This window comes from Mycobacterium sp. ACS1612 (genome assembly GCF_001667505.1).
In the GTDB taxonomy this organism is placed as follows: domain Bacteria; phylum Actinomycetota; class Actinomycetes; order Mycobacteriales; family Mycobacteriaceae; genus Mycobacterium.
Genome location: NZ_LZHZ01000006.1, coordinates 1 through 104,162 on the forward strand (window position 1 = coordinate 1; position 104,162 = coordinate 104,162).

At 66.7% G+C, this 104,162-nt stretch carries 112 protein-coding genes; 53 read left to right on the plus strand and 59 right to left on the minus strand.

All coding sequences use genetic code 11. The features are described from left to right. Nucleotides 1-930: HNH endonuclease signature motif containing protein (locus A5724_RS03460; RefSeq protein ID WP_067796288.1), on the plus strand; the 930-nt coding region annotated here is incomplete at its 5' end. Between the two features lie 24 nt (nucleotides 931-954). Here the strand turns inward: A5724_RS03460 and A5724_RS03465 are convergent. From A5724_RS03465 to A5724_RS03475, 3 genes are all read right to left on the minus strand, one after another. Continuing rightward, nucleotides 955-1,206: a hypothetical protein gene (locus tag A5724_RS03465; RefSeq protein WP_067796291.1), complete on the minus strand. Its 252-nt coding sequence runs from the start codon at nucleotides 1,204-1,206 to the stop codon at nucleotides 955-957. Nucleotides 1,207-1,318: 112 nt separating this feature from the next. Beyond that, nucleotides 1,319-1,783 (minus strand): hypothetical protein, encoded by a 465-nt coding sequence (locus A5724_RS03470; protein WP_232004688.1) that lies wholly within the window; start codon nucleotides 1,781-1,783, stop codon nucleotides 1,319-1,321. A gap of 28 nt (nucleotides 1,784-1,811) precedes the next feature. Continuing rightward, nucleotides 1,812-3,995 carry an elongation factor G-like protein EF-G2 gene (locus A5724_RS03475; RefSeq protein WP_067796572.1) on the minus strand — a complete coding sequence of 728 codons (2,184 nt, stop codon included), beginning with the start codon at nucleotides 3,993-3,995 and terminating at the stop codon, nucleotides 1,812-1,814. Nucleotides 3,996-4,150: 155 nt separating this feature from the next. Here A5724_RS03475 and A5724_RS03480 point away from each other — a divergent pair, with 155 nt between their 5' ends. Continuing rightward, entirely contained in the window at nucleotides 4,151-4,519 is a 369-nt protein-coding gene (locus tag A5724_RS03480) for a nuclear transport factor 2 family protein (protein WP_067796297.1), read from the plus strand. 4 nt (nucleotides 4,520-4,523) lie between these two features. Here the strand turns inward: A5724_RS03480 and A5724_RS03485 are convergent, their stop codons facing one another. Both A5724_RS03485 and A5724_RS03490 read right to left on the minus strand, forming a co-directional pair. Further along, a complete protein-coding gene (locus A5724_RS03485) occupies nucleotides 4,524-4,931 on the minus strand; it encodes a TIGR03668 family PPOX class F420-dependent oxidoreductase (RefSeq protein WP_067796299.1) in 408 nt (135 codons plus the stop codon). Then, a complete protein-coding gene (locus A5724_RS03490; protein ID WP_067796302.1) occupies nucleotides 4,931-5,401 on the minus strand; it encodes a MarR family winged helix-turn-helix transcriptional regulator in 471 nt (156 codons plus the stop codon). The genes A5724_RS03485 and A5724_RS03490 overlap by 1 nt, the downstream gene beginning before the upstream one ends. 82 nt (nucleotides 5,402-5,483) lie before the next feature. On the opposite strand from A5724_RS03490, the gene A5724_RS03495 reads away from it, so the two are divergent. Further along, entirely contained in the window at nucleotides 5,484-6,080 is a 597-nt protein-coding gene (locus A5724_RS03495; protein ID WP_067796304.1) for an FMN-dependent NADH-azoreductase, read from the plus strand. Between the two features lie 12 nt (nucleotides 6,081-6,092). Beyond that, complete coding sequence (locus tag A5724_RS03500) at nucleotides 6,093-6,992, plus strand: LysR family transcriptional regulator (protein WP_067796306.1); 900 nt, start codon at nucleotides 6,093-6,095, stop codon at nucleotides 6,990-6,992. A 2-nt stretch (nucleotides 6,993-6,994) separates the two neighbouring features. Here the strand turns inward: A5724_RS03500 and A5724_RS03505 are convergent, their stop codons facing one another. Then, nucleotides 6,995-7,735, minus strand: coding sequence for an SDR family NAD(P)-dependent oxidoreductase (locus A5724_RS03505; RefSeq protein ID WP_067796310.1), 741 nt, complete (start codon nucleotides 7,733-7,735; stop codon nucleotides 6,995-6,997). 116 nt (nucleotides 7,736-7,851) lie between these two features. Here A5724_RS03505 and A5724_RS03510 point away from each other — a divergent pair, with 116 nt between their 5' ends. Further along, nucleotides 7,852-8,664, plus strand: a complete 813-nt coding sequence (locus A5724_RS03510) for an LLM class F420-dependent oxidoreductase (protein WP_067796575.1) — start codon at nucleotides 7,852-7,854, stop codon at nucleotides 8,662-8,664. On the opposite strand, the gene A5724_RS03515 is transcribed toward A5724_RS03510, so the two are convergent. After that, nucleotides 8,661-9,284, minus strand: a complete 624-nt coding sequence (locus A5724_RS03515; protein ID WP_067796313.1) for a hypothetical protein — start codon at nucleotides 9,282-9,284, stop codon at nucleotides 8,661-8,663. The two genes, A5724_RS03510 and A5724_RS03515, sit on opposite strands and share 4 nt — an antisense overlap. Before the next feature lie 195 nt (nucleotides 9,285-9,479). Between A5724_RS03515 and A5724_RS03520 the strand changes: the two genes are divergently transcribed. The 4 genes from A5724_RS03520 to A5724_RS03535 are packed head-to-tail and all read left to right on the plus strand — an operon-like array spanning nucleotide 9,480 to nucleotide 13,286. Continuing rightward, nucleotides 9,480-10,607, plus strand: coding sequence for an ABC transporter substrate-binding protein (locus A5724_RS03520; protein WP_067796316.1), 1,128 nt, complete (start codon nucleotides 9,480-9,482; stop codon nucleotides 10,605-10,607). After that, nucleotides 10,604-11,455 (plus strand): ABC transporter permease subunit, encoded by an 852-nt coding sequence (locus A5724_RS03525; RefSeq protein ID WP_067796577.1) that lies wholly within the window; start codon nucleotides 10,604-10,606, stop codon nucleotides 11,453-11,455. The genes A5724_RS03520 and A5724_RS03525 overlap by 4 nt, the downstream gene beginning before the upstream one ends. Further along, entirely contained in the window at nucleotides 11,452-12,246 is a 795-nt protein-coding gene (locus A5724_RS03530; RefSeq protein WP_067796319.1) for an ABC transporter permease, read from the plus strand. The genes A5724_RS03525 and A5724_RS03530 overlap by 4 nt, the downstream gene beginning before the upstream one ends. Further along, nucleotides 12,243-13,286: an ABC transporter ATP-binding protein gene (locus tag A5724_RS03535; RefSeq protein ID WP_067796322.1), complete on the plus strand. Its 1,044-nt coding sequence runs from the start codon at nucleotides 12,243-12,245 to the stop codon at nucleotides 13,284-13,286. The genes A5724_RS03530 and A5724_RS03535 overlap by 4 nt, the downstream gene beginning before the upstream one ends. Here the strand turns inward: A5724_RS03535 and A5724_RS03540 are convergent, their stop codons facing one another. The 4 genes from A5724_RS03540 to A5724_RS03555 form a co-directional block, all read right to left on the minus strand. Continuing rightward, nucleotides 13,287-14,804 (minus strand): carboxylesterase/lipase family protein, encoded by a 1,518-nt coding sequence (locus tag A5724_RS03540; RefSeq protein ID WP_369830599.1) that lies wholly within the window; start codon nucleotides 14,802-14,804, stop codon nucleotides 13,287-13,289. Next, on the minus strand, nucleotides 14,749-16,104 hold the full coding sequence (gene lysA, locus A5724_RS03545; protein ID WP_067796325.1) for a diaminopimelate decarboxylase: 1,356 nt from the start codon (nucleotides 16,102-16,104) through the stop codon (nucleotides 14,749-14,751). Before lysA ends, A5724_RS03540 begins: the two co-directional genes overlap by 56 nt. 87 nt (nucleotides 16,105-16,191) lie before the next feature. Continuing rightward, nucleotides 16,192-16,767, minus strand: a complete 576-nt coding sequence (pyrE, locus tag A5724_RS03550; RefSeq protein WP_067796328.1) for an orotate phosphoribosyltransferase — start codon at nucleotides 16,765-16,767, stop codon at nucleotides 16,192-16,194. Nucleotides 16,768-16,781: 14 nt separating this feature from the next. Continuing rightward, nucleotides 16,782-17,582: a HugZ family protein gene (locus tag A5724_RS03555; protein ID WP_067796583.1), complete on the minus strand. Its 801-nt coding sequence runs from the start codon at nucleotides 17,580-17,582 to the stop codon at nucleotides 16,782-16,784. 435 nt (nucleotides 17,583-18,017) lie between these two features. Between A5724_RS03555 and A5724_RS03560 the strand changes: the two genes are divergently transcribed. Continuing rightward, on the plus strand, nucleotides 18,018-18,671 hold the full coding sequence (locus tag A5724_RS03560; RefSeq protein WP_156752115.1) for a hypothetical protein: 654 nt from the start codon (nucleotides 18,018-18,020) through the stop codon (nucleotides 18,669-18,671). A 7-nt stretch (nucleotides 18,672-18,678) separates the two neighbouring features. Here the strand turns inward: A5724_RS03560 and A5724_RS03565 are convergent, their stop codons facing one another. Further along, a complete protein-coding gene (locus A5724_RS03565; protein WP_067796586.1) occupies nucleotides 18,679-19,068 on the minus strand; it encodes a hypothetical protein in 390 nt (129 codons plus the stop codon). Between the two features lie 229 nt (nucleotides 19,069-19,297). Between A5724_RS03565 and treS the strand changes: the two genes are divergently transcribed. Next, nucleotides 19,298-21,082: a maltose alpha-D-glucosyltransferase gene (gene treS / locus A5724_RS03570; RefSeq protein ID WP_067796334.1), complete on the plus strand. Its 1,785-nt coding sequence runs from the start codon at nucleotides 19,298-19,300 to the stop codon at nucleotides 21,080-21,082. After that, the gene (locus A5724_RS03575) at nucleotides 21,079-22,401 is read left to right on the plus strand and encodes a maltokinase (protein ID WP_067796337.1); all 1,323 of its coding nucleotides are present in this window, start codon (nucleotides 21,079-21,081) and stop codon (nucleotides 22,399-22,401) included. Before treS ends, A5724_RS03575 begins: the two co-directional genes overlap by 4 nt. On the opposite strand, the gene A5724_RS03580 is transcribed toward A5724_RS03575, so the two are convergent. Next, the gene (locus tag A5724_RS03580) at nucleotides 22,398-23,447 is read right to left on the minus strand and encodes a cellulase family glycosylhydrolase (protein ID WP_067796340.1); all 1,050 of its coding nucleotides are present in this window, start codon (nucleotides 23,445-23,447) and stop codon (nucleotides 22,398-22,400) included. The genes A5724_RS03575 and A5724_RS03580 overlap by 4 nt on opposite strands. Before the next feature lie 174 nt (nucleotides 23,448-23,621). Between A5724_RS03580 and A5724_RS03585 the strand changes: the two genes are divergently transcribed. Genes A5724_RS03585 through A5724_RS03595 form a run of 3 tightly spaced genes read left to right on the plus strand, consistent with a single transcriptional unit; the run spans nucleotide 23,622 to nucleotide 26,285 of the window. Next, nucleotides 23,622-24,113, plus strand: coding sequence for a YkgB family protein (locus tag A5724_RS03585; RefSeq protein ID WP_067796343.1), 492 nt, complete (start codon nucleotides 23,622-23,624; stop codon nucleotides 24,111-24,113). Nucleotides 24,114-24,126: 13 nt separating this feature from the next. Beyond that, nucleotides 24,127-26,007, plus strand: coding sequence for a glycosyltransferase family 39 protein (locus A5724_RS03590; protein WP_067796346.1), 1,881 nt, complete (start codon nucleotides 24,127-24,129; stop codon nucleotides 26,005-26,007). Between the two features lie 14 nt (nucleotides 26,008-26,021). Then, nucleotides 26,022-26,285, plus strand: coding sequence for a hypothetical protein (locus A5724_RS03595; RefSeq protein WP_067796349.1), 264 nt, complete (start codon nucleotides 26,022-26,024; stop codon nucleotides 26,283-26,285). Here the strand turns inward: A5724_RS03595 and A5724_RS03600 are convergent. The 3 genes from A5724_RS03600 to A5724_RS03610 are packed head-to-tail and all read right to left on the minus strand — an operon-like array spanning nucleotide 26,282 to nucleotide 28,384. Then, nucleotides 26,282-27,034 (minus strand): ABC transporter permease, encoded by a 753-nt coding sequence (locus A5724_RS03600; RefSeq protein ID WP_067796589.1) that lies wholly within the window; start codon nucleotides 27,032-27,034, stop codon nucleotides 26,282-26,284. The two genes, A5724_RS03595 and A5724_RS03600, sit on opposite strands and share 4 nt — an antisense overlap. Nucleotides 27,035-27,092: 58 nt before the next feature. Next, on the minus strand, nucleotides 27,093-27,932 hold the full coding sequence (locus tag A5724_RS03605; RefSeq protein WP_067796352.1) for an ATP-binding cassette domain-containing protein: 840 nt from the start codon (nucleotides 27,930-27,932) through the stop codon (nucleotides 27,093-27,095). Further along, on the minus strand, nucleotides 27,929-28,384 hold the full coding sequence (locus A5724_RS03610) for a MarR family winged helix-turn-helix transcriptional regulator (RefSeq protein ID WP_082964837.1): 456 nt from the start codon (nucleotides 28,382-28,384) through the stop codon (nucleotides 27,929-27,931). The genes A5724_RS03605 and A5724_RS03610 overlap by 4 nt, the downstream gene beginning before the upstream one ends. A 55-nt stretch (nucleotides 28,385-28,439) precedes the next feature. Between A5724_RS03610 and A5724_RS03615 the strand changes: the two genes are divergently transcribed. After that, nucleotides 28,440-28,811 carry a hypothetical protein gene (locus A5724_RS03615; RefSeq protein WP_067796358.1) on the plus strand — a complete coding sequence of 124 codons (372 nt, stop codon included), beginning with the start codon at nucleotides 28,440-28,442 and terminating at the stop codon, nucleotides 28,809-28,811. Here the strand turns inward: A5724_RS03615 and A5724_RS03620 are convergent, their stop codons facing one another. Continuing rightward, nucleotides 28,812-29,372: a TetR/AcrR family transcriptional regulator gene (locus A5724_RS03620; protein ID WP_067796360.1), complete on the minus strand. Its 561-nt coding sequence runs from the start codon at nucleotides 29,370-29,372 to the stop codon at nucleotides 28,812-28,814. A 440-nt stretch (nucleotides 29,373-29,812) separates the two neighbouring features. On the opposite strand from A5724_RS03620, the gene A5724_RS03625 reads away from it, so the two are divergent. Next, a complete protein-coding gene (locus A5724_RS03625; RefSeq protein WP_067796363.1) occupies nucleotides 29,813-30,163 on the plus strand; it encodes a hypothetical protein in 351 nt (116 codons plus the stop codon). Nucleotides 30,164-30,205: 42 nt separating this feature from the next. Next, nucleotides 30,206-30,481, plus strand: coding sequence for a hypothetical protein (locus A5724_RS03630; RefSeq protein ID WP_067796365.1), 276 nt, complete (start codon nucleotides 30,206-30,208; stop codon nucleotides 30,479-30,481). Between the two features lies 1 nt (nucleotide 30,482). Here A5724_RS03630 and glgX read toward each other — a convergent pair whose 3' ends face one another. The 8 genes from glgX to A5724_RS03670 all read right to left on the minus strand — a co-directional run bounded on the left by glgX (nucleotide 30,483) and on the right by A5724_RS03670 (nucleotide 39,815). After that, on the minus strand, nucleotides 30,483-32,630 hold the full coding sequence (glgX, locus tag A5724_RS03635; RefSeq protein WP_067796368.1) for a glycogen debranching protein GlgX: 2,148 nt from the start codon (nucleotides 32,628-32,630) through the stop codon (nucleotides 30,483-30,485). 92 nt (nucleotides 32,631-32,722) lie between these two features. Next, on the minus strand, nucleotides 32,723-33,274 hold the full coding sequence (locus A5724_RS03640) for an isochorismatase family protein (RefSeq protein ID WP_067796371.1): 552 nt from the start codon (nucleotides 33,272-33,274) through the stop codon (nucleotides 32,723-32,725). 10 nt (nucleotides 33,275-33,284) lie between these two features. Further along, entirely contained in the window at nucleotides 33,285-34,583 is a 1,299-nt protein-coding gene (locus tag A5724_RS03645; protein WP_067796374.1) for a hypothetical protein, read from the minus strand. Next, nucleotides 34,580-35,011 carry a hypothetical protein gene (locus tag A5724_RS03650; RefSeq protein ID WP_156752117.1) on the minus strand — a complete coding sequence of 144 codons (432 nt, stop codon included), beginning with the start codon at nucleotides 35,009-35,011 and terminating at the stop codon, nucleotides 34,580-34,582. Before A5724_RS03650 ends, A5724_RS03645 begins: the two co-directional genes overlap by 4 nt. Next, nucleotides 35,008-35,205 carry a hypothetical protein gene (locus tag A5724_RS03655; protein ID WP_067796381.1) on the minus strand — a complete coding sequence of 66 codons (198 nt, stop codon included), beginning with the start codon at nucleotides 35,203-35,205 and terminating at the stop codon, nucleotides 35,008-35,010. Before A5724_RS03655 ends, A5724_RS03650 begins: the two co-directional genes overlap by 4 nt. Beyond that, nucleotides 35,202-37,046 carry a hypothetical protein gene (locus A5724_RS03660; protein WP_067796384.1) on the minus strand — a complete coding sequence of 615 codons (1,845 nt, stop codon included), beginning with the start codon at nucleotides 37,044-37,046 and terminating at the stop codon, nucleotides 35,202-35,204. The genes A5724_RS03655 and A5724_RS03660 overlap by 4 nt, the downstream gene beginning before the upstream one ends. Before the next feature lie 84 nt (nucleotides 37,047-37,130). After that, entirely contained in the window at nucleotides 37,131-38,618 is a 1,488-nt protein-coding gene (locus A5724_RS03665) for an aminotransferase class I/II-fold pyridoxal phosphate-dependent enzyme (RefSeq protein WP_067796386.1), read from the minus strand. A gap of 18 nt (nucleotides 38,619-38,636) precedes the next feature. Then, the gene (locus tag A5724_RS03670) at nucleotides 38,637-39,815 is read right to left on the minus strand and encodes an alcohol dehydrogenase catalytic domain-containing protein (RefSeq protein WP_067796389.1); all 1,179 of its coding nucleotides are present in this window, start codon (nucleotides 39,813-39,815) and stop codon (nucleotides 38,637-38,639) included. Nucleotides 39,816-39,895: 80 nt separating this feature from the next. Here A5724_RS03670 and A5724_RS03675 point away from each other — a divergent pair, with 80 nt between their 5' ends. Both A5724_RS03675 and A5724_RS03680 read left to right on the plus strand, forming a co-directional pair. Continuing rightward, nucleotides 39,896-42,187, plus strand: coding sequence for a hypothetical protein (locus A5724_RS03675; protein WP_067796392.1), 2,292 nt, complete (start codon nucleotides 39,896-39,898; stop codon nucleotides 42,185-42,187). Continuing rightward, the gene (locus A5724_RS03680) at nucleotides 42,184-42,936 is read left to right on the plus strand and encodes an SDR family NAD(P)-dependent oxidoreductase (protein ID WP_067796395.1); all 753 of its coding nucleotides are present in this window, start codon (nucleotides 42,184-42,186) and stop codon (nucleotides 42,934-42,936) included. Before A5724_RS03675 ends, A5724_RS03680 begins: the two co-directional genes overlap by 4 nt. On the opposite strand, the gene A5724_RS03685 is transcribed toward A5724_RS03680, so the two are convergent. The 3 genes from A5724_RS03685 to A5724_RS03695 are packed head-to-tail and all read right to left on the minus strand — an operon-like array spanning nucleotide 42,918 to nucleotide 45,928. Further along, nucleotides 42,918-43,694: an isocitrate lyase/phosphoenolpyruvate mutase family protein gene (locus A5724_RS03685; RefSeq protein ID WP_067796593.1), complete on the minus strand. Its 777-nt coding sequence runs from the start codon at nucleotides 43,692-43,694 to the stop codon at nucleotides 42,918-42,920. The genes A5724_RS03680 and A5724_RS03685 overlap by 19 nt on opposite strands. After that, nucleotides 43,691-44,521, minus strand: a complete 831-nt coding sequence (locus tag A5724_RS03690) for a DUF427 domain-containing protein (protein WP_067796397.1) — start codon at nucleotides 44,519-44,521, stop codon at nucleotides 43,691-43,693. The genes A5724_RS03685 and A5724_RS03690 overlap by 4 nt, the downstream gene beginning before the upstream one ends. Nucleotides 44,522-44,533: 12 nt before the next feature. Then, nucleotides 44,534-45,928: an acyl-CoA dehydrogenase family protein gene (locus A5724_RS03695; RefSeq protein ID WP_067796400.1), complete on the minus strand. Its 1,395-nt coding sequence runs from the start codon at nucleotides 45,926-45,928 to the stop codon at nucleotides 44,534-44,536. Nucleotides 45,929-45,964: 36 nt separating this feature from the next. Between A5724_RS03695 and A5724_RS03700 the strand changes: the two genes are divergently transcribed. After that, nucleotides 45,965-46,486: a hypothetical protein gene (locus A5724_RS03700; protein WP_067796404.1), complete on the plus strand. Its 522-nt coding sequence runs from the start codon at nucleotides 45,965-45,967 to the stop codon at nucleotides 46,484-46,486. On the opposite strand, the gene A5724_RS03705 is transcribed toward A5724_RS03700, so the two are convergent. Then, nucleotides 46,426-47,058: an FMN-binding negative transcriptional regulator gene (locus A5724_RS03705; protein ID WP_067796407.1), complete on the minus strand. Its 633-nt coding sequence runs from the start codon at nucleotides 47,056-47,058 to the stop codon at nucleotides 46,426-46,428. The two genes, A5724_RS03700 and A5724_RS03705, sit on opposite strands and share 61 nt — an antisense overlap. A gap of 58 nt (nucleotides 47,059-47,116) precedes the next feature. Here A5724_RS03705 and A5724_RS03710 point away from each other — a divergent pair, with 58 nt between their 5' ends. Beyond that, a complete protein-coding gene (locus A5724_RS03710; protein WP_067796410.1) occupies nucleotides 47,117-47,425 on the plus strand; it encodes a hypothetical protein in 309 nt (102 codons plus the stop codon). On the opposite strand, the gene A5724_RS03715 is transcribed toward A5724_RS03710, so the two are convergent. Next, the gene (locus A5724_RS03715) at nucleotides 47,406-47,714 is read right to left on the minus strand and encodes a DUF222 domain-containing protein (RefSeq protein ID WP_067796413.1); all 309 of its coding nucleotides are present in this window, start codon (nucleotides 47,712-47,714) and stop codon (nucleotides 47,406-47,408) included. The genes A5724_RS03710 and A5724_RS03715 overlap by 20 nt on opposite strands. A 51-nt stretch (nucleotides 47,715-47,765) precedes the next feature. Between A5724_RS03715 and A5724_RS03720 the strand changes: the two genes are divergently transcribed. Continuing rightward, nucleotides 47,766-48,224, plus strand: a complete 459-nt coding sequence (locus tag A5724_RS03720; protein ID WP_067796416.1) for a PPOX class F420-dependent oxidoreductase — start codon at nucleotides 47,766-47,768, stop codon at nucleotides 48,222-48,224. 2 nt (nucleotides 48,225-48,226) lie between these two features. On the opposite strand, the gene A5724_RS03725 is transcribed toward A5724_RS03720, so the two are convergent. Next, nucleotides 48,227-48,616 carry a DUF3224 domain-containing protein gene (locus A5724_RS03725; RefSeq protein ID WP_067796418.1) on the minus strand — a complete coding sequence of 130 codons (390 nt, stop codon included), beginning with the start codon at nucleotides 48,614-48,616 and terminating at the stop codon, nucleotides 48,227-48,229. 171 nt (nucleotides 48,617-48,787) lie between these two features. Here A5724_RS03725 and A5724_RS03730 point away from each other — a divergent pair, with 171 nt between their 5' ends. The 3 genes from A5724_RS03730 to A5724_RS03740 are packed head-to-tail and all read left to right on the plus strand — an operon-like array spanning nucleotide 48,788 to nucleotide 51,790. Further along, on the plus strand, nucleotides 48,788-50,014 hold the full coding sequence (locus A5724_RS03730; protein WP_067796421.1) for a glycosyltransferase family 4 protein: 1,227 nt from the start codon (nucleotides 48,788-48,790) through the stop codon (nucleotides 50,012-50,014). Further along, on the plus strand, nucleotides 50,008-50,733 hold the full coding sequence (locus A5724_RS03735; protein WP_067796424.1) for a class I SAM-dependent methyltransferase: 726 nt from the start codon (nucleotides 50,008-50,010) through the stop codon (nucleotides 50,731-50,733). The genes A5724_RS03730 and A5724_RS03735 overlap by 7 nt, the downstream gene beginning before the upstream one ends. After that, the gene (locus A5724_RS03740; protein WP_067796427.1) at nucleotides 50,726-51,790 is read left to right on the plus strand and encodes a prenyltransferase; all 1,065 of its coding nucleotides are present in this window, start codon (nucleotides 50,726-50,728) and stop codon (nucleotides 51,788-51,790) included. The genes A5724_RS03735 and A5724_RS03740 overlap by 8 nt, the downstream gene beginning before the upstream one ends. Before the next feature lie 7 nt (nucleotides 51,791-51,797). Here A5724_RS03740 and A5724_RS03745 read toward each other — a convergent pair whose 3' ends face one another. Beyond that, complete coding sequence (locus tag A5724_RS03745; protein WP_067796429.1) at nucleotides 51,798-52,445, minus strand: class I SAM-dependent methyltransferase; 648 nt, start codon at nucleotides 52,443-52,445, stop codon at nucleotides 51,798-51,800. Between the two features lie 53 nt (nucleotides 52,446-52,498). On the opposite strand from A5724_RS03745, the gene A5724_RS03750 reads away from it, so the two are divergent. Continuing rightward, nucleotides 52,499-53,068 carry a TetR/AcrR family transcriptional regulator gene (locus A5724_RS03750; protein WP_067796432.1) on the plus strand — a complete coding sequence of 190 codons (570 nt, stop codon included), beginning with the start codon at nucleotides 52,499-52,501 and terminating at the stop codon, nucleotides 53,066-53,068. A 279-nt stretch (nucleotides 53,069-53,347) separates the two neighbouring features. Here A5724_RS03750 and A5724_RS03755 read toward each other — a convergent pair whose 3' ends face one another. Next, a complete protein-coding gene (locus A5724_RS03755) occupies nucleotides 53,348-53,959 on the minus strand; it encodes a TetR/AcrR family transcriptional regulator (protein WP_067796435.1) in 612 nt (203 codons plus the stop codon). A gap of 102 nt (nucleotides 53,960-54,061) precedes the next feature. Here A5724_RS03755 and A5724_RS03760 point away from each other — a divergent pair, with 102 nt between their 5' ends. Next, nucleotides 54,062-55,399, plus strand: coding sequence for a cytochrome P450 (locus A5724_RS03760; RefSeq protein ID WP_067796438.1), 1,338 nt, complete (start codon nucleotides 54,062-54,064; stop codon nucleotides 55,397-55,399). 77 nt (nucleotides 55,400-55,476) lie between these two features. Here the strand turns inward: A5724_RS03760 and A5724_RS32815 are convergent, their stop codons facing one another. Continuing rightward, nucleotides 55,477-56,454 (minus strand): bifunctional methionine sulfoxide reductase B/A protein, encoded by a 978-nt coding sequence (locus tag A5724_RS32815; protein WP_082964838.1) that lies wholly within the window; start codon nucleotides 56,452-56,454, stop codon nucleotides 55,477-55,479. A gap of 62 nt (nucleotides 56,455-56,516) precedes the next feature. Here A5724_RS32815 and A5724_RS03770 point away from each other — a divergent pair, with 62 nt between their 5' ends. Next, a complete protein-coding gene (locus tag A5724_RS03770; protein WP_067796441.1) occupies nucleotides 56,517-56,915 on the plus strand; it encodes a hypothetical protein in 399 nt (132 codons plus the stop codon). Here A5724_RS03770 and A5724_RS03775 read toward each other — a convergent pair. Further along, on the minus strand, nucleotides 56,902-57,744 hold the full coding sequence (locus A5724_RS03775; protein WP_067796444.1) for an alpha/beta fold hydrolase: 843 nt from the start codon (nucleotides 57,742-57,744) through the stop codon (nucleotides 56,902-56,904). The genes A5724_RS03770 and A5724_RS03775 overlap by 14 nt on opposite strands. Before the next feature lie 61 nt (nucleotides 57,745-57,805). Between A5724_RS03775 and A5724_RS03780 the strand changes: the two genes are divergently transcribed. From A5724_RS03780 to A5724_RS03790, 3 genes are all read left to right on the plus strand, one after another. Beyond that, nucleotides 57,806-58,312 (plus strand): nuclear transport factor 2 family protein, encoded by a 507-nt coding sequence (locus A5724_RS03780; protein ID WP_067796446.1) that lies wholly within the window; start codon nucleotides 57,806-57,808, stop codon nucleotides 58,310-58,312. Beyond that, nucleotides 58,309-59,316, plus strand: coding sequence for an NAD-dependent epimerase/dehydratase family protein (locus A5724_RS03785; RefSeq protein WP_067796448.1), 1,008 nt, complete (start codon nucleotides 58,309-58,311; stop codon nucleotides 59,314-59,316). The genes A5724_RS03780 and A5724_RS03785 overlap by 4 nt, the downstream gene beginning before the upstream one ends. 109 nt (nucleotides 59,317-59,425) lie before the next feature. Further along, complete coding sequence (locus tag A5724_RS03790; RefSeq protein ID WP_082964843.1) at nucleotides 59,426-60,199, plus strand: class I SAM-dependent methyltransferase; 774 nt, start codon at nucleotides 59,426-59,428, stop codon at nucleotides 60,197-60,199. On the opposite strand, the gene A5724_RS03795 is transcribed toward A5724_RS03790, so the two are convergent. Next, the gene (locus A5724_RS03795) at nucleotides 60,187-60,663 is read right to left on the minus strand and encodes a DUF4262 domain-containing protein (protein ID WP_067796452.1); all 477 of its coding nucleotides are present in this window, start codon (nucleotides 60,661-60,663) and stop codon (nucleotides 60,187-60,189) included. The two genes, A5724_RS03790 and A5724_RS03795, sit on opposite strands and share 13 nt — an antisense overlap. Before the next feature lie 21 nt (nucleotides 60,664-60,684). Further along, nucleotides 60,685-61,131 carry a DUF4262 domain-containing protein gene (locus A5724_RS03800; RefSeq protein ID WP_067796454.1) on the minus strand — a complete coding sequence of 149 codons (447 nt, stop codon included), beginning with the start codon at nucleotides 61,129-61,131 and terminating at the stop codon, nucleotides 60,685-60,687. Nucleotides 61,132-61,209: 78 nt separating this feature from the next. Here A5724_RS03800 and A5724_RS03805 point away from each other — a divergent pair, with 78 nt between their 5' ends. Further along, complete coding sequence (locus A5724_RS03805) at nucleotides 61,210-62,592, plus strand: FAD-binding oxidoreductase (protein WP_067796458.1); 1,383 nt, start codon at nucleotides 61,210-61,212, stop codon at nucleotides 62,590-62,592. Here A5724_RS03805 and A5724_RS03810 read toward each other — a convergent pair. After that, complete coding sequence (locus tag A5724_RS03810) at nucleotides 62,589-63,059, minus strand: SRPBCC family protein (RefSeq protein WP_067796461.1); 471 nt, start codon at nucleotides 63,057-63,059, stop codon at nucleotides 62,589-62,591. The genes A5724_RS03805 and A5724_RS03810 overlap by 4 nt on opposite strands. 60 nt (nucleotides 63,060-63,119) lie before the next feature. Between A5724_RS03810 and A5724_RS03815 the strand changes: the two genes are divergently transcribed. From A5724_RS03815 to A5724_RS03825, 3 genes are read left to right on the plus strand one after another with little or no spacing between them, the layout of a single operon-like run. After that, complete coding sequence (locus A5724_RS03815; protein ID WP_067796464.1) at nucleotides 63,120-63,494, plus strand: DUF427 domain-containing protein; 375 nt, start codon at nucleotides 63,120-63,122, stop codon at nucleotides 63,492-63,494. Between the two features lie 9 nt (nucleotides 63,495-63,503). After that, nucleotides 63,504-64,415: a DNA-3-methyladenine glycosylase gene (locus A5724_RS03820; RefSeq protein ID WP_067796468.1), complete on the plus strand. Its 912-nt coding sequence runs from the start codon at nucleotides 63,504-63,506 to the stop codon at nucleotides 64,413-64,415. A gap of 39 nt (nucleotides 64,416-64,454) precedes the next feature. Then, nucleotides 64,455-65,012, plus strand: a complete 558-nt coding sequence (locus A5724_RS03825; RefSeq protein WP_067796471.1) for a Dps family protein — start codon at nucleotides 64,455-64,457, stop codon at nucleotides 65,010-65,012. A gap of 44 nt (nucleotides 65,013-65,056) precedes the next feature. Here A5724_RS03825 and aqpZ read toward each other — a convergent pair whose 3' ends face one another. The 3 genes from aqpZ to A5724_RS03840 all read right to left on the minus strand — a co-directional run bounded on the left by aqpZ (nucleotide 65,057) and on the right by A5724_RS03840 (nucleotide 68,073). After that, complete coding sequence (aqpZ, locus tag A5724_RS03830; protein WP_067796474.1) at nucleotides 65,057-65,830, minus strand: aquaporin Z; 774 nt, start codon at nucleotides 65,828-65,830, stop codon at nucleotides 65,057-65,059. A 98-nt stretch (nucleotides 65,831-65,928) separates the two neighbouring features. Then, on the minus strand, nucleotides 65,929-67,248 hold the full coding sequence (locus tag A5724_RS03835; protein WP_067796477.1) for a ClC family H(+)/Cl(-) exchange transporter: 1,320 nt from the start codon (nucleotides 67,246-67,248) through the stop codon (nucleotides 65,929-65,931). 9 nt (nucleotides 67,249-67,257) lie between these two features. Then, nucleotides 67,258-68,073: a PaaI family thioesterase gene (locus tag A5724_RS03840; RefSeq protein WP_067796480.1), complete on the minus strand. Its 816-nt coding sequence runs from the start codon at nucleotides 68,071-68,073 to the stop codon at nucleotides 67,258-67,260. 62 nt (nucleotides 68,074-68,135) lie between these two features. Here A5724_RS03840 and A5724_RS03845 point away from each other — a divergent pair, with 62 nt between their 5' ends. From A5724_RS03845 to A5724_RS03860, 4 genes are all read left to right on the plus strand, one after another. After that, entirely contained in the window at nucleotides 68,136-70,229 is a 2,094-nt protein-coding gene (locus tag A5724_RS03845; protein WP_067796483.1) for a heavy metal translocating P-type ATPase, read from the plus strand. Nucleotides 70,230-70,640: 411 nt separating this feature from the next. Next, nucleotides 70,641-75,230, plus strand: coding sequence for a glutamate synthase large subunit (gltB, locus tag A5724_RS03850; protein ID WP_067796486.1), 4,590 nt, complete (start codon nucleotides 70,641-70,643; stop codon nucleotides 75,228-75,230). After that, complete coding sequence (locus A5724_RS03855) at nucleotides 75,223-76,689, plus strand: glutamate synthase subunit beta (protein WP_067796489.1); 1,467 nt, start codon at nucleotides 75,223-75,225, stop codon at nucleotides 76,687-76,689. Before gltB ends, A5724_RS03855 begins: the two co-directional genes overlap by 8 nt. A gap of 81 nt (nucleotides 76,690-76,770) precedes the next feature. Continuing rightward, entirely contained in the window at nucleotides 76,771-77,583 is an 813-nt protein-coding gene (locus tag A5724_RS03860) for a polysaccharide deacetylase family protein (RefSeq protein WP_067796492.1), read from the plus strand. Between the two features lie 389 nt (nucleotides 77,584-77,972). On the opposite strand, the gene A5724_RS03865 is transcribed toward A5724_RS03860, so the two are convergent. After that, entirely contained in the window at nucleotides 77,973-78,857 is an 885-nt protein-coding gene (locus tag A5724_RS03865; protein WP_067796495.1) for an LLM class F420-dependent oxidoreductase, read from the minus strand. Nucleotides 78,858-78,918: 61 nt separating this feature from the next. On the opposite strand from A5724_RS03865, the gene A5724_RS03870 reads away from it, so the two are divergent. After that, on the plus strand, nucleotides 78,919-79,485 hold the full coding sequence (locus A5724_RS03870; RefSeq protein ID WP_067796498.1) for a TIGR03086 family metal-binding protein: 567 nt from the start codon (nucleotides 78,919-78,921) through the stop codon (nucleotides 79,483-79,485). On the opposite strand, the gene A5724_RS03875 is transcribed toward A5724_RS03870, so the two are convergent. Further along, nucleotides 79,482-81,128: a SulP family inorganic anion transporter gene (locus A5724_RS03875; RefSeq protein WP_067796499.1), complete on the minus strand. Its 1,647-nt coding sequence runs from the start codon at nucleotides 81,126-81,128 to the stop codon at nucleotides 79,482-79,484. The two genes, A5724_RS03870 and A5724_RS03875, sit on opposite strands and share 4 nt — an antisense overlap. Continuing rightward, the gene (locus A5724_RS03880; protein WP_067796502.1) at nucleotides 81,125-81,502 is read right to left on the minus strand and encodes a metalloregulator ArsR/SmtB family transcription factor; all 378 of its coding nucleotides are present in this window, start codon (nucleotides 81,500-81,502) and stop codon (nucleotides 81,125-81,127) included. Before A5724_RS03880 ends, A5724_RS03875 begins: the two co-directional genes overlap by 4 nt. 99 nt (nucleotides 81,503-81,601) lie before the next feature. Between A5724_RS03880 and A5724_RS03885 the strand changes: the two genes are divergently transcribed. The 4 genes from A5724_RS03885 to A5724_RS03900 all read left to right on the plus strand — a co-directional run bounded on the left by A5724_RS03885 (nucleotide 81,602) and on the right by A5724_RS03900 (nucleotide 84,363). Further along, nucleotides 81,602-82,606 carry a PHP domain-containing protein gene (locus A5724_RS03885; protein WP_067796503.1) on the plus strand — a complete coding sequence of 335 codons (1,005 nt, stop codon included), beginning with the start codon at nucleotides 81,602-81,604 and terminating at the stop codon, nucleotides 82,604-82,606. 73 nt (nucleotides 82,607-82,679) lie between these two features. Then, on the plus strand, nucleotides 82,680-83,285 hold the full coding sequence (locus tag A5724_RS32820) for a histone H1-like repetitive region-containing protein (protein WP_197518544.1): 606 nt from the start codon (nucleotides 82,680-82,682) through the stop codon (nucleotides 83,283-83,285). After that, nucleotides 83,285-84,004 (plus strand): hemerythrin domain-containing protein, encoded by a 720-nt coding sequence (locus tag A5724_RS03895; RefSeq protein WP_067796509.1) that lies wholly within the window; start codon nucleotides 83,285-83,287, stop codon nucleotides 84,002-84,004. The genes A5724_RS32820 and A5724_RS03895 overlap by 1 nt, the downstream gene beginning before the upstream one ends. Next, entirely contained in the window at nucleotides 84,004-84,363 is a 360-nt protein-coding gene (locus A5724_RS03900; protein WP_067796512.1) for a hypothetical protein, read from the plus strand. The genes A5724_RS03895 and A5724_RS03900 overlap by 1 nt, the downstream gene beginning before the upstream one ends. On the opposite strand, the gene dinB is transcribed toward A5724_RS03900, so the two are convergent. Both dinB and A5724_RS03910 read right to left on the minus strand, forming a co-directional pair. Next, nucleotides 84,352-85,548, minus strand: a complete 1,197-nt coding sequence (gene dinB, locus A5724_RS03905) for a DNA polymerase IV (protein WP_369830600.1) — start codon at nucleotides 85,546-85,548, stop codon at nucleotides 84,352-84,354. The two genes, A5724_RS03900 and dinB, sit on opposite strands and share 12 nt — an antisense overlap. A 30-nt stretch (nucleotides 85,549-85,578) precedes the next feature. Then, complete coding sequence (locus A5724_RS03910) at nucleotides 85,579-86,220, minus strand: TetR/AcrR family transcriptional regulator (protein WP_369830601.1); 642 nt, start codon at nucleotides 86,218-86,220, stop codon at nucleotides 85,579-85,581. A 77-nt stretch (nucleotides 86,221-86,297) separates the two neighbouring features. Between A5724_RS03910 and A5724_RS03915 the strand changes: the two genes are divergently transcribed. After that, nucleotides 86,298-87,773, plus strand: coding sequence for an NAD(P)/FAD-dependent oxidoreductase (locus A5724_RS03915; protein ID WP_067796522.1), 1,476 nt, complete (start codon nucleotides 86,298-86,300; stop codon nucleotides 87,771-87,773). Between the two features lie 21 nt (nucleotides 87,774-87,794). On the opposite strand, the gene rraA is transcribed toward A5724_RS03915, so the two are convergent. From rraA to A5724_RS03960, 9 genes are all read right to left on the minus strand, one after another. After that, nucleotides 87,795-88,274, minus strand: a complete 480-nt coding sequence (gene rraA / locus A5724_RS03920; RefSeq protein WP_067796525.1) for a ribonuclease E activity regulator RraA — start codon at nucleotides 88,272-88,274, stop codon at nucleotides 87,795-87,797. After that, on the minus strand, nucleotides 88,271-91,081 hold the full coding sequence (locus A5724_RS03925) for an NB-ARC domain-containing protein (protein WP_156752119.1): 2,811 nt from the start codon (nucleotides 91,079-91,081) through the stop codon (nucleotides 88,271-88,273). Before A5724_RS03925 ends, rraA begins: the two co-directional genes overlap by 4 nt. Nucleotides 91,082-91,142: 61 nt before the next feature. Continuing rightward, nucleotides 91,143-91,895 (minus strand): MerR family transcriptional regulator, encoded by a 753-nt coding sequence (locus A5724_RS03930; protein ID WP_067796531.1) that lies wholly within the window; start codon nucleotides 91,893-91,895, stop codon nucleotides 91,143-91,145. A gap of 40 nt (nucleotides 91,896-91,935) precedes the next feature. Continuing rightward, nucleotides 91,936-92,418: a hypothetical protein gene (locus A5724_RS03935; RefSeq protein ID WP_067796534.1), complete on the minus strand. Its 483-nt coding sequence runs from the start codon at nucleotides 92,416-92,418 to the stop codon at nucleotides 91,936-91,938. 69 nt (nucleotides 92,419-92,487) lie between these two features. Continuing rightward, nucleotides 92,488-93,327: a copper resistance D family protein gene (locus A5724_RS03940; protein ID WP_232004689.1), complete on the minus strand. Its 840-nt coding sequence runs from the start codon at nucleotides 93,325-93,327 to the stop codon at nucleotides 92,488-92,490. Beyond that, nucleotides 93,324-93,830 (minus strand): copper resistance CopC family protein, encoded by a 507-nt coding sequence (locus A5724_RS03945; RefSeq protein ID WP_067796541.1) that lies wholly within the window; start codon nucleotides 93,828-93,830, stop codon nucleotides 93,324-93,326. Before A5724_RS03945 ends, A5724_RS03940 begins: the two co-directional genes overlap by 4 nt. After that, complete coding sequence (locus A5724_RS03950) at nucleotides 93,827-94,441, minus strand: YcnI family protein (protein WP_067796543.1); 615 nt, start codon at nucleotides 94,439-94,441, stop codon at nucleotides 93,827-93,829. Before A5724_RS03950 ends, A5724_RS03945 begins: the two co-directional genes overlap by 4 nt. A gap of 36 nt (nucleotides 94,442-94,477) precedes the next feature. Then, nucleotides 94,478-95,005 (minus strand): hypothetical protein, encoded by a 528-nt coding sequence (locus A5724_RS03955; protein WP_156752120.1) that lies wholly within the window; start codon nucleotides 95,003-95,005, stop codon nucleotides 94,478-94,480. Nucleotides 95,006-95,010: 5 nt separating this feature from the next. Further along, nucleotides 95,011-95,664 (minus strand): DUF6474 family protein, encoded by a 654-nt coding sequence (locus A5724_RS03960; protein WP_067796549.1) that lies wholly within the window; start codon nucleotides 95,662-95,664, stop codon nucleotides 95,011-95,013. A gap of 187 nt (nucleotides 95,665-95,851) precedes the next feature. Here A5724_RS03960 and A5724_RS32825 point away from each other — a divergent pair, with 187 nt between their 5' ends. From A5724_RS32825 to A5724_RS03975, 3 genes are read left to right on the plus strand one after another with little or no spacing between them, the layout of a single operon-like run. Further along, nucleotides 95,852-96,808 carry a hypothetical protein gene (locus tag A5724_RS32825; protein WP_082964840.1) on the plus strand — a complete coding sequence of 319 codons (957 nt, stop codon included), beginning with the start codon at nucleotides 95,852-95,854 and terminating at the stop codon, nucleotides 96,806-96,808. Nucleotides 96,809-96,866: 58 nt separating this feature from the next. Further along, the gene (locus tag A5724_RS03970) at nucleotides 96,867-97,358 is read left to right on the plus strand and encodes an ImmA/IrrE family metallo-endopeptidase (protein WP_067796552.1); all 492 of its coding nucleotides are present in this window, start codon (nucleotides 96,867-96,869) and stop codon (nucleotides 97,356-97,358) included. Next, nucleotides 97,355-98,515, plus strand: a complete 1,161-nt coding sequence (locus tag A5724_RS03975) for a hypothetical protein (RefSeq protein WP_067796555.1) — start codon at nucleotides 97,355-97,357, stop codon at nucleotides 98,513-98,515. Before A5724_RS03970 ends, A5724_RS03975 begins: the two co-directional genes overlap by 4 nt. 51 nt (nucleotides 98,516-98,566) lie before the next feature. Here A5724_RS03975 and A5724_RS03980 read toward each other — a convergent pair whose 3' ends face one another. The 3 genes from A5724_RS03980 to A5724_RS03990 form a co-directional block, all read right to left on the minus strand. Further along, a complete protein-coding gene (locus tag A5724_RS03980; RefSeq protein ID WP_067796606.1) occupies nucleotides 98,567-98,965 on the minus strand; it encodes a helix-turn-helix transcriptional regulator in 399 nt (132 codons plus the stop codon). Nucleotides 98,966-99,636: 671 nt separating this feature from the next. Continuing rightward, entirely contained in the window at nucleotides 99,637-100,170 is a 534-nt protein-coding gene (locus A5724_RS03985) for a peptidase (RefSeq protein ID WP_067796557.1), read from the minus strand. 131 nt (nucleotides 100,171-100,301) lie between these two features. Then, nucleotides 100,302-100,607 carry a S26 family signal peptidase gene (locus tag A5724_RS03990; RefSeq protein WP_067796609.1) on the minus strand — a complete coding sequence of 102 codons (306 nt, stop codon included), beginning with the start codon at nucleotides 100,605-100,607 and terminating at the stop codon, nucleotides 100,302-100,304. Nucleotides 100,608-100,666: 59 nt separating this feature from the next. On the opposite strand from A5724_RS03990, the gene sodN reads away from it, so the two are divergent. Next, nucleotides 100,667-101,089, plus strand: a complete 423-nt coding sequence (sodN, locus tag A5724_RS03995; protein ID WP_067796560.1) for a superoxide dismutase, Ni — start codon at nucleotides 100,667-100,669, stop codon at nucleotides 101,087-101,089. An 84-nt stretch (nucleotides 101,090-101,173) separates the two neighbouring features. On the opposite strand, the gene A5724_RS34095 is transcribed toward sodN, so the two are convergent. Further along, entirely contained in the window at nucleotides 101,174-101,332 is a 159-nt protein-coding gene (locus A5724_RS34095; RefSeq protein WP_197518545.1) for a hypothetical protein, read from the minus strand. Between the two features lie 472 nt (nucleotides 101,333-101,804). Here A5724_RS34095 and A5724_RS04000 point away from each other — a divergent pair, with 472 nt between their 5' ends. The 3 genes from A5724_RS04000 to A5724_RS04010 all read left to right on the plus strand — a co-directional run bounded on the left by A5724_RS04000 (nucleotide 101,805) and on the right by A5724_RS04010 (nucleotide 104,084). Next, on the plus strand, nucleotides 101,805-102,146 hold the full coding sequence (locus A5724_RS04000; RefSeq protein ID WP_067796563.1) for a rhodanese-like domain-containing protein: 342 nt from the start codon (nucleotides 101,805-101,807) through the stop codon (nucleotides 102,144-102,146). 77 nt (nucleotides 102,147-102,223) lie between these two features. After that, nucleotides 102,224-103,255 carry a DUF4328 domain-containing protein gene (locus A5724_RS04005; protein WP_067796566.1) on the plus strand — a complete coding sequence of 344 codons (1,032 nt, stop codon included), beginning with the start codon at nucleotides 102,224-102,226 and terminating at the stop codon, nucleotides 103,253-103,255. A gap of 4 nt (nucleotides 103,256-103,259) precedes the next feature. Further along, nucleotides 103,260-104,084, plus strand: coding sequence for a glycerophosphodiester phosphodiesterase (locus A5724_RS04010; protein WP_067796569.1), 825 nt, complete (start codon nucleotides 103,260-103,262; stop codon nucleotides 104,082-104,084). The last annotated feature ends 78 nt before the right edge of the window (nucleotides 104,085-104,162 follow it).

The following is a 104,162-nucleotide window of genomic DNA, read 5'->3' on the forward strand; positions in this document are numbered from 1 at the left end:
GATCGTGACGAGGTGGAAGCCTCGCTGGTGGGTGAGGCGCTCAAAACCGACGCCGAGATCGTCAAGAAACTGGCCAAACGTATCGATGAGATCTTCAATCCCGACGGTGACTTCACCGACGAGGACCGCGCGCGGCGGCGCGGGCTGACGCTGGGCCCGCAGGGCCGCGACGGGATGTCGAGGTTGCACGGCTATGTCGATCCGGAAACCCGGGCCTATCTGGAGGCCTGTGCGGCGGCCGTGCGCCCGGGCCGGCATCTACCCGACGGCGGTATCGAAGAAACCCCCGACGACCGCAGTGCCGCGCAGCGTTGCCACGACGGAGTCAAACTCGGCCTCAAGGCCGGCATCGCCTCGGGCGCGCTGGGCAGCCATCGCGGGATCCCGGTGACGGTGATCGCGCGCACCACCGCCGCCGAACTCGACGCTGCCGCCCGCGCCATCGCTGATCCGGCGGTGCCGATGCCGCCGCCGGCGCGCACCGGCGGGGACACCTGGTTGCCGATGCGTGAATTGATCCGTATGGCCGCTGCGGGCGGGCTGCACTACCTGGGGGTGTTCGATGATCACAGTGAGCGCCCGCTGTATCTGGGCCGCCAAACCCGTATCGCCACTGCCGATCAGCGCATCATCTGCTACCTGCGCGACGGCGGCTGCACCCGCCCGGGGTGTACGGCCCCGGGCTACTTCTGCGAGGTCCACCACAGCCCGGACTGGTCACCGGACGGTCACACCGACGCAGACTGCCTGTTCTTCGCCTGCGGACCGGATCACAAACTGGTCACCGACGGCCACTACCAGACCAGCGTCACCGACACCGGCCGACTGGCCTGGACCGACGGCACCCGCCCACCCGAAACCAACCACGCCCACCACCCCGAGGAACTCCTCCACGGCAACACCCACCCACCGGACCGAAGCGATGAGTGATGTTGCCGCGCAGGACGCTAAGGCTCACCAGCGCCAGGGCCGGAACCACGGATGCCACCAGTGATTATCGGGCCATCCACCACGGAAGCCGCGTCCGTAACCGTGCCCCCAATCGTGGCCATGGCCGTAACCGCGCCAGTCGACGGGCTGCACCACCGCGGTGCCTGAATGGGTGCTGTCGGTGCTGGCGTTGGCGACTCCCGCACCGATGCCGAGGCTGGACACACCGATGGCGCTGGCGATCGCCACACTGCCGATAACCCGTTTGAAATTCATAAGAACTCCTCGAAAATGCCTATCATTAGGGAAGATTGCGCTCTTCCGCCTTCCAGGTTTCTCCGGAGATGGGCGGGCGTCCTCCCGGTTGGCGCCCAAAGCGGCCCCCCTGCTAGCCGGTAAAGTCCGACGCGATTCGCCTGGCGGTCGCGGGCCAATCCGGCACATGGACAACCCAATCCGGGATTTCACCGTCCTGGGGGCCGAACAGGTACAGATGCGGAACGACGTCGCGGATCGCCGCGTGCACGTCGATCCTGTCGTCAATCATGTGTGTGACACCCAGTTCACGGCAATGGGTGGCCTTGTCCGTGCGTTCGCGGCAGAACCGCACATTGCTGCTCGGCAAGCCCGTGCGCCGGTAGAAGTCGTGGCGGTCCAGCCACGCCAGCGTCTTGAGTTGAGTCTGGACACCGCATTTCGAGATGATCCACGCCCTGCCGCCGAACATGTCGACCAGTCGCGGAAGCACCTCGAACACGCCGGGGGTGGCCGGCGACGCCACCGCGTCTTCCAACGTGGAACCGAGGAAGCTGGTGTCGGCGGCTTCGTCCGCGCCAAGTCCGCCCTCGATCACCCGGCCGAAGTCGATACCGAGAACTGGTTCAGGCAGACGTCTTCACCTTGGCTGCCGCCGACTCGGGCATCGGCTCGTAGCGGGCAAACGATCGCGTGAATGATCCGGACCCGTGCGACAGAGACCTCAAATCGATTGCGTAGCGCGTCAATTCGACCTCGGGTATCTCCGCCTTGATCATCGTGCGGTCCTCGCCCACCTTGTCGGTGCCCAGCACCCGACCCCGCCGCCCGGCCAGATCGCCCATCACGGCGCCGACCATGTCGTCGGGCACCAGCACCGACACCTCGTCGACCGGTTCGAGCAGGTTCACCCGCGTCGCCGCCGCCGCTTCGCGCAACGCCAGCCCGCCTGCCATCTGGAACGCGAAGTCCGACGAGTCCACGCTGTGCGCCTTACCGTCGAACAGGGTCACCCGGATGTCGACGACCGGATAGCCGGCGCCGACGCCCTTCTCCATCTGCGCGCGCACACCCTTCTCCACGCTCGGGATGAAGTTGCGGGGCACCGCACCGCCGACCACCTTGTCTACGAACTCGAAACCCGACCCCTCCGGCAGGGGCTCCACCTCGATGTCGCACACCGCGTACTGGCCGTGCCCGCCGGACTGTTTGACATGCCTGCCGTGTCCTTTGGCGTTGCCGCCGAACGTCTCTCGCAGCGGCACCCGCAACTCGACAGTGTCGACGGCCACCCCGTAGCGACGGGCCAGGGCATCCAGCACCACACCGGCGTGCGCCTCACCCATGCACCACAGCACGATCTGATGGGTTTCCGGGTTCTGCTCGATGCGCAGCGTCGGATCCTCGGCGGCTAGCCGCTGCAATCCCACCGACAGCTTGTCCTCGTCAGTCTTCGCCCGCGGTTGCACCGCGACCGGCAGCAGCGGTTCGGGCATGGTCCACGGCTTGAGCACCAGCGGATCGGATTTGTCGGAGAGCGTGTCGCCGGTCTCGGCGCGGGACAGCTTGCCGATCGCGCAGATGTCGCCTGCCACCACCGACGGCGCGGGCCGCTGCTGCTTGCCGAGCGGGAACGACAGCGTGCCGATCCGCTCGTCCTCGTCGTGGTCCGCATGCGCGGCCATCGCGCCCGTATCGGTATGTGAGGAAAGGAATCCGCCGGAGTCGACGAACTGCGAGAGATGGCCCGACACATGCACAGTCGCGTCCGGCCTGATGGTCCCGGAGAACACCCGGACCAGGCTGACTCTGCCGACGTACGGATCCGACGTGGTCTTGACCACCTCGGCCAGCAGCGGCCCGTCCGGGTCGCAACCCAACTCGTTACGCGCTTTGCCCTGCGGGGTGAACACCTCCGGCAACGTGTGCTCGGGCGGCGACGGGAATCCGCTGGTGATGATCTCGAGCAGTTCGAGAGTGCCGACGCCGGTGCCACTACAGGCCGGGATCACCGGGAAGAACGACGCCCGCGCGACGGCCTTCTCCAGGTCGCCGATCAGCACCGCCTGGTCGATTTCCTCACCACCGAGGTAGCGCTCCATCAGCGTCTCGTCCTCGGACTCCTCGATGATCCCCTCGATCAACGAGCCGCGCATCTCCTCGATCGCATCGGCGTACGAAGCGTCGGGTGCATGCATGCCGCTTCGCTTGCCGTCGGCGTACTCGTAGTGCGTCTGCGTCAGCAGTCCGATCAGGCCCGTGCACGGGGTGTCGGCGGCCAGATACAGCGGAAGCACCTTGTCCCCGAACGCTTCCTGCGCCGCGGCCAGTGCGCTCTCGTAGTTGGCCCTGGCGTGGTCGAGTTTGGTGATCACCACGGCGCGCGGCATGCCGACCTGAGCGCACTCCAGCCACAACGACTTGGTCGGATCGTCGACGCCTTCATTGGCGGCGATCACGAACAGCGCGCAGTCCGCGGCCCGCAACCCGGCCCGCAACTCGCCGACGAAGTCGGCGTAGCCGGGGGTGTCGATCAGGTTGACCTTGACGCCGTCGTATCGCAGCGACGCGAGGGCCAGGCCGACCGACCGTTGCTGTGCGATCTCCGCCTCGTCGCTGTCACACACGGTGGTGCCGTCGACCACCGAGCCTTGTCTGGTGAGCACCCCGGAGGCTACGAGCAGCGCCTCGACGAGTGTGGTCTTGCCGCCACCCGATGGTCCCACCAGCACCACGTTGCGGATGGCGGCCGGACTGTCCGCGGTCGGGGCGGCTCCGGCGCCCTGCGAAGTTGTCGCTTTGTCAGCCATGACATGTCCTCCTGACGGCAGCAGCATCGCTACCGGGGCGTGTGTTAAACCACAATTCCCCCAACCGACACCGAGCACAAGCGATTCGGCGACTTTCGTCGGCGCTACCCCGCAGGTAATCGACACCTGATCGCGCCGCCGCCAGGCTTACGCACATGATCGACTTCGACGAACTCGCGCAGCGCTACATCGACACCTGGAATCAGACCGACCCGGTCGCCCGTCGCACCGCGGTCGCGCAGCTTTACGCCGCCGACGCCAGTTACACCGACCCGCTGGCGGCCGCAGAAGGACACGACGCGATCGCCGCGATGATCGGTGCCGTGCAGGACCAGTTCCCCGGGTCCACATTCCGGTTGGCCGGCCCGGTCGACGGCCACCACAACCAGGCTCGCTTCGGATGGGAGCTGGGCCCGGCGGGCGCCGAGGCGCCGATCGTCGGATTCGACGTTGCCGTCATCGACGACTCCGGTCGCATCGCGACCGTACTGGGCTTCCTGGACAAGGTGCCCGCGGCGGCCTAACGCGCTACGCCTGCCAGGCGGCCCACCGCCGCACCTCGACCGTGACCACCGGTCCGTCGAGCGCAACGCGTTGGTATTGAACATATTTCGCGCGCAACAGGGCGTAGCCGGCGGCCATTTCCTCGCCGCTGTAGTGCACCGCCGCTACGCCGTCCGCGCGCACCCACCACAACTGAGACCAGTCGTCGTCGTAATGGTCGACGAGCATGCTGACCGCCGGGTTGGCCTCGATGTTGGCCAACCGGCGAAGCCGTTGCGTCGATTTACGTTTCGCGTCGACGGCGGTGTACACGACACCGTCGTGCACGGCGAAGACAACCGGCACCACATGCGGTTTCGCGTCGACGCTCGCCGTGGCGAGCATCGCCACCGGCGCGGCCGCGAACATGGCCTGCGCCTCGTTGTCGGCCATCACTCCAGAGTATTCCGGGCCGCTTCGGTACACGACATACCTGACGCGGCGCGCGCCAGCAGGTCGTACAACGTCTGCTGGTCCTCCGGCGTGAGCGCCTCGAGCACGCGCTGCTCGACACCGGTCAGCAGCGCCTCGACTTCCTTTAACCGCGCCTGCCCCGCATTGGTCAGCGAGACGGTGTGGCGTCGCCGATCCTGCGGCGACCGCCTGCGCTGCACCAGGTCGTCGCTTTCCAACTCGTTGAGCAGCGCGACGACATTCGTCGGGTCCATGCCGAGCGTCCCCGCCAGATCGGACTGGCTCTGCTCGCCGTGATCGCGCAACAGCGTGAGCACGATGACGTGCCTGGCACGCAGACCCAACACCTCGAGTTCGGCCTCCGCCTCGGTCTGCATCCGACGAGCCAGGTGGACGAGCAGCGGTGTGGACAGGTGCTCCGCAGGGCGAACTATCGGCAGGTCATCCACCTGACCAGGCTACTGGAATAAACCAACACTCGACCTGGTATAGATAGTTTGTATTACACCAATGATCTATGGAGGATTACAGATGGCCCACCTGCTGCATATCGACTCCTCGGTACAGGGCGACCGGTCCGTCAGTCGCCGGCTGACCGCCCGCGCCGCCGACCGCTGGCGTGCGACGCACCCCGGCGGCACCGTCACCTATCGCGACCTCGCGGCCGAACCGATCCCTCACTTGGATCCCGCGACCGCGGGCACACTCAGCGCCACGCTGGTCGGCGAGATCAAGCAAGCCGACACCGTGTTGCTCGGCCTGCCGCTGTACAACTTCGGCGCGCCGAGCACGGTGCACGCCTGGGTCGACCACATCGTCGCGCCGGGCCTGTCGATCGACGCCGAAACCCAGCAGGGTCTGCTCGGGGACACCGATTTCGTCGTGTTGGCGAGCCGCGGTGGCGGATACGGGCCAGGTACGCCCCGCGAAGGCTGGGACCACGCGCAGACCTGGCTGACCCACGGCGTATCGATGACCGGCCTGCAGCCGCGATTCATCACCGCCGAACTCACGATGGCCGACGTCAATCCGGCGATGGCCGAACTGCGGCCGCTGGCCGCCGACAGCCTCAACCGCGCGCTGGTCGCCGTCGACCAGCTGTGGACTGCAGACGAAAGCGCCGCGTAGCCTCACGGAGCCATGGAGTTCCGTGAACTCGCCGCATTCGTCGCGATCGTCGAGGAGGGCGGTCTTTCGGCGGCGGCACGGCGCCTTCACATCAACCAGCCCGCGCTGTCCCAGACCGTGAACAACCTCGAACGCGAACTCGCGGTCAAGCTGTTGGTGCGCAGCAGCACCGGCGTGCAACCGACGGCAGCGGGCAGCACGCTGCTGGCCGAGGCACGCGCGGTGCTCGCGCGTCGCGACCAGGCGCTCGCGACGATGGCCGAACTGACCGCCGACGGCGTCAGCGTCATTCGCTTGGGCGTCCCGCTGGAGTTGGACCCCGACGTGCTGCCGCCGACGCTGGCGCGCTTCTCCGAAAAATTCCCCAACGCACGGGTTGTTCCGCGCCAGTTGTCGACCGCGGCGCAGTTTGCGGCGCTGCGCGACAACACCCTCGACGTCGGCCTGGTGCGTGAACGCCCTGCCGGTCCGGAGTTCGACGCGATGCTGGTGTCCCGGGAGGGCCTGGGAGTCTTGCTCGCACCCGAGGTCGCCGACGAGATTGCCGGGCCCGACGGTGTGCAGTTGGCGGCCCTGCAAAACCTGCGGTGGGTCGGCTTTCCGCGGGCGGGCAGTCCGGCGTGGTTCGACGAACTGACGTCGATCTTCCGCAGCCACGGCATCGACGTGGGCCCGCCGGTGCCGGACGGGCTGGAGCTGATCGCGGCAGTGAAGTTCGCGTCGGTGAGCTCGGGTCGGGCGTTCGCGCTCGCCCCCCGACACCTGGCGGATCAGATGCCCAACTCGGTTGCCTGGGCACCGCTGGCGGGCAACCCGCTGGTTCGCCGAACGTGGGCCGTGTGGCTGGCCAGTTTGCGCCGGCGTGATGTCGCGGGCTTCATCACCGCATTCGACTCCGCCGACGACAGCTGACGCTAGGGCGCGATGGCGAGCTGGCCGCCAGTGGCATGCAGAATCGCACCGTTGACGTAGCTCGCGTCCGGTGAGGCCAGAAACGTTACAGCGCCGGCGATTTCGTCGGGTTCGGCCACCCGACCCAACGTCGTGGTGGCGGCGAGCCCGTCGGTGAGCCCCGGCGTCACCTCGGTGCCCGGTGTTTCCGTCGGTCCGGCCGCCACCGCGTTGACCCGCACGCCGGAGCGGCCGAACTCGTCGGCCCACACCCGGGTCAGCAATTCCAGGCCTGCCTTGGTGGCGCCATAGATGCCCGCCTGGCGCGCCGGGGTCGACGCGGCCAGCGTGCTGATGTTGACGACGGCACCGTGTCCACGCTCGGCCATGCCGGGGACCAGCTTCTGCACCAGGATGTACGGCGCACGCACGTTGATGTTCACGTGCTCGTCGAAGAAGGCGTCATCCGTGTCCGCGGTCGTCCCGAACCGGTACACGCCCGCGTTGTTGATCAGGATGTCGACGGCACCCGCCTCATCGGCCAACCGACGGACGTCGGCGGGCCTCGACAAGTCGGCGGCCACGAAACGTGCCTTGCCGCCGGAGTTTTCGATCGCACGCACCGCTTCCGCGCCCCGATCGGCGCTGCGGCCGTGCACGATGATCTCGGCGCCGAAGGCGGCCAACTGCAGTGCGATCGCTTTGCCGATACCCGATGTCGCGCCGGTCACCAAGGCGACCGAGCCTTCCAGTGTTGTTGCCATACCTGAAGTAAATCTCGGCGGCGCACCGATCGGCGATGCTTGGCGGTTATGACGGCCATCGACGACGGATATCGTCAGCGGCAATAGCCGCGGTCCCGCGCCGCGTTGTGACCACCATGACCAATCACATCCGTGTCGGTGTCCAGCTCTGGCCCGGCGGCACGCCCGATTATCGGAGCTGGCGCGAGGCGGTGCGCACCGCCGACGATCTCGGCGCCGACGCCATCTTCGGCTACGACCACTTCCACAAGCCGTTCGTCGTCGTCTCCGGCGATGGCCCTGAGCTGCTGCCCCACCAGCTCGACGTCAACAACTTCGAGGGCTGGACCGCGCTGGCGTCGTGGGCGGAGATCACCAGCCACGCCGAAATCGGACTATTGGTCACCGGGATCGGCTACCGCAACCCCGACCTGCTGGCAGACATGGCCCGCACCGTCGACCACATCAGTGGTGGCCGGCTGATCCTAGGGCTCGGCTCAGGCTGGTACGAAAAGGACTACACGGTCTACGGATACGAGTACGGCACCGTCAAGTCCAGGATGGATCTGTTCGAAGACGGCCTGGCGCGCATCGAGAACCGGTTGGACCAGCTGGTCCCGCCGCCAGTCCGCAGAATCCCGATCCTGGTCGGCGGTGTCGGAGTAAAGCGGACGCTGCCCATCGTGGCCAAGCACGCCGACATCTGGCACACCTTCGCCAGCGTGCCGGAGTTCCAACGCAAGAACGCGATCCTGAAGGATCTCGCCAGCGAGGCGGGTCGCGCCGAGGAGCAGATCGAGCGGGCCGTGCACTGGACCGGACGCGAGGAGGCCGATGCGTTCCTGGCGGAGGGCGTCACGCTGTTCACCACGGAGATCCATCCGACGGACGACGGCTACGACTTCGGTGAGCTGAAGGACATGCTGGCCTGGCGCGACCGCCAGCTCTAGCGCCCGCCGCGGGGCTGCGGCGCGACGCTCAGCGGTGAGCGGGTGACATTGATCTCCGGGCGCTTGGTCGGCCGCGGCTGCACTCGCGGAGCCTCATAGCGCGGCGCCTGGCTCACCGGGGAGGCGGTCTCCGGCGGAGGAGCAGGCGGCGGCGGCGGCGCGACGGGCGGCGGCGCCTCGCTGCTGGCCACCTGCAAGGGCGCGACACTGGTCGGTGCGGTCGGCGTGACGGACGACGTCACCTCCGTCGCGGTGCCGCTCTCACCGCGGAACACCAGCAGCACACCGGACACCACAATCGCGGCCATCGCCGCGGACGCCGCAACGATCGCCGTCATCGCCTGCTTGGTGCGATACCAGGGAATGGGGGCAGGCTTGAAGCTCCATGTGGTGTCGTTGAACGGGTCGAACCGGTCGTCGCCGTCGACCACATCGGGCTGGTTATCCCAGAAATTGTCGTCCGGCTCGTCCCACTGATCATCGACCGGACCCTTCAGGAGATCGTCGGGCGTCTCGGCCGGATCCTGGTGAAATGCCAGGTCATCACCGGTCGACTCGACCGCGTCGACCTGGTCGTCCCAGAGGTAGTCGAAGTCCCCCGAGGCTTCGCGTTCAACCACACAGCGATGCTATCGCCCGGACCAGGGCAAATGGGCGGGCAGCTGAAATCTGATCGGAGTACAGAGAACGCACAGCGGCATCAACGCCGCCACGATAAGGTTCGGTCGCCCCGGTTGGATTCATTCACCACCGTGACTCGGCGTCGTCACCGCCGGGCCACCGCGCGGTCTCCCGCTCATCGGAAGGTTTCGCCAATGAACAAGTCGCTCCTTGCGGTCACCGCCGCATCCGCACTCGTCTTCGCCGGCCTGATCGGCTGCGCCCCACCGCAGAAGGACAATTCGGGCGGCCAGACGGAGTCCGGCGTGAAGGTCAGTGAGGCGAAGTCGGCGGCCGACTTCGGTGGGATGGATGCGCTCGTCGCCGCGGCCAAGAAGGAGGGCGAGCTCAATGTGATTGCGCTGCCGCCGGATTGGGCGAACTACGGTGCCATCATCAAGGCCTTCTCGGACAAGTACGGCATCAAGGTCAACTCCGCCCAACCCGACGCCGCCAGCCAGGACGAGATCAACGCCGCCAATCAACAGAAGGGCAAGAGCAGCGCGCCCGACGTCTTCGACCTTGGCCAGTCGGTGGCGCTGGCCAATACCGCGATGTTCGCGCCGTACAAGGTGGCGACGTTCGACGACATTCCGTCGGCGTACAAGGACGCCAACGGTGCCTGGGTCAACGACTACGGCGGCTACATGTCGATCGGATTCGACACCAGCAAGGTGCCGCCGATCGGCAACGTCAACGACCTCCTCAAGCCCGAATACAAGGGCAAGGTCGCGTTGAACGGCGACCCGACACAGGCCGGCGCCGCGTTCTCCGGCGTGCTGATGGTCGCGCTGTCCCAAGGCGGTTCGGCCGACGACATCGCGCCGGGCGTCGAGTTCTTCCGCAAGCTCAAGCAGGCGGGTAACTTCCTGCCGGTCGACCCGACGCCGGCGACCATCGAATCGGGCCAGACGCCAGTCGTACTCGACTGGAACTACCTGAACGCCGCCACCACCGCCAAGCTGCCGAGTTGGCAGGTGTACGTTCCGCCGAACGCGGTGGTCGCCGGTTACTACTACCAGGCCATCAACAAGGACGCCCCGCATCCGGCGGCGGCACGACTGTGGCAGGAGTTCCTCTACAGCGACGAGGGCCAGAACCTCTATGCCGCAGGCGGAGTGCGCCCGGTGCGTGCCGACCAGATGCTGGCGGCGGGCACCATCGACAAGGCGTCGGTCAGCAAGATCCCGGTCATCGACGGACCCGTCACGGTGCCAAGCCCGGATCAGACCGACAAGGCCACCAAGTATCTGTCGGAAAACTGGGCCAAGGCGATCGGCTGACGGTGCTACGCAAGCTGCGCGACGCGCTGCCGCTGGTGCCGTTCCTCGCCGTCGTGGTGATCTTCCTGATCATCCCGACGGTGACGGTGATCGTCAGCGCGTTCTTCGCCGACGGCGCGTTCTCCCTGGCGAAGATCCAGGCGTTGTTCTCCGAGACCGCGTTGAGTGCGTTGTGGAAGAGCGTGCTGCTCTCGGGCAGCACCGCGCTGATCGGGGCGGTGCTCGGCGCGGTGCTGGCGTGGCTGATCGTCAGCAGCCCCCCAACCTCGATGGTTCGGCGCGCGGTGATCTCGCTGTGCAGCGTGCTGGCCCAATTCGGCGGTGTGGCACTCGCATTCGCGTTTCTCGCGACGATCGGCCTGAACGGGGTGCTGACGTTGTGGGTGCAGCAGATCTTCGGCTTCAACCTCGCGGGCTCGGGCTGGCTTTACGGGCTGTCCGGGCTGATCCTGGTGTACACCTACTTCCAGATTCCGCTGATGGTGATCGTGTTCGTGCCTGCGCTCGAGGGACTGCGCGAGCAGTGGCGGGAGGCGGCGGTCAGCCTCGGCGCCTCGACGTGGCGTTACTGGCGCGAAGTCGCGGTGCCGCTGCTGACGCCCGCATTCCTCGGCTCGGCGCTCCTGTTGTTCGCCAACGCTTTTGCTGCGTATGCCACCGCGGCCGCGTTGGTCAGCCAGGGCAGCCCCATCGTGCCGCTGCTGATCCGCGCCGCGTTGACCAGTGAAGTGGTGCTCGGCCAGTCCGGGTTCGCGTACGCGCTGGCGCTCGAGATGATCGTGGTGGTGGCCCTGGTGATGATGGCGTACAACGCCATGGTCCGGCGCACGGCGAGGTGGCTGCGATGAGCCGTGTCGTCCGTGCCGTGTTGTGGATCGTCTTCGGCCTCTTCTTCTTGTTTCCGCTCTACGCGATGGCGGACTTCTCCACCCGCAACCTGATCGCGGGCGGCCGCACCGGGCAGGCATGGCAGAACCTTATCGCCGACCAAGCCCTCTACGAATCGATTGTGATCTCCTTGCTGCTCGCGGTTTTCACCGTGATCGCGATGCTGCTGGTGCTGGTGCCGACGATGATCTGGGTGCGACTGCGCACACCCTGGGCCAAGGGCATGGTGGAGTTTCTGTGCCTGCTGCCGCTGACCATCCCGGCGCTGGTGATCGTGGTGGGGTTGCGCAACGTCTATCTGTGGGTGACCTATTTCCTCGGGGAATCCGCGTTGACGCTGACGTTCGTCTACGTCGTGCTGGTGCTGCCGTTCGCGTACCGGGCCATCGACGGCGCACTGGCGTCCATCGACCTCAAGACGCTCGCCGAGGCGGCCCGCTCGCTGGGCGCGGGGTGGCCGACGACGATGCTGCGAGTTGTCGTGCCCAACATCTGGTCCGGAATACTCTCGGCCGCATTCATTTCCATCGCGGTGGTGCTCGGCGAGTACACCATCGCGTCGCTGTCCGGCTATCAGACCCTGCAGGTGCAGATCGTGCAGATCGGCAAGACCGACGGCCCGACGTCGGTGGCCGCATCGCTGGCCGTGCTGATCTTCGGCTTCCTGCTTCTGCTCATCCTGTCGCTGGTCACCCGCGGCCGCCGCAGGGCCACCGTCGAGAACGTCGTCCAACCTGGAGCAGCCGCATGACCACCAACGGAGTCGCCGTCGAACTCAACGACCTGACAAGGGTTTACGGCAGCGTGAAAGCGCTCGACGGGCTCACCCTGCACATGGAGCCAGGTGAACTCGTCGCGCTGCTCGGGCCCTCAGGCTGCGGTAAGACCACCGCGCTGCGTATCCTGGCAGGCCTTGACGAAGCCACCTCGGGCAGCGTCTCGGTCGGCGGCCAGGACGTCAGCAACGTGCCCGCCAACAAACGCGATATGGGCATGGTGTTCCAGGCGTACAGCCTGTTCCCGCATCTGACCGTCCTGGACAACGTCGCGTTCGGCTTGAAGATGCGCGGAAAACCGAAGAGCGAACGCACTTCTCGGGCCGCCGACATGCTGGATCTGGTCGGCCTCTCGGCGCACAAGCACAAGTACGCCAGTGAACTCTCCGGCGGTCAGCAGCAGCGGGTCGCGTTGGCCCGCGCGCTCGCGATCCAACCGCGGGTGCTGCTTCTCGACGAACCGCTGTCGGCGTTGGACGCCAAGGTGCGGACCCAACTGCGCGACGAGATCCGCCGCGTGCAACTGGAAGTCGGCACGACGACGCTGTTTGTCACGCACGACCAGGAGGAGGCGCTGGCCGTCGCGGACCGTGTCGGGGTGATGAGCCAGGGCAAGCTCGAACAGTTGGCCGCCCCCGCCGATCTGTACGCCAACCCCGCCACGCCGTTCGTCGCGGAGTTCGTCGGCCTGAACAACAAGGTGCCGGCCGAGGTTTCGGGCGGGCAGGCCCACCTGTTGGGTACCGCGGTGCCCGCACTCGAAGGGTCCGTCACGGGCCGCGGTATGGCGATGGTGCGACCGGAGTCGGTGACCATCACCCCCGATCCCGCGGGCCCCGCGACCATCAGTTCGGTGGCGTTCCTCGGACCCATCTCTCGGGTGTACGCCACGCTCGACGACGGCGCGGTGATCAGCGCGCAGATGGTCAGTTCGAAGGCCAAGACGTTCACGCCGGGGGACCGGGTCGCCGTCGGTGTCGAACCGACGGGTGTGCTAGTCGTGCAGGCGTCCTGATCAAATCGGTAGGTCAAGCGTGTCGAACTGGTGCATGCACCAGATGCGGCGCGAACGCTCTTCGGGGTAAGGCACGGTCATGGGGTCAGCATCGTAGACCCGGGTGAGTCGTGAGGCCGGATCGTAAGGAGCCCAGCCTGGGTCGCCTGTCGTCCCGAACCGCACCCAGTCGGTGCGCATTTGCCGCGAAACTCGCCGCATCTCAGTCTCCGCGTCCGCAGGAGCAGAAGGGTGGGCGCGCACCACGTCGACTCCCAGCGTGCCGAGTACCAGTAGAAAGTCCAAGCTGTGCGATGCACCCACCTGCGCGTCGAAGCTCCAGCAGAGCTCATATAGCCACACCTGTCCACCACCTACGTAGTGCGCGTCGGCGAGATGGACGGCAGGCATCCGAAACAGCCAGTCCGAGTTCACCGTTGCGTACAGCTCGCTGGATGTCGCTTCTGGATAGGCGTCGCGGTAGCCGCTTCCATCGAGTGCGGGTGCGAAACACCCGAGCGCGGCGGCCACCTGCTCGTCTGTCATCACCTTGTCGTGTTGGGTGAAAAGCGAGAACTCGTCCCTGGTGTGGCCGACGAGCAGATCGATATTGCGGGCCGCGCCGCCGCTCAATCCGGTCCAGGGCGCCGCAGGAAGAATGACGCCGTCGACGACGGGCGAGAACGGTGTGGGTGTCAGCGCGACCGGCCCCCATACGTTCACGAATTCCGGCATTCGCTGGAGCACCGCGTGCGTCGCCTCGACCATCGCCAGCGGCGGAAATCCGGTCAGTTCGCCAACGGTCGCTTGTACCCCGAGTTCCGCAGCGATGGTCGAGGAGATCACGGCGGCCAGCTTTTCGGAAAAGTAGGTGCCGGGCATACTCTGGACAATCGCTCGGCGAAACAGCCCGGCCGCTATCGGCATAACGAGCAGGGCAGCAATGCACCCGGCGCCCGCGGACTGGCCGAAGATCGTCACATTCCCGGGGTCGCCGCCGAACTTTGCGGCGTTGTCCTGCACCCATTGCAACGCAGCGATCTGGTCGAGGATGCCCCGGTTGTCGGGTGCTCCATTTATATGGGCGAAACCATCTACGCCGACGCGGTAGTCCATGCTCACCATCACCACGGCAGATTCGGTGAGGGTCGTCCCGTTCTGATGCGGGTCGGCGGTGCTGCCCTCGAGGTACTTGCCGCCGTGTATCCACACCATGACGGGGAGGCCTGCGACTCCGAGCTCAGGCGACCATACATTGAGGGTCAGCCCATGCGGCACCGGCGGGCCGAACTTCAGTGCGTCGCGCGTGCCGTCCCATGGCGCGATGCGTACAGGTGCGTCGAATCGCCGTGTCCCAATTGGTGGCTCGGCGTACGGGATGCCTCGAAAGACTGCGACATCATGCTCCCATCGGCCCCGCACGACCCCAGCTGTCGTGCGCACCTCAGGCGCGGCGTCCACCACCGAATGATAGGCGTTGCCCTCAGTCTTTGCCTGACCAACCACGGTCGCGCGCAAGCAGATCCGCGGTGGTTTCACGGCGCACCAGTTCGGTGACCCGCCCGTGCCTCACCGCGACGATCGGCGGCCTGCCCACCATGTTGTAGTTCGACGCCATGCTGTGTTGATACGCGCCGGTGCAGGCCACCGCCAGCAGGTCGCCGGGGTGCACGTCGGCGGGCAACTCGATGTCGCGGGCGATCTCGTCGCCAGATTCGCAGTGCCTGCCCGCGATGGTGACCCGCCGCGCCGGGCCCGGCGCATGCCGGTTAGCCAGCGCCACAGTGTATTTCGCCCCATACAGGGCAACCCGCGGGTTGTCGGACATGCCGCCGTCAACCGCCACGAAGGTCCGCCCACCTGGCTGCGACTTCACCGACACCACCCGGTACAGCGTGACACCGGCACGCGCGCTGATCGCCCGGCCAGGCTCGATGACGATGCGCGGCCGGGGGAACCGCTCCGTGGCGCACGCCCAGTCGAGCGCGTCGGAGATGATGTCCGACAGTTCACCGACGCTGAGCTCGGAATCGCCTGTCACATAGGGGACTCCGTGGCCGCCGCCGATGTTGAGCTCAGTCAGTAGGACGCCGTGCGAACGCCTGATGTCGGCCATCGCGGCGATCATCCTGCGGACGACCTCGCCGTAGCGGGTCGGGTCGGTGACCTGTGAGCCGATATGGCAGTGCAGGCCGACCAACTCGAGCGCAGGCTGGTGCAGGATGCGCTGCGCCGCGGCGACGGCGTGCCCGTCGGTGAGGGCGAAGCCGAACTTCTGGTCGTCAATGCCCGTGGTGACTGCGGGATGGCCGCCGATGTCGATGCCGGGTGTGACCCGGATCAGCACCGGCTGTCGTCGCCTGGCGACACAGGACAGGTAGGCGATCTCCATCGGCGAATCGATGACCACCCGGCCGATGCCGACCGCGGCCGCGTCGCTCAACTCGTCGACCGGTTTGGCGTTGCCGTGCAGCACGATCCGCGAAGGATCCACACCGCCGGCCAGCGCGATGGTCAGCTCACCGGCGGAGCTGACGTCAACGCCAGCGCCCTCCTGCGCCACCCAGCGGGCCACGTCGGTGGTCAGCAATGACTTGGCCGCGTAGCGGATTTCGGCCTCACGCAGCATCGTGCGATAGGTCTGCAGCCGGTGCCGGAAGTCGGCCTCGTCCAGAACGTATGTCGGGGTGCGGAATTCATCGGCGATATCGATCAGCGCCACGTCGCCGACACACAGCCTGCCCAATTCGTCCACGGTGGCGGTCAGCGGCCAGATCGCCGGGTCGATCCTGGAAGCGGCGGCGTTGTGCAGCGACGGCAGATAGTCCAGCAATGTCATAGGGCCACCGTGCGCCCGTCATCATCCGATGGCACGGGTTTTGACGGGGTCTTGACGCGCAGCGGGTCAATATTGATGCGCTCTCGGTCACACGTCTTTGACCGGTTCGATCCCCAGGTCGCGGTAGGTGACCAGCGCGACGAACGGCACGTTGCGTGCGCCGAAGCGCTCGGTGGCCACGTCGCCGCGGTCCACCATCGGGATCACACCGGTGACCACCGCACCGGCCGCCGTCACCCGCTCGTAGGCCTTCTCGGTCGACCCGCCGGTGCTGATCACGTCGTCGACAAGCAACACCCGCATCCCCGGTTCGATCCGGGTGCCCTCGATCCACTGCTCGCGGCCGCGCTGCTTCTGCTCCTTGCGCACCGAGAACCAGGCCTTGCCCGTGACCATCGCGACGCCGTGCGCCAACGGGTCCGCGCCCATCGTCAGCCCGCCGACGGCGTCGAACTCGATACCGTGCCGGGCCGCCAGGTCGGCGACCGCCCTGCTGACGATCGCCAACCGCTCCCCGGTGTCGACGGCGAACTTGCCGTCGATGTAGTCATGGGACAGTTGGCCGCTGGCCAACTTGAACGGCTCCTCGCGATGCTCGTAGCCGCGCGTGCGGATGAGATCGAAGGCGGCTTGCCAGGTGTCCGGGCGGTCGGTGACAGACATATCGAGAGCCTAGGTCAGGCTTTCCGGGCCCGACGGGTCAACTCGACCGTGGCCGAACGCAATTCATCGATGGAGTCGATTGGGCCTGCATAGCCGATGCGGGGATACGCGACGCCGCGTGGGGTGAGAGCCCGCAGATCCAGTCCGTACCGGTCGGCGCCGGTGCAGGTGGCAGCGGTGGTGTCCGGGTATCCGCCGAGGGTCTGCGCCATCGCCACCAGCGCGTCGGCGTGGTCGTTGTTGAGATGCGCGATCGCGCCATCGGCGTGCGGCGCCACCGGGTCCGGTTCGGCGGCGCTGTACGCCTCGCCCGTCGCGGAGTCCATCCGCCCGTAGCCGCCGACCCAGCGCACCCGGTGCACACGCAGCACCCACAGCGTGAAGTCGCTGTAGTCGATGTAGTACTTCGCGGCCGCGACCGCGGCCAGGTGCGCGTCGCGGGCGGCGGCCCGCTCGTCGCCTTCCGGTTGCTCGACGACGCCTGCCAGGGTGACGCGTCCGCTGGCCAACGGATCGGATTCGCGCTGCGGCGCCACAATCGCGATGCTGGCGCGTGGGTCGGCGGCGATATTGCGACCGTGCTCGGCGAGATTGGACACGCACAGCACCGGCGCGCCGGCGAGCAATCCGTAGGTGACGAACGACGCCCACGGGTCGCCGTCGGCGGTCAGCGTCGCGAGCGTGCCGGTGTTCGTCGACGCCGCGATGGTGCGGGCTTCTTCGGCCGCCGACGGCCGAACCGAGTTGACGGCAGCGGTGAGCGGGGGAGGGACCGACGGCGCATCGCCCGGGTCGCCGTGATCACGGGAGGCCACGTCGGCACGATACCCAACCGTGACATCCGCCGTGAATTCGGTGACGTATTTCGCGACTCGGAAACGCGTGAATATGCGAGAATAACGGGGCTTATTCGATTGACGGACAACGATTCTCATCGGGGATGAGGAGGTTCGGCAATGCGGTTCATTTCGTCCGTATCCGTGTTCGCCGTGAGCCTCCTGATCGGTGTTGCCAGCGCCGGAATCGGCTACGCGGACACGGGTGAGAGCGACGGTACCGACCCCGAAACCGCAACCGTCACCAGCAAATCTGACGATAACGGGTCCGGCTCGAGGGCCGACGGCGCCAGCAATACCGAACCGCCGAGCACCACCTTCGGCAATGGTCGCGAAGACGTCGGCGTACAAACCAAAGCGAATGAGAAAAACAATAGCGGCACAAACCCCAAGACGAAGATTTACAGAGGGTCTTTGGTCATTCCGTACTTCCGCATTCCGCGACAAAAAGAGCTACCGCCGAGCCGATTGCCCGACCCGTCGCTTTTCTACGAAACCATCGTGATCCCGGTGCCGACGCTCGGCGACTTACTGGCGGCGCTGCAACCGCCGCGGCCGGCGCCTGTCCCTGGTCCGTCGCTGAAGGTCCAGGCCAAGGAAGCGCCGCCGGTGGTGGACTCCATCGGGGGAGGGAACGGCGGCGTCGATCCGCTGGCGGCCGCTTACTCGGCTGAGCCGCCTGTGCTGCAGGCGCCGCTGGTGATCGCGCCGCTACCCATTCCACTGTCCGCGCCGCCCCCGCCTGTCGCGGCGGCGGGTGTGCCGTCGGCACCGGTGGCGGCGGCAGGCGCGCCCGTGCCCGCGATCCGCGGTTCACTTCCGCCGCCGCCGGAGCCGGTCGCCAATGCGGTGACGCCGATGAGCGGGCACACGGTGACACCTCGACCGACGCGGCTCGGCTATCCGCGCGAGCTACGCAGCCCGACGCCAGCCGAAGTGGCCATGCTGGCTCTGCCAGGAGTCGCGGGGCTGCTGCTGCTCACGGTCTCCGGTGGTGTCATCGGCTACCGGCAGGCCAACAGCGCCCGCTTGCTGCGCGCCCAACCCGCGGCGCGCTTCCTGCGATGAAGGTCCGTCAGCCGCCCAGCGCGGCGATCAGATCCTTGATCTTGCTGGTCTCTTCCTCTGTGGCGGGTTCCTCCGCCTCGACGTCTTCGATGATGTCCTTGCGTAGACCGACGCCGTTTGCCGCTTCCTTCGTCGACAGCTTGGCGCGGCCTCGCGCGACATACAGTCGCTGGCCCAGCGTCGCGCCGGGACCGTGCGCGGCAGTCTCCATCAACTCGTCGTAACGGCGCCGGACACCGCTGAGGGCGACGATGACCGACGGGGTGACCCGACTGCGGCCCGCCGCTTCCGACAACGACGCCTGCAGTTTGCGAAGGCCGGCCAGGATGATGCCTGCGCGGTGCGGAAAGTCCGGATCGTGCACGTCTGGAAGCGTGTCGATGGCGGCGGAGTACATGTGCATCGCCGCGTCGGCCATGCCGACAATTACTGGGGCTTCACCATCATTGGGCGTCGAATCAGCCACTGCCACTCAATTCTTCGTAGAGCAAAACTGCGCCAGTGATGGCCAGATCGCCACGCTGACGGATCTAGGACGGCCAAACCGTAACCCGACTTGATGGCGGTTTCAACTGGTGGCCGTTGAGCGGTTCAGTTTCGTCAGACATGGGTAGGTTTGAAGGCTGATGGACCAAAGCAGCGGGCACGTCGCACACGATCCAACCAAGGGCAGCCACGTCGAGGACGGCGTGGTCGAACACCCCACCGCCGAAGACTTCGGCCATGCGCGCGCACTTCCGGAGGACCGCACCTGGTTCAAGCGCGCGGTGTTCTACGAGGTGTTGGTGCGCGCGTTCTACGACTCGAACTCCGACGGTTCCGGCGACTTGCGCGGCCTATGCGAACAACTCGACTACCTCAAGTGGCTTGGCGTCGACTGTCTTTGGCTGCCACCGTTCTACGACTCGCCGCTGCGCGACGGCGGCTACGACATCCGCGACTTCTACAAGGTGCTGCCCGAGTTCGGCACCGTCGACGATTTCGTCGATCTGTTGGACGCGGCCCATCGCCGGGGCATCCGGATCATCACCGACCTCGTCATGAACCACACATCGGATTCGCACGAGTGGTTCCAGGAATCGCGGCGCAACCCCGACGGTCCGTACGGCGACTACTACGTGTGGAGCGACACCAGCGAGCGGTACAGCGACGCCAGAATCATCTTCGTCGACACTGAGGAGTCGAACTGGACGTTCGATCCCGTTCGGCGCCAGTTCTACTGGCATCGGTTCTTCAGCCATCAGCCCGACCTGAACTACGACAACCCCGCCGTGCAGAACGCGATGCTCGACGTGCTGCGGTTCTGGCTCGACCTCGGCATCGACGGTTTCCGCTTGGACGCGGTGCCGTATCTGTTCGAGCGGGAAGGCACCAACTGCGAGAACCTGCCCGAGACCCACGCGTTTCTCAAGCACTGCCGCAAGGTGATCGACGACGAGTTCCCGGGCCGGGTGTTGCTGGCCGAAGCCAACCAGTGGCCCGCCGACGTCGTCGAGTATTTCGGTGACCCTGACACCGGCGGCGACGAATGCCACATGGCGTTCCACTTCCCGCTGATGCCACGCATCTTCATGGCGGTGCGGCGCGAGTCCCGGTTCCCCATCTCGGAGATCCTGGCCCACACTCCACCGATTCCCGATATGGCGCAGTGGGGCATCTTCCTGCGCAACCACGACGAGTTGACGCTCGAGATGGTCACCGACGAAGAGCGCGACTACATGTACGCGGAGTACGCAAAGGATCCGCGGATGAAGGCCAACGTCGGCATACGCCGTCGGTTGGCTCCGTTGCTGGAGAACGACCGCAACCAGATCGAGCTGTTCACCGCGCTGCTGCTGTCGCTGCCCGGTTCGCCGGTGCTGTATTACGGCGACGAGATCGGGATGGGCGACATCATCTGGCTCGGCGATCGCGACGGGGTGCGCACGCCGATGCAGTGGACGCCCGACCGCAACGCGGGGTTCTCCACCGCGACACCCGGCCGGTTGTACCTGCCGCCGAACCAGGATGCGATCTACGGGTACCAGGCGGTCAACGTCGAGGCGCAGCGCGACAGTTCGAACTCGTTGCTGAACTGGACGCGGACCATGCTCGCGGTGCGCCGCCGACACGAGGCGTTCGCCGTCGGGACGTTCCGAGAACTCGGCGGCTCCAACCCGTCGGTGCTCACGTTCGTCCGCGAGATCGAGGAAAACGGCCAGAAGGACACCGTGTTGTGCGTGAACAACCTGTCGCGGTTTCCGCAGCCAATCGAGATGAATCTGCAGAACTGGAGCGGGTATACCCCCGTTGAGATGACCGGGTACGTTGAATTTCCCCGCATCGGCCAGTTGCCTTACCTGCTGACCTTGCCCGGACACGGGTTCTATTGGTTCCAGCTGCGGGCGCCGGAACCGGGAGAGCAGCAATGAATCTGCCGTTCGACGAATGGATCGTGCACCAACGCTGGTACGCCGGACGCAACCGCGAACTGACGTCCGCCGAACCCGCGGCCGTGGTGTCGCTGCGTGACGATCTCGACCTGGTGTTGCTCGACGTCTGCTACGCCGACGGGCCCAGCGACCGCTATCAGGTGATCGTGCGGTGGGACGCCGGGCCGATAGAGGAGTATGCGGACATCGCGAGCATCGGGGCCGAGGGGGACCGCACCGCGTACGACGCGCTGTACAACCCGGCGGATGCCAAATACCTGCTGTCGTTAGTCGATTCGTCGGCCGTGCTCGGCGATGTCCGGTTCGTCAAGGAGCCCGACGTGACGCTGCCGGTGGACGCCGCACCGCGGGTGGCCAGCGCTGAGCAGTCCAACACCAGCGTGATCTTCGAGGAACAGGCCGTGTTCAAGGTGTTCCGCCGGATCACGCCAGGGATCAACCCCGACATCGAACTCAACCGCGTGCTAGCCCGCGCAGGCAACGAACACGTGGCCAGGCTGCTTGGCTCCTACGAGACCACGGTCGACGGCGAGCCGTACGCGCTCGGGATGGTCACCGAATTCGCGGCCAACTCCGCCGAAGGCTGGGACATGGCGACGGCCAGCACCCGCGACCTGTTCGCCGAGGGCGACCTATACGCCGACGAGGTGGGTGGCGACTTCGCGGGTGAGTCGTACCGGCTCGGTGAGGCGGTCGCGTCGGTGCACGCCACGCTCGCCGAACAACTCGGCACCTCGACGGTGGTGTTCCCGACCGACACCGTGCTCGAGCGGTTGTCGGCCGCCGCGGCGTCCGTGCCCGAACTGCAGGAGTACGTCCCGCTGATCGAGGAGCGCTACCGCAAGCTGGCCGAGGAGACCATCACCGTGCAACGGGTGCACGGCGACCTGCATCTCGGCCAGGTGCTGCGCATCCCGGAGGGCTGGCTGCTGATCGACTTCGAAGGCGAACCCGGTCAGCCGCTCGACGAGCGGCGCCGCCAGGATTCACCGCTGCGCGACGTGGCGGGCGTGCTGCGGTCATTCGAATACGCCGCCTATCAACGGTTGATGGAACAGTCGAGCGAGGAGGACCGCGAGCGGCAACTCGGTGCGCGGGCCCGCGAGTGGGTTGACCGCAACGCCGCCTCGTTCTGCGAGGGCTATGCCGAAGTCAGCGGCGCCGACCCGCGCGACTCAGGACACCTGCTTGCGGCCTACGAACTCGACAAGGCCGTGTACGAGGCCGCCTACGAAGCGCGGCACCGGCCGAGTTGGCTGCCGATCCCGCTGAAGTCGATCGCGCGGATAGTGGGTTAGGCCAGGTTGCGGATCACGTCCGCGGCCGGCTTGGGCGTCCAGTCCGTGCGGTACACGCCGTAGTTGTCCTGAGCGTTGCCGTTGCCGGTATTGCGGTCGCGGGTGGTGTACACGAACGCGGGGCCCGCGCCGGGCAGTCCGCGCCACGTGACGATGAAGTCCTGGATCCAGGCGGCCTGCGTGGCCTCATCCACCTTCGAGGTGGCCTCGCCGAATTCGGTGGCCCAGATCTGCTTACCGCCGTCCCCGTTGGCGTTCATCGCGGCCCGCAGACCGTCGTAGAGGCTGCGCGGCGAGTTGACCTTGCCCGTCGAGAACCGGGCGTCCGTGTTGCTGGTGAACAGGTACGGGTGGAACGCCACCGCGTCGAACGAACCCCCGCCGCCTGCGGCGTAGACGTTGTTCAGGTAGTCGACGGGGTTCTTGGTGATCGAGAAGAAGTTGATGGTCGGGCTCAACCCACCCATCACGACGGTGGCGGCCGGGTCGGCGCCCTTGATGGCGGGATACGCGGCCTTGAGCATCTGGGCGAAACGATCGGGCTGCGGACCGGCGGCCCCCGCATTCCAGAACTGCACCGCGTTCTCCTCGTTCCACACCTCGTAGGCGGCGATGCGGCCCGCGAAATGCGACGCGACCGTGCCCGCGAAGTTGGCGAAGGTGTTGACGTCGGCGGGCGGGCTGGAGATCGCGGGCCCGCCCCCGGTGGCCCAGCCCGGGGTCGAGTTGAGCAGACCGACGACGGCGATACCCCTGGCGTTGGCGGCGTTGATGATGGTGTCAGCCTGCCCCCAGTCGTACGAGTCGGCGGCGGGCTGAATACCGGCCCACGGCAACATGATTCGGGCGTTGTGCACACCCGTCGACACCATCAGGTCGAGTTGCCGGTTGACGTCGTCGGGCGACAGGAACCACAGCCACGAATCGGCGAAACCGAGCGAGCCAACCGCCGCCGTCTCGCGCACCTGGTAATTCTGCGGCCTCGACTGCGGGGACAGCACGTTGGTCAAGGTGACTGATAGCAAGATGACAGCCGCCAGCGTCATGACGCTCTTCAAGAAAGTACGCAACCCATTCCCCTCGTCTCCGGACCCGATAAGTGACATCGAACTGATGTATCGGTAATTCCCCGCAAAAAATAACAAAACAGCGATTTCCGGTTTGCCGAGGGATTCAAACGCCTGGTGTAACGGTCGGCGCCCGAATCGGCACCAACCCATATGACCCTCCAACGAATCGACAAAGCGGCCCCGTTGCTCGCCCGTTATGGCCTGGTGTTCGTGATCGGCTGGTTCGGCCTGTTGAAGTTCACCCATTTCGAGGCTCAGGGCATCGAACCGATGGTCTCCGCGAGCCCGTTCATGAGTTGGCTCTACGACATCTTCTCGGTCTACACGTTCTCGGTGCTGCTCGGCGTGTTCGAGGTCGCCGCGGCGGTTCTGATCGCCGTCAAGCCGTGGTGGCCGAAGGCGTCGATCGTCGGCAGCGCGCTGGCGCTGCTGCTGTTCGTCGCGACGATCAGCTTCCTGTTCACCACCCCCGGTGTGTTCGACGACGCCGCGGGTGGCTTCCCGCTGCTGTCCGCGACCGGTGGATTCCTGATCAAGGATGTCGCGCTGATCGGCATCTCGGCGTGGACCCTTACCGACGCCCTGCGGGCAACCCGCAGCAGTCTCCCCGCCTCCTCACAGGCCCACGCAACCTCGTGGTGACTGACTGGCGGGTGTGACTTCGACGCTGGACGCGCGCGCCGCCGACCTCGACCACCCGCGGCCCACCCGGTGGACCACTGACACGTGGCACCGGGTGGGCCTCGTCGCGCTTCTGCTCGCGACCGCGGTCATGTACCTGTGGAACATCACCATCAATGGCATGGGCAACCAGTTCTATGCCGCTGCTGCCCAAGCGGGTTCGAACAACTGGGAAGCGTTGCTGTTCGGCTCGCTGGACTCGCACAACTTCATCACCGTCGACAAACCGCCGGTATCGCAATGGGTGATGGGGCTGTCCGGGCAACTCTTCGGGTTCAGCAGCGCCAGCATGATGGTGCCGCAGGCGCTGATGGCGGTGGCCGCCGTCGCGTTGCTGTACGGCGCCGTCTCGCGGGTCTGCGGCCCGACCAGCGGACTGCTCGCCGGAGCGGTGCTGGCCCTGACGCCGGTGGCGGCGTTGATGTTTCGGTTCAACAACCCCGATGCGGTGATGGTGCTGCTGATGATGGCCGCGGCGTACTGCACGGTGCGTGCTCTCGACAAGGGGCATGTGAAGTGGCTGGCCTGGGCCGGGGCGGCGTTGGGCTTCGCGTTCCTGGCGAAGATGCTCGAAGGTTTGATGGTGGCGCCCGCGCTGGCGGCGGCCTATCTGCTTGCCGCGCCGACCACGATGCGGGTCCGATTGCGGCAGATGTTGGTGGCCGCGGTCGCGTTCGTCGTCTCCGCCGGTTGGTTCGTGGTGCTGACGCTGTTGTGGCCGGCGTCGTCGCGCCCGTATATCGCCGGATCCACCGACAACAACTTCATGAATCTGGTGTTGGGCTACAACGGGTTCGCCCGGGTACTGGGTAAGAACCACATGGCGTTCGGCGCGCCGGCCCACATCGTCGGATCGTCGGCGGGCGCGCAACTGCGGGTCGGCGGGCACGGCTTGGGCGGCTTCGGCAACCAATCGCAGGGCCTGCCGCGACTGTTCAACGGTGAATTCGGTTTCGAGATCGGCTGGTTGGTGCCTGCAGCGCTGCTGGCGACGGTCCTGGTGGCGGCATCCCGTGGCCGCGCACCGCGCACGGACCTCACTAGGGCCGCCGCGGTCCTGTTCGGCGGTTGGCTGATCGTCGACGGACTGGTGCTGAGCTTCATGCACGGGACGATCCACGCGTACTACTGCATGTCCGTCGCGCCCCCGGTGGCGGCCATGTTCGCGATCGGCGTGCATGAATTGTGGCAGCTTCGGGAAAAGTGGTTGTACCGAGGCGGTTTGGCGGTGCTGCTCGGCGGTACGGGTGTCTGGGGCTGGTACGTGCTGGGCCGCAACGCCGACTGGCTGCCCGCCCTGCGGTGGATCATCCTGGTGCTCGCGGTCGGCGCGGCAGCGTGTCTGCTTGGTCAGCGCTTCGCGACGGCCGCGCTGGGCGTCGGTGTGGTGGCTGCGCTCGCCGGACCCGCGGTCTATGCAATCGTCACCATCGGCCAACCGCACGAAGGCGGCGGCCCGACCGTCGGGCCCGCCGACAAGGACCCCCAGATGCACTTCTGGTTCGCCCAGGGCGCGGACAACCCGGACCTCACCGCGATCCTGAAGAACACCAACACCGAATGGTCGGCGGCGGTGCTGCGGTCATCGGTGGCTGCGAACCTCGAATTGTCTTCGGACACCGCGGTGATGGCGATCGGTGGATTCATCGGCAGCGATCCGGTGCCGACGTTGAGCGAGTTCAAAGACTACGTGTCCCAGCACAAGGTGGCGTACTACGTCGTGCTGAACAACCGGGGCCACGGCCCAGGGTGGGGCAACCGCGGTCACGCCGACATCGGCAACTGGGTGGCCGCCACGTTCCGTCGGATCGACATCGGCGACGCGACGGTGTACGACTTGTCGACACCGAAGTAGTCACGGACCTTGGTTTGAAGCCGGGCGATCTGTGCGGGGTCGGCGGGGTCGGCCGCGACCGCGAGCACCCGGTCGGATGGATAGCCATGCATGAGCGGGACCAGGTCGGTGGCGAAGCGACTGCTGATCGCGACTCGGTGGCCGTCGCGCAACAACTTCCGGGCCAGCCGCGCGCCTTCTTCGGTGCCGGCGTCGAGTACGAGAACAATCATGTGTTCATCGTGTCGCCGCCGGGTGTGTCGGCGATGTGCGGGACCTATGACCCGCAGATGAACTAGCGGACCAGGCGGCGCAGCAGGGTGGAGGCCACCGCGATGCCGAGGACCGCGGCCAGCATCAGCACGCCGATGTCGAGAATCGCGTTGCTCGGCGTGCCGATCAGCAGCCCGCGCAACGCATTCACCTCATAGGACAGCGGGTTGATCGCCGACAGCCAGCGCAGCCAGTGGGGCATGACGTCGACGGGGTAGAGCGCGTTGGATGCGAAGAACAACGGCATCGTGATGGCCTGGCCGATGCCCATCATCCGGTCCCGGTGGCGCACCAGACCCGCCAGAGTCATGGAAAGGCATGCGAAGAACGCCGCGGCGAGCACCACCACCGCCATCGCGGCAAGGATCTTCAGCGGGTTGACGGTCAGGTGCGCACCGAGCAGATAGGCCAGTGCCAGCACGCCGATCACCTGCACCACCGACCGCACGCCGGCGGCGAACGCCTTACCCGTGATGAGGGCCGGCGCGGGAGCGGGCGTCACCATCAACTTGGCCAGTATGCCCGCGTCGCGGTCCCAGATGAGTTGGATGCCGTAGAAGATCGAGATGAACATCGCCGATTGCGCGATGATGCCGGGCGCCAGGAAGGCGAGGTACGGCACGTCGCCGGTGTCGATCACCCGCAACCGGTTGAACGTCTGACCGAAGATCAGCAGCCACAGCGCCGGCTGCACCATCCTGGTGAACAACTCCGTGTTGTCGTGGCGCAGCTTCTGCAACTCCACGATCGCGAAAGCGCTCATCCGCATGGCCATTCCGCGGACACGCCGCCAGCCGCGCGGCGCGAGGACAATCTGCACGTCGATGCTCTGGTCAACTGACACGGCGGGCCGTCCTTCTGGTGTTGCGGATCGCGCGGATCCCGGTCTGCGAGGTGTCTTCACCGAGATCCGAACCTGCGTAATGACGGAAGACGTCTTCGAGCGTCGCTTCTTCCGGAGCCGCGCTGGCGGCGACATGTGCCTGGGACACGGTCTGCTTCAGCTCGGCGGGCGTCCCGACCGCCTGCAGCTGACCGTGATGCATCAGTGCCACCCGGTCGCACAGCGCGTCCGCCTCGGCCATGTAGTGGGTGGTCAGCAGCACGGTCATGCCGAAGGTGCGCTGCATGTACTCGACCTGGGCCCAGACGCTGTCGCGCGCAATGGGATCCAGGCCCACGGTCGGCTCGTCGAGGATCAGCAGCGACGGCCGGTTGACCAGCGCCTGCGCCAATTCCAGTCGCCGGACCATACCGCCGGAGTACGTGCCTGCGACGGCGTCGGCGACGTCGAGCAGTTGCATCGCGTCGAGCACTTCGTCGACCCGGTCGGCGCGTTCACCGCGCGGCACGTCGTACAGCCGGGCGAACAGCTCGACGTTCTGCCTGCCGGTCAAAGCCGCCTCGATCGAAAGCTGTTGCGGCACATAGCCGATGTTGTGCCGGATGTCCATGGTGTGGCGGCGGGAGTCGAGGCCGAAGACGGCCACCTGGCCGCTCTGCACCGGGGTCAGCGTGGTCAGCACCCGGACCACCGTGGTCTTGCCTGCCCCGTTGGGGCCGAGCAGGCCGACCGTCTCACCGCAGCGGACCGCCAGGTTGAGATCGTCGACCGCGGTGAACTGCCCGTAGCGGTGGGTCAGGTGCTGACAGTCGATCGCAAGCGGTGTCATCGCGACTGCCTCTCATGCAGCATGCGGGTCATCTCGGCGAGTACCTCCAGTCCGTGTTCCAGGCTGTCGAGTTGGTCGGGGTCCAACTCGTCGAGCACCGCGACGAGCGCGGCGCGGCGCGCGGCGCGCGATTGGTCGGCGATGCGTTGCGCTGACTCCGTCAGTCGCAACCGGCCCACCCTGCGGTCCTCCGCGTCGACGGTGCGGATGAGCAGGCCGTCGGCCGAGAGTTTGGACACCAGCGTCGAGGCCGTGTTCGGCACCAACCCCAACTCGGTGGCCGCCTCTCGCACCGAAATACCCGGTTGGCGACCGACCAAGCGCAGCATCTCGGCCTGCGACTGGGTCAGCCCGGTGGCGTCGAACCCGCTGCCCGTCGACCGGCGCAACTGTCGGCGGAACCGGCCCACCACGTTGAACAACTCGGCGATCAGATCGGTGCGGGTCTCCACGACGTCCGATATTACCTCTGTTACAGAGTCTTTTTGTAGGGGTCAGAATGAAGCCATGGCCTCCTATCTGCTCAACGACGCCGCGGTGGCGAAAGCCAGGGCGCTGATCGACGCTCGGCAGTACGTGCTCGACAGCGACTGGGGAGAGGTGCAACCGCGCGCCGACGCGCAGAACAGCTACCTCAAAACGCATAGCTGGGCCGAATACGCCGAGTGGCACCTGGGGCTCACGCAGGGTGCCTCCGACGAGACGAAGGCGCGATATGCGTTCGTGTACGGCGACTTTCGCCGACTCCACCGCACCGGCCTGATCGCCTGCGTCTATCGGGCCGCCGAGTGGCGGCACAAGGACGTCGAACTGGCCGCCCACGACCTGCTGCAGTACCTCGACAAGAAGACGGGCCTGGAGCCGACCGCCAAGTCGTGACTACGGCCTCAGCATGAAGTGCAGGAACCTCTCCTGAAGACCGGGTGGGGCGGCGGGCGCGGAGTCCGTCGAGTGCAGCAGTCCGATGCCCGCCGAGAACACCACGAACGCCCGCAGCGCTGCATCGTCGCGGTCGAACCCGCAATCGACGAACGCGCGACGGATGGTGCGCAGCACCCGCGCGTCGCTTTCCTGGACGCTGGCCAGGACCTCGTCGTCCGACAGCGCCCACACCCGCATCGCCTGCTCGAGTTGCCACTGGTCCGGCGCTACCCACGTCTGGATCATCATGCGCAGGCGGTCGAGGGGGTCGACGTCGGGCATCTGCTCGAAGCTCCGCCGGTTACGGTCCCGCAACTCACCCCACGTCCTGATCAGCTCGCTGCGATAGGCGGCGGTGTCGGAGAAATGCCAGTAAAAGCTGCCCTTGGTGACATGCAGGCGTTCGGACAACCGGTCCACCCGCAGTGCGTTCGGGCCGCCCTCGGCGAGCGCAGCAAATCCGGCGTCGATCCAGTCATCGGCTGTCAGCCGACCGCCAGAACTGCGCGGCGGCACCATGTGGGCAGCATACGGGGCTCAACCTCGGTAGTGACTTACACCCGGGAAAATTACGGGTGACGAAGGTGCTGGCAACCGTGACCGCCAGGTAGGGCGCCGCCGCTCTTCGGCTTCCTACTCCGGCCCGCCCGGCCGGCGGCGTCAGCGGAATTTCGAGAAATTCCGAGAGCCATGGCGGCGGCCACGGTTGCTACAGCAACTAAACCGTACCATACGGCCTGGTACGGAGACGTGATCTCGATTTGCAAGCGCCCATGCCGCACAACAGCTTTAGGTGTTGCCCGCCAACCACTCGCGCTGCCACTCGAGAAAATCTTCGTCGTCGGCGACCATCACGATCCGCTCATCCCACGTCTCGATGTCGTCGGCCTCTCAGTCGGTGAAGGTGGGATCCAGCGAGCGCACGCGCGTCAAGCTGAGCCGTGCGGCACCATAAGCGCATGACCTCTGACGAGTTCGACGACAACCCACTGACGCCGGAAGAGGAACTGGACTCCGACGAAGTCCGCAATGAGGACGGCGACGAGGTGGTCGATCCGCCCGACGAGTGGATCGAGGCGAAGGACAACGAGACGCTCGACGAGCGACTGGCGGAGGAGATTCCCGACGACGTCGACGACGAGGACACGCCTGCGCCCACCGAGGCCCACGACTCCGACGCGGGCGGAGGCCTGCGGTTGGTCAGCAACTACGACATCGACCATCTGAATCCCGAAACGCACGGGCGGCAGTACGGCCAGGTCGACGGGACGCCCGAGGACGGCGAATCGTTCTACGACGTCCTGGAGTGAGCCGCGCGTTTAGCGCTGCGCCCATTGGGCAACCGGACCGTTGTGAGCGCAAACCCTGACCCCGGCTATTCCCCCAATGACGGCGGCGGAGTCGGTGACGCACTGAGGCCGACCGAGGCCCTCGACTCCGACGATGTCCGAAACGACGACGGCGACGAGGTCGTCGACCCGCCCGAGACGTGGCGTGAGGCGGACAAGATCACCGCCGACGGTGAGGTGGACGAGTCACTGGACGACAAGCTCGCCGCCGAGCAGCCCGAGCAGCCCGAGCGGACCGACCCGGACGACGGCGGATCGTTCTTTCCCGTTGTCGACTGAGTTATTCGGTGTGGGCCTGCAGCACCATCAACGCCCTGGCGTTGACCGACACTGTGGCACTGGCGGACACCGGCTTGCCCTCGTCGGCCGCCGCGGTGTCGGCGGTGTAGACCACCGGCACCCACGAAGCGCCGAATCTCTCTGCAGGCAATGTGAATTCGATCGGCTCGTAGTGGGCGTTGAAGAACAGCAGGAACGAGTCGTCGGTGACCCGTTGTCCACGCACGTCGAGGTCGGGGATGCCATTGCCGTTGAGGTACACCGCGACCGACTTGGCGAAGCCGCTCTCCCAGTCCTCGTCGCTCATTTCTGAACCGTCAGGGGCGAACCACGCGATATCGGGCAGACCGTCGCCGCCGCGCTGGCGCACCGGGCGACCGGAGAAGAACCGGCGCCGGCGAAACACCGGATGCGCGGCGCGCAACTCGGACACGGTCCTGGTGAACTCGATCAGTTCGGTGTCGGCGTTGGCCCAGTCGATCCACGACAACTCGTTGTCCTGGCAGTAGACGTTGTTGTTGCCCTGCTGGGTGCGGCCGAGTTCGTCGCCGTGCGCCAACATCGGCACGCCCTGCGAAAGCAGAAGCGTGGCAAGGAAGTTGCGTTGCTGACTGGCGCGCAGCGCATTGATCTCCTTGTCGTCGGTGGGGCCCTCCTCGCCGCAGTTCCACGAGCGGTTGTGGCTCTCACCGTCGCGGTTGTCTTCTTTATTGGCCTCGTTGTGTTTCTCGTTGTAGGACACCAGGTCCCGCAGCGTGAACCCGTCGTGAGCGGTGACGAAGTTGATCGACGCGACGGGACGCCGCCCGGTGTGCTCGTAGAGATCCGATGAGCCGGTGAGCCGGGACGCGAACTCGTCGAGCGTCGCCGACTCGCCCCGCCAATAGTCGCGAACCGTGTCGCGATACTTACCGTTCCACTCCGTCCACTGCGGCGGGAACCCGCCGACCTGGTAGCCGCCCGGCCCGACGTCCCACGGTTCGGCGATCAGCTTGACCTGGCTGACCGTCGGATCCTGTTGGACGAGTTCGAAGAACGCGCTCAATCGGTCGACGTCGTAGAACTCGCGGGCCAACGTCGAGGCCAGGTCGAACCGGAACCCGTCGACGTGCATCTCGGTCACCCAGTAGCGAAGTGAGTCCATGATGAGCTGCAAGCTGTGCGGATGGCCGACGTTCAGGCTGTTGCCGGTGCCGGTGTAGTCCATGTAGTACCGCTTGTCGTCGTCGACCAGTCGGTAGTACGCCGCGTTGTCGATACCGCGCATCGACAGCGTCGGGCCCATGTGGTTGCCCTCCGCGGTGTGGTTGTAGACCACGTCGAGAATCACCTCGATATCGGCCTCGTGCAGGGCCCGCACCATGGCCTTGAACTCCTGCACCTGGCCGCCAGGATTGGGGCTGGAGCTGTACTTGGAGTCGGGCGCGAAGAAGCCGACCGTGTTGTAGCCCCAGTAGTTCGACAGCCCCTTCTCGACGAGCGTGGAGTCGTTGGCGAAGTGATGAACCGGCATCAGCTCGATTGCGTTGACGCCCAACGACTTCAGGTGTTCGATGATCACCGGGTGCGCGACGGCGGCGTAGGTGCCGCGGATGTTCTCCGGGATGTCCGGGTGCGTCTGCGTCAGTCCCTTGACGTGCGCCTCGTAGATCACCGTGTCGGCGTACTCGTGGCCCGGCGGCCGGTCCACGCCCCAGTCGAAGTACGGGTTGATCACCACGCACTTGGGCACGCAGGCCGCCGAGTCGTCGTCGTTGCGGCTGTCGGGATCGCCGAAGTTGTAGCCGAACAGCGACTGGCCCCAGTCGAAGGTGCCGTCGATCGCCTTCGCGTACGGGTCGATCAGCAACTTGTTCGGGTTGCACCGCAGACCCGCACTGGGCTCGTACGGCCCGTAGACGCGGTAGCCGTAGCGCTGGCCGGGTTCGATGTTGGGGATGAACCCGTGCCAGACGAAGCCGTCGACCTCGGGCAGTGTCATCCGAGATTCAACGCCGTCGGCGTCGAACAGGCAGAGCTCCACCTTCTCGGCGACCTCGCTGAACAGCGCGAAGTTGGTTCCCGAGCCGTCGTAGGTGGCCCCTAGCGGATACGCCTTGCCTGGCCACACCTCGTATTGCGTGACATCTGGGTTGGCAGCTTGGGTCAAAGTGGCACTCTCCAATTGACGACGATGGAATCACCCGACATGGCGACCATACGGGGGTGCCCAAACTGACGGCATTGCAACCAAATTGTGGGCTACCTGACCTGGACACCGACCGCGCGCATGTCCTCGACGGCCTTGGCGGTCGATTCCGGTGCCACACCTGCGGTCAGGTCGAGCAGCACCCGGGCCTTGAAGCCCGCCGCGGCGGCGTCGGCGGCGGTGGCGCGCACGCAGTAGTCGGTGGCGATGCCGACGACGTCGACCTCGTCGACGCCGCGCTGGTTCAGCCAGTCGGCCAGCGTGGTCCCGGAATCGTCGGTGCCTTCGAAACCGCTGTAGGCCGCCGAGTAGTGGCCTTTCTTGAACACCGCCTCGACAGCGGCCGGGTCGAAATCCGGATGAAAGTCGACGCCCGAGGTGCCGACCACGCAGTGTCGTGGCCAGGACAACGCGTAGTCGGGTTGCTCGGAGAAGTGCTCGCCAGGGTCGATGTGGAAATCCTTCGTCGCAACGACGTGGCCATAGCCGGCGTCCCCAGCGAGCAACTCGGAGATGCCGCGTGCGACCGCCGAGCCTCCGGCCACAGCCAATGAGCCGCCCTCACAGAAGTCGTTCTGCACGTCCACGACGATCAATGCGCGCACGCTGTCAAGCCTATCCGCCGAACAGCAGGTAGAGCCCGGTGAACGTGTAGCCGACCATCACCAGCATCATCGCCAGTTGGCCGGTCAACTGATGGCCGGCGGGCAGCACCCGCAGCGCCTTGTCGTGTGCGGCGATCACCGCGGCGATGTGGCTTGCCACCACGCACACCACCTTGATGGTGGCCAACACCGGCGGGTGCATCGACAGCACGTAGTGCACCTGCGCGCCGTTGAGACCGAACAATCCAATGATGGTCTGCTGGCCGCGCTCGACCAGATACGTCAGGTAGTGCGCGAACACGTAGCCGATCACGATCGGGATCAGCGAATGCGCCATCTCCCCGGGCAGTTCGCGGCGGCGCTGCGCGTCGACCCCGCCGGTCGCGCGGGCGGCCAGCCAGAAGGTGCCCGCGACCACACAGGCGAACAGCAATAGCCCCACGGTCTTGAGCAGGGTCGCCGTCGCAGCAGAGTCGGTGTGGCTGTCGACGAACCCGCGCCACCGCGGTGACGCCGAAAAGCTATCGAAAGCAGTCGATCCCAGCAACACCGCCAGCACCGCGAGGCTGCCCGCGCGCACCGGGAACGACTGCAGATGGTCGAACGGGTTGCCGATTGCGATGCGCCCGTCGCTGTTGCGGCGAAAGATCGCCGGACGCGACGCCACCACGCTGTACACCTCGAACGGGTCGGCGCGGGCACACCAGCGGCCACCGAAGCAGACCGTGCCCGCCAGCGTGACCACCAGGTAGACGAGCAACCAAAGCTGGATCGCGCCAAGGGATCCCGGGTCGGGGCTGGCGAGTTCGAGCCAGACGAACGCGAACAGGCCGACGACGGCCGGCCAGTAGCCGATCCGTTCGGGATACGTCAGCCCGAGTGACCGCCGACCCGTGATGCGGTGCAGCGTGCGCACCGGGGACAGCACCCGCCACACCGGGCCGAACAACAGCGATAGCGCCACCAGGCCGACCCACAGCAGGACGTAGAACACGCCGGGCAGTGGATTGTCACTGTCCTGCGGACCGAGCCAGCCCACGACAGCCACCCACACCGCGAATGCCAGCGCCGCGATGCCGACCATCCACCGCATCGCGGGCGCGTCAACGGCGGTGGTGACCCACCGCGGCAGCGGACGTCCCTGTTTGCCCGGGTCGAACCGCGGCCGACGCCATGCCAGCGCTACCACCGCGAACGTGAACGTCAGCGCCCACGCCGCGCCAATGAGCGCGTAGCTCAACGGGATCGGCAGATCGGTCGAGCCGCCTAGGCCGTGGGCCAGTATCGCGGTGGACCGATCGCTGATCACTGCACCTGGATGGTTGCGATCGTCTTGTTCAGTTTGTGCAACTCGACGTCGACTTTGCCGGGCACGTCGACGCTGAACTGGAAGGACTGGTTGGGCTTGGCGTCGATGTTGAAGTTGTGCTCAGGCGTCGAGTGCACATGCAACTCGTCGGCGGCGTCGCTGTTGACGCGGACCACGATTTGCTCCTTGACCTTTGCCTGCAACTGCTGATTGGTCGGGGTGACATCGCCCCCCTTGATCGTGACGTCGATGAGCACCCGCGACGGCGGTGCCTGCTCATTCGACATGTCCGACGGGTTCACCGTCGAAGGCTGGCTGCTCGGTTGCGCGCTGCCCGTTGCGTTGTCGGAGGAGTTGCCGGAACCGCCGCAGCCTGCGGTGATCAGGGCCGCGGCCGTCACGATCATCAGTGTCCTGGAAGTTGTCACGGTGAACCATCTTGGCCCGAGGCCCTCGAGTTCTCATTTCGAGGGGCGTCGCCTCGAGGGGCGTCGCCGCGACGCCGGTCCCGCACCGCCACGTAGATCACCACACCTGCTACCGCGACGGCCGGGGCGAACGCCGGGATCGCGAGCAGCAGACCGTGATGAGCCAGGATCTCGACGTGTCCGGCCCCGGTCATGCCTGCGCCGTGGGTTGTAGTTCGGCCTCGGTGCCAAGGCCCTCGGTGCGGTTGATCCGTCCCGCGCCCCAACTCAGGCCGCCGAGCATGACCAGTGTGCAGAACAGCACCACCAGGCAACCGATCGTCCACAACGCCTCAGGGGTGTCTGGGTTGCGCTCGCGCTGCAGGATGGTGATCTCGGCGACGAACGGTCGGGTGAACGTGGTCTCCGCAGGCACCTCTTGTGCGCCGATGCCGGGGTCCGCTGCGAGGAAGATCGGAACCGCGGTCATCGTCTTACCGTCGTGCACCCGCAACAACGTCTTCCAAGTGCCCCACACCGGCACAGGCTGGGTGGAGCGGTAATGCCCGGGGCCGAGCTTGTCCAGGTTGTCGATGACGCGGCCGCGCTGGTTCTCCAGATGGCCCTGCCACGCGAGGATCGACACCCAGTTGGGGTGCTCGCTGACGAAATCGGGCGGGTTGATCCGGGCGTCGACATTGACCATGCGTTGTCCCGCCGCGGCGGGTGCCTCGGTGAGAGTGACTGTCGCCGTGACGTTTTCGGGAACGTTGTAGCGCAGGCCGTTGGCCGCGGCGCCGCCGATCGCGACGATCGCCAAGATCACGAGACCGATGCTGATCGCGCGCGACGGCAGACGCTGCGAGGTGACGACGAGGCCGAACAGCGCGCCGCAGGCTCCGGTGAGCACCGCGACGGGAACGGCCATGCCGAGGGCCTCCGGCCAGATGCTGGTGGGCCACGGGTAGTAGTAGACGGCGTCGATCCACAGCGACTCGAGCCACAGTCCGGCGGTCGCGACGCCGAGGCCGCTGACGGCGCCGAAGACCACCGGTCGCTTGAAAAGCGGTGTCAGCCCGATCAATTCGACCACGATGGCCGGTCCGAGGTAGAGCGCGAACCAGTTGATCGGCGCGCCGAGAATTGGACCGACGACCAGTGCGACACCGCCTCGCAGTGCGATCGCGAGCAGGGCGGCGATGATCGCCGCGCCCCGGCCGAGCATGATGCGGGCGGCGACCAAGGCGAACGCGGCAGCGGCGGCAATCAGCATCGGCTGGAACACCTGTCGGAATTGCGCTACGCCGAAATCGAATTCGATCTGGTACACCGACATGCCGACGAGGATGCCGCCGAATCCCAGGTACTGGACGAACTTGATGCCGATCCCGCCGGTGGGGGCGTCGTCACCCATCGCCTTGAGACCTTCGTGGTTGAGCAGCACCGCGGACAGGGTGGAGAAGCCCGCGCCACCGATCATCATCAGGTGGGTGGGTCCCCACAGCGTGACATCTTGACCGAAGATGCGGTGCCAGATGTCGTCGAGCGGGAAGCCCAACAGTGCGTACAGGCCGCAGCCGGCCATCAGGATGCCGCCGACGGGCGCGTACCAGGTCTTGGTGATGCGGACTGCCGAGGGACCGGGCTTGTCGTACGGCAACACACACGCCATGCAGCCCGCGATGAACAACAGGAAGAGACCGAACAGGATGAAGTAGTGCGCGGGGTTGGCCAGTGGTCCCGGGTCACGGCCCTTGCCGATGTGCAAGCTGACGTCCCAGATGAAGCCGAACAGCGCACAGATCAGGGTCGCGATGAACAACGCCATCGGCAGCGCCACCCACGGCGGCCGCTTGAACCGCCGGCCCGCCCACTCGGCCAGGTTGTTCAGCCAGGTGATGCGCCGCTGCCGGTGCAGGTAGCCGATCCACAGCAATGCTGCGGTGACCACGAGCGCGGCCACCGACATACCGATTACCTCATTGAGCGCGGCGCCACCGCCCTCGCCGCCCTGGGCGAGTATCGAAACCACTTCTGAACTGTGTGAATTCCCCATTGTCATCCCCACCGGTGAGCTTCGTCGGACCGAACTGACTCGTGAGTAATGTTGCCAGATCCCTCCAGGGTGAAACCAGGGGTATCAGGTAGCGACCACTTTGAACGTCTCCAAACTGGTGTCGGCGGCGTCGGGCACGTTCATCCCGGCGTTGAGGCCGGAGCGCAGGTAGTCGATCACCGCGTCGTTGAGTCGCTCGCCGGGCACCACCGCCGGTATGCCCGGGGGATAAGGCGTGATCTGCTCGGCGCAGATGCGCCCGCTGGCCTTGTTCGCAGGCACCGCCTCGACGTGTCCGAAGAACGCGTCACGCGGCGAATGGACCGCTTCGAGCTGGATCTCTTTCGGCGACGGCAACCGGATCTGCGGTGGCGAGTCGAAGTCGTTGGCGGCCTTGCGCCACCCCCAGAGCGCGTCGAGCAACCTCTCGCCGGTCGCCTTGTCGTCGGCGAAGGAAATGGTTGCAAGCACCCGGCGGTGGTCACTCATGCCGATGTCGACATATTTGTGCGCGCGCAGCCAGTCGGCGGCCTGATAGCCCGAGGTGCCGGTGGCCGACACGTCCATCAGTATCTGCATGCGGTCCAGGTCGTGGGAGGCCTCGTGGCCGAGCAGTTCGTCGTCGAGTACCTCGACGTCGGGGATCAACTCCAGGTCGTCGCGCAGCCCCCTGGCCAATTCCAGTGCGTTGCCGATTAATTCGCGGCCGCGCTGGACCATCTGTCGTCGCCAGCCGTCCATCGCGGCGTACACCATGACGTTCGGGCTGGTCGTCATCAGCAGATCTGCGCACGCCGACAACCGGTCCTGATCGACCAGGTCGCCCTGGAGGTGGAACACCGAACCCTGTTCGAATCCGGCGCCCATCTTGTGCACGCTGACCACACACACGTCGGCGCCCGCGTCCATCGCCCACGTCGGCAGGTCCTCGTGGAACGGCAGATGCGCGCCCCACGCCTCGTCGACGATCAACGGCTTACCGCGTTCGTGGCATACCCGCGCGATCCCGTCCAGGTCAGCGCAGGTGCCGTACGGACTGGGGCTGACCACCAATGCGCCCGCCGCGTCGGGGTACCTGTCCCAGGTGTCGCGGTAGTCCTGCGGCGACGGCGGATGCGAGATGTGCCGGTCGGCGTCCCACTGCGGTGTCACCCACCGCGCCTGCACACCGGAGAAGATCAGCCCGGCCACCACCGACTTGTGGCTGTCGCGCGGCACCAGCAGACTTGCGCCGGCTGAGCCGGCAATCCGGCCTGAGTCTCCACCAGCGACCGCCATCATCGCCGCCTTGACGGAAAGCGAACTCCCACACGTCGAGAACCACGCGACGTCGGCGCCGACCGCCTCGGCCATCAGGTCTTCGGCCCGCTTCAGGAACTTGTTGCTGGTGCGCCGGTCGTCTAGACCGCCGCTGGCGAGCAGGTCGTCGCGGAACGGATCGTGGCCGAGCACTGCGAGTACCCGGTCGTCGACGCCGCGGCCCTGCCGGTGTCCCGGCGGGGTGTATCCATATCGGTTGCTCGCGCGGTAGTCGACCAGGGCATCAAGGATCGGCGCTTCGGATTGATCCATGATCGCCCGAGTACCCGTTTATGGCGTCAGTACCACCTTGACCATGCCGTCTCCCTTCTTCTGGAAGGTCTCGTACGCCTCGGGCGCCGCCGTGAGCGGAAGCCGGTGCGTGGCGAACTGCTCGACGCCAAGCGGATCCTCGGCCGTCAACAACGGCATGATGTCGGGCACCCACTTCTTCACGTTGGCCTGCCCCATGCGCAACTGAATTTGCTTGTCGAACAACGTCATCATGTTGATCGGGTCGGCGGCGCCGCCGTAAACGCCTGACAGCGATATGGTGCCGCCGCGGCGGACCAGAGCGATCGCCGAATTCAACGCTGCCAGTCGGTCCACCCCGGCCTGCTTCATCACGACGCGGCCCACCGGCGACGGCAGGAAGCCGGCGGCGGTCTGCATCGTCTCGGCGATCGGCGATCCGTGCGCCTCCATCCCGACGGCGTCGATCACCGAGTCCGCGCCGCGTCCGTCGGTGTAGCCCCGCACCATGTCCTCGATATCGTCGCGACGCAAATCGATGACGTCCGTACAGTATTCGCGCGCCCGCGCGAGTCGTTCGTCGACCAGGTCGACGCCGATCACCCGGCAGCCTTTGCGGTGCGCCGCGATCCGGCACGCCATCGATCCGATCGGGCCGAGGCCGAGTACCAGCAGCGTGCCGCCGTCGGGCACATCGGCGTATTCGACCGCCTGCCATGCGGTGGGCAGCACGTCGGACAGGTACACGTAGCGCTCGTCGGGGCCGTCCTGCGGCACCTTGATGTGGGTGTACTGCGCCTGGGGCACCCGAAGATATTCAGCCTGGCCGCCCGCCACTTCGCCGTAGAGCTTGGAGTAGCCGAACAGCGCCGCGCCGGTGCCCTGATCGCGGTTCTGCGTCGTCTCGCACTGGCTCTGCAGTCCGTGGTCGCACATGAAACAGTGCCCGCAGGAGATGTTGAACGGAATCACGACGCGGTCGCCGACGCTCAGCGTCTCGACTTCCCTGCCGACCTCCTCGACGACGCCCATCGCCTCGTGGCCGAGGATGTCACCCGGCGTCATGAACGCGCCGAGAACCTCATACAGGTGCAGATCCGATCCGCAGATGTTTGTGCTCGTGACGCGGATGATCGCGTCGGTCGGCTCCTTGATCACCGGGTCGGGCACCGTGTCGACGGAGACCTTCCTACGTCCTTGCCACGTGACCGCTCGCATTGGCGTCCTCCTCGTACATTCGTTGCCTCTACGGGCGTGCCCAGCCACGCGAATGCCAAACCTCGCGCCAGGATGGGGGCGTGACCGGAGGCGGAACGGTCGTGGAATTGCGGGTGCACGGGGTGTCCGGTGCACAGCCGGAAGCGCTGCTTGGCAGTCCCGTCGAGGGCATCGAACGCGCGGCAGGCGACGACGACGCCGGGTTCTACCGGCGCAGGCCGGAGCCCGACGCGGCGGTCGATCCGAACCAGTGGCGCCGGGTGATGGAGGCGTACTCCTGGGCGGCGCTGACATCGCGGCGGGCCAGCCGCGCCCTGTGGCTGTTGTTTCTGCCGTTCATCCTCATCGATCTGGCGCACTGGATGCTGCCGCCCGCGCGCAGTAAGCGACCTGCCGTGCTGGCGGTGACGCTGCTGCGGCTGATCGCGCTGTCGTTCACGTTGACGTTGATGCTCGCCTCCGCGGTCGCGGTGATGGACGTAATGGTTTGGCAGTGTGTGAATTTGGATTACTGCACCGCCGGACCGTTGGCCTTCCTGGCGTCGTGGCGCCGCGGAGCCCAACTTGTGGCGGGCGCCGCGCCGCTGATGGTGGTGATTGCGCTGCTGTGGCGGCTCGGTTCGGAGGGCACCATTGTCGGTGGACGTGAGCCGCCGCCGAGCCCCGCTGTGGTCGAGGGGCAGACACCCCCGTTGGCGCAGTCCTCGTTCTGGAACCCCGATCAATCTGTGGTGCGGATGCGGTGCTGCCACGTGACCGCGTGGTCTGCCGGCGTAGCCGCGGTGACGTTGGCGGCGCCGGTGCGCTACGCCGCGGGCGGGGCCAGGACGGTGAGCGTCGGCCTGCTGGCGGCCAACGCGGCGTTCCTGGCCATCGCCGTGGCCGCCACCGCGTCGAGCAGGGCGACCGCGCGCGGCGGGCCCGGCGTGAACCGGCTGACCACACCGCTCGTGGCGGCGCGCTGGGCGTCGCTGGTTTTGCTTGTGGCATCGATGATCTGGGTCGCCACCGCCGACGCCTCGTATCCACCCGCGCCGACGCACCTGCCCGGTCTACATGAGGCGATCTACGTGCTGTTCGTCGTTCAGGTCGTGCTGCTACTCGCGTTGTTCACGGTCACCGCGGTGTCGATGCGGGGCACCAGGTGCGCGCAGCGGACCAAAGGCTGGCGGATGACGCTCGGCGGCTTCACCGGTCCGTTCGTCGCACTGATCGGCTGGCTCATCGGGGGTGGGTTCAGCGTCGGCATCGGACTGCTGGCGGCACAGACGTTCGGTCAAGCCGTGTTGTCGACGCCGGCGGCGATCCGCGAGAACGCTTCCGAGGCGGCGCTGATCGTGCCGCCACCGTATGTATGGGCGTCGGTGGCCACCGTCGCCACCATCGCGGTGGCCATCGTGATGGGCGGCTACGTCTATTTCCGTGTGGTCCCGCAGCGGACCGCGGGCGAGCTGGCCAGCGTGCAGGTCGACTATCCGGGGCTGACCGCCCCCCACGGAGAGCTCAGCGGGGTCGCCCGAGCGCGCGCGTTGGCGTCATTGACAGACGTCGGCACGCGAATGGTGGCGGGCATGGCCCTGGTGGCGGTGGCTGCGATCATCGTGATGATGGTGGTGAACCTGCTTGTACCTCAATTTGATTCGGCCCGGTTCTGGCCGGAGGCGATCTTGCGCTTCAGCGTGTTGACCTCCGTGGTGCTGGCAGCAGGCCTGGTCACTCTGGCGGTGGCGGCGTACCGCAATCGGCAACTGAGGCGCGCGGTCGCGGTGCTGTGGGACGTCGTCACGTTCTGGCCACGCGCGAACCATCCGCTGACCCCGCCGTCCTACGGCGCCCGCACGGTGTGGGACATCCGCCTGCGGTTGGCGGCGTTGACGGAAATGGCCGGCCCCACCCGCGTCGTGCTGGTGGCTCACAGTCAGGGTTCGGTGATCGTGACGGCCGCGCTGTTGCAGGGCGACGACGGCTACCCGCTGCTGACGTTCGGCTCACCGCTGCGACGGCTGTACGCGCAGAACTTCCCCGCCTACTTCGGTCGCGAGACACTCGAGTTCCTGCGGGCCAGGCAGCAGCCGAGTCGCCAGTGGATCAACCTGTGGGCGTTCACCGATCCGATCGGGGCGTGGATCTTCGACCACCAGAACACATCCCTGGCGGACGCGCAGTCGCGGTATATCGACGACCGCCTGCTCGACGTGCGCTCAGACGACGGCCGACCGGCGCCGGGCGCGCCGATCTGCGGGCACTCCGGGTTCTGGATGCGCCAGGAGTACACGGAGGCCGTCGAGGCCCTACAGTCCACAGTGATGCCCGCGCACACCATGCCGCCCGATGACCGCGCGACGGCCGCGCCGAGCGAAGAGTCGCTGTGAGGTTCGCCAACCGCACCGCGGTGATCACGGGCGGCGCGGTCGGCTTCGGCCGGGCGTTCGCCAGGGCGTTGGCTGCCGAGGGTGCCAGCGTGGTGATCGCTGACATCGATGTCGAAACCGCCGAACGCACTGCAGCGCAACTGCATTCGGCGGGAGGCCGCGCCATCGCGGTCAGTTGCGATGTCGCAGACCCGGCGCAGGTGGATGCCGCCGTCTCGGCGGCGTCCGGACAGTTCGGCGGTATCGACATCGTGATCAACAACGCCGGACTGCACCTGACGAAGTACAACCAGCCGTTCACGGCGTTGTCGCGCAACGAGATCCGCGACCTGTTCGACGTCAACGTGATGGGCGTGATCAACGTGACGCTGGCGTGCCGGGACTCGATGCGTGAACGCGGTGGCGGGGTGGTGCTCAACATCTCGTCGATGGCGGGCTACCTGAGCGCGACACCGTACGCGGTGTCCAAGCTGACCGTCCGCGGCCTGACCGTCGCGTTTGCGACGGAACTCGCGCCCGATCGCATCCGGGTCAACGCGATCGCCCCTGGGCTGATGAACACCGAGAGCGCGCTGGCCGACCTGCCGACGCCGTTGATCGACGAGTTCGTCCACAAGCGGCAGTTGGTACATCGTCTGGGCACGATGGACGACGTGGTGTCCGCGGTGTTGTTCCTCTGCTCCGACGAGGCGTCGTTCATCACCGGCGAGACGCTGAAGGTCAGCGGGGGCTATCCGCTGGGCTTCTGATCCGCGTACCGCACCAGACGCGCCTGCATCACCGGGTACGGGTCGGCGGCGGGTAGGCCGGTGCCCTCGCGCACCGCGACGGCGGCCTGTGCGGCGGCGTGGATCGCGGCGCGGTACGGCATGGAGCCCGTCGACACCCGACGCACCCCGAGTTCTGCGAGTTGGCCAAGCGAAATACCTGAGATGGCAAGCACATTGACAGGCAGCGGAATCGCTGAGGTCAGCTCGCGCAGCACGGCGGGCTCGGTGGCGCCGGGCACGAAGATGCCGTCGGCGCCGGCTTCGGCGTACCGGTTGGCCCGGTCCAGTGTCGCGGCCACCGTGGCATCCTGGCCGAGCCAGTACGTGTCGACGCGCGCGTTGACGAAGACGTCGGGTGAACGCTGTTTGATCGCTTGCACTTTGGTGGCGTGCCGATGTGGATCGATCAGCGTCTCGGCGGTGCTGTCCTCGATGTTGATGCCGTCGACACCGAGCCGAGCGACGTATTCGGCGACGTCGTCGGGGTCGTCGGCATAGCCGTCCTCGATGTCCATGCTGAGGTAGCAGTCGAGGTTGCGCAGCGCGGCGGCCAACGCGAGGTTGGCGTCTTTGGTGGACCGGCCGCCGTCGGGCTCACCGCGGCTGGATGCGACGCCGAAGCTGGTGGTGCCGACCGCGGTGAACCCACATTCGAGGAATGCCAGCGTCGAGGGCACATCCCACGCGTTCGGTAGCAGCAGCGGCAACTCGCGATGATGCAGATCCGTGAACGTCATTCCTCGCTCCACGGCGTCACCGGGCGGTCCCGGTGCTCGCCGTCGACGATCACGTCGACGCGTTCGTCGAAGAAGCAGATCCGGTCACGCACCGGCTCGGCGTCGTGTAACGGCTCGTGATACGTCCACGCCACGTCGCGGGGACCGCCGGGGATCGAGTAGTACGTCGCGCGGCCCTTGTAGGCGCAGAAGGTCGCGGTGTCGCTGCGTTCGAGTCGCACGGCCACATCCTCGCGCGGGAGATAGAACCGCACCGGCAGCAGGGTCTCGAACAGCAGCAGCGGTCGGGTGGACTCCGCGAGCACCCGGCCGTCGAGTTCGACGCGGACGTGACGGCTGCTGCGTAGGACGTCGATGCGGCTGAACGGGTCGTGCGGGTGGCTGACGACGTGTTCGTCCTCCTCGCGCCACTCGAACGCTCCGAACTCGAGGATCACGTAGTCGGCGAGGTCGGGATCGTCCGGCCGGAACGCCGCTGCAGGCCCGGTCTCCTCGCCTGCGAGCACGTCGAATGCGGTGCCTGCACATGAGTGCGCGTCGAACGGCACTGACGGGTCGAGGATCGGCCGCGAACTGATCGCGGGAAGCCGCACACCGACCTCTTCATCGGCACCGGATTCGGCTCCAGCCGGCACCAGTTGCGCGGACAGTGCGGCGGCCGGTACGGCGTAGGTGGGGACCACCCGCCGCGGCTCCCAGACCAGCAGGGCCTCGCAGGTATCGACGACCGGTTCACCGCCGATGCAGGCACGCACCCGCTTAGGGGTGGGTTGGTAGCGCAGGGTGTCGAGATTTCCGGTCAGCAGGTCCACCATCCTGACACCCATCGCGGACCCCTTTCACTTGCGGGGCGGGCGCAATACGTTCATCGCCAACCGCATTATCGGCTCGGGGACGGAATCTTTGGCGGAAAGCGCCGCATCGGCCGCCCTGCTGCGCAGTGGAGTGCCGCGGCCGAACCACTTGTTCAGGGGGCCGCCGGTCGGTTCGAGGCTCACGTGCAGCGGCGGCTTACCCGCCGCGGCGCCGAGCGCGTTGGAGATGACGACCCGTTGAATCTCACTGGTCCCTTCGAAGATGGTGTACAGCTTGGCGTCTCGGTACCACTTCTCGACCGGGTGGTCCTTTATGTAGCCCCAGCCGCCCATCGTCTGGATCGCGCGTTCGGTGGTGCGGACGGCAACTTCGCTGGCCGCCAGTTTGGCCATCGAGCCCTCGCCACGCTCGAACGGCACTCCGGACGCGGCCATCCAGGATGCCCGCCAGGTCAGCAGCCGGGCCGCGTCGATCGCGGTCGCCAGGTCGGCGAGCGGGAACGAGACGCCCTGGTTGTCGATGATCGGCGCCCCGAACGCCTCCCGGTGGTTGGCGTAGTCGGTGGCGTATTCGAGTGCGGCCCTGGCGATTCCGAGTGCCTGGGCGGCGACCATGGGTCGGGTCTGCTCGAAGGTGCCCATGGTGGCCGAGCCGGAGTTCTTGGCGCCGGCGACCGCTTCGCGCGCCTTGGCGAGCTTGTGTTCCAGCTTTTCGTGGCCGCCGAGCAGGTTCTCCGCAGGGACCCGGACGCCGTTGAACCGCAACTCGGCGGTGTGCGAGGCGCGGCAACCGAGCTTGTCGAGTTTGCGCACCAGTTCCAGGCCCGGGGTGCCGCCGGGCACGATGAACAGGGCCTGCCCTTTGTGGCCCAGTTCTTCGTCGACGACCGCGTTGACGACGTGCACATTGGCGATGCCGCCGTTGCCGATCCACATCTTGTGACCGTCGATGATCCAGTCGGCATCCTCTCCTGGGCCGGCACGGCGGGCCCGGGTGCGCAGATTGCGGACGTCGCTGCCGCCTTCGGGTTCGGAGATGGCCAGCGCGGCCAGCTTCAGATCGCCTGGCGTGCCGAAACATTCGGGCGCCCACTGCAGCATCTGCTCGGGGGAGGCGGCCTGCCCGATGGCCGACAGCGCCAACGCGGGCATCACGATCGCCAGCCCGATGCCCGCGCAGCCCCAGAACAGCTCCTCCATGAACATCGGCAGCGACAGCCCGGTCGGATCGCCGATCAGATCGCGGTAGAACAGCGGGCTGTAGAAGCCCGCAGCCGCCGCTTCCTCAAGCACCGGCCACGGGAACTCCTGGCGCTGGTCGTACTCGAGCGCGACCGGGCGTACGCAGCTTTCGGCGAACTTGTGTGTGCGCCGCGCGAGGTCGTGCTGGGCCGCGGTCGGGGTGATGTCGAAGCTCACCAGGCCCGAGTACCCGGAGGCCTACCGTGATAACCGATGCAGCTTTCGGCGCTCAACCTTCGGCAACGCGATGGTGTCACGTGCGGACCGACCGTCGTTGTGGTGGCGGGCGCGCTGCTGGGTCACGAGGCCGACCTGTCGGATCCGGCGTGGTTCGCCGCGGAACAGGCCAAAGTGCACGCACAGGTGAACCGGGTATGGCCGCGGCGGCTCGGCACCACGCCGACTGGGCTGGCGCACGCGCTCAACGCGCGGGCATCGGGTGTGCGCTACCGGTGGCGGCTGTTCCGCGGGCGACGTGATGCGCTGTCCGACGTCCAGCGTGCGGTGGCCGAGGGTTGGCCGGTCGCGATGTTGACCGGCCGCGTCATCCCGCGGCACTGGGTGCTGATCGTCGAGGCGACCGGGCAATGGTGGCAGTGCTACGAGCCGTCGTCGGGGCATGTGCGCACAGTGGCCGTCGACGCGGTCCGGCGGGCACAGCTGACGGGACTGGGCTATCCCCGGCCGTTCGCGTTCGTGCTGCCGAACGCCTCGACCCGGTCGGCGACCACCTGATCGGCGGCCGCGGCCGACTGTTTCAGCCCGGCGACCACCCCGGCGCGGTTGCGCTCGGGTTGGTTCTGCGACATCTTCGCCTTGCCCTCGATCTTCGAGATCACAAGCTCCACACCGACAATCGCGCGCAACTGTGCGCGGGTGAAGCTCTCCGGCGCATCGGTCACCCGCCACGGTTCGGCGCGGCTACCCTCATGCCGGTCGGTCAGCCGGGTCACGAGGTTGCGCACCCAGTCCGGATCGTCGTGTGCCACGAGCCTGCCGTAGACAGTGAGCACCTCGTAGTTCCACGTCGGCACCACCTTGCCCGTCTCGGATTTGGTGGCGTAGAAGCTGGGCGAGATGTATGCCTCGGGGCCGGAGAAGATGGCCACCGACTCACCGCCGTCGGCCTTCCAGTGCGGATTGGCCCGCGACACATGACCGATCAACGAGTGCCCGTCGTAGATCATCGGCAATGGCGTGACCAGCAGCCCCGACGCGTCGTGCGTGACCAATTGGGCAAAGCTCGCCTGCGCGAGCGCGTCCGCCGTCTCCTGGGCGGAGAGCGCGAATTGGCGAGGGATGTACATAGCAGCTTCAGCCTAGAACGGCTGTCGACGCCGCAGCGTTCGAACGTATGATCGAACGGTGGGCGAGCTCCAGTCGATCGGCTACAACGGGCAACCCGTGCAGCCGCCCTTGCGCCGGGTCGACCCGCCGGTCGCCGTCCTGGTGGACCTCACGGTGCTGTTTCCCCGCGAACCCCACCGCGTCGGCGGGTACAACCCCGCCGGGCTGCAGATGCACTCCATCGTCGAAGGTCGCCTCACCTGCTGGGGCGTCTGCGAGCAGGGCTACTGGTGGGGTCTGGTGACCTACGAGATCGCCTACGGCGCACGCCGGAAATCGGTGACGCACTGGATCCCGGCATGGGTGCTCAAGCGGAAGACCGACTAGTGGCCTCGGCAATGCGTCTTTGCGCTTCGCCCGGCGAGATCCGTAACCGCCTGGACAACACCTCCGCCCACGACGTGGCGCCGAACATGGCGGGATCCCCCTGGGTGATCAACTGCCCGATCAGCCGCCGGTCAAGCGCCACCATTTTCTTGTCGATGTCGCCGAGCCGTTTGAGCAGTTCCGTCTTCTCCGGCCGGGTCAGCGCTTCCAGTGGGAGCGCAGCCAACTCCCGATAGCTCGCTTCCGCGGCGTCGAGCGCCGCGATGATCTGTTGCTTACTCGAACTCATGTTCGAATGGTATCGAGGAGGTCCGACAGGCAGCGGCGTTAGGGTCGTGGCATGGCCCGAAAATATGCGACCGCCGACGAGGTCGGCCTTTCCGATCTCCTCGAGTTCGTCCGGCCGCGACATCGCATGGTGCTGACCACGTTTCGCGCGGACGGGTCGCTGCAGAGCTCCCCGGTGTCGGGCGGCGTCGACGACAACGGCCGCATCGTGATCGCCAGCTATCCCCAGCGCGCGAAGTCGGCCAACATCCGCCGCACCCCGCGGGCCAGTGTCATGGTGTTGTCCGACGAGTTTAACGACGCGTACGTGCAGGTGGACGGCGACGCCGAAGTGATCGACCTCCCGGACGCCGTCGAACCGTTGGTCGACTACTACCGCTCGATCGCCGGCGAGCATCCCGACTGGGACGAGTACCGACAGGCGATGGTGGAGCAGGGCAAGTGCCTGATCCGTGTCACCCCGCGGCGGTGGGGTCCGGTGGCGACGGGCGGTTTCCCGCCACCGCGATAGCGCTACCAGGCGCCGTCGAGGTCGAGCGTCATGGCACCGGCGGGGTCGGCGCGGAACTCACCCGTGCCCGCGACCTTCGCCAGGCCCTCGGTACCGGATGCGATCCGTAGGTCCGCCGCGGCGACCCCGTCGCGGTACCGGCCGTCGTGCAGCAGCACCAGGCTGCCCGTCTTGCCGCCGATCGTGCCGGTGATGTGCTCGACGCCGACGAACAAGGCACTCTTGTCCGGCGAGTACGCCAACAGCCACTTCGTCGTCGACGTGCCGTCGATGTCGCCCTGGTAGCGCTTCGACACCAGCGCTTCGGTGAGCTTGGTCGCCTCGTCGCCGTCTTCGAACGGGGTCTCGTCCCAGCTGGCAATCTCGAAGCGCGCCTCGATGTGTCTGGTCATGACACTCGGATACCCCGGCCCAGAGTTCGGGAATCGACCGGTCTGTGGTAGTCAGGGCTGGGCGGCCGCGTTGCGTCCGCTAGCACGTCAAACTATAGTCTGGACACATGTCCAGAGGGTTCGGAGTTTTTGCGTGACGCCACCTGTCCACCTCACGGACCCCCGTTGACCATGCGTATCGCCTTGCTGTCTTACCGGAGTAAGACCCACTGCGGCGGCCAGGGCGTGTACGTCCGTCACCTGTCCCGCGGTCTCGTCGAACTGGGCCATGACGTCGAGGTGTTCTCCGGTCAGCCCTACCCCGAGGTGCTCGATCCGCGGGTGCGGCTGACCAAGGTGCCCAGCCTCGACCTGTACCGCGAGCCGGACCCGTTCCGGATCCCCCGGCCCAGCGAGATCCGCGACCACATCGACATGCTCGAACTGCTGACGACGTGGACGGCCGGCTTCCCCGAGCCGCGCACGTTCACGATGCGCGCGGCGCGGTTGCTGGCCGAGCGCCGCGACGACTTCGACGTCGTGCACGACAACCAGAGTCTCGGCGCCGGTCTGTTGGACATCGCCGCGCTGGGCCTGCCGGTGGTGGCGACGGTGCACCACCCGATCACCCGCGACCGCATGCTGGACGTGGCGGCCGCGAAGTGGTGGCGAAAGCCGTTGGTGCGGCGCTGGTATGGGTTCGCCGAGATGCAGAAGAACGTGGCCCGTCAGATCCCAGAACTGTTGACCGTGTCGTCGACCTCAGCGGCCGATATCGCCGAGGACTTCGCCGTGTCACCGAGTCAGCTGCACGTGGTGCCGCTCGGTGTGGACACCGCACTGTTCAAGCCTGCCGAGAAGCGGGTCAGCGGTCGCATCATCGCGATCGCCAGCGCCGACGTGCCGTTGAAGGGCGTCAGCCACCTGCTGCACGCGGTCGCGCGGTTACGTGTCGAACGTGATCTGGAACTGCAGCTGGTCGCCAAGCTGGAGCCGAACGGGCCGACCGAGAAGCTGATCGCCGAGTTGGGCATCTCCGACATCGTGCACAGCTCCAGCGGTCTGTCCGACTCGGAGCTGGCCGACCTGCTGGCATCGGCTGAAATCGCTTGCATCCCCTCGTTGTACGAGGGCTTCTCGCTGCCCGCGGTGGAGGCGATGGCCAGCGGCACGCCGATCGTGGCGAGCCGGGCAGGTGCGCTGCCGGAGGTGGTCGGCACCGACGGTGCGTGCGCACGCCTGGTGCGGCCCGCCGATGTCGACGAGTTGACCCGCGTGCTCGGCGAGCTGCTGGACTCGCCCGGGGATCGGCGCAGGCTGGGGGCCGCGGGTCGTCAGCGCGCTCTCGATGTCTTCAGCTGGGAATCCGTTGCGGCGCAGACGGTGTCGGTCTACGAGCAGGCGATGGCGAAATGCTGACGGTCGACTTCGACAGGCTCGGCGTCGGCGCGGGCACCAAGGTGATCGACGTGGGCTGCGGCGCGGGCAGGCACTCCTTCGAGGCGTATCGGCGTGGCGCGGACGTCATCGCGTTCGACCAGAACGCGGCCGACCTCAACGACGTCGACCAGATCCTGCAGGCCATGAAGGAGCAGGGCGAGGTGCCCGACTCGGCGTGCGCCGAGGCGGTCAAGGGCGACGCACTCGAACTTCCTTATGCAGAGGGCACTTTCGACTGCGTCATCGCATCCGAGATCCTCGAGCACGTCCCTGCCGACGACCGCGCCATCGGTGAACTGGTCCGGGTGCTGAAACCCGGCGGCTCGCTGGCGATCACGGTCCCGCGGTGGCTTCCCGAGAAGGTCTGCTGGATTCTGTCCGACGAATACCACGCCAACGAGGGCGGTCACATCCGCATCTACAAGGCCGATGCGCTGCGCGACAAGGTGCTCGCGCACGGTCTGCGGTTGACGCACACGCACCATGCGCATGCGCTGCATTCGCCGTTCTGGTGGCTGAAATGCGCTGTGGGCACGTCGAAGAACGACCATCCCGCGGTCGCGGCGTACCACAAGCTGCTGGTGTGGGACATGGTCGAGCAGCCTTGGCTGACCCGCACCGCGGAGTCGCTGCTTAACCCGCTGATCGGCAAGAGCGTGGCGCTGTACTTCAGGAAGCCGGTGGGGCCCATTGGCTGAGATTCCCGGCGTTCCCGGCGTGCTGACGCCTGCGCAGTGTCGGCAGACCGCGCGATCGATCGCGGCGACGCAGGAATCCTCAGGTGCCATCCCATGGTTCGACGGCGGTCACACCGACCCGTGGGACCACGTCGAGAACGCGATGGCGCTGACGGTCGCGGGCCTTCTCGAACCGGCGCGCGCCGCGTTCGAATGGTGCCGGACCATGCAACGGCCCGACGGTTCGTGGCCGATCCAGTTGCGCAACGGTGTCGTCGAGGACGCCAACAGCGACAGCAACTTCTGCGCGTACATCGCCACCGGCGTGTGGCACCACGTGCTGATCACCCGCGACCGCCGGTTTGCGGAGACGATGTGGCCGGTGGTGCGCAAAGCCATCGATTTTGTCGTCGACCTGCAGGCCAGCGGCGGTGAAATCGCTTGGGCCAGAGGCCCTTCGGGCCCGGAGCCGGAGGCGCTGCTGACCGGCTGCGCGAGCATCTACCACAGCATCCGGTGTGCGTTGGCGCTGGCGGATTACGTCGACGACGCCCAGCCCGAGTGGGAGGTGGCCGTCGGCCAACTCGGCCATGCGATCGCGCACCATCCCGAGTCGTTCGTGGTCAAGAGCCGATGGTCGATGGAGTGGTACTACCCGGTGCTCGGCGGTGCACTGCGCGGCGCGGCCGCCAGGGAGCGCATCATCGAGCGCTGGCACGACTTCGTGGTGCCCGGCCTCGGCATCCGCTGCGTCGACGACCGACCGTGGGTCACCGGTGCCGAAACCTGCGAATTGGTCCTGGCTTTGGATGCGATCGGGCAGCGGACCCGCGCCCGCGAGCAGTTCGCGGCCATGCATCACCTGCGTGAGGACGACGGGTCCTATTGGACCGGCCTGGTCTACGCCGACGGCAAACGCTGGCCGGTGGAGCGCACCACCTGGACCGGCGCGGCGATGATCCTCGCGGCCGACGCGTTGTCGCGGACCAGCGCCGCCAACGGTCTCTTCCGCGGTACCGACTTGCCACGCGGCCTCGAAGGCGAATACGACTGCGCCTGCGCCACAAGCGATCGCTAGCCTCCGGCTACAGCGCCTCGCCCGGCGTACCGGACGTCCGCTCCATCACCCGCATCGAACCGGTCGCCGACACCTCACGGAAGTCGCCGGTGTCCAGTGCCCGCCGATATATGTGGAACGGCGCTTGGCCGCCGTCGTTCGGATCCGGGAAGACGTCGTGAATGATCAGCGCCCCGCCCACGTCGACCCACCGGGCCCAGCCGTCGAAGTCCCGCTGCGCCGCTTCCTCGGTGTGGCCGCCGTCGATGAACAACAGCCGCAACGGAGTTCGCCAGCCACGGGCGACGACGGGAGACTTGCCGACGACCGCGACCACGTGATCGTCCAAGCCCGCGGCGTCCAGGGTGTGACGCAGCGTCGGCAGCGTGTCGAACAACCCGGTGACGGCGTCCACCATGGACGTGTCGTGGTACTCCCAACCGGGTTGGTGCTCTTCGGAACCGTGGTGATGGTCGACGGTGTAGACGACGCCACCGGTCTGCTGCGCGGCGGCGCCCAACAGTACAGTCGACTTGCCGCAGTAGGTGCCGATCTCGACGCCGAAGCCGTCGCCCAGATACTTCAGCGCGGTGTCGTACAGGGCGCGCCCTTCCGCGGCGGGCATGAACCCGGTGACCTGATCGGCGAGGGCGAACAACTGCTCCGTGGTGCTCATCGCTGTCAACTTACCGTTGCTGGTAGATGGCGGTTGTAGTAGCGTCCGGACACGTGTCCGATCCGGTCTTGGAGTCGACGCGGCGCCGCCTGACCGCCAAGCAGGCCGACACCGTAGACCGCCTCGGCCGTGCCGCGGTCGCTCTGCTGAGCAGGGACGGTTTCACCGGCCTCACCGTGCGCCGGGTCGCCGCCGAGGCCGGCGTCGGAGCGGCCACCGCGTACACCTACTTCTCGTCGAAGGAGCATCTCGTCGCCGAGCTGTTCTGGCGGCGGCTGGCCGCGTCGCCACCGGCAGCCCATGACTCCGACGACGCCGCCACGCGTGTGGTCGATGTGCTCGGCCACATCTCGCTGTTGGTTGCCGACGAACCGGAGTTCGCATCCGCGGTCACCAGCGCGCTGCTCGGCAAGGACCCCGACGTCGAAGTGCTGCGACTGCGTATCGGCGGCGAGATCCGGGACCGGTTGGCGGCGGCGTTGGGCCCAGACACCGATCCCGAGATCATCGACTCGCTGGAGATGCTGTACTCCGGTGCCCTGGTGCGCGCGGGCATGGGGTACACCTCGTACGCCGAGATCGCCGAGCGGCTGGAGAAATCCGCCAGGTTGATGCTGCGCTGACGCTTTGCCGACGCGGCGCACCGGGCGATCAAAGCGCATCTCGCCGAGTGTATTTGAGGAATCTCCGCAGTTTTCTGCGGCGGGGAATACCTAGGGGTGAGGCGACTCGCCGCCCGCCGAATCGAGGTTCGGGGTCGCGTTCACCAGCAAGGTGGACGGCGCCTCGCTCGGCTTCCCGAAGGTGTCCTTCGCTCGCGCCATGCGAATCAAACTCTGACGAGATCAAAGAACTGCGAAAGCCGATCGGGGGTCGCGACCCCTTCGTCGAGATGAGCTGACTCAGCCGCGCGGGCCCAACAGTGCGGTCGCCGCCTCGATCGCGTGCTCGACGATGCCCTGCACATCGCGGTCGTCTTCGACGAAAAGCGCTGTCAATTCCCGCAATCCGCCCAGCAGGATCAACGCCAACGGCCTGGAGATCGGCTGCAGATTGGAGCGCCGGAACCCGGGGCTGTCCGTGAGGTTGACCAGCATGTCGGTCAACGCCTCCATTGCCTGCCGGTTCAGCGGCTTGGCCACCTCCCCGAGCGCCGGCGCTTCGCGGATCCAACTCAACGTGATCGCGGGCCGCGACCCGATGTGGTCGACGTAGGCCACCGAGGCCTGCCGGATCTGCCGATGCCAGTCCGCCTCCGGATCAACGGCCGCCTGGATGTTGGCGATCAGGTTCTCGTTGTTTCGCCGCAGCAGTTCGATCAGGCACTCCTCCTTGCTGGCGAACTGCTCGTAAAAGGTCCGCTTGGAGGTGCGAGCGTGCCGGACGATGTCCGCCACGGTGGTGTCGCGGTATCCGCGCTCACCGATGGATGCGGCCAACCCGTCGATCAGTCGGTCGCGGAAGGCAGGAAAAGCACCGTCGACGGATGCGGCCCTGTCGAGCGCTGTCGTCATTGCGCCTCCTTGCCCTTGTGTCGGTTGGTACCAACCGGTACCGTACTACAAAGACCCACGGTACACCGAAGTACCAGGGAGACGGTTGGGAGTGAGGCACCGATGACTGACACCGCAGTGACCGTGGAAGCGGGCGCCACGGCGCGGCCGGGGAAGATGCCGCCGGCAGTGCACCTGCCGAAGATGGTTCAGATGGTCTTGATGGCCGGCTTCCGCCGCCGGTTCCTGCGGTACGCCGACAAGCGGTACGGCTCGGTGTTCGCGATCAATGTGCCGTTTTTCGGCCGCAGCGTGGTGGTCTCCGACCCCGCATTGGCTCGCCAGGTGTTTCTCGCGAGCACCGACGACCTGATCAACGTCCAACCGAACCTGAGCCGGATCTTCGGTCCCGGTTCGGTTTTCGCGTTGGACGGTAAGGAGCATCGGGCCCGCCGCAAGCTGCTCGCCCCGCCGTTCCACGGGCAGAGCATCAAGAACTACGAGAAGGTCATCGAGGAGGAGACGCTTCGCGAAACCGCGACGTGGCCGGAGGGCGTCGAGTTCCGAACCCTGGAAGCGATGAACAGGATCACGCTGAACGTCATCCTGCGCACTGTGTTCGGCGCCGACGGCGCGGAACTGGACTTCCTGCGCGAGATCATCCCGCCTTGGGCCGAACTGGGCTCGCGGATGGCCACGCTCCCGGAGCCGCGGTTCAACACGGGCAGGCGCAGCCCGTGGGGCAAGCTCGCGGAGTTCCGCCGCAACTTCGACCGCACCGTCTTTGCGCTGATCGACAAGGCCAAGGCCGACCAGAACCTGGACGAGCGCACCGACATCCTCGCGTTGCTGTTGCGCAGCACGTACGAGGACGGCACGCCGATGTCGCGCCAGGACGTGTCCGATGAACTGCTGACGCTGCTGGGCGCCGGCCATGAGACCACCGCGTCGACGCTGGGCTGGGCGTTCGAGCGGTTGCGCCGCCACCCTGACGTGCTCGCCAGGCTGGTCGAGGAAAACAACAAGGGCGGCAACGAGTTTCGTCAGGCCACCATCCAGGAGTTGCAGCGCAACCGGACGGTCATCGACTTCTCGGGACGGCACGTGCAGGCACCGCATTTCGACCTCGGTGACTTCCGGATCCCACACGGCTACACCGTCATGATCGCAATCGCCCACGTGCACGCCAACGCCGACGTCTTCCCGGATCCCGAGCGCTTCGACCCTGACCGGTTCATGGGCACCAGGACCCCGACGGCGTGGGTGCCGTTCGGCGGCGGCACCCGCCGCTGCATCGGGGCGGCGTTCGCGAACGTCGAAATGGACGTGGTGCTGCGAACCATCCTGAGGCACTTCGTCATCGAGACCGACGATGCCCCGGAGGAGAAGGTCCATTTCCGGGGCATCGCGTTCACACCGAAGGACGGCGGCCGCATCGTGGTGCGACGCCGGGTGGCCTGACCGGAGTGCTTCAAAACTACGTTTTCTGACGGATTTCGGCCGATTTTCGTCAGAAGCCTCAGCCGCTGAGCGGCTGATCAAACCTCAGCGCGCTTCGGCAGTTTCCAGCCCGGCCGCGGGAAGTGGCAGGTGTACCCGTTCGGGTAGCGCTCCAGGTAGTCCTGGTGCTCCGGTTCGGCCTCCCAGAAGTCACCGGCGGGGGTCACCTCGGTGACCACCTTGCCCGGCCACAATCCGGAGGCGTCGACATCGGCGATGGTGTCCAGCGCGACGCGCTTCTGCTCGTCGTCGAGATAGAAGATCGCCGACCGGTAGCTGGTGCCGACGTCGTTGCCCTGCCGGTTCTTCGTGGTCGGATCATGGATCTGGAAGAAGAACTCGAGCAGGTTCCGGTAGTCGGTCTGCGCCGGGTCGTAGACGATTTCGATCGCCTCGGCGTGGCCGGGGTGGTTGCGGTAGGTCGGATGCGCGTTCTGCCCGCCGGTGTAGCCGACCCGGGTGGACACCACACCGGGCTGCTTGCGGATCAGATCCTGCATGCCCCAGAAACAGCCGCCTGCCAGGATCGCCTTCTTGTACTCGCTCACGCTCACTCCTTTTTCTTGGCCGCCTTCGCGAAACAGCGCGCGGTACTGTCCGTACCCCTGCGCCTCGAGATCGTCGAAGTGGATGAATCTCAGCGAAGCCGAGTTGATGCAGTAGCGCAACCCGCCTTTCGCTCGCGGTCCGTCCTTGAACACATGGCCCAGGTGGCTGTCGCCGTGCTTGGACCGCACCTCGGTGCGAAACATCAGATGCGAGAAGTCCCGTTTCGTGATCACGTTGTCCGCGTCGAGGGGTTTGGTGAAGCTCGGCCAGCCGGTGCCGCTGTCGAACTTGTCCACCGAAGCGAACAGCGGCTCGCCCGATACGACGTCGACGTAGATGCCGGGCTCGTGGTTGTCCCAGTAGTGGCCGGTGAAGGGGCGCTCCGTGCCGTTCTTCTGCGTCACGTAGTACTGCTCTTCGGAAAGCGCGGCGACCGCGTCCGGATCGTGTCTGTATTGCTGCGACATAGTGTCCTTGTCAACCGCGCGCCGCGCTGGGTTAATCCGTGGTTGTCGCTACCGTCAAATACATGCGCACAGCCGCCGTGGTCCTCGCCGCTCTCGCTGTCGCCGGCTGGATTGCGCCCGCGGCATCGGCGGCGCCGACAGCGCCACCCGAAGCGCAGGACGTCGACGGCGTGGCCTTCACCGACAACCCATCGATCGTCGATCCGCAGCCGATGCCCATCCAGTCGTGGAGCCGTGCCGGCGACCGCGCTGTGGCCGTGCATTTCACGACAGGCACACCCGCGTGCAACGGCGTGCACGCGAGGGTGCACGAGACTGCCGATGCGGTCACGATCGACCTGAAGGGCGGCGCGCTGCCGCCGGTCGCGGGGCGGATGTGCATCATGCTCGCCGTAACCGGCACCCTGGTGGTGCCCTTGCAGAGCCCGCTTGGCGACCGGCAGGTCCTCAGCGCCGCCTGACCCCGGAGCGCACCCAGTCGACCATTGCGAGCGTTTTCGCGGCGACGGCGCCGGGGCGAGACAGCATCATGTTGTGCCCGCTGCCGCCGACGATCACGTTGTCGGTCCACAGCGTCTCGGCGAGCAGGCTGTTGGCGCGGTGCACCTGGAAGTTGGTGTAGTCGCCTGAGCCCATGTCGCCGCGGGAGACGTCGGCGCTCAACACGATCGCGGGCATCCGCGGCAACGGCAACGGTGGGGCGACCCGCAGTGTGGCGAACGCGTCGTCGGCGAGAAATCCTTCACCGTCGGGATCCGGTGTCGGCGTTCGCGCAGCCTGGTCGAACTGGGCGTCTTGTTCGGCCCGGCCCAGTCGCGGCAGGTACTCCGACGTCGGGTCCACCAGGACCAGGCCAGCGACGAGTCCGGGATGGGTGCGGGCCAGCAGATCGGCGATGAGGCCGCCGTAGGAATGGGCGACCACCACCATGGGCGTCGAAAGCCGCGCTGCAGCAACCAATTTCACGACGTCGGAGACGGCCTGGGCGACGGAGTGCGGTTGTGGTACCGGGGTGGACAGGTGGTCGCCGTCCTGTCTGGTGTTCGGTCGGTCGTAGGCGCAGACCCTGGTGGTGGTCGCGACTGCCGATACGACGACGCGCCATGCGGCGGCGTGGCTGCCTTTGCCGGGGATGATGAACACGGTCGGTGCGCCCGCACCCCGACAGGTCAGGAACAGGTGGCGCCCGGCGCCGATGTCGACGAGTCCGGAGAAATTCGCAGGCCGCGGATCACCGGCGCACCCGGCGAGCACGACGACCGCGAAGATGAGCCCGAGCAGGCCCTTCACTCTTTTGACGATACGAGCGACCGCTCGACAAAGACAGGTAGAACGTGTTCTAGTTCTGAGTGTGACGAGCAAGACGTTCACCCGCGAGGAGTTGGCCGCGGCGTTCGAGGCGTTCGAGGCGACCGTCGACCGGGCCGCGCGCACCCGCGATTGGGATCCGTGGGTTGACCAGTACACACCCGACGTCACCTACGTCGAGCACGCGGCGGGCACCATGCACGGCCGAGACGAGGTGCGGCCCTGGATCTGGCAGACTATGGAGTCGTTTCCCGGCAGCTACATGACGTCGTTCCCGTCGCTGTGGTCGGTGATCGACGAGTCGACGGGCAGGATCATCTGCGAGTTGGACAACCCGATGCGCGATCCGGGTGACGGCACCATCATCAGCGCCACCAACATCTCGATCCTCACCTACGCCGGCGACGGTCAATGGTGCCGCCAGGAGGACATCTACAACCCGCTGCGCTTCGTCGCCGCGACGAAGAAGTGGTGCCGCAAAGCGCAGGAACTCGGCACGCTGCCCGACGAGGCGGCGGCGTGGCTGAGCCAGTCCGGAGGGGCCGAGTGAAACTCGTCATCGGCGCCAACGGGTTCCTCGGCTCGCACGTCACACGGCAGTTGGTGGGCGACGGGCACCAGGTGCGAGTGATGGTGCGGCCCAACGCGATGACCGTCGGCATCGATGATCTCGACGTGGCGCGGTTCGTCGGCGACATCTGGGACGACGACACGTTGCGTGACGCGATGGCCGGCGTCGACGACGTCTACTACTGCGTGGTCGACACCCGCGGGTGGCTGCGTGATCCTGCACCGCTGTTTCACACCAATGTCGACGGAACCCGCAACGTGCTCGAGATCGCCCGGCATGCGGGGCTGCGCAAGTTCGTGTTCACCAGCAGCTACGTCACCGTCGGCAGGCGCCGCGGGCACGTCGCCACCGAGGACGACGTCATCGCCGACGACCGCGAGTTGACGCCCTACGTCCGGTCGCGGGTGCAGGCCGAGAACATCGTGCTGATGTACGCCAAGGAGCACGGCCTGCCCGCGGTGGCGATGTGCGTGTCGACGACCTACGGCAGCGGCGACTGGGGCCGTACCCCGCACGGCGCGATCATCGCCGGCGCCGCGTTTGGCAAGTTGCCGTTCGTGATGAGCGGTATCGAATTGGAGGCGGTCGGCGTCGACGATGCGGCGCGCGCGATGATCCTGGCCGCCGACCGCGGCCGCGTCGGCGAGCGTTACCTGGTCTCGGAGAAGATGATCAGCAACGCCGAGGTGGTCCGCATCGCTGCGGAGGCGGCCGGAGTTCCCGCGCCCACCAAGTCGATTCCGCTGCCCGTGTCCTATGCGCTGGCGGCCGCGGGCAGCATCAAAGCCAAGCTGCGCGGCACCGACGAGCAGCTTTCGATGGGGTCGCTGCGCCTGATGCGCGCAGAGGCGCCCGTCGACCACAGCAAGGCGGTCCGCGAATTGGGTTGGCAGCCAAGACCGGTCGAGGAGTCGATACGCGAAGCTGCCCGGTTCTGGGTCGGCCTGCGGGACGCCAAACGCAAGAGCAGAACCGCCAGCTGAACGGCGCGCCGAGGCCCGTTCAACGGTTACCCGTTGCTTCGGCACGTGACTAACGTCGGGTGATGTGACCGAGAAACTCCACGTGGATCTGTCCGGTGCGCCGCAGACCATGCTGGCCACGTTCTACGCCAAGGCCGTCGATGCCGGCCTCGACCACCCCATCCTCGGCGACCAGTTCGCCAAGGACATCGTCGACCGCATCGACTACGACTGGACCAAGACGTCGATCACCGCGACGAACTCACCCGCCGTGACTACGCGGTCAGCGCACTTCGACCGGTGGGCGCGCCAATTCCTGGCTGTGCATCCCGACGCCGTGGTGCTGCACCTCGGCTGCGGCCTGGACGCGCGGTGCTTCCGGCTGGACCCCGGCCCTGGCGTCGAGTGGTACGACGTCGACTACCCCGATGTCGCAAACCTGCGCCGCCAGCTGTATCCCGCACGCGACCACTACCACGTCATCGCCGCGTCGGTCACCGACCCGGCGTGGTTCGCCGACATCCCGCGGGACCGTCCGACATTGATGATCGGCGAGGGCCTGACGATGTACCTGACCGAACAGGACGGCGTCGAGCTGCTGCGCCGGGTGCTGAACCACGCCCCGTCCGGTGAGCTGCAATTCGACGCGTTCAACCGGCTCGGGATCAGATCGCAGTGGACCAACGCCGTGGTAAGACGCTCGGGCGCGACGCTGTACTGGGGCATCGACGGACCCGACGACATCATCGAGGCGGTGCCCGGGGTCCGGCTGCTGTCATGGGTATCGGCCCTCGATTCGGATGCGTTCGAACATGTGCCCTGGTACTACCGGTGGACGTTGCAGGCGATGAATCTCGTTCCCGCGCTTCGGTTCATGGCCCAGTACCACCGCTACGCCTTCTGAGCTTTCTGGCGCCTTATCCCCAACACGGGTTGCCGAAGCCGACCCCGGCCCCATCCCGCCGCCCACGGCCAACGGCCCCGGTCGTCGGGCCACACCAGTTGCAGCGCGCGAACGTCGGGCCCGCCCAGCGCCACCGCGAAAACCAGATGCGCATCCGGATGCTCCACCTCGACGATCTCGAGTAACGGACCGTCGCCGACGGCGACATGCGCGCCGGGCTCGAAGACCCGGCCGCCCAGCGCGGCGACCGCGACGTCGTTCAACAGGCGCGCCGCATCCTCCGGCGCCATCCCCGTCACCAACAGTTCAGGCAGCCCGCGGTCGTGCAGTCCGATGGTGTAGGCAAACGGCAACCGATCGTCCTCGACACCCTGCACCACCCAGCCGTGCAGCCGGATCGTCGCGCGCAGTTCGTCGAGGTACTCCTCGGTGGTGCCGTTGGGGTTGTCGCACTGCCAGCACATGACCGCACCTTCCTGTCGTCGTCAGGGCCAGCTTGCGCCGAGGGTCCGACAACCCAGCACCGGTTGCGTCGCCCGCCCGTCGACGAACTGCGCCGACCACGGCCAGCGCCCGCGGCCGTCGGCCCACACCAACTGCAGCGCCTCGATGTCGGGGCCGCCGAACGCCACCGCCCAGCCCATGTGGACATCGGGATGCCCCACCTCGACAACCTCGACGAGCGGTCCGTCGGGCAGCGAGACCTGCTGGCCCGGCGTCAACACCTCGCCGCTGACCAGCTTGCGGGCCACCGCGTCCAGCAGCCGAAGGCCGCGTTGCCGGGAGACGCCGGTGATCAGTAGTTCGGGGACGTCCCAGTCGTGCAGTCCGATCGTGTAAGCGTATGGCGGGCGGTCACTTTCGACGTACTGCACCGTCCACCCCGCCTTGCGGATCTTGCCCTGCAACAGGTCGTAGTAGTCGGAGCACATCCCGGTTCTCTTCCTCTCGTCGGTGCCGCCAGCTTGCCCCTTCGGTCCGACAAGTGCGGGTGGTGCCAGAATCTGACGGTGCCAACCCCAGCCCCCGTCAACGGTCGCGTCTCGCACTGGTTCAGCGACTACCCGCCGTCGCGCCCGCCGCTACCGGGGGACCGGGACGCCGACGTGTGCATCGTCGGTGCCGGATACACCGGGCTGTGGACCGCGTACTACCTGAAGCGCGCCGACCCGTCGCTGCGTATCGCGATCCTCGAGGCCCGCTTCGCCGGCTTCGGCGCCTCGGGGCGCAACGGCGGGTGGCTGTCCGGGCTGGTGCCAGGTGACCGCAACCGGATGGCGCAGCAGTACGGGCGCGACGGTGTCATCGCCTGGCAGCGGGCGCTCAACGAGGCCGTCGACGAGGTCATCGACGTCGCCGCCGCCGAGGGCATCGACGCAGGCATCGTCAAGGGCGGCACCATGCAGATCGCCCGCAACGCCGCGCAGGCGTCGCGGCTGGGAGCCGAGATCGACGAGGAGCTGCGCTGGAAGATCGACGGCATCGCGCCGTTGACGAAAGCCGAAGCCGCTGAACGCATTCGGTTCGACGGAGTGGTGTCGGCGTACCACACACCGCATTGCGCGCGCATCCAGCCCGCCCAGTTGGCGCGCGGACTGGCCGATGCCGTCGAGCGGCTCGGCGTCGACATCTACGAGAACACTGCCGTCACCACCATCGAGCGGGGCCGTGCGGTGAGCACGATCGGCACCGTACGCGCGCCGATCGTGCTGCGCGCCACCGAGGGGTTCACCGCACGCATGCGTGGGCTGCGGCGCCGCTGGCTGCCGATGAACAGTTCGATGGTCGCCACGGAGCCGATACCGGACAGCGTGTGGGCGTCCATCGGCTGGGACGGCCGCGAAACCGTCGGTGACACCGCACACGGCTTCTTCTACGCCCAGCGCACCGTCGACGACCGGATCGCGATCGGTGGGCGAAGCGTGCCGTACCGGTACGCCTCCCGCACCGACGTCGAAGGCCGGGTGCCTGCGCAGACGATCGAACACCTTACGGCCACACTGCATTCGATCCTGCCGCAGGTGCGCGACATTCCGATCGCCCACGGCTGGTGCGGGGTGCTGGCCGTACCGCGGGATTGGAACGCAGGCGTAGCGCTCGACAAGGCGTCGGGGCTCGGCTGGGCCGGTGGCTACGTCGGCCACGGCGTCACCGCGACCAACCTCGCCGGCCGCACCCTGGCGGACCTGGTGCTCGATCGGCCCGGGCCGCACACCCAACTGCCGTGGGTCGGCCACCGGTCGCGCGATTGGGAACCCGAACCGCTGCGTTGGATCGGCGTGCGCGGCATGTACCTGGCCTACAAGGCCGCCGACTGGCACGAGGGTCGTGGCCGCGCGACGACGTCACCCATCGCGGTCGTCGCGGACAGGATCGCCGGCAGGCCGCATTAACCCTCGGCTTTCTTCTTGAGCCGTTGCAGCGTCAGCTTGATGTGCTCGACGTTGGCCGAGGTGCGGTCCTTGACCCCGGTGGTCAACCGCGACGGTTTGACGATCCAGCCGGGCCGGCGGTCCCAGGTCCGCTCGGTCACTTTGCAACCACCGTCGACCGGTTCGATGTCGTAACGCCAGCGGGCCACGGGGATGACGCCGCCGGTCTTGACGTCGAAGGCGAACGTGCGGCCGGGGTGCGCATCGGTGACCGTGCAGACGGTGCTCCATCGGTACAGCCCGTTGCGGTTCAGGCCTCTGAACACCGCGCCTGGGCGCGCTGCATCGCCCTTGCGCCACTTCATCGTCTGGACCTCCTCGGCGAGCGACGCCAGCGATGTGAGGTCGGTGATCAGGGCGTAAACGGCATGCGGGTCGGCGTTGACGACGACCTCTGCCTGTGCGTCGGCCGGCACCTGGTCGGTCATGGCCCGATCGTATCGACGGACCTGCGGAACACGGGCCGCGGGAAGCGCGTTGCCACAGTTATGAGTGACCGACCCGGACTGCAGCCGACCGCCTCCCATCCGATCACCGTCGAACCCACGGGCAAGCACGTCACCGTGCGGGTCAACGGCGAACTGGTGGCCGAGACCGACGAGGCACTGACACTGCAGGAGTCCACCTATCCGGCGGTGCAATACGTCCCGCTGCGCGACGTGGTCGCCGAACGGCTGAAGCCGAGCGACACCGAGACGTACTGCCCGTACAAGGGCGATGCCAGCTACTACCACGTCGTCACCGAAGCCGGCGACACCGTTGAGGACGCCATCTGGACCTACCGGGAGCCCTACCCCGCGGTGGGGCAGATCGCGGGTCACGTCGCGTTCTATCCGAACAAGGCGGACATCGCCGTCGCATAGATTGGACCGGTGCATCGATCGGTCAGCGTCACCTTCGACGGGCCCACCAGTGTCGGGCTGACGCTGTCACCGCAGCGGCGCGGCCGCAACGATCCGTGCTATCACGACGCGGCCGACGGCGCGATATGGCGGACCAGCCTGATGCGCAGCGGACCCGTCACCGCACGGCTGACGAAGTCCGCACCGGATACCGTCGACTGTGAGGTATGGGGAACGGGCGCAACGGAGTTCGTCGAGACGCTGCCCGGGTTGCTCGGTGCCGACGACGACGCTTCCGGCTTCGCACCGACAGAGCCGACCATCGCCGCGGCTCACCAGCGGATGCCGCACCTACGACTGGGCCGCACCGGTCGCGTGCTGGAAGCACTGGTTCCGGCCATCCTCGAACAACGGGTGTACGGCAAGGACGCGCGGCGCGCGTGGCGGGCGCTGGTGACGAAATTCGGTGTGCCCGCGCCAGGCCCGGCCCCCGAACACATGCGTGTGCCGCCGCCCGCCGACGTGTGGCGACGCATCCCATCGTGGGAGTTCCACCTCGCCAATGTCGACCCCGGACGGGCGCGCACCATCGTCGGCTGTGCGCAGCGCGCGGATTCGCTCGAGCGGTTGACCGCCCGCACGCCGGAGGCCGCCCGGGCGGCGATGATGTCACTGCCCGGCGTCGGTATCTGGACGGCCGCGGAGACCGCGCAGCGGGCGTTCGGCGACGCCGACGCGCTCAGCGTCGGGGACTTCCACCTGGCGAAGATGGTGGGGTTGCGGCTGTTGGGCCATCCCATCGACGATCCGGCGATGGAGGAGTTGATCGAGCCGTTGCGGCCGCACCGGCACCGCGCCGTGCGATTGCTCGAAGTCACCGGGGGAGCACACGCACCGCGCCGGGCCCCTCGGCAGGCCATCCCGAAACTGCGCGCGATCTAGCGGCGAATACCTCGGGGGAGCCGTGGGTACCCGGCGCCCATGACTTCATTCACGATCCCCGGCCTTGACGAGAAAAAGGCCAGCAAAGTCGCCGATCTGCTGCAGAAGCAGCTGAGCACCTACAACGACCTGCACCTGACGCTCAAGCATGTGCACTGGAACGTTGTCGGCCCGAACTTCATCGGTGTCCACGAGATGATCGACCCGCAGGTCGAGCTGGTGCGCGGCTACGCCGACGAGGTCGCCGAGCGCATCGCCACGCTCGGCAAGTCGCCGCTCGGCACGCCCGGCGCAATCCTCAAGGACCGCACCTGGGACGACTACTCTGTCGAGCGCGACACCGTGCAGGCCCACCTCGCGGCGCTGGACCTGGTCTACACCGGCGTCATCGAGGACACCCGCAAGTGCATCGAGACCCTCGAGGATCTCGACGTGGTGTCGCAGGACATGATCATCAGCCACGCCAGCGAATTGGAGAAGTTCCAGTGGTTCATGCGGGCCCACCTGGAGAACTCCGGCGGCCAGTTGGCCAACGCGGGCGCACGAACCGAAAAGGCGGCCGCGAGCCGGGCCAAGAAGAAGGCGCCGGTCAAGTAACCGCCTCTGCCAAGCTGTGCGACGACCTTGATCTTGTCGGCGGTCTACGCAGGGCCGGCCTCCTCCAAGGCGTCGTCGCGCACCGGCCGGTCGGACAGCTCCTCGTTCCGGCCGAACAGGAACGGATACGCGATGCCCGCGATGGCCGCACCCAGCAGCGGCGCAAACCAGAACACCCACAACTGGGCGGGGGCGCCGTCGCCGTTGAAGAACGCGACGCCGGTCGACCGCGCGGGATTGACCGACGTGTTTGAGATCGGAATCGAGATCAGGTGGATCAGCGTCAACGTCAAGCCGATTGACAGGCCTGCGAATCCCTTCGGTGCACGATCGTCGGTCGAGCCGAGGATGACCAGCAAGAACACGCCGGTGAGCAGTACCTCCGCGATGATCACCGCCCACATCGAATAGCCGCCGGGGGAGTGGTCGCCAAAACCGTTGGCAGCCATGTGACCTGTCGCGGTCCAGCCGTTTTGGCCTTTGGCCACCAGGTAGATCATCATTCCTGCCGCCAGGCCGGCGATCACCTGAGTGATCCAGTAGCCGGGCACCGCCTTCCACTCCACGCGCCGGGCCAGCGCCGCGCCGAGCGTGACCGCGGGGTTGAAGTGACCGCCGGAGATGGTGCCGAACGCGTAGACGCCGGTGAGCACCGTCAAACCGAAAGCCAATGAGACACCGAGGAACCCGATGCCGAGTGAGGTGCCGTCCGAGGTGAATTTCGCGGCGAATACTGCGGCGCCGCAGCCGCCGAACACCAGCCAGAACGTGCCGATGAACTCCGCTGCCAACCGATGCAGCATGGTCGGTTCGCGCATGCGTGACTCCTCCGTTGGATGTGACCCCGGTGCGAAGAGAATGACACGTTAGCCGGGGAGGACGCGTACGCCGTATCCGTATTGTGCCGCAATGGAAACTAATGCGACTCTCCCGTGACCTGCTGATCGGGGTTGGGCGGCATCCGATCTCGCAGGCTGTCGTAAATCGGCGGTGAGCCGGCAAGGTTCGCGACGAGCACCGCCGCCGCGGTCGCGGCCATCATCGGCACGAGTGTCGCAGTGGTAGCGGTCATTTCGGTGACGACGACCATCCCGGTCACCGGCGCGCGCACGGTGGCCCCGAAGAATGCGGCCATTCCGACGAGTGCCATCGGGACCCCCAACTGTGTTGCGTCGGTGGGCCATACCGCGTTGAAGGCAGCGGTGAACAGCAGTCCCCACAGTGCACCCACGGCCAGCAGCGGCGCGAACAGCCCGCCCGGTACCGCGGCCGAATACGAAAGCGGGCCTGCGATGAAACGCACTGCGAGGATCCCGACGATCGCGGACAGCGCGAGGCTGTGGCCGCCGAGGATCCGCTCGCTCAGATCGTCGCCGCCGCCCACCGACAGTGGATACACGAACATGGCGAGCCCGATGACGGCACCGATCACGGCCGCCTTCACCAGCGTAGGAATCCGTTGTATCGCGCCGACGCGGTCGAGGAACCACAACAGCAGCCAGTTGTAAACGGCGCCAAGCACTCCGGTGAGCAACCCGAAGACGGCGAAGACGGGCAGCCACGCCAGAGCAGGATCGGCCAACGGTACGACGTCGAAATCGGCGTGGTTGCCCAGTATGAGTCGGGCGCAGGCAACGCCGGTGGCGGCCGAGAGCAGCGTCGCGAGAACGGTTTTGAAGCGGAACGACTTGGTCACCTCTTCGAGGGTGAACAGCGTGCCGCCGATCGGGGCGTTGAACGCGACCGCCAGGCCTGCGCCGCCCAATGCCGTCTGCATCATCCTGACCTCGGGATCCGGCAGTCGTGCGCGCCGCGCGGCCTCGGCACCGATGGCCGCGCCCATGTGCACTGTCGGACCCTCGCGGCCCAACACCAGACCCGACCCCATACTCAGCACGCCACCGACGAACTTCGCCGGAAGCAACCGGATGAGCGGAGGCTTGGCCTCGCCCAGGAAAACCGCTTCCACGTGCTGGATGCCGCTGCCCGCGGCCAGCGGTTCCCACCGCACGATCAGCGCGGCGAGCGTCGCACCGGCGGCGGCCGCAGCCATCGGCACCAACCAACCCGGCCCCGGCAGCTTGTGCGCCCAGTCGACGAGATCGATGCGTAGGTCATCGGCCTTGTCCAGACACCACCGGAACGCGCCGCCGACGAAGCCGATGACGACACCCGCGACGATCGCGGTGACGCAGATGTGTACCGAACCCCGCATCGAATCGTCGGGTTCGGGCATGTGCGGATGTTATCCGAGACAAGCCGTGACGCGCGCGATGACCGCCGCCTTGCCGGTGTCGTCGACGGCCCGCGCCTCCGCGACACCGGTGCTGCGGCCGACCCGCAAAACGGTTCCCTCGTAACGTGATTGAGGCCCATTGGGGGAGACTCGGTATTGGCGCAGGAAGTTCACCCGAAGCGACGCGGTCTGCAGTGGCTGGTCCCCGCGGCCGTCGTTCACCGCCGCCGACCCCACCAACTCCAAGGCCATCGCCGAGACACCGCCGTGCACGATGCCAAGGCTGTTGTTGAGCACCGGATCCCGGTCCTGCACCAGCACCTTGGCCGCACCGCCGCTCTCGGCGACGTGGACCGCCATCCGGTCGGCCAGCGACCCGGCCGGGAGCGGACCCGTCGGCCCGTCGGGCCACGTGGCGAGCTGGCCGGGCGCGGCGATGTAGAACGAGCGCACGGTCGCGGTGCCGATCACCGCGTCGCGGTGCGTCAGCTCGCAGAGGCTCAGTGCGGTGCGGCCCGTAGGTCCACACGGTCGGCCGGTCGCGAACACCGGCACTTCCGGGGCGGACTCGAGGTGCGTCAGCGCATCCGGCGCCAGTTCGAGCGACAACTCGCTGCTGACCGTCCACTCGGCCTGGCGCCTGCGGTGGTGGTTGACCAGGCCGCCGATGTGGTCGACGAGCATCGCCAGCGTCGCGACGGTGGGCATGCCGGTCAGCGGGTTGACCATGCCGGCCGCCGGTATGGACGCGACACAACGTTGCGGGCCCTCCTCGGGCGTCTCGATGCCGAAGCGGCCCAACGGCGTGTTCAAGGGATGTGACATCGCCGTCCAGCGTGCGCGGACAGCCTGGGCTATATACCCCTAGGGGGTATATAGTGGAGGCCATGACTGAGGTCACGCACTCGCAGCACCAGGCGCACGCCGACCACGCCGAGCACGCTGGGCACGGTCACGGAGGCCACGCAGACCACGTCGCGCAGTTCCGCAGGTTGTTCTGGACGATGCTCGCGTTGGCCGTTCCCACGGTCGCGCTGTCCGGCATGTTCGCGATGATCCTCGGCTACCAGGTGCCCGACTTCCCCGGCTCTCGGTGGGTGTCGCCGCTCCTTGGCACCGTGATGTACCTGTGGGGCGGCAGGCCGTTCATCACCGGTGCAGTCAGTGAAATCCGTTCCCGCGCACCGGGAATGATGCTACTGATCGGGTTGGCGATCACGGTCGCGTTCGTCGCGTCGTGGGGCGCAAGCCTCGGCGTGCTGCCGCACGATCTCGATTTCTGGTGGGAGTTGGCGCTGCTGATCGTGATCATGCTGCTCGGCCACTGGATCGAGATGCGGTCGCTGGCGCAGACCATCTCGGCGCTGGACTCGTTGGCGGCGCTGTTGCCCGACGAGGCCGAGCGCGTCGTAGCGGACGGCAGGGACGGCAGGGACGGCACCGAAACGGTGGCACCGTCGGACCTCGGCGTCGACGACGTCGTGATCGTGCGGCCAGGCGGCAGCGTGCCCGCCGACGGCGTCATCGTCGACGGCGCCGCCGCGATGGACGAGTCGATGGTGACCGGCGAATCACGGACCGTGCCCCGCAGCATCGGCGACACCGTGGTGGCAGGCACCGTCGCCACCGATTCCGGGCTGCGGGTCAAGGTCACCGCGGTGGGCGACGACACCGCGCTGGCAGGCATCCAGCGGTTGGTGACGGAGGCGCAGAACTCCTCCTCGCGCGCGCAGCGGCTGGCAGACAGGGCGGCGGCCTGGCTGTTCTGGTTCGCGTTGGGCGCAGCGATCCTGACCGCGGCGGTGTGGGGTGTGATCGGCGCGCCCCAGGAGGCCGTCATCCGCGTCATCACCGTCCTGGTGATCGCCTGCCCGCACGCCCTCGGTCTCGCCATCCCGCTGGTGGTGTCGATCGCGACCGAACGCGCCGCCCGCGGCGGCGTGCTGATCAAGGATCGGCTGGCCCTGGAGAGCATGCGGACCGTCGGCGCGGTGCTGTTCGACAAGACCGGCACGCTGACCAAGGGCGAGCCGACGGTGACGGGTGTCGTCGCGACCGGGAACCGGACCGAGGACGACGTGCTGGCGCTCGCCGCGGCAGCGGAGTCGGACTCCGAACATCCGCTCGCGAAGGCCATCGTGGCCGCGGCGCGCCGCCGCGGCCTGACCGTGCCATTGTCGGCGGAGTTCAGCTCGTCACCCGCGGTCGGCGTGACCGCGCGCGTCGACGGCAGATCGGTCCGGGTCGGCGGGCCCCGGTTGCTGGAGCAGACGGGCCGCACGGAGTTGGCCGGCGTCGGGGAATGGCGCGATGAGGGCGCGATCATCCTGCACGTCCTCGTCGACGGCGACGTCGCAGGCGCACTGGCGCTGGCCGACGAGGTGCGCGAGGAATCCCGGCAAGCCGTCGACGCCCTGCACCGGCTCGGCGTCCGCGTGGTGATGATCACAGGCGACGCGCATACGGTCGCGGAGGCGGTCGCAGGCCAGCTCGGCATCGACCGGGTCTTCGCAGGTGTGCGCCCCGAGGACAAGGCCGCCAAGGTGGCACAGCTGCAGGACGAGGGGCCTCGCGGTCGGCGGGGTGGGAGGCAGACAGTGGCGATGGTCGGCGACGGGGTCAACGACGCGCCCGCGCTGGCCGCCGCAGACGTCGGGATCGCGATCGGCGCTGGCACGGATGTGGCGATCGCATCGGCAGGTGTGATCCTGGCCAGTTCGGACCCGCGCTCGGTGCTCTCGGTGATTGCGCTGTCGAAGGCGTCCTATCGCAAAATGAAGCAAAACCTTTGGTGGGCAGCGGGATACAACTTGATTTCGGTGCCGCTAGCGGCGGGCGTATTGGCTCCGATCGGCTTCGTCATGCCGATGTCGGTGGGTGCGATCTTGATGTCGATCTCGACCGTGGTGGTGGCCGCCAATGCCCAATTGCTGCGACGCCCGGATCTGCGGCCAGAGGTCAGTGTGACCAACGTTTCCTAAGAATCTGGCTAGGCTTTGTGCAAACCTGGGCGATGAAGTCTGCGCAGCGCACACAATCAGCTATCCATTACAGCAAACATCGTCAATGGATGGACCATAGATGTGATCTACCGCTCACCGCACCGCCCGTGCCGGACACCCGCTGAAAGTCCAACAGCGGCAATGTTATTCGTTCGTTATCTGCGCCGAAATCGGTTGACCCGCGCCCACGCGCGGTCCCTATAGTTAGGCATGACTAAGTTGGCATGTCAGGCGGGGTTTGTCATATCGTTTCACCACTTGTGGCGAGTGGGATAGGGCCGTCGTTCGATGCTGCACGTGGGCACCTCCATCGCAAAGCCGGCTAAAGCCGTCGTCGACGGCTGCACTGCAGCAACTCCGTTAAGGCGTGTGAGAAAAGGACAGGTGGGAATGGCGCCCAGCAAGCAAGGGCTGTACAACCCCGCGTTCGAGCATGACGCGTGTGGCGTGGCGATGGTGGCCGATATGCACGGTCGACGCAGTCGCGACATCGTCGACAAGGCCATCACGGCCCTGGTCAACCTCGAGCACCGCGGTGCCCAGGGCGCTGAACCGCACACCGGTGACGGAGCAGGCATCCTGCTGCAGGTCCCCGACGAGTTCCTGCGCGCCGTCGTCGACTTCGACCTGCCCGAGTACGGCAGCTACGCCACCGGCATCGCCTTCCTGCCGCAGTCGTCCAAGGACGCCGCCGCCGCGTGCGAGGCCGTGGAGAAGATCGCCGAGGCCGAGGGTCTGGTGGTGCTCGGCTGGCGCGACGTGCCGACCGATGAGTCCTCGCTGGGCGCGCTGGCCCGCGACGCGATGCCGACGTTCCGCCAACTGTTCCTCGCGGGCGCCTCAGGCATGGACCTGGAGCGCCGGGCCTACGTCGTACGCAAACGCGCTGAACACGAACTCGGAACCAAGGGGCCCGGCCAGGACGGCCCAGGACGCGAGACCGTCTATTTCCCAAGCCTTTCCGGTCAGACCTTCGTATACAAGGGCATGCTGACCACGCCGCAGCTCAAGGCGTTCTACCTTGACCTGCAGGACGATCGGCTGACCAGTGCGCTGGGCATCGTCCACTCCCGGTTCTCGACCAACACGTTCCCGTCGTGGCCGCTGGCCCACCCGTTCCGGCGCATCGCCCACAACGGCGAGATCAACACGGTCACCGGCAACGAGAACTGGATGCGCGCGCGTGAGGCGCTGATCAACACCGACCTGTTCGGCGGCAGGGACCTGGAGAAGGTGACCCCGATATGCACCCCAGGCGCGTCGGACACCGCGCGCTTCGACGAGGTGCTCGAACTGCTGCACCTGGGCGGACGCAGCCTGCCGCATGCGGTGCTGATGATGATCCCGGAAGCGTGGGAGCGCAACGAGTCGATGGACCCGGCGCGACGTGCGTTCTACTCCTACCACGCGTCGCTGATGGAGCCGTGGGACGGCCCGGCGTCGATGACGTTCACCGACGGCACCGTGATCGGCGCGGTGCTCGACCGCAACGGCCTGCGCCCGTCGCGCATCTGGGTGACGGCGGACGGCCTGGTGGTGATGGCGTCCGAGGCCGGTGTGCTCAACCTCGACCCGTCCACGGTGGTCAAGAAGATGCGCCTGCAGCCGGGCCGCATGTTCCTGGTCGACACGTCCAAGGGCAGGATCGTCGACGACGAGGAGATCAAGGCCGAGTTGGCCGCCGAGCAGCCGTATCAAGAGTGGCTCGACGCCGGCCTGTTCCGCCTGGAGGACCTGCCGCCAGGCGACTACGTACGGATGCCCCATCACCGAGTTGTGTTGCGGCAGCAGATCTTCGGCTACACCTACGAGGAGCTCAACCTGTTGGTGGCGCCGATGGCGCGCACCGGAGCCGAGCCGATCGGGTCGATGGGCACCGACACCCCGATCGCGGTGCTGTCGCAGCGGCCGCGGATGCTCTACGACTACTTCCAGCAGCTGTTCGCGCAGGTGACCAACCCGCCGCTGGACGCCATCCGCGAAGAGGTGGTGACCAGCCTGCAGGGCACCGTCGGGCCGGAGGGTGACCTGCTCAACCCCGACGCCGAATCCTGTCGGCAGATCGTGCTGCCGCAGCCGATTCTGCGCAACGCCGAACTGTCCAAGCTGATGTGCGTCGATCCCGATCACGAGATCCGCGGGCACAAGCACGGCATGCGGGCCGCGGTGATCCGCTGTCTGTACCCGGTCAACCGGGGCGGTCAGGGCCTGAAGGAAGCGCTGGACAACGTCCGCGCCAAGGTGTCGGCCGCCATCCGCGACGGGGCGCGCATCATCGTGCTGTCCGACCGCGAATCCGACGAGTCGATGGCGCCGATCCCGTCGCTGCTCAGCGTCTCGGCCGTACACCACCACCTGGTCCGCGACCGCACCCGCACCAAGGTCGGTCTCGTGGTGGAGGCCGGGGACGCCCGCGAGGTGCACCACATGGCCTGTCTGGTGGGCTTCGGCGCCGCGGCGATCAACCCGTACATGGCGTTCGAGTCCATCGAGGACATGGTGGACCGCGGGGTGATCACCGGCATCACCAGCGACCAGGCCAAGGCGAACTACGTCAAGGCCGCGGGCAAGGGCGTGCTCAAGGTGATGTCCAAGATGGGCATCTCGACGCTGGCGTCCTACACCGGCGCCCAGTTGTTCCAGGCGATCGGCATCAGCCAACCGCTGCTCGACGAGTACTTCACCGGGCTGACGTGTCCGGTCGGCGGCATCGACCTCGATGACATCGCAGGCGACGTCGCAGCCCGCTACGCGCTGGCCTACCTGGACCGGCCCGACGAGTGGGCGCACCGTGAACTCGAGGTCGGCGGCGAGTACCAGTGGCGCCGCGAGGGCGAGTACCACCTGTTCAACCCGGACACGGTGTTCAAGCTGCAGCATTCGACGCGCACCGGCCAGTACGAGGTGTTCAAGGAATACACCAAGCTGGTCGACGACCAAAGCGAGCGGATGGCGTCGCTGCGCGGTCTGCTGAAGTTCCGCGACGGTGTCCGCCCACCGGTGCCGCTCGACGAGGTGGAGCCGGCCAGCGAGATCGTCAAGCGCTTCTCCACCGGCGCGATGAGTTACGGCTCGATCTCCGCCGAGGCACACGAGACACTGGCCATCGCGATGAATCGCCTTGGCGGCCGGTCGAACTCGGGTGAGGGCGGCGAAGACGTCCGGCGCTTCGAGCAGGACGAGAACGGCGACTGGCGGCGCAGCGCGATCAAACAGGTCGCGTCGGCGCGGTTCGGCGTCACCAGCCACTACCTGACCAACTGCACCGACATCCAGATCAAGATGGCCCAGGGTGCGAAACCCGGTGAGGGCGGCCAGCTTCCGGGTAACAAGGTGTATCCGTGGGTGGCCGAGGTGCGGCACTCGACGCCTGGTGTCGGCTTGATATCGCCGCCGCCGCACCACGACATCTACTCGATCGAGGATCTGGCGCAGCTGATCCACGACCTGAAGAACGCCAACCCGCAGGCTCGGGTGCACGTCAAGCTGGTCTCGGAGAACGGCGTCGGCACCGTCGCCGCAGGCGTGTCGAAGGCGCACGCCGACGTGGTGCTGATCTCCGGTCACGACGGTGGCACCGGTGCGACGCCGCTGACTTCCCAGAAGCACGCGGGTGCGCCGTGGGAGCTCGGCCTGGCGGAGACTCAGCAGACGTTGTTGCTCAACGGGTTACGCGACCGGATCGTGGTGCAGGTCGACGGCCAGCTCAAGACGGGCCGTGACGTGGTGATCGCCGCGCTGCTGGGCGCCGAGGAGTTCGGCTTCGCGACGGCGCCGCTGGTGGTGTCGGGTTGCATCATGATGCGGGTCTGCCACCTCGACACCTGCCCGGTGGGCGTTGCCACACAGAACCCGGTGCTGCGGCAGCGGTTCGCCGGTAAGCCGGAATTCGTCGAGAACTTCTTCATGTTCATCGCCGAAGAAGTCCGAGAGATGATGGCGCAGTTGGGTTTCCGCACCGTCAACGAGATGGTCGGTCAGGTCGGCGCGCTGGATACCACGCAGGCCGCCGAACACTGGAAGGCCTACAAGCTGGACCTCGCCCCGGTCCTGTACGAGCCGGAGTCGGCGTTCATGAACCAGGACCTGTACTGCAGCTCGCGTCAGGACCACGGTCTGGACAAGGCGCTGGATCAGCAGTTGATCGTGATGAGCCGGGAGGCGTTGGACTCCGGCACCCCGGTCAAGTTCTCCACCACCATCGCCAACACCAACCGCACGGTGGGCACGATGCTGGGCCATGAGCTGACGAAAGCCTATGGCGGACAAGGGCTTCCCGACGGCACCATCGACATCACGTTCGACGGGTCGGCGGGCAACAGCTTCGGTGCGTTCGTGCCGAAGGGCATCACACTGCGGGTCTACGGCGACGCGAACGACTATGTCGGCAAGGGGCTTTCCGGTGGCCGGATCGTGGTGCGGCCGTCCGACGATGCCCCTGCAGACTACGTCGCCGAGGAGAACATCATCGCGGGCAACGTGATCCTGTTCGGCGCCACCAGCGGGCAGGTGTTCCTGCGCGGTGTGGTGGGCGAGCGCTTCGCGGTCCGCAACTCCGGCGCGCACGCCGTCGTCGAAGGTGTCGGCGACCATGGCTGCGAGTACATGACCGGCGGTAAGGTCGTCATCCTCGGGCCCACCGGGCGCAACTTCGCCGCGGGCATGTCCGGCGGTGTGGCCTACGTGTACAACCCGGACGGCACCTTCGAGCAGAACCTGAACGCCGAGATGGTGGATCTCGACGAGATAGGTGGCGACGACAGTGACGATGGAGTATGGCTGCGGGGCATGATCCAGGCGCACGTCGATGCGACGGATTCGGCGGTGGGACAACGTGTCCTGTCCGATTGGGAGAATGAACTGAAGAACTTCACCAAGGTGATGCCACGCGACTTCAAGCGCGTGTTGCAGGCGATGGCCAAGGCCGAACAAACCGGCGAAAACGTCGACGAGGCGATCATGGCGGCGGCCAATGCCTGATCCGAAGGGCTTCCTCAAGTACACCAAACGCGAAACCCCGCAACGGCGGCCGGTTCCGCTGCGTCTGCTGGACTGGAAAGAGGTCTACGAGGACTTCTCCCACGGCGTACTGCGCGAGCAGGCCAGCCGGTGCATGGACTGCGGTATCCCGTTCTGCCATAACGGTTGTCCTTTAGGCAATCTTATTCCTGAGTGGAACGACCTGGTGCGCACCGACCGCTGGCGCGATGCGATCGAGCGACTGCACGCCACCAACAACTTCCCGGAGTTCACGGGCAGGCTGTGCCCGGCGCCGTGTGAGGGGTCCTGCGTGCTCGGCATCAACCAGGACCCGGTGACCATCAAGCAGGTCGAGGTCGAGATCATCGACAACGCCTTCGACCAGGGCTGGGTGGTGCCGCTGCCGCCGACCAAGACGACCGGCAAGACCGTCGCCGTCGTCGGCTCTGGCCCCGCCGGCTTGGCCGCCGCGCAGCAGTTGACCCGCGCAGGCCACACCGTCACGGTGTTCGAGCGCGACGACCGCATCGGTGGTCTGCTGCGCTACGGCATCCCCGAATTCAAGATGGAGAAGCGCCACATCGACCGGCGCCTGGCGCAGATGGAGGCCGAGGGCACCCGGTTCCGTGCCGGCGTGAATGTCGGCGTCGACGTAACCGCCGCGCAGTTGCGCTCCGAGTTCAACGCCGTGGTGCTCGCGGGCGGCGCGACCGCATGGCGCGACCTGCCGATTCCCGGCCGCGACCTCGACGGCATCCACCAGGCCATGGAGTTCCTGCCGTGGGCCAACCGGGTACAGCAGGGTGATCCGGTGGTCGATGACAACGGGCTGCCGCCGATCCACGCCAAGGACAAGAAGGTCATCATCATCGGTGGTGGCGACACCGGCGCGGACTGCCTCGGCACCGTGCACCGGCACGGCGCCGCCAGCGTGCACCAGTTCGAGATCATGCCCCGCCCACCGGAGGAGCGCGCGGCGTCGACGCCGTGGCCGGTGTACCCGTTGATGTTCCGGGTGTCGTCGGCCCACGAGGAAGGTGGCGAGCGCGTCTACTCGGTCAACACCGAGGAGTTCATCGGCAGCGACGGGCACGTCACCGGATTGCGGGGCCACGAGGTCGAGATGAAGGACGGCAAGTTCGTCAAGGTCGAAGGCACCGACTTCGAGATGGAAGCCGACCTGGTGCTGCTCGCGATGGGCTTCGTCGGCCCGCAGCGCGAAGGCCTGCTCACCGATCTCGGCGTCGAAATCAACGAGCGCGGCAACGTCGCGCGCGATGCCAACTTCGCGACGTCGGTGCCCGGTGTGTTCGTGGCAGGCGATATGGGCCGCGGTCAGTCGCTGATCGTGTGGGCAATTGCCGAGGGACGTGCGGCCGCCGCCGGTGTGGACCGCTATCTGATGGGCGAGACCGCGCTTCCTGCGCCGATCAAGCCCACCGCGGTGCCGCAGCGCTGACCCAGGGGATCAGCCCGCAAACGGCCGCGACACGCAGCGCAATCAACGCCTTTGGCGTGCGGTCGGGAGACAGTAGTCCCGATGACCCGCCGCGCAGCGCTCACATACGGTGGCACCGAGTTAACTCGGCGCCACTTTCTTGCCGGCCTGTCGGTGGCGACGCTCGCCGGTGTCGGCTTGGCCCGCTGCACCATCAGCGGACAACCGCGCGTGGCGCAGGCGGCATCGGCACCGGCGCCGGTGGTCACCAACCGGTTTCCGCTGCCCGGCGGCGGTGAGTTGAGCAGCCTTCCTGGCGACGGCGATCTGCTGGCGCTGACGCTGGACGACGGCGTCAATTCTGATGTGGTGCGGGCCTATACGCAGTTCGCGAAGGACACCGGTGTGCGGTTGACGTACTTCGTCAACGGGCGATACGCGTCGTGGACCGAGAACAAAGACGTGCTGCGGCCGCTCGTCGAGTCCGGCCAGATCCAACTGGGCAACCACACGTGGGCGCATCCGGACCTGGCTACCTTGCCGAAAGATCAAGTGATAGACCAACTTCGGCGTAACCACCAGTTTTTGACCCGCGAATACGGGGTGGACGCACGGCCCTATTTCCGGCCGCCGTACGGCAGCCACAATCCGGTGGTCGACGGCATCGCCGCCGAACTCGGCTACACCGTGCCCACGCTGTGGTCCGGTTCGCTGGAGGACCAGAACATCATCCCGGAGGCCGAGATCGTCAAGATGGCCGACAAGTACTTCACCCCGCAGGCGATCGTGATCGGCCACCTCAACCATCTGCCGGTGACGCATGTGTACGGCCAACTGGTCGACGTGATCCGGTCCCGTCAGTTGCGCACCGTGACCTTCGACGACGTGTTCGTCAAGCCGGAACAGCGGGACTGACAACCCGTGACGCGTGACCTCAGAAGTCACATCAGTCACTCCAAAAACATCTGATTTTTAATCGGCGCGCCTTGTGCAGTTTGCCAGAAACTGGGTATCTAATGACTTGATGAGGGTTTTGCGGTACCGTAAACCCTAGGTCAGCTATTGCTATATGGCAGGAGTGAGTACCGTGTACCTCAATCCGCTATCTCGGTCTCGAGTGACACGTATCGCGTGGTCATGGCTTCGGCATCCAGTTAAAAGCCGCGAATTCCCCGCCAAGGCGGAGCGGCTGATCACCCCAGCCGAGCTACTTCGTTACGGCATCTAGCAACTCCCGGTCCGGCTGGTTACGCCCACCGGCCGACCGATGACCTCACGTTTGCCTAATCGTTATATGTTCGTTATCACCCATTGCCTTTGCTGGTGAGCAGTCCGGAATCCCTGATCGCCTCGGCGAGCGGCTCGAGCACCGTGGGGGTGTGCGGCGTCGGCAGGTAGATGATCGCCAGATCCAAGCCCTCTTTACCGAGCGCGGCGGCCTCTTCGATGGCGTAACCGAAGTCGGTCGGGCTGTTGTGCTCGAGGTGATTGTCGCTCAGCCGGATGTGCGAGGACATCATGATCTCTTTCGGATCGCGACCGATGTCCGCGCAGTGCGCCGCGAGCACGTCACGTTTGCGCGCGAACTCCTCGGGTGACCCGCCGACGAAGTTCCAGTGCTGGGCGTATTTCGCGGTGATGCGCAGCGTGCGCTTCTCACCGCTCCCGCCAATGCAGATCGGAGGATGCGGCTGCTGCGGACCCTTCGGTTCGTTACGGGCGTCCTTGAGTTGGTAGTACTTGCCGTTGAACGTCGTGGTGTCCTTGCTCAACAGGCTGGTGAGTACCTCGCACGCTTCCTCGAAGCGATCGAAGCGCTCCTTGATGCTGCCCAGTTCGATGCCGTACGCGCCGGATTCCTCTTCGTTCCAGCCCGCGCCGATGCCGAGTTCGAGACGGCCGGCGGAGACGATGTCGAGTGCCGCGGCCATGTTGGCCAGCACTGCGGGATGCCGGTAGTGGATTCCGGTGACCAGGACGCCGACGCGGAGGCGCTTGGTGGCCTGTGCCAGTGCCGTCAGCGTCGTCCAACCTTCCAGGCACGGCCCGGAGGAGTCCGAGAAGATCGGATAGAAGTGGTCGAACGTCCAACCCGACTCGTAGACGTCGATGTCGTCGGCGGCCTGCCAAACGGCGAGCATGTCCGACCACCTGGTGTTCTGCGGGGATGTCTTGAAGGCGAATCTCACGTTTGTCCAAAGTAGTCCCGCAAGCTGATTAATTCCTGGCTCGTCACAGGTCGGTACAGACATGATCGATTTGACCCCGGCGTGCGAGCGCACCGCCGCGCTGCTGACCAGCATCACTCACGAGCAATTGGACGCCGCCACACCGTGCGAGAAGCTGAGCCTGCGAGATCTCGTCGGGCATATCGGTGGGCTCGCGCTGGCCTTCACGGCCGCCGCCAGGAAGGACTTCGGCCCGTTGACCGATACCCCGCCGGTCGACGGCGCACCGCTGGACGCCGACTGGCGCACGGCATATCCGCAGCGACTCGCGCAACTGGCCCGAGCCTGGCGCGAGCCGGCAGCGTGGGAGGGCATGTCCCGGGCCGGAGGTGTCGACTTTCCCGGCGAGGTGGGCGGCATGATCGCGCTGACGGAAGTGGTGGTGCACGGGTGGGACGTGGCGGCCGCCACCGGGCAGGACTACGACGTCGATCCCGCGACGTTGGCGGCGGTGTTGCCACACGTGACCGCGATCGCGGCCGAAGGACCGACCGAGGGTCTGTTCGGGCCTGCCGTCCGGGTCGCCGACGATGCGTCGGACCTGGATCGGGTGATCGCGCTGAGTGGACGGCATCCGTCTCGCGGTTAGTGCGGTTGGTGGGCGATGTGCCTGCGGGCGTGGTCGATGGCGTCGTCCAACGAGTCGAGCAGATGGTTCTCGTGCCGGAGAGACTCGAAGACACCAACATTGGTCAACAGACTCATGTGCTCGGGCCGGACGCCCTTGATGATCACCGTGATACCGCGGGCCTCCAGTTCGGTGGCGATCTGAGCCATGGTGTGCGCGCCGGTCGCGTCGAGCATGCCCAGTTGAGACATCCTGATGACCACGACCGACGTGCGCGGATGATTCGCGTCGATGATTGCGCTCGAAATCCGTTCGGCGACACCGAAAAACATTGCGCCGTCGAGTCGCAACAGTGCGATCTGGTCGTCGCCGGGGCGCCGCGGTTCCGGGAGGTCCTCACGTGTGACGCTGCTGCGCCGTGCCACGCTGCGCAACGCGAAGAATGCTGCGACGACGATGCCGATTTCGACGGCTTCGATCAGGTCGAAGCAGACCGTGATCGCGGCGGTCAGTGCGAACGTCACCGCATCGGAGCGTGTGGAGCGCAAGATCTTGCCGATGGTCGAGGCAGAGATCATCCGGAACGACGTCACCATGAGCACACCGGCCAAAGCGCTCAACGGAATCGCCGACACCGGGCCCGTCGCCAGGTAGACCACCGCCAGCAGCACCAGCGAATGGACGATCGCCGAAACACGGGTGCGCGCACCGGAGCGGACATTGACGGCGGTGCGTGCGATGGCGCCGGTGGCGGGCATCCCGCCGAAGACGCCCGACGCCATCGACGCCAGACCCTGTCCCACCAATTCGCGGTCGGGGTCGTACGGGCCCGTCGCCGCCATGGTGGCGGCGACCCGTGCGGACAACAGCGATTCGATCGCCGCCAGCGCCGCGATTGCCAGCGCTGCACCGACCAACGTCCGCAGCGAATCCACGTCGGCGTGCGGCAGCACCGGGGTCGGCAGATGGGACGGCAGTACTCCGATGGTCACCACCGAGACACCGAACACCGCTACACCTGCCGTTGCGGCGATCACCGCGGTCAGCGATTCCGGAATGTCCCGGTGAAGGCGGGGCAACACCACCATGACGACCGCCACGAATCCCACCACGGCAAGGCTTTTCATCGCGGCGGCCCAGTCCGCGTCGGTGATCACCTGCCACGCTGCAGGCAGCGTCCGCAGGCCGGCGGGCACGTCATGGGCGAACGCGGCGGGCACCTGCTGCAGGAAGATGATGGCGGCAATGCCCAGGGTGAATCCCTCGATGACCGGCCAGGGGATGAAGGTCACCGCGCGTCCGAGGCCGGTGACACCCGCGGTGAGCACAAGCAGCCCTGCGAGCACGGTCACCAACGCCATGCTTCCTAGGCCGTGCTCGGCAACGATGGGCGCGAGCACCACGGCCATCGCCCCGGTCGGTCCGGACACCTGAACGTGTGAGCCGCCGAACACGGCGGCCACCAACCCCGCCACCACCGCGGTGATCAACCCTGCCGCGGCGCCGACGCCCGAGCTGATACCGAACGCCAACGCCAGCGGCAACGCGACCACGCCGACGGTGACGCCTGCGATGATGTCGGACCGCCACGAGCGCGGCAGCTCGGCATAGTCGCGACGGTGGGGAAGCAGGCGGGCGATGTTCGAGGCGGCGGTGGCGATCACGTGCGTGGCTTCACCGGAGGTAGCGAGTCGAACGCCTCGAGTTGATCGCGTTGCGCGCCGAGTGTGTCGGCCAGGAAGGTTCGCGCGATGACCAGGAGTTCCCGGATCTTCGGATGGGCGAGCTGGTAGATCACGGCGTTGCCGACCCGCTGAGCGCTCACCACGTGGTGGCGTTTTAGGACCGCGAGATGCTGCGACAGCAGGGTGGCTTCGATCTCGGTGTCGGAGAGTATCTCGCTGACCGGGGTTGGCCGGTCGTTGGCTGACAGAATCTCCAAGATGCGGATGCGCGCCGGGTGCGCAAGCGCCTTGAACAGATTTGCCTTGATTTCGTAGAGCGGCAACTCGGGGCTTCCGGGAAAGCGGTGGGGCACGACATCCTGCTGAATTGATGGATTGAAGGAATTCTCAATTCATCGTAGGCGTCCCGGTGCTGTGGGCAAAATCGACGACTGTCGGGGCAGACTGAAGGCATGGATCCGGTACTCGCACTGCGCCAGATCGCGTACTACAAGGACCGGGCGCGCGAAGACCCTCGCCGCGTGATGGCCTACCGCAATGCCGCCGACATTGTCGAAGGCCTGTCCGAAGCGGAACGGGAGCGTCACGGCACCGCCGACAGTTGGCAGTCACTGCCCGGCATCGGGCCCAAGACCGCGAAGGTCATCGCCCAGGCCTGGGCCGGTGGCGAACCTGAGGCGTTGGTCGAATTACGTTCGGCGGCAAAGGATCTCGGCGGGGGTGACATCCGTGCGGCCCTCAAGGGTGACCTGCACGTCCACTCCAACTGGTCGGATGGATCGGCGCCCATCGACGAGATGATGCTGGCTGCAAGACAATTGGGACACGAGTACTGTGCGCTGACGGACCACTCGCCGCGGCTCAGGGTCGCCAACGGCCTGTCACCGGACCGGCTGCGCAAGCAACTCGACGTCATCGACGAATTGCGCGAAACCATCGCCCCCATGCGGATCCTGACCGGCATCGAGGTGGACATCCTGGAGGACGGGTCGCTGGATCAGGAGCCCGAACTTCTCGAGCGGCTCGACGTGGTGGTGGCCAGCGTGCATTCCAAGTTGTCGATGGATGCGCCGTCGATGACACGACGAATGATCAAGGCGGTCACGAATCCTCATACGGACGTGCTCGGGCACTGCACCGGTCGACTGGTCACCGGCGGTCGCGGAATGCGGCCAGAATCCAAGTTCGACGCCGAGAAGGTCTTCACCGCATGTCGTGATCACGGCACCGCTGTGGAGATCAACTCGCGTCCCGAGCGGCGCGACCCGCCCACGCGCCTGCTGAAGCTGGCGCTCGACATCGGCTGCCTGTTCTCTATCGACACCGACTCGCATGCCCCGGGGCAGCTGGAGTTCCTTGGCTACGGCGCGCAGCGCGCGGTGGACAACGATGTCCCCGTCGAACGGATCGTCAACACCTGGTCGGCCGAAAAGCTGCTGGAGTGGACGGCCTCCTGACCTTGGGTGAATCCCGGCGAACGGGGTACACGGCTTCGAACCAGCTGAGCAGCGCTGGGATGAAGGAGGCGATGTGAACCCCGAGCAGCTGGCGCTACGCGCAGCAGAAGTGGCCACCGCAGGGGCCAAGGCCGCGGGCCGCGGAGTGCGGCGAGTTCGTGAGGCCGTGCAGCAGGCCGCCGACCGCGTCGGAATGCCGTTGTCCGACCAACAGGACGCTGCAGACAATCCGTCTGATCAACCGCCTCTGACGCCGGAGGCGGCGCCGGTGAAGAAGGCGCCGGTGAGGAGGGCGCCTGCGAAGAAGGCCGTCGCGAAGGAGGCGCCCGTGAAGAAGGCGCCCGCGAAGAAAGCGTCCGCGAAGAAGGCGCCCGCGAAGAAGACTGCGGCGCAGAAAGCGCCTGCCAAGAAGGCGGCCGCGAAGAAAGCGCCCGTGAAGAACATACCGGCGAAGAAAGCGCCCGCGAAGAAGACTGCGGCGCAGAAAGCGCCTGCCAAGAAGGCGGCCGCGAAGAAAGCGCCCGTGAAGAAGGCCGTCTCCAAGAAGGCCGTCTCCAAGAAGGCCGTCGCCAAGAAGGCCGTTGTGAAGAAGACACCGGCGAAGAAGGCTGCCGGGAAGAAGGCGGCAGCGACCAAGCAAGGTAACTCCCCGGCCGGCACTCCTAGGAAGAGGGTGTGATGGCGAAGTCTCTCGCGGAGCAGACCACATCGGAACTGGGTGGTCCGACCAGCGTGTTGGTTCGCCAGAAGCGCGATCACGTTGAATTGGATCGGCTGCTCGACGCGATCGACGGAGCTGCCGGATCCGAACGCGAGGCCCTGCTGGAACAGCTTGCGCGGCTGGTGTTCCCGCACGCCTTCGCTGAGGAGTCGGTGCTGTGGCCGGCCATTCGGCGGCTACTACCGGACGGCGGGGAACTCACGTTGCGGATCGAGCGCGAACATCAAGAAATCAACGAACTGTTCGCCGAGATCGAGAAGACTGATCCTGCGAGCACTCAGCACCGCGAGGTGTGGAGTCGGATCAAGGCCCTGCTGCGCGAAGACGTCCGCGACGAGGAAGACGTGTTGCTGCCGAAATTGCAGGCCGCTACATCCCAGCCTCGATTGAAGATGTTGGGACACAGTTGGGAGATGGCCCGTCGCATTGCGCCGACGAGGCCGCATCCGGTCGTCGCACGCCGGCCCCCTGGCAATGTGGTGGCCGCTGCTCCGCTCATGGTCATTGACCGAACGCGCGATCGGTTGGACCGCGTGTCGCGCCGCTCGACCGGGAGACTTACGACCTCGGCGAGAAACCTCAGTGCCGCCCTGGCGCGCGCTGCGGGCGTGGTCGAGCACATTCCACTGCTCACCCGGGGTGAACACTCGAGCACACGCAGCCCGCGGGTCACGTGATGCGAGCATCGACGGTCGCCAGACTCCAGGGCGTATTCAACATCGTCGGCGGCTTGTGGCCATTGGTGCACATGCGCAGCTTCGAGTCGGTTCTCGGGCCGAAAACCGACCGCTGGCTTGTCTATACCGTCGCGGGCTTGATGGTGAGCATCGGCGGGAGTCAGTTGTCGGCGGCTTCGCAGGAAACCACCGCGCGGCATGCGCGCTTCGTCGGCGCCGGTGCGGCATCGACATTCGCCGCCATCGACGTCATCTATGTGATGCGCCGCCGGATCAGCCGGATGTATCTGCTCGATGCGCTCATGGAAGCGGGTTGGTTGGCGGCCTGGGCGGTGAGCGCGCGCCGATCAATCCGGTAGGTGCGGCATCTCCAGGCCCGGGTCGCGACCTAGTAGGACACCGCGCGTCAACGCGGCATTTCCGTAACGCTGCCTCACCTTGTCCACCGCCTCGTCGATCGCGACAGTGTCCGCGGTCTCCTCGAACGGCAATTCCAACTGCTGTGCGCCCTGCCGGTCGATGTTCGAAACGGCGAACCCGATCAAGGTCAGGCCGCGCTCGGCGATCGTTGGCGCCGCCGCTGCCACCAGACCGCGCGCGGTGTCGAGAACAACCTCTGTCGACGCGGTGGCCCTCGGCATGGTGTGCGATCGGGTGGCCCGGCCGAAATCGTCAAAACGCAACCGCAGCACCACAGTTCGACCAGTGCGTCCGGCCTTGCGCATCCGTCGGGTGATCCGGTCGACGAGATTGACGACGACCGCGTCGACCTCCGCGGCTGACATCGTGTTGCCCGCACGGCCCAGCGCCCGCTGCGCCCCGACTGACCTGCGCCGCGCACCGGTGACGACACGACGCCGGTCGATATTGCGCGACAAGGCGAACAGCTGCCGGCCCATCGCGCCGCCGACCATCGACCCGAGCGTCGACTCGCTCAGTTCGGCGACATCGGCGACCGTCTCGATGCCGTGCGCCCGCAACTTCTCCGCCGTCTTGACGCCGACGCCCCACAGGCGGCGCACCGGAAGGGGATGCAGGAACGCGAGTTCACGGTCGGGCGGCACCAGCAGCAGACCGTCGGGCTTGGCTTCTTGGCTGGCGACTTTGGCCAGGAACTTGGTGCGCGCGATGCCGACCGTGATCGGCAGCCCGACGCGGTCGCGCACCTGGGCGCGCAGCCGGGCGCCGATCTGGACTGGTGTGCCCGACACCCGCCACAGCCCGGACACATCGAGAAAGGCCTCATCCACCGACAGCGGTTCCACCACGGGGGAGGTGTCGTGGAACACCTCGAACACCGCGTCGCTGGCCTCCGAATAGGCCTTCATCCGCGGCGGCACCACGATCGCGTGCGGGCACAGCGCGCGGGCCTGACGGCCTCCCATCGCGGTGCGCACCCCGTACGCTCTGGCCTCGTAGCTGGCGGCAAGCACCACGCCGCCGCCGACGATGACGGGTTTACCGCGCAGCGTCGGATCGTCGCGCTGCTCGACGGACGCGTAGAACGAGTCGAGATCGGCGTGCAGAATGGTCGCACTCGACACGAACATATGTTCGCATCGCGTGCCGACAGATCAGGGTGCGCGGCCGTAGATGCTGGTGATCCAGATGTGGGCCAGAGTGTCGAGCGCGGCATCCTCGGCGATGGCCGGCGTCTGGCCCGTATAAGAGGCGAACATCGTGCGCTCGTTCATCAGGTTCAACGCCGCAGCGAGGTCTTGCGCGGGCACCGTCTCCGGCGCTGCGCCACGGGCGCGTTCGGCGGTGATGACGGCGGCGGTGCGATCCACCCAGTTCTGCATGAACCGCGACCACATCTCGCGGATCTCGGCATTGGTCGACGTCGCCGCGACACCCGCCAGCACGACGGGAAGGTTCTCGCGCAGCGGCTCGAAAAAGCCGAAGATGCCGGAACGCCAGGCCGATGTTGGGTCGACGCTGTAATCGGTGACGTCGCCGCCGAACGCGGCGTCGGCTTCGGCGAGCACCCGCTCGAACACCGTCAGCAGCACGGCGTCTTTGGAAGAAAAGTAGAAGTAGAACGTCGGACGGGAGATGCCGGCGCCTTTAGCCAGGTCATCGACCGAGATGTCGGAGAAAACCCGATCCGCCAACAACCGCTCCAGCGTCGATAGAATCGCCAGCTCACGGTCGTCGCCGGAAGGCCGGGTGGCCCGGCGGGCACGCCCAGTGTGGGGGTGGCCGGCTGTCATCACAACAGTTCAGTCTACGCGATGTCGAATTTCTCAACACACCGTTGACTGACTCGACACGGTGTTGATAGCTTTACATCATGACCGAATTTGTCGACATCGTCATCGTCGGAGCCGGCATCTCCGGCATCAGTGCCGCATGGCACCTGCAGGACCGCTGCCCCGATAAGAGCTACGTAATCCTGGAGCGCCGAGAGAACCTGGGCGGCACCTGGGACCTGTTCAAGTACCCAGGCATCCGCTCGGACTCCGACATGTTCACCCTCGGCTTCCGCTTCAAGCCGTGGACGTCCGAGAAGGCGATCGCCGACGGTCCGTCGATCATGGCGTACCTCAAGGAGGCGGTCGCCGAGTCCGGCATCGACAAGCACATCCGCTACGGCCACAAGGTCGCAGGCGCCGACTGGTCCGATGCCGAGAACCGCTGGACCCTGCGCGTCGAACGTGACGGCCAGCAAGTCGAGATCAAGGCCTCGTTCCTGTTCGCCTGCAGCGGCTACTACAACTACGACCAGGGCTACTCGCCCGAGTTCCCAGGTTCCGACGATTTCGAAGGCACGATCATTCACCCGCAGCACTGGCCGGAAGATTTGGACTACACCGGTAAGAAGATTGTGGTGATCGGCAGCGGTGCCACCGCGGTGACTTTGATTCCCGCGCTTGCCAATTCGGGTGCGGGGCATGTCACGATGCTGCAGCGGTCGCCGACGTACATCGGCGCGCTGCCCGACGTCGACCCGTTCACGGTGCGGATGAACACGACGCTGCCCGCGAAGCCCGCGTATGTGGTGAATCGGTGGAAGAGCATCCTGTTCCACTCGGCCCAGTACCGAATCGCCAGGCGCTTCCCGAAGTTCTTCCGCAAGCAGTTGATGACGATGGCGGCCAGGCGGCTGCCGGAAGGCTACGACGTTGACAAGCACTTCGGCCCGCGCTACAACCCGTGGGATGAGCGGCTCTGCCTGGCGCCCAACGGAGATCTGTTCAAGACGATCCGGTCCGGCAAGGCCGACGTTGTCACCGACACGATCGAGCGGTTCACCAGGACAGGTGTCAAGCTGACCTCCGGTGAGGAGTTGCAGGCCGACATCATCGTCACCGCAACGGGTTTGAATCTGCAGATGTTCGGCGGCGCCGCGATTTCACGTAACTACGTGCCGGTCGAGTTGAACGAAACCATGGCGTACAAGGGCATGATGCTGACCGGTATGCCGAACATGGCGTTCACGATCGGCTATACCAACGCGTCGTGGACATTGAAGGCCGACCTGGTGTCGGAGTTCGTCTGCCGCGTGCTTAATTACATGGACGCCAACGGCTTCGACACCGTCGAGCCGCAGCATCCCGGGAATTCGGTCGACGAGCGTCCGCTGATGGACTTCACCCCGGGTTACGTGTTGCGCGCGCTCGACTACCTTCCGAAGGCGGGTCACGTCGCGCCGTGGCGGCTCAAGCAGAATTATCTGCTGGATCTACGCCTGATCCGGCGCGGCAAGGTGGACGACGAGGCGCTGGCGTTCACGAAGCACCGCGCAGTCGAGGCGCTCTCCGCCTGACGCTTTCGCGCTAGGGCGAGGCTAGGGGGAGACCACGACGATGCCGTCGTCGTCGCTGTAGGCGATGTCGCATGGGGCGAACAGCACACCGCCGAACTCGACCTTGACGTCGCGTTGCCCCTCACCGGTTTTGGTGCTCTTGCGCGGATTGGTGCCCAGCGCCTTGATGCCGATGTCGAGCGTGCGCAAGGTGGCGGCATCGCGCACGGCACCGTTGATGATCAGCCCGGCCCAACCGTTGTCGACGCCGAGGCCGGCGATGAGGTCGCCCACCAGCGCACTGTGTAGCGAGCCGTCGCCGTCGATCACCAGCACCCCGCCGTTGCCCGGTTCGGAGAGCACAGACTTCAGCAGCGCGTTGTCCTGAAAGCACCGCACGGTGGTGATCGGCCCGGCGAACTGCGAGCGGCCGCCGTACTGGTTGAACTGGAGGTCGCAGCTGCGGACGTCGGGACCGATTTCGTCGACAAGGTCAGCGGTGGGGCGCGGTTCGATGATCACCGCACGATGCTAGCGATCGGCCCTGTCAGCAGTTTCGGGTCGATGTTCGCGAGGGCGTAGGAAATCGCCTCGTTCATCGTCATCGCTGCCCCCTCGGCGCGTAGGTGGCGGAACCGATCCGCGCCGATGGCCTCCGTGGCGAGGTCGGCGGCTTCGCGCAACGCCGAGAAGATGAAGTGGGCGTTAGGTTCCGTCTGGCGCTGTTCTCGCCGCTGCTTGCCAGCCGATGCAGAGGCCATTCGCTGGAACGTCGCGTATGCCGCGCCCTGCAGCGTCGCCGCGACCTCGGGGCGTTGGGCGACGAGCGCTCGCGCGCACAATGCGAGGCATGGCGCGGTTTGCAGTAGAGCGGGACTCCAGCGCCACAGGGCCATGGCCCGCCCGCTCAACGCGAGGGCGAGACGCCAATCGCGAAGTCGTCCGGCGACAAGGCACGCGGTGACGAATCCCGTCGACACCTCTTCTCCAGGCGTGCCGCCGGTCTCGATGCTTTCGCGTAGCAGGGCCCTGGCCCGGTCGGCGTCATCATCGACGAGAGTAAGAGCTAAAGCGTTGAGCCCCAACATGATTGCCCCCGGCATCCCGGAACGCTTCGCCAACGCCACCGACCTTTCGGCGCGTGTCGCCGCCTCGTCGTGGCCGACACCCCACAGCACCGCGCTGCTGACGCCGTACGCCAGGTAAACGGCGGCCAGGCCGGGATAGCCGTCGGCGCCGGCGAGTTCCGCTGCCCGGACGTAGAGCGCGAGTGCATCGGCATAGGCGCCGGCCGACAACCGGGCCATAGCCTGCACGGCGCACACGTCGGCCTCGATTCTCGGCCCGTGGTTGTCGGCGGGGCAGTCTCGGCCGCCCTCCAACGCCCGGCGGCACAGGTCTTCTACGTCGTCCCAGTCGCCGCCGGCGTGGGCGTCGTACGCTGCGGCCACGAGGACGCGCGGATACCCGGGTTGTTCGGCGGCGCCTGGCATCTTGAGCACGCGTGACGCCGGGATGAGGATCAGCTCACCGATGGGGCTGACGGTATTGGTCCGGTTGGGCAGATTCGTCACGAGCGGGACAGCGAGGGCGGTGTTTCCGGTGTCGATGGCGTTGGCAAGTGCCGAACGGAGGTTGTCGCGTTCGAGTTTCATTTGTCTGGCGGAGACCAGTTGGTCGGGCCCGTAGAAGTGTTGTGCGACCCGGGCCGACAGGTCCGCATAGAACTGCGCGTGCCGCGCGATCAAGCGAGAGGTCTCGCCCCATTCGGACAGCCGCTCCTCGCCGTACTGACGGATGGTTTCCAGCAGCCGGAAACGTGTGCCTGCGAAGCTGTCCTCGGCAACGACGAGGGAACGAGCCACCAAACTGGTCACCACATCCATCACTTCGTCGCGCTGAACCGGATCACCGGCGCAGACCTCTTCGACGGCCTCCAGGCTGCAGCCGCCGGTGAACACGGCCATGCGGGCAAGCAGGTGCTGTTCCGACGTACTCAACAGCTCGTAGGACCAGTCGATGGCCGCTCGTAGGGTGGCGTGCCGTTCGACCGCTCCGCGCCGCCCGCCGGCCAGCACATGGAACCGGTGGTCGAGACGCCGAAGAAGTTCCGCCGGGCTCAAGACCATGACCCGCGCGGCGGCCAACTCGATGGCCAGCGGGACACCGTCGAGGCGCTGGCAGATTTCTACCACAGCACGGTCGTTGGTCGAGCTGAGCATGAAATCGTGCTTGACGTTCCGGGCTCTTTCGACGAACAACCTGACAGCATCCGTGTGAACGAGCCGTCCGACATCTTCGCCCGGTTCACCGGATTCGAGCGGAGGCAGCGCGATCATCTGTTCGCCTTCGACGGCCATACCCTCCCGGCTGGTCGCCAGCACCACTACGCCTGTGCAGAATCGTTCGATTCGGCCGACCAGCCGCGCGACGGGCGAGAGTACGTGCTCACAATTGTCCAACACCAGCAGAAGCTGCTTCTGCGACAACGCTTCGATCAAGGAATCCTCGAGGCTTTGCGTACTGCGATTGGTCATATGCAGTACCGCTGCGACCGCTTCCACCACTGCTGCCGGGTCGCGTACCGTCGCCAACTCGACCAGCCAGGCACCGTCGGGAAATTGCGGAAGTAGCTCGGCGGCAACCTGAATCGCCAGGCGCGTCTTGCCGACTCCACCCACTCCGGTGATCGTCACCAAGCGCGATGCCTTGAGCGCAAATATGACTCGAGAGGTTTCCGCTTGCCGACCGATGAATGAACTGATCTGGGCGGGCAAATTGCCCGGGAACGAATCCAGCGTGCGAAGCGGGGGAAACTCCTCTTGATGGTGCGCGGACGCGAGTTGGTAAACGCGCAGTGGACGGCCGAGATCGCGAAGTCGGTGCATACCCAGGTCGATCAGCGACGAACCCTTCGGAAGGTCACCGAGCACGAGCGCCTCGGTGGTCGCGGAGATCAGAATCTGCCCACCGTGCGCCGCCGCCATCAGGCGGGCGCAGCGATTTATCGGAAGGCTGCTATAGCCGCTGTCATCGACGATGGCCGCTTCTGCCGTGTGCAGCCCGATGCGCGCCCTCAGCGGCTCGGCCGTACGCCAATCCTCCTCTGCCAGAGCCTGTTTGACTGCCACTGCCGCCGAAACCGCGTCGCTTGCCGTCGAGAAGGCAGCCGCCATGCCATCGCCCATCCGGGAGAACACGTGACCGCGATACGCCGCGACAGTCTTCTCCAGGATTTCGTCGTGGCGCAGCATCGCGGCCCGCATCGCCTCGGGATCCTGCTCCCACATCCGGGTGGACCCCTCGAGGTCAGTGAGCAGAAAGGTCACCGTGCCCGACGGTAGCGGCACCGCATCACCCCCCAACCCGATGAGCTCGGGTTACTGGAGGTCAAGCGTAACGGGCCACCACGATGTCGTGGACGAACTGCGCCAACCCGGGCTCGACGTCGTCGTAATACCGGGTGAAGCGTTCATCGGCGAGATACATCTCGGCCAGGCAGCGGTGCATCTCGTCATCGCAGTCGTAGTACCGCTGGATCGACGCCCGATGACGGGCGGCAAGATCGTTGGCTTGCGCCGACCCCGGTTGCACGCCTGCACGTTTGGCCTGCGCCAGATCGCCCAGCAGCGCGTCGACTTCGGCCTTGATCGCGATCCAGTCATCCTTGCTGAACTGCGAAACCCGTTGCTGCGACTGCTTCCAGGCGGCTGTCTCGCCCCAGCGTTCCTCCGCCTCGCGGGCGTACTCGTCGCCGAACGCCGTCGTGCCGAAGATCTCGATTTGCTCTTCGGCAGTCAACTGAATGCCTTGGCGGTGTGCGTTCATCAGTTCCTCCACTGCCTTGATCGTGTGCTGTAGCCGGTCGGCCTGTTCCAGCAGCAGCGCATGCTGCCGTCGCAGGTGCTCGACCACGTCCGCATCCGGATCGTCGAGCAGAACGCGGATCTCGTCGAGCGGCATCCCGACGGACCGGTACACCAACACCATGTGTAGTCGCTCGACGTCGGCGTCGGTGTAGCCGCGGTAGCCCGCGGAGGTGCGCACGCTCGGCACCACCAGACCGATGTGGTCGTAGTGGTGCAGCGTGCGTACGGATATGCCCGTGAGGGCGGCTACCGCACCGACGGATCTGGCGTCCATGTCGCCACTATCGACCCTGACGTCGCGTGAGGGTCAAGTCTCAGTCGGCTGAATGCCTGCGCGCGAGGAGCACCACCAGGATCGCCAGCACCCCGGCGGCGATCGCGGCGGCAATAGGCAACCGCGTCGGTTCGGGTCCGATCAGCGGTGCTGGGGCAGGTCCGCTGACAGGGTTACTTGCCGTCGAGACCGCGGACTTCGCCTGTGCTGCGGCCTCTTTGGCGGCCGACGCGAGATCGCCGTTGGTGTCGGCCAGTTTCGCGGGTGCCTTCTTGGCAGGGGCTTTCTTCGCCGCAGCCTTCTTGGCCGGCGCCTTCTTGGCAGGAGTCTTCTTCGCGGCCTTGGCGGGAGCCTTCTTCGCAGCTTTCTTCGCGGCCTTGGCCGGTGTCTTCTTGGCCGCCGGGGGCGCGGGCGGTTCTGGGGCGGGCGGGACCGGTTCCGGGCTGGGCGCCGACGACGCCGATTCCGCCGCCGGTGCTGCGGCGTCGGGCCTGTCGTCGCGGTGATCCTGCTGGTCTGCCATCTGGCTGCTCCTTTGCGCCTGTCTCCTCTACCCGGCAGTGGCTCCCATCATGCCAGGGCAAGTATGGCGTTAACCGGTCACTGCCAGGGCGGCCGCCAGCATCAGCGCGACCGCCATCATCGCCACCTCGAACAACGCCCGCGACCGCGACACCACCGCGGTGGCCCGGTGCGCACGCGCAGCGGGCAGCCACATCGTCCGGTTGCGGTAGGCCAACAGCACCAGAGCCACGGTCAGCACGATCTTCGCGGTCAGCAGCCTGCCGTACCCCGTCGTGACCAGCTGACTCGGCGAGCCGAGCGCGATCACCGCCCCGACCACGCCGCCTGCCAGCAGCGCCGCCACACAACCCAGCGACAGCTGTGAGAACCGCGGCAGCGCCCTGGCCCACTGGCCGCGGTGCCTGACCGTCAGCACCAACGCGGCCAGCGTGCCGCACCAGAGCGCCGCCGCCAGCGTGTGCACGGCGACCGCCAAGCCGCCCACCGGACTCTCCGACAGATGGCCGGTCAGCGGACGCGCCGCCACCCCGGCCGCCGCCAAACCAGCGACCGCAACGTTGATCGCCGGAGTCCGCCGCGCCACCGCAAGCAGCCCCACCAGACCCGCGGCGACCACGCTGAACAGCGCGGACCGCCCCGGCGCGGTGTGCAACGCGAAATCGAGCACCGTGTGCACACCCAGCCAGCGCAGCCCGACCGCCGCGGCCTGTGCGGTCTCCACGACGAGGCGCAGCAGGTCCGCGACAAACCAGACCGCGGCCACGATCGTCAACGGACCGGTGGCGCGCCGAATCAACTCGTCGCGGTAACGGGCCACGTCGAGCATCGGCACCACGGCAAGGCCGAACGCGACGACGGCCGACAAGTCGGCCGCCGCGCGCACCACCGCCGACAACAGCGGAGTCACCGCTGTCGCCGCACCGCCCATATCGCAGCGCCCGCGACGATCAGTCCGGCGGCGACGAAGAACGGCCACACCGGAATGCCGTCGTCATGCGGTGCTGTCGCCGACGCCGACGGACCCGGCGTGCCGGTGCCCGAGACAGTCAGCTTGAACGACCACGACCCGGACACCACATGGCCGTCGGCCGACGTCACCCGGTAGTTGACCGTATAGGTGCCCGACGGGCCGAGCGGCCGCACCCCGACGCTGACGACCGCGCCGTCGACGCGCGGATCACCCGTCGACCAGAGATTGCCGTCGGGGCCGACGACCGTCATCGCGGCGAACTGTGTCTGCAACGCCTCGTTGAACATCGCGCTGACCTGCTGCGGCGCCTGGGTCAGCTCGGTGTTCTCGACGGGGTCGGTCGCGACGCGCGTCGCATGAGCCGATGCGACACCGGCGCCGGACACCGCCGCCATGGTCAGCCAGATGGCCACCAGCAGCGTCGCGATGAGGCGGTTCATGCTCGACGTCGTATCAGGAAGGCTGATGCGACCGCAACGGCGGCGACTGCCAGCGCGCCACCCGCCAGCCAGCGCGACGTGTCGTCGACCGCGGGCTTCGAGGCCGACGCGCCTGGCAGCGCGATCTCGGGCGCCGGGTGTTCGGGCTCCTCCCCGCCTGGCGGGGTGGGCTGATCCCACTTCACCACCGTGCCGTCCGAATACGTCTGCGTGGCGGGCAGGCTGATGGACGGCGTGTCCGGCAGCTTCACCGAGATCCGGAACAGCGCGAACTGGTCCGGTGGAATCCCTGCTCCCGGCGACGCGGTCCAGGTGATGGAGCGGACCGTTCCAGCGGCCGCGTCGCGGTCCAGCTTGGCGGTCCAGCCCGGCATGACTTCGGTGCTCGCCGAGGCAACATCGGGCAGCGCAACGGTCAATTGTGTTGTCAAAGCGCCCTTTTCGGATTCGTTGGGCACCCTCAAGGTGACCACCGAATAGGAGCCGGGTGCCGGATTGTCGGCGTCGGCGTGGACGTGGGCCGACGCCGGAGCGGCGCCGGCCAGCAGGCCGACGGGAATCACCGCAGCGGTGATGAGGGCGCGCGAGGACGCCCGGGTACTGATTCGCATTCGATTGTGGCTTTCGTGTGTCGAAGGGGTGTCGGGTCAGCGGCTGTGGCTGACCGGCGGACCCCGGTGCGACATCGAAGCGGCGAGCAGAAGCACCCAACGGGGCGGCTGGTCGGCATCGTCGACGGCCACCACGGGCGCGACGGTGACGGGCCCGGCGACGCTGCGCACCGCGGCACGCGCGGCGTGAGACAGCGCGCGGCACAGTCGATCACTGGCGGCGATCAGCAGCGCGCCAGTTGCGACGGCGACCGCGTGAGCCGCCAGCATCACGGCGGCAGGCGGAGCCGTCGCGGCCGCGTGGCTGTGCCCGACGGCGCCCAGGACGATGTGTCCGCAGAGTTGGCCCGCGGCGAGCAGACCCAACAGCACCCTGACATCGGCGGCGCGGGCCATGGTGGCGCCCAGCGCGCCGACCGTCGCGGCCAGCACCGCGAGCAGGCCGACGACCGCGCCTGTCGGGGCCGCGCCGCTGCCCACCGCATGCGCGGCGACGGCCAGCGCAGCGGTCAGCAATCCCGCGGCCGTACCACGAAGGCGCGCAGCGGGATTGGTGGTCGACACGTCGGTCAGACGAGGCCTAGTCGGGCCATCAGGTCGGCGTCGATGCCGTCGAGTTGTTTGGAGATCGCGTCGTGGGCAGCGCGACGGCGCGACACCGGCATGTTCTCCGCGGCCGTGACGGCTGCCGACAGGTCACGCAGCCGGTCGGTGATGGCGGTGACGAACTGCTTGGTCTCGGCGTCCTTCGGCTTCTTCTCGGCGACCAGTCGCAGGGATTGTTCGGCGCCTGCGATCCGCGCCGACAACTCAGCGCCGTGCCCCGAGAACTGACCCAACTGGGCGAGCGGGACGCCGAGCCGAGCGGCCTTGCGCTCGTCGAGATAGCCGCGCGCGGCGATGGAGGCCCGGTAAAACAGCGGCACCACGATCGGGGCGAGCAGCCGGGTGACCGTGAGCATCCGCCGAATTCGGCTGGGGGAGAACAACTTACCCTCGCGAGCCGCCTTGAGTTGGGCCTCGGCCACCTTCAGCGCGGCCTTGTCGCTGTCTCGCTGGGCCCGCAGTTGCGCCTTCAGTGCCCTGGTCTCGGCCGCATGCTGCGACTTGATGCGGCGCGCTTCGTTCTTGGCGGCCAGCCTGGCCTCGAGCTTGGCTTTGGCCTTGATGGCGCGGGCCTCGGCGCGACGGGTGGCTCGGGTTTTGCGCTTGAACAGGCTCATCCCGGCGGCCTCCCAGTGATCTCGTCCGTAATTGGAGATCCAACACTATCGTCCGGACCATCGGGCGTTTCGGTGTGTCCGGCCCGCGGGTAGCTGGAAATCCACGGCGAACCGTTTGCCATGGCTGTGCAAGAATCAACGGATCTCGTGAATAGGCGCTGTTGACGCCGCGAAGGGTGGTGACGACGTGGGTTCGCGTGTGCACGGCGCCGCGTCGGCCTGCATAGTGACCGTCGGCCTCTTCTTCTGCGGGTTGGGCGGGGCGCTGGCTCTCGCCGATCCGTCGGCCCCACCGCCGCCCCCTGGTTCGCCTGCGGACGACCCAGGTAAGGAAGCCCCGGGTGAGCACGACGGCGATGAGCCGAAAGAGCACCCCACTGCCGACCAGACGCCGGGCACCGCATCCGCGACCGAGAAGCCCGGCACCGGCGCCAACCCGGGCACCGGCAACTGCGGCAACAAGAAGCGCAAAGGCAATGCCCACGGCTGCAAGCCCAGTGGGTCATCAGAGCCGCCTTCGACGCCAAGTGAATCGCCGTCGGTCGTGACCGATACGGGGACCCCGACCGACACCACGCCTGTGCCGACCACCACGACAGGTACGCCGACCACGACGACTTCGTCGGTTGGGCTGCCAGCACCAGGCGGTGGTGGTGGCGGCGCCGTTCCGCAGGCGCCCGGAGGCAACGGGGCATTGCCGCCGGAGATGCAACTGCCGCCTGCCGCGTCGGAACCGCCGGTGATCAACAGCGTCCCCGACGTCGGTGCCGCACCCGTCGAGCTGCCGATCCCACCAGTCACCCTGCCGGTCATCGTCGCGCCCGCCGTCGGCCTCGGCGCGGGCGGCGCGCCCGCAGCTCCGGCATTGCCGGCAGCGCCGCGCGCCGTATCGGCAGAACCGCCCGCAGGTCGGGAACCGCTGCCAGCCAACGCTGGTAGCAACGCCGCAGTGCCACCTGCGACATACCGGATCGGCTACGCGGATTATTTGCGGAACGCCGGATTGTCCCAGGTCGCGGCCTTGGCAGTGCCCGGCGTAGCGGGCATGCTATTACTCACCGGCGCCGGGGGATTGGTTGGCTATCGCCAGGCGAAGGCGGGCCGGGCGGTGCACACAAGTGCCACCGCGCGGTTTGTGAACTGATGGAACTGTCCGTCCAAACCGGGCGGACAGCGCATAGTGGACGTCGAAAGGGGGTTGTATGCCTGCCAGTCGCCGCGTCACCCGCGCCGTCAGCGCGGTGCTCGACCTTGCCCCACGACGCGGGGAAGTCTCTTTGCCCCGCCTCGTCGATGCCGTGAGCGAGGATCGTAACCGGCCGATAGAACTCAAAATGGCCGACCTGCCACCAGGAGTGTGCGGGCAGTGGCGCCAATACGCCGACCGCGACGTCTTCCTGATCCAGAAGGGCTTACCCGCGTGGGACCGCACCCTGGCTCACGAACTCGGCCATCTGGTGCTGGGTCACGAGGGCATCCCCGTGGTCCAGGCGGCCAGGGAGAACACCGAGATGGCCAGCTCCGACCTGATCGGTTACATGCTGAACCAGCGGACCGGGTGCATGGGTCCCGCCGGTGAGGACGCCGAGCAGGAAGCCGAGGACTTCGCGGCCCTGCTCATCTACCGGCTTGGTCGTCTACCGTCGGATCGCTCGTCGATTGTTCAGGTCCGACTCGGAGAGGCGTTTGGTTGATCATTTGGGTGATCGCCGGTCTGCTCGGATTGGCGACCGGCCTTCGTATCGGCTGGGCCCTGGTCAACAAGCAGTCGCTGGTGAGCACCGCGATGATTCTCGCGCTCGGCAGCCTCGGGCTGGTGGCTGCGCTGAACTGGCAGCCGTTGACGCTGATGCTCGACACCCTGCTGCACTGGAACAACATCGCGATGGGGTTGTCGCAGGTGGCGCTGATCTGTTGCGCGGCAGGCAGTTGCGTGATGATCACCACCGTCTCGTCGAACAAGTCGCCGGCGACCATCAAAAAAATCGCCATCGCGCAGTACAGCGTTGCCGGCATCATCGCCGTCGTGAGCCTGGTGATCTTCTTCTCCAGTGGCCAGCAACCGGAGATGGCACCGGAGGCCTACCTCAAGCAAAACCTGGGTTCCAGCGACGGTAGGTTGCCCTGGCTGCTGCCGCTGCTTTACGTGTTCCTGGCGCTGACGCTGGTGTCGTGGGCGGGTATGCGGCATTCGAACCGCAGCAGGCGCGGCCGCGCCCTGTTCGTGTTCACCTTCGGCATCGTGCTGATCGTGCTGGCCGCGGCATTCTTCTTGTTGCGGATGGCCGGTCGCACGGAACTACTGGGCGTCGGGGCGGCGGCCACACTGCTGGGCTGCGCCATGCTGGTCGTCGCTGCGGGCTCGCTGTTGCCGAGCATCGAGGACTGGTTTGGCGCGCGCTACGAGCTGCGCACGATTCAGCCGCTACTAACCGAATTGGGCAGGCGGCATCCCGATGTCGGCATCGGGGTCCGGCCGCGCGGACCGCTGGTGTTCCGGGTGGCCGAGCGGATGTCGCTGATATCGGACGCGCTGTTCCTGGAAGCCACCGCTGCCGACGCCGCGCGCAAGCGGCGCGTGGGCGCCCGGTCGACGCCCGACCTCGAAGGCGCCGAAGAGATAACAGAGTTGTCGGAGCTCGAATCGCCGCCGGTGCCGCCGCAGGAGCAGGCGCACACCGTCGCACAGTGGATCTATGACGGCAGAGAGGATGCGCCGGAGAACACCAGCGCCACATTTCCGGGACTTGGCTGGCTACGCCAGCCGACGACATATTCAGACCGCGAGTGGATCCTCGAGATCGCACACCAATATCGTCAGCTGGCTCTCGCCAAGACGGGGACGGTCTAGCAGACCGAATTTCCCAGATTCGCCGGACGCCGCGTCGCGGCGGACGGCGGGCTAATCGTCCAGGTGCTCCCGACGACGCAACTCGTCGACCTTCTGGACAATGTCCTGCTGTGCCTCTGCGGACAGGCCGACTGTGCGCGCCGCAATGCGGCGAACGCCCTCGTCGCGCATATTCGCGAGCCAGCTCAATTCCTTGTCGAGCTTCTCGTAGTACTCATCGTCGGTGAAGTACGCCGGCTTGATACGGAAGAAGTTGGCAAGGGCGGCCATGGTGGCTGCCGACGGGTTGGTGCGGTTGCCTGAGCGGAGCTGCGACAGGTACGGAGCCGACATCGTTACGCCTTCGGCCTTCAGGGCAGCGATGACTTCGGCGGACGTGTGCGGACCACGACCCGGCGGGTAAACCGTGTCGAACAGCCGGTTTAGCCGAGCGGCGAACGTGTTGCTCATCGATTTGACCTCCACATGCTTGACGAGCGGGTTTGTAGGGCGGCGTATTTGCTGATCATCGTAGCGAGAGTTGTGCCCACAACCAAGTGCAAACCGCTGAAAAGTTAACCCGCCTTTTCGTTTCGTGTGGCCGCTACAGGTCTTAACGGCTTGTCGGTGTGAGCCGGCACCGTCATCCTACGGTGCGAGGAAGCAAATAATAATGGGTCGCTACCAATGACTTTCCTGGAAGTTGTATACAGCTCGTCACACCAATGCTGATGTTCACCACGGGCAACTCCGCTGCCACGATCCAGAGCGGAAACCAGTGTTTGCTAGTTGCACAGGCAACAGGATGCAAAAGGTGTGACCTTTGGCACTCCAGACCATGTAGGAAGGGATAGCGAGTCGACCCACCGAAGCAGGTCAGCCGTTTGACCGACAGTAGCCAGCCCGCGGTCGGCGCCGATGCTACGACGATTCGCGTGGTGGCGGTCCGAGCGAATGCCTACGGCGGTTGCGGCAAGGACCGCGGTGGCCGCTGCAGCAGCGGTGACGGCAATAGCTGTCGTGCCCCCGACGGTCACCCCCTCGAGCCCGACTGCGACGTCGTAGAGCAATCATCTGCGCAGTACCGCGCCCGCCGCGATGGCCACGACGTCGGAGACTGCGACGTCGAACCTTCGAAAACCCTATGCCGCGAGCAGCATCGCCAATATGGCGGTGTCGGGGTGGCTGATCGGGTCGACCCCGACGCGGCTCACCATCGACGTCACCGTGCCGTCGGCCTCCGCCTCCACCCATGCGGCGCGATGCTCGAGGCCGAGATAAGGGATGCCGGGTAGCAGCACGCACCCCGACGCGGCGCCGGTGCACTCCGGCAGTGACGGCATGGTCTCCGACGGCGGATGGAGCATCAGCAGCGCCGGTGGCTGATGGTCGGCGAAATGCCCAGGGGGGACCGCTGATTCACCGACGACCGGGCCTTCCGCCACCACTAGCCCGACGGTGCCGGGCTCCGGCTCGTCGGGCAGTTCCTCGCGGGCACCGAAAATCGTTGTGGTGGAAAGCAATCCGGGTAGGGAGGCGACCCGGACCGCGACCATCAACAGCTGTGCCCACTCCTTGGTCGAGTCCGGCCAGCGCCCTGAGATCACGAAGCCCTTGAGGGATCCATGTGAATGAAACGGGGCAATCTCGATTGCCCGACCGGACCCCATGTCCATCTCGCCTCCGCGCCATCGGTGTTCGGATCATCCGCGACACGCCTGTGGATCGATTTCACCAGAATGCGACTTGTCAAACCTGCCCGCAAGCGGACACGGGTGCGGGCGGCAAACTTCTGGCGGCACGTCGCTCAGTCGGAGCGCGCCCTCACCGTCCACAGCACGCGGTAGGACTCGGCCGACGACACCCAGCCGAACTCGTGGGAGTCGACGGAACCCGGGGCATTGGGGTTGTCCGAGCGCGCCTCGAAGATCGCGTCGCGGCCCGACCCGTGCACATCGCCGACACGTTTGACGAGCCAGCGCGTCGAGCGGCGCGGGTCACGGAACACCCGGATCTGGCCTCGCCGAGGGGTGCCGCCGCGGATCACGATCAGCCCGTCACCCGCGGTGAGCGTGGGCCGCATCGACTCATCGACGACTCTGAACGTTCGCAACGGTGATCTCACTGGCCACCGGTAGTTTCCCGCCACCCCCGAAGGGTAGGTTTAAAGCCATGCTGCATCGACTTTTCGCGAACGCCACTGAAGCCCACGCCCACTGCGACCTGTACTGCGGTGTCTACGACCCTGCGCAGGCCAAGATCGAAGCGCTGTCGTGTCTGAAGACGATTCAGAAGTATCACGATTCTGACGACGACCACTTCAAGGCCCGCGCGGTCATCATCAAGGAGCGGCAGGCCGAGGAGGTCAAGCATCACCTGATGGTGCTGTGGGCCGACTTTTTCACCAAGGATCACTTCGAGCAGTTCCCCAACCTGCACCAGCTGTTCTGGGACGGTGTGCACGGCGCGGGTGACGTCAAGAAGTCGCTCGACGTCGCCGTCGCCGAGAAGCTGCTGAAGACCATCGACGAGATCTCCGACATCTTCTGGCAGACCGATAAGGGCAAGCAGATGGGTGTCTACCCGCCTGCCTGACAGACCTCTTCCGCCTGCCTGACAGACCTCTTCCGTCAACAAAAGCCGCCGGTCACCCGGGCCGGCGGCTTTTTCCTGTCGTAATCAGTACAGGACGATCAGGGCGAGGATGCCCAGCAGCACGAGCGCGATGACGCCCGCGCGCAGGCACGCCATCATCTGGGCGCGGGTGTAGACGTGGGCGGAGGTATGCCATTCAGAGGGCGGTACAGCGGAACCCGGACCCATCGGATGTGACGCCATCAACCCCTCCTGACCTGCACGTTCTTTCGGTCGCCCCCAGTGAGATCTGTCACAGACCTCGCCTGTGACGCCGATCATAACCTCTGTTGTTGGCGCTGCGAAATCCGGTGCGCCAGCAAACGCCGAAACCGCGACTGGACTGCCGGCAAAGGCCCCGTGGCGCGTCGACCGACAGACCGACAGCGGCGACCGCCGCGGCCGTCTCGTTGCGGGAAAGTTAGTGGGCCAACCCATTTCGCTCGGGAGCCGGTCGGCCTGTTGATTGGCGGTGAGAACCCACGCAAGGTTATCCACAGTAATCTTCAGCAAGTACACAGATTCGGCGGCTCAAACGGTGTTTCGGCCGCTGAAGGCCTGTGGATGAACCTGTGGAAATTGTGGATAGTAGGGCATTGCTGACATCAAATCGACGCGTTAGTCACTGGTGGGTGTGGTAGTGCGTCGGTGGTCCCTCGTGCCAGCATGTAACGCCATGGACGAAGTCGAGGTCGCGCAAGCTCAGATCGCCGATGTTCCCGCGACGTTCGACGGGTCGGTGATCCTGCTCGATGTGCGCGAGGACGACGAGTGGCAGCGGGGCCACGCGCCGGGCGCCCAGCACATCCCGATGGGCCAGGTGCCGTCGCGCCTCGACGAGATCGACGGCGACGCGACGCTGTTCGTGGTGTGTCACGCGGGCGGCCGGTCGCAGCGGGTCGCGCAATACCTCGCGCGCAATGGCTACACCCCGGTGAACGTCGCGGGCGGCATGCTGGCGTGGGCGGGTGCGGGCCGTCCCGTGGTCACCGACGACGGCGGCACGGGCGTCATCTGACCGGCCGCCGCTAGGCTGGTCGCGTTGAAGGTGCGGACGCGAGGGGCTGAATGATCGTTGCGGACGCGAGGAGCTGAATGATTCAGGTGTGTTCCCAGTGCGGAACGCGGTGGAACGTGCGCGACCGCAGACGGGTGTGGTGCCCGCGGTGCAACGGGACGCTGCTCGCACCGTCGGGCCCGGAGTCCGGAGCGGAGTGGAGCGCGCGTCCCAGCGCGCCGCCCGTCGGTCTCGGACGCACGCCGCCGCAATTGCCAGCCGGTTACCGCTGGATCGCGGTGCGCCCCGGTGCCGCCCCGCCGCCGCGCCGCCGCAAGCGTCCGCTCGGGCCCACCCCTCGCTACGCGGCCGTCCCCAGATGGGGGCTGCACGAGCATTTCGACACCCCCGAACAACAGACGGCGCCGCCCCGCAGCGGCCCCTCCCCGGCGATGGTCCGCGGCGTCCTCGTCACGACGATGGCGGTGCTGGGCGCCGCCGCGCTGGTGCACCTGATTCGGTATGTGCTGCTGATCGTCAACCGGTCGGTGCTGCTGAACAGGTTCGTGGCCTTCGCCGCCACTTGGCTGGGTGTGCTCGTCAGCGTCATCGCGCTGTTCATGGTGATTGCCAGTCTGGTGGTGCTGACCAACTGGCTCATCGCGCGGCGGGCCGCCGCCTACGCCCACCACCGACAAGACGACCCGCGGACCCCGCCGTCGCTGCGGCTTGGTTGCCTTGTGCCGCTTGTGAATCTGTTCTGGGCGCCGGTGTTCGTCATCGAGCTGGCAGGCGTCGAGGATCGGCTCAGCACGTTGCGCAGACCCATCGTGGTGTGGTGGATCGTCTGGGTGTTCAGCTACATCGTGTCGATCTTCTCGATCGCGACCAGCTTCACGACGGATCCGCAGGGCATCGCCGACAACACGGTCACGACGATCATCGCCTATCTGCTGACGTTGGCCACGCTGCTGCTTGCCATGAAGGTGTTCCTCGGCTTCGAGCGCCAACCCGTCGAGCTGCCCTCCAGGCGCTGGGTGGTCGTCCGAGACGACGACGCACAACAGACTCGTCAGACTCCTGAACCGTCCACTGCGGTTGAGTCTGAAGGGCAGAACCCGGCAGCATAGCCGTATGAATTCGGGCGACGGCGCGCTCGGCGGCCATCCGTTCGTGGTGGCGCACCGCGGCGCATCGGCGGAACGTCCGGAGCACACCCTGGCGGCTTATGAACTCGCGCTGCAGGAAGGGGCGGACGGGCTGGAATGCGACGTTCGGCTCACTCGTGATGGACACCTGGTCTGCGTGCACGACCGCCGGGTCGATCGGACGTCGAACGGCACCGGTCTGGTCAGCGAGATGACGCTGGCCCAATTGCGTGAACTCGACTTCGGGGGCTGGCATCCCAGCCGTGGCGACGACGGCGGGCAGGGCGACACCGGGCTGCTCGCGCTCGACGACCTGGTTTCGCTCGTGCTCGACCACAACCGGCCCGTGAAGCTGTTCATCGAGACGAAGCACCCCGTCCGGTATGGCGCGCTGGTCGAGAGCAAGGTGCTGGCGCTGCTGCACCGCTACGGCATCGCGGCACCGGCGTCGGCGGATCGCTCGCGGGCCGTGGTGATGTCGTTTTCGGCCGCGGCGGTGTGGCGGATCCGCCGGGCGGCGCCGATGCTGCCGACGGTTCTGCTCGGCGAGACCTCGCGATATCTGGGCGGCGGCGCCGCCACCACCGTCGGCGTGACCGCCGTCGGGCCGTCGATCGCCACGCTGCGCGACCACCCCGAACTGGTGGACAGGGCGGCGGCGCAGGGCCGGGCGCTCTACTGCTGGACCGTCGACCATTACGAGGACGTCCGGTATTGCCGCGACGTCGGCGTGGCGTGGGTCGCGACCAACCATCCCGGCCGCACCAAGGCGTGGCTGCAGGACGGGCTGACCGGCGCGGGGCGCGACTAGGTGTACCTAGTCACGACGTTGGTAGCAGTCGGCTGATCGGTGGGAGGCCGCCGAGTGCGCTGTGACGGCGTCGAGTGT

What these genes read in the sequence shown, in the direction of transcription:
- A5724_RS03600 (WP_067796589.1), bottom strand. Translation starts at nt 27,034, where the DNA reads ATGGCCATGCGGATGAGCGCTTTCGCGATCGTGGAGTTGCAGAAGCTG.
- A5724_RS03620 (WP_067796360.1), bottom strand. Translation starts at nt 29,372, where the DNA reads ATGGTGCCGCCGCGCAGTTCTGGCGGTCGGCTGACAGCCGATGACTGG.
- A5724_RS03950 (WP_067796543.1), bottom strand. Translation starts at nt 94,441, where the DNA reads ATGCGAATCAGTACCCGGGCGTCCTCGCGCGCCCTCATCACCGCTGCG.
- A5724_RS03485 (WP_067796299.1), bottom strand. Translation starts at nt 4,931, where the DNA reads ATGGCCGACAACGAGGCGCAGGCCATGTTCGCGGCCGCGCCGGTGGCG.
- A5724_RS04000 (WP_067796563.1), top strand. Translation starts at nt 101,805, where the DNA reads ATGGACGAAGTCGAGGTCGCGCAAGCTCAGATCGCCGATGTTCCCGCG.
- A5724_RS03465 (WP_067796291.1), bottom strand. Translation starts at nt 1,206, where the DNA reads ATGAATTTCAAACGGGTTATCGGCAGTGTGGCGATCGCCAGCGCCATC.
- A5724_RS03510 (WP_067796575.1), top strand. Translation starts at nt 7,852, where the DNA reads ATGACCAATCACATCCGTGTCGGTGTCCAGCTCTGGCCCGGCGGCACG.
- A5724_RS03715 (WP_067796413.1), bottom strand. Translation starts at nt 47,714, where the DNA reads ATGAGTTCGAGTAAGCAACAGATCATCGCGGCGCTCGACGCCGCGGAA.
- A5724_RS03840 (WP_067796480.1), bottom strand. Translation starts at nt 68,073, where the DNA reads ATGTCACATCCCTTGAACACGCCGTTGGGCCGCTTCGGCATCGAGACG.
- A5724_RS03575 (WP_067796337.1), top strand. Translation starts at nt 21,079, where the DNA reads ATGAATCTGCCGTTCGACGAATGGATCGTGCACCAACGCTGGTACGCC.
- A5724_RS03970 (WP_067796552.1), top strand. Translation starts at nt 96,867, where the DNA reads ATGCCTGCCAGTCGCCGCGTCACCCGCGCCGTCAGCGCGGTGCTCGAC.
- A5724_RS03980 (WP_067796606.1), bottom strand. Translation starts at nt 98,965, where the DNA reads ATGAGCAACACGTTCGCCGCTCGGCTAAACCGGCTGTTCGACACGGTT.
- treS (WP_067796334.1), top strand. Translation starts at nt 19,298, where the DNA reads ATGGACCAAAGCAGCGGGCACGTCGCACACGATCCAACCAAGGGCAGC.
- sodN (WP_067796560.1), top strand. Translation starts at nt 100,667, where the DNA reads ATGCTGCATCGACTTTTCGCGAACGCCACTGAAGCCCACGCCCACTGC.
- gltB (WP_067796486.1), top strand. Translation starts at nt 70,641, where the DNA reads ATGGCGCCCAGCAAGCAAGGGCTGTACAACCCCGCGTTCGAGCATGAC.
- A5724_RS03720 (WP_067796416.1), top strand. Translation starts at nt 47,766, where the DNA reads ATGGCCCGAAAATATGCGACCGCCGACGAGGTCGGCCTTTCCGATCTC.
- A5724_RS03770 (WP_067796441.1), top strand. Translation starts at nt 56,517, where the DNA reads ATGCGCACAGCCGCCGTGGTCCTCGCCGCTCTCGCTGTCGCCGGCTGG.
- A5724_RS03520 (WP_067796316.1), top strand. Translation starts at nt 9,480, where the DNA reads ATGAACAAGTCGCTCCTTGCGGTCACCGCCGCATCCGCACTCGTCTTC.
- A5724_RS03480 (WP_067796297.1), top strand. Translation starts at nt 4,151, where the DNA reads ATGATCGACTTCGACGAACTCGCGCAGCGCTACATCGACACCTGGAAT.
- A5724_RS03500 (WP_067796306.1), top strand. Translation starts at nt 6,093, where the DNA reads ATGGAGTTCCGTGAACTCGCCGCATTCGTCGCGATCGTCGAGGAGGGC.
- A5724_RS03655 (WP_067796381.1), bottom strand. Translation starts at nt 35,205, where the DNA reads ATGACCGGGGCCGGACACGTCGAGATCCTGGCTCATCACGGTCTGCTG.
- A5724_RS03565 (WP_067796586.1), bottom strand. Translation starts at nt 19,068, where the DNA reads ATGTACTCCGCCGCCATCGACACGCTTCCAGACGTGCACGATCCGGAC.
- A5724_RS03585 (WP_067796343.1), top strand. Translation starts at nt 23,622, where the DNA reads ATGACCCTCCAACGAATCGACAAAGCGGCCCCGTTGCTCGCCCGTTAT.
- A5724_RS03900 (WP_067796512.1), top strand. Translation starts at nt 84,004, where the DNA reads ATGCGAGCATCGACGGTCGCCAGACTCCAGGGCGTATTCAACATCGTC.
- A5724_RS03800 (WP_067796454.1), bottom strand. Translation starts at nt 61,131, where the DNA reads ATGTGCTCCGACTACTACGACCTGTTGCAGGGCAAGATCCGCAAGGCG.
- A5724_RS03895 (WP_067796509.1), top strand. Translation starts at nt 83,285, where the DNA reads ATGGCGAAGTCTCTCGCGGAGCAGACCACATCGGAACTGGGTGGTCCG.
- A5724_RS03835 (WP_067796477.1), bottom strand. Translation starts at nt 67,248, where the DNA reads ATGCCCGAACCCGACGATTCGATGCGGGGTTCGGTACACATCTGCGTC.
- A5724_RS03660 (WP_067796384.1), bottom strand. Translation starts at nt 37,046, where the DNA reads ATGGGGAATTCACACAGTTCAGAAGTGGTTTCGATACTCGCCCAGGGC.
- A5724_RS04010 (WP_067796569.1), top strand. Translation starts at nt 103,260, where the DNA reads ATGAATTCGGGCGACGGCGCGCTCGGCGGCCATCCGTTCGTGGTGGCG.
- A5724_RS03960 (WP_067796549.1), bottom strand. Translation starts at nt 95,664, where the DNA reads ATGAGCCTGTTCAAGCGCAAAACCCGAGCCACCCGTCGCGCCGAGGCC.
- A5724_RS03735 (WP_067796424.1), top strand. Translation starts at nt 50,008, where the DNA reads ATGCTGACGGTCGACTTCGACAGGCTCGGCGTCGGCGCGGGCACCAAG.
- A5724_RS03935 (WP_067796534.1), bottom strand. Translation starts at nt 92,418, where the DNA reads ATGGCAGACCAGCAGGATCACCGCGACGACAGGCCCGACGCCGCAGCA.
- A5724_RS03605 (WP_067796352.1), bottom strand. Translation starts at nt 27,932, where the DNA reads ATGACACCGCTTGCGATCGACTGTCAGCACCTGACCCACCGCTACGGG.
- A5724_RS03790 (WP_082964843.1), top strand. Translation starts at nt 59,426, where the DNA reads ATGCTGGCCACGTTCTACGCCAAGGCCGTCGATGCCGGCCTCGACCAC.
- A5724_RS03985 (WP_067796557.1), bottom strand. Translation starts at nt 100,170, where the DNA reads ATGGACATGGGGTCCGGTCGGGCAATCGAGATTGCCCCGTTTCATTCA.
- A5724_RS03915 (WP_067796522.1), top strand. Translation starts at nt 86,298, where the DNA reads ATGACCGAATTTGTCGACATCGTCATCGTCGGAGCCGGCATCTCCGGC.
- A5724_RS03815 (WP_067796464.1), top strand. Translation starts at nt 63,120, where the DNA reads ATGAGTGACCGACCCGGACTGCAGCCGACCGCCTCCCATCCGATCACC.
- A5724_RS03615 (WP_067796358.1), top strand. Translation starts at nt 28,440, where the DNA reads ATGGCCTCCTATCTGCTCAACGACGCCGCGGTGGCGAAAGCCAGGGCG.
- A5724_RS03580 (WP_067796340.1), bottom strand. Translation starts at nt 23,447, where the DNA reads ATGACGCTGGCGGCTGTCATCTTGCTATCAGTCACCTTGACCAACGTG.
- A5724_RS03530 (WP_067796319.1), top strand. Translation starts at nt 11,452, where the DNA reads ATGAGCCGTGTCGTCCGTGCCGTGTTGTGGATCGTCTTCGGCCTCTTC.
- A5724_RS03690 (WP_067796397.1), bottom strand. Translation starts at nt 44,521, where the DNA reads ATGGGTGTCAGGATGGTGGACCTGCTGACCGGAAATCTCGACACCCTG.
- A5724_RS03730 (WP_067796421.1), top strand. Translation starts at nt 48,788, where the DNA reads ATGCGTATCGCCTTGCTGTCTTACCGGAGTAAGACCCACTGCGGCGGC.
- A5724_RS03535 (WP_067796322.1), top strand. Translation starts at nt 12,243, where the DNA reads ATGACCACCAACGGAGTCGCCGTCGAACTCAACGACCTGACAAGGGTT.
- A5724_RS03475 (WP_067796572.1), bottom strand. Translation starts at nt 3,995, where the DNA reads ATGGCTGACAAAGCGACAACTTCGCAGGGCGCCGGAGCCGCCCCGACC.
- A5724_RS03885 (WP_067796503.1), top strand. Translation starts at nt 81,602, where the DNA reads ATGGATCCGGTACTCGCACTGCGCCAGATCGCGTACTACAAGGACCGG.
- A5724_RS03755 (WP_067796435.1), bottom strand. Translation starts at nt 53,959, where the DNA reads ATGACGACAGCGCTCGACAGGGCCGCATCCGTCGACGGTGCTTTTCCT.
- A5724_RS03625 (WP_067796363.1), top strand. Translation starts at nt 29,813, where the DNA reads ATGACCTCTGACGAGTTCGACGACAACCCACTGACGCCGGAAGAGGAA.
- A5724_RS03825 (WP_067796471.1), top strand. Translation starts at nt 64,455, where the DNA reads ATGACTTCATTCACGATCCCCGGCCTTGACGAGAAAAAGGCCAGCAAA.
- A5724_RS34095 (WP_197518545.1), bottom strand. Translation starts at nt 101,332, where the DNA reads ATGGCGTCACATCCGATGGGTCCGGGTTCCGCTGTACCGCCCTCTGAA.
- A5724_RS03685 (WP_067796593.1), bottom strand. Translation starts at nt 43,694, where the DNA reads ATGACGTTCACGGATCTGCATCATCGCGAGTTGCCGCTGCTGCTACCG.
- A5724_RS03725 (WP_067796418.1), bottom strand. Translation starts at nt 48,616, where the DNA reads ATGACCAGACACATCGAGGCGCGCTTCGAGATTGCCAGCTGGGACGAG.
- A5724_RS03810 (WP_067796461.1), bottom strand. Translation starts at nt 63,059, where the DNA reads ATGACCGACCAGGTGCCGGCCGACGCACAGGCAGAGGTCGTCGTCAAC.
- A5724_RS03855 (WP_067796489.1), top strand. Translation starts at nt 75,223, where the DNA reads ATGCCTGATCCGAAGGGCTTCCTCAAGTACACCAAACGCGAAACCCCG.
- A5724_RS03760 (WP_067796438.1), top strand. Translation starts at nt 54,062, where the DNA reads ATGACTGACACCGCAGTGACCGTGGAAGCGGGCGCCACGGCGCGGCCG.
- A5724_RS03705 (WP_067796407.1), bottom strand. Translation starts at nt 47,058, where the DNA reads ATGTACATCCCTCGCCAATTCGCGCTCTCCGCCCAGGAGACGGCGGAC.
- A5724_RS03745 (WP_067796429.1), bottom strand. Translation starts at nt 52,445, where the DNA reads ATGAGCACCACGGAGCAGTTGTTCGCCCTCGCCGATCAGGTCACCGGG.
- A5724_RS03870 (WP_067796498.1), top strand. Translation starts at nt 78,919, where the DNA reads ATGATCGATTTGACCCCGGCGTGCGAGCGCACCGCCGCGCTGCTGACC.
- A5724_RS03795 (WP_067796452.1), bottom strand. Translation starts at nt 60,663, where the DNA reads ATGTGCTGGCAGTGCGACAACCCCAACGGCACCACCGAGGAGTACCTC.
- A5724_RS03860 (WP_067796492.1), top strand. Translation starts at nt 76,771, where the DNA reads ATGACCCGCCGCGCAGCGCTCACATACGGTGGCACCGAGTTAACTCGG.
- pyrE (WP_067796328.1), bottom strand. Translation starts at nt 16,767, where the DNA reads ATGTCTGTCACCGACCGCCCGGACACCTGGCAAGCCGCCTTCGATCTC.
- A5724_RS03670 (WP_067796389.1), bottom strand. Translation starts at nt 39,815, where the DNA reads ATGCGAGCGGTCACGTGGCAAGGACGTAGGAAGGTCTCCGTCGACACG.
- A5724_RS03930 (WP_067796531.1), bottom strand. Translation starts at nt 91,895, where the DNA reads ATGGACGCCAGATCCGTCGGTGCGGTAGCCGCCCTCACGGGCATATCC.
- A5724_RS03495 (WP_067796304.1), top strand. Translation starts at nt 5,484, where the DNA reads ATGGCCCACCTGCTGCATATCGACTCCTCGGTACAGGGCGACCGGTCC.
- A5724_RS04005 (WP_067796566.1), top strand. Translation starts at nt 102,224, where the DNA reads ATGATTCAGGTGTGTTCCCAGTGCGGAACGCGGTGGAACGTGCGCGAC.
- A5724_RS03945 (WP_067796541.1), bottom strand. Translation starts at nt 93,830, where the DNA reads ATGAACCGCCTCATCGCGACGCTGCTGGTGGCCATCTGGCTGACCATG.
- A5724_RS03845 (WP_067796483.1), top strand. Translation starts at nt 68,136, where the DNA reads ATGACTGAGGTCACGCACTCGCAGCACCAGGCGCACGCCGACCACGCC.
- lysA (WP_067796325.1), bottom strand. Translation starts at nt 16,104, where the DNA reads ATGACATTGCTGGACTATCTGCCGTCGCTGCACAACGCCGCCGCTTCC.
- A5724_RS03700 (WP_067796404.1), top strand. Translation starts at nt 45,965, where the DNA reads ATGCAGCTTTCGGCGCTCAACCTTCGGCAACGCGATGGTGTCACGTGC.
- aqpZ (WP_067796474.1), bottom strand. Translation starts at nt 65,830, where the DNA reads ATGCGCGAACCGACCATGCTGCATCGGTTGGCAGCGGAGTTCATCGGC.
- A5724_RS03505 (WP_067796310.1), bottom strand. Translation starts at nt 7,735, where the DNA reads ATGGCAACAACACTGGAAGGCTCGGTCGCCTTGGTGACCGGCGCGACA.
- A5724_RS03665 (WP_067796386.1), bottom strand. Translation starts at nt 38,618, where the DNA reads ATGGATCAATCCGAAGCGCCGATCCTTGATGCCCTGGTCGACTACCGC.
- A5724_RS32815 (WP_082964838.1), bottom strand. Translation starts at nt 56,454, where the DNA reads ATGTCGCAGCAATACAGACACGATCCGGACGCGGTCGCCGCGCTTTCC.